Genomic DNA, 115,343 nt, shown 5'->3' on the forward strand with positions numbered 1-115,343 from the left:
TTGATTCCATGTTTAAAGACATGCTTGTAAATTCCTCAGGCAAATTTTTAACTGTCTCAGACAAAACAAGAACACAAGACATGAATGCACTTTTAGATGCTTATCAAAAACGTGTTCAGGTAAATGCCGATGCTTGGGCTCGTGTTGAAGCTGAGTTTTTAAGCAATATTTCTAGCTACTGTTTTGATAAACACATGGAATTTAAAAATGATTTACTGAAAGAAAAAGGCTATTTAATTAAATTTACACCAATCAAAATTAAAGCGGTTATTGACTGGTTAGACCTGACTTTTGAAGTAAATCCAAGTATCTGCAAATTTGCAAATAAGTCAAATGCACGAAGCTATATCAAAAGTTTTCTTACTGCTAAGACAGGTACAAAGCATTATGTAAAACATGATGAAAGTGATATTGATCAACAAGGGCTAGCTTTCACTATTCGGCTACATGATATTCGAAACAAAGAGGATTTGATGAAGATTACTCATCTACTCACTACGCAGTACGGCGCCGATTATCTACAAATGAAAATTTCAAACATTGAGTTGTCACTAGATTTTTATAATGTTCAAAGCCGAGCATTTCTGAGTGCATTACACAAATCGATTAGGTACAGCAGAACAACTGAAAACTTTCGTATCTATAAATATATGAAGGATGATGTACGGAATAAGTTTACACTGATCCCTAAAGCACCAATGTTACTTCTCGATCAATTTAACAATGATTGGTGTTTAGGCATAAATCCTAAAGGATCACCACTATGTTATCGCCTATATCCAAAGACTACTGACAGCAATAAGCAAGCTTTGCCAATTAATGAACATCGGTTGCGTGTCGAAGTAACTTTAAGTCGTGACTTTTTAACGGATACAGACTGTTATCTACCAAATCTACCAAACATCATCAAACTTGGATTTAAGCACTTAAGTTTCACTAGGTTAGATGAAAAAGCTTCTGAAGAAATGAAAGCTAACTACAATCAACATATTGCCCCTTTCGGAATGGAGCAAAGCACAACGAGTATTAGTAGAAATAAGCGGACTTTAGCCAATGGTGTGAAGACACATTCTGAACTAAATAGCCTTGTGTCAAAAGCTATTTTCAACCTGTGCCGACAGTTCTAGACTCGTAAAATTTCTCTCATTATTTCTCACCATAAAAATGGCAACAGTCTTGTATAGCAAAGCTTGTAGCCATTTTTGTGAGAATGATCACCCTAATACCTATACTCTACCTATCTATATTAATAATTAAAGCTACAATGCTGATAAAAAAGACTCACCATGATAAGTGATAGAACTTCCGCAATGATCAGAATTCTACAACTGTTCAATTTTGCCGAAACGCCTCTCAACCAATGAGCGAAGTCCTAGAAATTTAAACGATTGCGGTATGGAGTGTATTCATAAAAATTGGCGGTAAAATAAAGTTCTTATACTTTAAAGATTTAACAACTACTCATCCATTATTTAACACAATATTTACTTCTAAATCACAAAGAAATTTCACTCACCCGAGGGAAGAGCGTAAAAAGCCTCGTGCTATACTCCTGCCCAAAATGTTAGTGGGCAAAATCATGGCAAAGAAAGAAGCTAAAACGGATTTATGGGTTCATGGGCTGTTACAGGAAGCTAAAGTTCAATTAGAACCTCAAGGTAGTACCATTTTAGAAATAAATAATGCCTTAAAAACAGCCTCTAAAAATGGTTCAGGTAATGTCGGTTTTCCTGAGTATGTCGGTGTAGTTAAAGACTTTTTAATTGTCATAGAAAACAAATCTGACCTATCAAAACACGTAAAGCTTAATGAAAAAGATTTAATCAGCTTCATGCCAAAAGATGTTAAAGACTATGCTATCAACGGAGCATTATTTTATGGACAACATCTAGCTAAGAATACTAGTTATAAAAAAGTAATTGCTTTTGGTATTTCTGGTGACGAAAAAAGACACCGTATTAGTCCTATTTATATTGATGAAACTGAATATTATCGAGAATTGCCAGATGTTGAATCTTTTATTTCTTTCAATGATCAAAATATTGATGAATATTACATAAGAGAAGTTCTAAAAGAAGATACAAATCAAGAAAAAGAACTTGCGGAAATTCTCAGAGATGCCTCTGAACTACATGAAGACTTAAGAAACTATGGTAATTTAAAAGATATTGATAAGCCATTGATCGTATCAGGTATTTTACTAGCCCTTAGGGAAGAAGAGGCTAAAAACTTTTCTATTAGTGACCTTATCGGTGATGAAATTAATACTGATGGCGAAAAGATATTTAATGCTATAGAAGCTAACTTAAAACGCTCAAAAGTAGCTCCAGAAGTTAAACGGGACAAAATTCTTAGCCAGTTTTCGATTATTAAAGATACTAAGATTCTGAATGAAATAAACCCAACACTAAATAAAACGCCTCTTAAGCATTTCACTGAATTTTTGAGTGAAAAGATTTACAAAAGTATTAAATACACAAGCTCATCAGAAGATTATCTAGGTCGTTTCTATGGTGAGTTTATGTCTTATTCAGGTGGTGATGGGCAAACTCTAGGTATTGTTTTAACTCCTAAACATATCACTGATCTGTTTTGCGATTTAGTTGATATACAAGCGAATGATATCGTTCTTGATCCATGTGCTGGCACAGCAGGCTTTCTTATCGCTGCTATGCATCATATGCTTGCTTTAACAGATAACGAAAATACGAAAAAAAATATCCGACAAAGACAACTGCATGGCATTGAGCTTCAACCATATATGTTTACTATCGCTACAACTAATATGATTCTTCGAGGTGATGGCAAAAGTAATCTAATTAATGAAGACTTCTTAAAGCAAGATGCTAATAAGCTTCAACTTAAAGAAGCCACTATCGGGATGATGAATCCCCCATATTCTCAAGGCTCAAAAAAGAACCCTAATCTCTATGAAATTGCCTTCACTGAACATCTTTTAGATTCTTTAACTGAGGGTGCTAGAGCTGTTGTCATTATTCCTCAATCTTCAGTTACAGGCAAAACTAAAGAAGAGCAAAGCATTAAACAAAATATTTTAAAAAAACATACATTAGAAGGTGTTATCACATTAAATAAAGATACTTTCTATAGTGTCGGAGTTACGCCGTGTATCGCCATATTTACAGCAGGAGAACCCCATCCCGAGAATAAAGAATGTAAATTTATAGATTTTAGAGAGGATGGCTATAAAGTCAGCGCACACATTGGTTTAATTGAAACAGAACAGGCTAAAGATAAAAAGCAACATTTACTTGATGTTTGGTTTGAAAAAATTAATTCAGAATCAAAATTTTGTGTTTTAACAACTATTGAAGCTGAGGATGAATGGCTACACAGTTTTTATTATTTTAATGATGAAATTCCAACTGAAGTAGAATTTAAAAAAACTATTGGAGATTATCTGTCTTTTGAATTTTCTATGATTATGCAAAATAAAGATTATCTATTTAATTTTTCAAATATTTTTTACAAGGAAATTGAAGTTTTTAAAAATAAAGAATGGCATGAATTCTTTTTAAAAGATATTTTCCCTATTGTTCAACGAGGTAAGAGACTTACAAAGTCTAATCAAAAACCTGGTCAAAAACCTTATATTTCATCAACTGCTTTAAATAATGGGGTAGATGGATTTATTGGCAATACAACAGGAGTTAGATCATTTGATAATTGTTTAACAATTGCTAACAGTGGAAGTGTTGGAGCAAGTTTTTATCACCCATATGAATTTATAGCCAGTGATCACGTTACCCATTTAAAGAACAATGGGTTTAATAAATATATATATTTATTCATTTCCACACAATTAAATAAACTATCTGAAAAATACAATTTTAATCGTGAAATTAATGACAAGAGAATTTCAAGGGAAAAAATATTGCTCCCTGTTAATTGTAACAATCAACCAGATTACGAGTATATGGAACAATATATGATTAATTTAGAGTATACGAAGCGAAAGCAATTTCTTGATTTTATTGAGGCCTCAAAGACTTATCTTTTGTAAATTACGCTAATGATACTGATTAACAGAAAAATGATGCCATTCAACAAAAGGAATCAAATTCTCGATACGTGTATCTAAAAATTACACTTGACGGTACAAATAGCGGTATATTTACAGTATAAAAATTTTATGTTTAAATTATTCATATATTTAGATATTAAACCTGACGGACTCTCTCCCGCCAAATTCGAAAGAACTGCAATCCAAAGCAGTGAAGAAAGGCTTAAACTGTAATGGTTTAGGCCTTTTTATCGTATACCATTCAGCAAAAATACCCAGCAGTTCTAAAATCGTGAAAATAAACTGGGAAAAATCGTCAAGATTGAGGTTTTTATATTATCTACTGCGGCTTAATAAGCTCAGATCAGGCTAGCGGGTGTCACATTAGGCAGCCAATTTCGCCTCTATATATAATTTATATTTAAAAATGATTTAAACAGAAAAGAACTGAGCAACAGACGGTTTATATTCACTGCTTTTGAAGCCTTATTTATCTTCAAAATATTTCTGGCATCCCTGAAAAAACTCCTCGTTGAAATTCATGGACGGATCATCTTTATCATCATCGCATTGATCTACAGATTTAAGATTGTCTTGTGCATAGCGATAGCCATAGTATTGCTCTGTACCCTCCTCAAAGCCACCAAATTCCTGTTCTTTGTTGGACTGAAAATATAGCAATACAGCAATGGCGATAAACATAAGTACCACGACAGTACTGATCATTCTGGTCCGTTTTGTCATCTTATATATTCTCCTTGAGCCTATTGACCTATTGATAAGCAACCCTCATCCGGGCACTTTGCCAGAAAAAAAGTCACTTATCCCTACCGATGAAATGATAAGAACGGGATTCCTCATTCAAGACCCACAAAAGATCCTTTATTTCTGTTGTCTGATTGGATTTTCAGGCTGTTCATCCGGATTTTTTTGCGGATTGGCTGTCCCGATATGCTGGTCGGGTTGGTCCGGTTGAGGGTTGGGTGGATTAGGGTGTTTCTGCTGATCAGGATGTTGAATTAAAGGAACAGGCTGTTTTTGCTGATCTGGTTGTGAATTATCTTGTTCAGTCATGTTTATCTATCCTGTGGATTGCCATTGATCACTGCGCTACATCAGCATTAATCTACGCCTTAAATTTAATCTTCCAACTCCAGCCATGTTTCAATTTCCATCATTGTAAATGTAATATCTCTAGATGATTGATCTGCAACAAACGCGATGAAATCAGCTTCACATTGATTACCAAAAGCCTTCAAAGTCCGATCTTTCATTAACATGTCACCTAAATGGCACAATTACTGCATCTCATTATTTCAAGCTCACAAGGTAAAAAAACTGTCGAGATATGATCATATAAATGCAATATTTCCATGATAACAATCATATAACAGAGCCTTAATTCGACCTGTAACAGCACATTGAACACATAGAAAAACTGCTATTCGGGAGTAGATATGAATACCAGCAATAATTATGTCAAACAAATCAAGAATGCTAAACGTGGTGGTTATACTCCAACGATTGCCAAGGATATGAATAAACATAAAATTCAAAAAGCGATTCGACTCATTGAACAGTGGCGAAAGCTTGCCAATGAACTTAAACCACAAATGCAAATCGATATGGCTTTAACCCTGGAAGAATGTGCACAAGACCTGGATCAGATTTTAAGGAGCAAATAACCGATTCAATGGCAAAAGCACATGAAGGTAAATAGCGGATGTAGAGGATGATTGAGAATTTCCAAATCCATTCACCAAATCCAACCGCTCATTTTTTGGCTTGCGTTTTCAAAAAAAATCGCTATTATTCTCTGCACGTTGCCGGCATAGCTCAGTTGGTAGAGCAACTGACTTGTAATCAGTAGGTCCACAGTTCGAATCCGTGTGCCGGCACCATTTTATACTTAGCCTCGCTTTTTAGTGAGGCTTTGTTGTTTTTAGATGATTACTTTTAAAACTTACAATATTCAACAGCCAGTTCTTTAGGGTTTGTGCGCCGTGATTTGCACATATTTGACCAGACCATCTACATACAGCTTATGACAGAGCTTTGCGGTCATGCGAATTTTAAAGGCATCCAGATCGGTATTGTGCTGGGGTAATTGCTGAATGTAATTTGCAAAGCCCTGCAAAACGGCAGGCGATAAATCCCGAATGGTTATATCGGTAAAATCATGCTGCCGGAATGTCTGTTCTAATGCCGATACCGTCATTAAATCATCTAAATGCACATCGGCAGCTTTTAACAACCATTTATATTTCTGCTTTTGCACTGCGCTTAAATTCAGCCATTGCTCAGACAACATTAAATAATGCATACCCAAGCGGCCTTTTTCGTTTAACACCGCGCTGACCGCATAAAGAAATGAATTTAAATCGCAATGATAAGCAGCATCGATACATAGCACCACATCAAAGCACTGCTTGAAAGGAATCTGTTTTAAATTTAAAAAAGATTGCTGATAGATGGCTGCAAGTTGCGGAAGATGCTGTTGAATTTGCTGCACGCAGCTGGATTGTAACTCGACTGCTTCAATATGCCGAACCTGATAGTGCTGCTGCCAGTGCAGCAGACTTGCCCCCTGCCCACAGCCTAGATCCAGCAAACAATCATTTGCATTTAAAGCGACCGCTTGCGCCAATTGATCTGCCAATTGGGCACAAGCTTCTGGATAGGACAACGTTGCATCCTCCCAATAACCCAGATTGCTCCAGGCGAGTACGGCATCATCTCCTAACTGTTTTGCGTTAATCGCGTATTTATGTTGAGGAAGTTTCTGCCGAATCGCTTGAAGCCATTTCATATTTTAGTAGCCGAGTTGTGGGGCAACCTCAACTTTAGGTTTTAATCCAACAAACGGCAATGGAGCACCTAAAATTTCTGCAATATGCATCGCTGAAGTCACGGCAGATTCGAGCACTGGCAAACCATCACAAGACCATGAACCACAGTAGAATACTTTACGGTTCATATCTTTATGACGGGCTTGCAGTTCTTTATTCAACGCAACGGTTTGAGAATCTACTACCGCACGGGTTAAGGTCACGGATGAAATGATTTTTTTCGGGTCAATATCCGTCACCGGCTGCCAGGTTTGGAACACTGGATTTTTACCGACCAGACTTGGTTCGACCGAATTCAACCAGACTGTAAATTGCTGACGGGTAAATTTACGGTCCATCATATAACTGAGCACTGCCCAATCTTTACGCTTAGGTGGCATGACGGTCTGGTCGGTATGAATAACCAGCTGCCCCTGTTCAAATTTAAATTTCTTTAACAGTGCAAGATCATCAGCAAACTGTTCATTATCGAGGAATTTTTCTATTTTATTGGTGGGTGTGGCCACAATCACATGGTCAAACACATAGTGTTCGCCCTGTGAATTTTCAATCAACACGCCCTGCTCTTGCTGTTGAATATGGGTAATGGCCGAACCGCCACGAATTTCAATGCCTTCAATCAGCTTGTCGACCAAGGCCGGGGTACCACCCTGTAAACGTAACAAGGCATCACCATTGGTCAATTGACGCAAGAAAACCAGTAAGGGTTTTGCCGGCCATTCGCCAATGGTTTTCGGATTACAGGTACAGATGGTATACAGCACCGGCATCACTGCGCCATGCCAGAACACTTCTTCTATATCATTGTCATTGATGAATTCAGCCAGTGTAATGTCCTGGTTCTTCGATTTGAAAAATTTGGCGATGGCTGTTTTGAGTTGCAGCATGCCTTTAACCAGGCGCCAGCCGTATTGCTGGATACCTTTACGGTTATTAATAATCGGGAAATTACCAATGCGACTACGCGAAGTGGTCAGCCAGGTTTCAGTACGGTCTTCAAACAACCAGCTGCATGCCATATAAGTGCGTACAGGAAAGGTTTTGATTCCCAAGTAAGTTGCCAGACTGAGGGTATTTTGCCACAAATGCGGATTCATGACGCGCAAAGGTGCATCAATTAAGCCGCCTTCGAATTCAATGCTATGGCTATCCATACCACGACCCGGTAGAGCTTCAAAAATAGTGATGCTATGCCCTGCATCTTTAAGAATTCTTGCAGTAGCTAGCCCAGCCATGCCACTACCAATAACTGCAATATCCAAAATTATTATCCGTCAGTTACACATATGATTCTTGAAATTATGAACCAAGCGAGATTAAAAGGGGGTATTAAAATATTCCAGAATATGTTTTTTTAACAAAAGTCATCATAATTGGAATTAGAAATTTTTTTACATTTATTTATACAACAAATAACATAAAATAAATTCAATGTATTATTAAAATTTACAATATTAACAGATAAAACTTTTTAAAAAAGCATATATATATTAACCAATATTATAACGATTGTTTTACAAACCCAAAAAATATCACTATGATGCATCACATAATAATTGGACTAGCATATCCACTTTTAATCACCTATAACTATGCAAATGCTGTAAAAACAAGAAAATTTATTTCGCAAAAAGCCCCTAAAAATTTAGGGGCTTCTTTATTTTTCGAGTGACCAATGAATGGCTAAAATTAACTGGCAACCGGAATCTCACCAAATTTGCCGCTATTAAAGTCGTTAAAGGCTTGAACGATCTCATCTTTAGTATTCATCACAAAGGGACCATAGCCCTGAATTGGCTCATTCAAAGGTTGGCCGGTGAGTAACAAAAATTTGCTGTCTTTAATCGCTTCCAGTTGAATATCGGCTTCACCATCTTGAGCAAACATGACAATAGAACTGTCTTGCACATGCTGCGTTCCATTCAACTGCATTTCACCTGACAGCACCACAACCAACACGTTGTGATCGACAGGGACATGCAGATGCTGAACCTGCTCGGCTTTTAATTCACCATCCCAGACATTGACCGAACTATGGGTTGAAGCAGGACCGCGATATTCTGCATCACCGTCCATATAGCGGCCGGCAATTACCCGGATATGTCCTGCACCCTGTTCAAACTCAATCACAGGAATATCATGTGATTGAATAGCCTGATACTTAGGCGGGGTCATTTTGTCCGCTGCCGGCAAGTTGACCCACAGTTGGACCATTTCAAACAATCCGCCATTCTTGGCAAAATCTTCAGAATGAAACTCTTCATGTACCAAACCTGCACCGGCAGTCATCCATTGCACATCGCCACTTTGAATGGTGCCACCACCACCCGCCGAGTCTTTATGTGTCACTTCCCCCTGATAGGCGAGGGTGACGGTTTCAAAACCGCGATGTGGATGCGAGCCGACACCATGCTGCTGCGTCGTCGGACTAAAATGATAGGGTGCAGCATAATCCAACAGTAAAAATGGACTAATCGCTTGGCCTAAACGGTCGTAGGAAAACAGGTTCTTGACCGGAAAACCATCACCCACCCAATGCATGTTCTGGTTACGGTAAACGCCAATCACTTTTTTCATCTTTTAAACTCCTATATTCTCGATAGGATGAACATGAGCTTATATTAGTGCGTTCATTGTTCTGAATATATAGCGACCTCAATACACAGTGTCCCATGAATAAGACAAAATGACTTTATAGAATAATCATCAAGTTTAAATATTTAAAATAAAGGCTCATCTTTATAAATTATCCTATTTTCATGATTAATCTTCTCGAAATCAGCGCTTTCATTGTCCTATTTTCACACTTAGCATAAAAAATATCACGACATCACCACACTGTTATTTTCGGTTGATGTCAGTATGTTTTTCATCACAAGGAGGAATAGAAAAATGGGCAAACCCTATGTTCGTTTAGATAAAGATAATGCAGCGGTTCTGTTGGTCGATCATCAAACCGGTCTGTTATCCCTAGTACGTGACATCGATCCTGACAAATTTAAAAATAACGTACTGGCACTTGCCGCAGCTGCCAAATATTTCAATCTTCCGACCATTTTAACCACCAGTTTTGAACAGGGCCCCAATGGTCCATTGGTTCCTGAACTGAAGGAAATGTTCCCGGACGCACCCTATATTGCCCGCCCAGGTCAAATTAATGCCTGGGACAATGAAGACTTTGTCAAAGCGGTTAAAGCAACAGGCAAAAAGCAGCTGATTATTGCCGGTGTGGTGACTGAAGTCTGTGTGGCCTTTCCGGCACTTTCAGCGCTTGAAGAAGATTTTGAAGTTTTTGTGATTACCGATGCGTCCGGTACCTTTAACCGGTTAACCCGTGATTCTGCTTGGAACCGCATGTCCAATGCCGGTGCGCAACTGATGACCTGGTTTGGCGCTGCCTGTGAATTGCACCGTGACTGGCGTAATGACATTGAAGGTTTGGGTACTTTGTTCTCGAATCACATTCCTGATTATCGCAACCTGATCAACAGCTATAACCAGCACAGTGGTCAAAAACAATCATAGTCTTTTTTAGCATAAGCGGTCTTCTGATCGCTTATTCTGTCTTATTCAATATCCGTTATCTGGCTGATTTTCAGCTAGAATAATAGCTATTCCCTGATTCAGTTTTGAGCATGATGTATGCATTCATTTGATGATGATTACTTTTTCCTGGTGGTCAAACACGGTGGATTTAGTGCAGCAAGTGAAGCTAGCAATACCACCAAATCAAAACTCAGCCGCCGCATTTTAGATCTGGAAAGTCAGTTTAATGTCAGCCTGATTCAGCGTTCCACCCGTCATTTTAAAGTCACCCCTTTGGGACAGGAATTTTATCAGGAATGTTGCAAGGTCATTGCTCAGGTCGAATGTGCCAATAATGTCTTGCTGAAACAGAAAAGCGAGCCACAGGGCCTGATTAAAATCAGCTGTCCTGCGCTGATGATGCAGTTTCAGGTGCGAACTTTACTCAATCAATTTTTAAAAGATTATCCCAAAGTCCAGATTGAACTGGAGCTGACCAGCCGCCGAGTCGACCTGATTCATGATGATATTGACCTGGCGATTCTTACCAATTTTCAGGCCAATGAAGATTCCAGTTTAATTGTCCGTGACGTGATTAAAACCACGCATTGTCTGGTGGCCAGTCCGGAACTGCTACAGGGACGGGAAATCCAGAATTTTACCGAACTGCATGAATTTCCCAGTGTGGTACTCGGCACGCAAAAATCCCAATATTACTGGCATTTGCACAATCGCGAGCATGATGAACTGATTGATATTCCACTGCAACCGCGGATCAAAAGCAATGATCTGGAAGGAGTCTACTATGCCGTACGTGACGGCTTAGGCATTGCCGACTTGCCCTATTTGGCGGTTGAACAGGAGATTCAACAAGGCCAGTTGATTCATGTGTTACCGGAATGGTGCTCGAATTTAGGTACGGTACAACTGGTGTATGCTACGCGTAAAGGCCAGCGTCTGGTGATGGAAAAACTGATTGAAGGTTTAAGAGGCTTAGCCAAAGATCACCTCGGCTATATGCCTTAATTTGCAGACCACAGATATAAAAAAATCCAGAACCGAAATCCTGGATTTTTTAGGAGATCATCTCAATATGATGATTAGATTTTACCGATCAGGTCGATTGAAGGAGCAAGGGTTACATCGCCTTCTTTCCATTTTGCCGGGCAAACTTCACCTGGGTGAGCATGGACATATTGTGCAGCTTTAACCTTACGTAAAAGTTCTTGCGCATCACGACCAATACCGCCAGCGTTAATTTCGATAATCTGGATCTTGCCTTCCGGGTCAATCACGAAAGTACCTCGGTTTGCCAGGCCTTCAACTTCGATTAACACTTCAAAGTTTTTCGCCAAAGTCCAGGTTGGGTCGCCGACCATTGCATACTGGATTTTTTTGATCTCGTCTGAAGAAGCGTGCCAAGCTTTATGGGTGAAATGAGTATCCGTCGATACTGAATAAATCTCTACACCCATTTTTTGGAATTCAGCATAGTTATCTGCCAAATCACCGAGTTCTGTTGGACAAACGAAAGTGAAATCTGCAGGATAAAAGAACACCACCGACCATTTCCCGACCATGTCTTGTTCAGACACTTGAATGAATTCGCCATTCTTATAAGCAGTTGCGTTGAATGGTTTCACTGCAGTATTGATTAAACTCATGAGATATTCCTCTAGCTCGTTTCCGGGATTGCTTATCTTGTGAAGCTAGAATACGAAAATTCTTAAAATAGGTAAAACCGTACTTTTTTATAAAATTTATCGGATTTTTAGATTAAATAATTCTATCCTGTTTTACTGTTTAATTGCTATATCCGATTTAAGAGTGAGAGCGAAACTGCACAATGGATTGCCAGGCGGCATCAATCAAAGCCTGCTTATATGCGCTTGGAGTAGTGGTACTGACAATGCTGATGAGCCAAGCACTAAAAGTATGGAAAGCTTTAGAAAATAAACCTGCAGGCAAATGGCCATTTTCCAAAATGCTGTGCTTAAAAGCTCCGTATTTCAGCAGTATCTCTCCCCTATTTGAAAGACTGGAACCGGAATACTGCGAAATCAAGATGAAAAAGCACCGCGCTGTACTGAATCATCTGGGCACGGTACATGCCATTGCCATGTGCAATATGGCAGAGCTTGCCGGAGGAACTATGACTGATGCCACCGTACCTGCTACTCATTGCTGGATTCCCAAAGGCATGCAGGTGGAATATCTGAAAAAAGCCAACACCAATTTAATTGCAGTTGCCACACCCTTGCAAGCCCATTTCCCGTGGAATGCAGGCAGTGATTATCTGGTGCAGGTTGAAGTCAAAGACACGGCTCAGGCCGTTGTGTTCCGTGCCGTTATCACCATGTGGGTTTCTGCCAAGAAATAAAAATTACTGATCATTTGCCCATTAAAAAACCCTCCGCAAGGGGAGGGTTTTGAAGACGATTTGCCGTTTTAATTGCGATTAAAACGGTTAACTATATAATAATATAAAATATTTAAAAAATATCCTTAGATATCAAAAAGAAAAAAACAATAAATACAATTTTTTAATTTTTAATTTGATATAAGCGAGATATTTTCAAAAAATCAGAGTAAATACAATTTTTTGTCTAGAGATTAATAAACAAAATCTGTAAATTTTTTAATTTATCTAAAAGAAATAAAAAAGCTGCATATTCCTGTGTAAATCTACCCACTATTCCTATTTGCACCCTACCACTCATTTTTGTTCGTATAAGCCACTAGGCATGTCAAAATCTTGATTAATAGTATCAATATTGATACTATTAATCATTGGCACTATTGAGCATTCAAATGGCAAATCTTGATCAACTTATAGAACAAATGCGGAATAATCCAAAAAATATCCGCTATGTCGATTTACTCAAGGTTTGTAAGCAATATTTTGGTGAACCAAGACAAACAAGTGGTAGCCACACGGTATTTAAAACACCGTGGCAAGGCGATCCTCGTATTAATCTTCAAGATGATAGCGGAAAGGCTAAACCTTATCAGGTTAGGCAAGTATTAGCTGCACTTGATAAACTTAAAACATTGTGAGGTGTCAAATGGATAGCAAACAATATACTTATCGTGTTACATGGTCAGCAGAAGATAATGAGTATGTCGGTCTATGTGCCGAATTTCCGTCACTATCTTGGCTCGATGCAGAACAATCTAAAGCATTCTCAGGGATTGTTGATCTTGTTGGTGAAGTTGTAGCAGATATGATCAGCAACAATGAGAAATTACCTGTACCGCTTTCAGAAAAAAAATATAGCGGACGGTTTGCTGTTCGTGTTCCATCAATGGTTCATCAAAAACTAGCACTTGAAGCTGCGGAGCGTGGTGTGAGTATGAATCGTTTGGTATCGGCAAAATTGGCTATGTAGTTTTATATCTTGATGGTCTACTTGGAATGAAAATGACTGGTAGACCATGAACAAGAATAGGTGGTTGGTTTATCCAGTAATTTGCAAAAAGCATCTGTAGTACATTATGGGTTATATAGATTGCTATGCAATCAACTTATATAAAGCATAAAAAGAGAGAACATGACAAATTTGTATTTACCATCTGAGCAACGCTTATCCAAGTCAATCAAAGACTCTATTAAAATGGAAAGTATTGACTATTATTGCACAATATATTCAGCAGTTATGGAATGCATCTTTAATCAAAAAACATTAAAATATAGTGGAAATAAACTTAAAGAATTTCCAAATATTAGCTTAAGAGATATCAAAGGAGAATTTCCAAATAGTTTTTTTTTGAACCAAATAGATTTTTTGCGAAATTGGGCTCTAGAATTTCTTTTATGCAAATTTTTGAATCAAGATTTTGCAGAAGATCTTAAAAAAAATTTAATTGAAGAATTATGTGATATTCATCAAATAGATATAAGCGAATATATAAATTTTGAATTTAAAATATCTGGTCAAGATAAGGCTTTTTATAACAAAGAAAATTTCAATGAATTCACTCATCAACGTTCAGGTAGTCGGGCTGAACACAAAAAATATCAGGTACATCGAAATTCTGACTTATGCCTTCTTTTACACAAAGATAATAAAGACCAAAAACCTAATTTATCCAGTTCTTTAGCCATATATGGGGAAGTTGAGGGAAACTATGGTAATGAGCTTTTAACTGAAAAATATTGGGAGAAGAAACACCAAGATTGCTTATTTGCTATAGGTTGTGTGGACTCTAGAAATATTAAAATTATTGAAAAAACCTCTCTTCCTCACGTATTTATGTACTTTCCAAAAATAAAAGGTGAGTATAAAGTAGTTCTTTTAATTGAAAGAAATCATTATTTTATAGAAGATTTTTCCAATGCATTGCTAGTATTTGATAATTTTTTCAATCGTGGTCCTAAACATTATTTAGATACTTTAAAGTATAGTATTTCATTTCATGATGAAGTAGTGCGTTATATTGCATCTAATTGGAGTAAAGGTATTCCAGAACTAATTAACTCCCTAAATAACGTTGCCATTAAAAATGAACTAATCACAGGAGAGAACCAGTTTACACCTATCGAGATTCCTACTGGTTTAAATCTGATTAGTGAGATTTCGTAAAAAACAATGGCTATCAGTTAAATTACAATAGATAAATACCTACAATCAGTTCTTATATCAATTATGTTTATGAATTCAGAATAATTAATTCCATTTTTTAAACCAATTTTGAATGTAGGATTACTAGAGTAAAAAATATCAAGATGATGATATGGATGAAGATCTGGGTTGTCAGGCTTAAATCCTTTCTCATCATAATCGTATCTCAAGTATCCTTCTTCACTTAATATTAAGCGTAAAAAAAGTTTACTCATAAACTTATCAAAAGATTCAGTTTTACCATTTTCATCAAAATGATCTTTCGGTATATCTTCTAACCTCTCTATGATATCCCATACCTCAATAGCATCTAAATCAATGTTTTCTAATATATTTTCTAAATATGTAATGACACTATTATCAATTTCATAATCTAATCCATTCATTAGTACGTAAGGCGGTCTACCTTCAAACTCATCATATCTATAATATTGAAAAGGGAAGCTAATTGAAAAAGTTTTGCCCTCACTAAAAAAGATTAATCGTGACATTTTGTCGATTCGAAGAAATAAATAAGTCCCTGTTGTCCGAGCATAAGCAATGGGTTCACTATTTAAAATAAATCTTGTTGCATAAAGTAGAAGCTTTAAAATATCCTGTTTAGTTCGATATGCTTTATTAAATATATGATTTTTATGAAAATCAGATAATTGATAAGTATTTAATAGCATTGAACTTATCTCAATTTATTTTCGAAAGAAACAAATAATTTTACCATCTCATCGAGACTATCAAACTCATATTCGTAGCGATCATCCTTAAGCACAACTGCTTTTACTTTTTCAATAATGGAATCCCATAAATTTGGGGGGACTTTTAAATTTTTCAACATTTGAATTATTTGATCATCCAAAGAAAGTTTCGCTTTAACACTTCCTATTGATGCTTTGATTAGTTCAACTTCTTGATCTGATGGAACGGTTACTTTAAGAACACCTTCTTCATCAATATTTCGTAATCCAATTTCAAGCTTTGGATAAAGACTTTCATTTAGACTTTTTGAAAATAGTAAATAGGTTTTAATAAATGAACGTGTCAAAATCATATATAAGCCGTTTCTTATAGTACGGCTATTTGAAATATTACTTACATGACATATGACAAAGGGAAACTCTAAACCCTTAACATGATTACGTGTACTTAGAAATAATTCATCTGGTTTATCATTGCGTGTATCATATGCTTTATTAACTCTCAGACCTAACATTTGATTAATTGCTAACTCTAAATCTGCCATTAGATCATATGAGCTTTTATCTGTTTCGGTAACAATAATTGCAATATCATGTGGTTGAACTGTTGGATTTTCTTCCTGTATTTTTTTTATCAAATTAATTGTTTGTTCAATTCTTGAAGTTGGCTCATTATAAAAATCAGAACAAGGAACTAGCTCAATACTATTGTTATTTTGAAGATCTTCGAAACGTCGTAATGGATCTCTAGATAAAATTAATTGATCTTTTTTCCTAGCAACATTGTAACCACAGAGTTCCCATTCTGGTTCACTTAACCACTGTAACTTTCTCTCCTCAAATAGCCCCATCCCTAGTCCATGGGCAAACATTAAAGTTTTAGGGTCAGTTCTATAGCACTTACTTAGTAGAAAATCTGGAACAGTATCAGGATCCTCAGAAGAAAAAATATTTTGAAAAATATCACCTGCTATATAAACCATTTTTTTAGTAACTTTCTTACATAGTTCAAAAAAACTATCAGGAAAATCTTGGCTCTCATCTATAAGCATATAATCAAAAGCAAAATTCTTTGTTTCAGAAGTATCCTCTAAATTAGCTAATGCAAAGGAACAAGCTCTTGAAAATGACATTGAATAACGATTAAATGTATGGAATGGTATATTGTAATGTGAACATATATATCTATAAGCTCCAGAATTCACATCTGAACTACTTCCCCATGCATTAACACACCATAATCGATCATTCCATTGAATTTGTTGTTCTACTTTCATAAAATCAAAAAACTCAGGTATGCGTGATCTTAAACTAGCAGCCAAAATTTTATTGTGGCATGTAAACATGATCTTATTTTTTTCATTACTTATATAAAGCTCTTTAAGCTTATGAAGTAATAACTCAGTTTTTCCAGTACCTGATAACCCCTGAATTCGTACTACAGGTTGATCCAATTTTTCATAAATAAATCTAGTTTGTTGCCCATCAAACAATAAGATTTTTTGTTTAACCGTATCTAGAATTGTAGAAGGCGTATCTAGATTTAACTTGCTAGCATTATTTATACTGCCTGTCAGTAGAGATATTATTAATTCTAATCTTCTCTGATCAGCAGATAGCTCTATATAGTTACTTTCAAAAATATCAATTAACACTTCCTGTGTGATTTCAGATGTAGATAAGTCTATAGAAGTGACTAGATTCGATCTCCACTCACGTGGTCGACCAATTACATCTTTATATTTATACTTATTAGATATAGAGGCTAAATCTTCAATAAAATCATCACAATAAGTCTGAAAAATTCGTTCATCTTCACCAAGATTTATGAACATAAGTTTATATTTAGGTGATAATATAATTAAAGCATTGGAAATATTATATCCTTCACTTGCTTCACCAAGTGGTGACTGGATTAAATAAATTTGCTTATTATAAGATTGACTAAAAATAGCTAATTCATCTGAAATATTATTACTTTTAACTGTAGTCGAATTGAGCTGCTTAAAAAAATATTCATTAGTCATGTAAAAACTCATTACTTAATTTCATGAATAGTTGCCTCATTGTAGATTTATATACTGGCAAGTACTCAAAAATAAAAAAATATCTTACTATAAATTATTCTCAATTATCTAATATCTAGAATATTTTATTGAATTTTATCATTTACAACACTTTTTATATGAATAATTATTGATTCTATTATAGAAAAGATGAAATTTTTAGTTTTAATTAAAACTTCTACTATATAGAAAGATAAAAAGATCCTAGGAAGAATCTTTTTATCGAAGGCTCATTTTTTCACTAATGGCCGATCTAAAGTTGCTAAATCTACATTTGGCATCTGAGATAGATTATATTGCCACCTTCTGTACTGGTCTATCCATAAAGTTTCTTTTGCTTCAAGTAACTTTTTCAAATGTGAAATTTGGCTTCTCAGCTCTTCATTCTCTTTAATAAGCATGTCAATCGTTACATCCCCCATTGAAGCTATAACAGTCGACTTTGCCTCTCTTAATGTCTTTTTTCTAAAATTAAAAGCCTGCTTTACAGGTTCATAACTCATTAAGGTAAATTTAGAAATAGAGGGCTTATCTAATGCTCTAGCTACTGACACTGCAAAAAGATCCCAAGTTAACTTACCTGACCATTTATTCAGAATGTTCTCAATAATTTTCATTTCTTTTACATCAATTAACTTATGTTTCATAAGCCATCTTGCAATAATGCTAAGAATGAACTCTTTGATTCATTCACTATTTGTTCAGACATGGGATTCTTTTCGTCTACCGTATTTATTAAATTTTGTTCGCCGAGTGCAATTTTTGTCAGGCTAACATCTAACTCTTCTGGAATACGAAGTATCAAGCCATCAGGTAATTGATCATCTTCTAAATATTTAAGCAATGTCTTAATAATAGCGAGTTTTTTACCATGGTAAACTAACCAAGCATTTGCACCATAAAAGCCTTCCTGCGTGGCAGCAGCAGCTCGACTCAATTCATTTTGTACAATCTCTTCTAGCTGCCTGAGATGTTCAACATTCTTTGGTAATCCTTTTACACAAGCATGTTCTTTACAACTTATACATTCACCTGCTTTAGTGCATGGTGTCATTGTCCAGTCATGCTCACAATAGCCATATCCAGAAACTTGTACCGTTCCAATTCTGTTTTTACGCCCTAGCATTTCAAAAGTCACAGGTACATTAACTTTGACAGCTTCCAAAGCGGTTGTACCATCTAAGCTTTCTAATCCAAGCTCTAAAAGTTTTCTAGATTCCTCTTTAAATTCACTCATTGGGCGTAAATCATAAGCACGGTTATCTTCAACTCTTGAACGTCCAGCAAACATAGCTAGATCAAGAGAATCCATCTCGCCACGTTCTGCCATCGTGGATAACCATACTCTAATTTGATGGGAAGAAATAACTATCTCCCCTCCATCTTCATTTCGAATTCCTAATTCACTGAATAAAGAATGCATACCAGGGACTCTCTGATGTATTGCACCTAAAGCATCATTTAATAAATTCAAGTTTGGACATTCAAAACTGTATTTTTTGGGTTTAAAATCGTTATGAAATTCATTTTCTCTTATTAAGCAGAGCAAATCATGAATTGGCTGATTTACTTCTGGGATTTGAGGCCACTTAGGAAACTTCCTACTGTACTTCTGAACAGTAAATTTAGCTAAATCTCTGTAAGTCAAATATCTTTTAACATCTACCAAATTTTCGACCCATTTTTGTTTATATAGTCTTTTGATAGTATTGATGTTAATAGATATCGTATCTTGACCTACGGAACTATCCTTTAAATTAAATGCAGCAGCAAACTCTGCAACTTTAAGTGGCGCATCTTCATCGTGTTCCTTAGATGTTATACAGCCATCATGCCGATAAAATTGGTTAGGTGTTTCAATAGCCCATTTGGCAGCTTTCCTCGCAGGCTCTCCAATCTCAATTAGTCGCTTAACAGCTTCCTTAACTGTAGGTGCTATTAACGGATGAACAGGCTTGGAAATAAAGCCTCCACCTTTTTCAGCCTTCCATCGAATATAAAGAATTGTTGTTTCTTTATCCTCTAACTGCTGAGTTTCCCCATTTCTCACTTTTTCACAATGAGTTTCTTCAAATAAACAATCTACAGTTAAAAAACTTAATTCCCCACCACGGCTAGGAGCACACATCAGTAAGACGGCTTGAGCTGAATAAAATTTTTGATAAGCTGTTTTTGCTAATCTGAATGCATCAGCTAATGCGGTTATTTCAAAGCTTGTTAATAATCTATCTTCTTGCCATTTTCTGTCTTCTTCTGATGTACCTTGTGCTTTATTTCCAGGTCGCTTCCATGGGTTTTTCCAGACAGGAATAGTTATATTAATTTTAAGAAGTCGCAAATCTTCTAAAAATTTTTCTAACATTTGCCCATAGCGGTATCTAGTTGACTCAGAACTACGTTCATAAATACTCTCAGTAATCTTTCTTAATACAATCCCATCAAGTAGTAAAACGTCTGCCTTGGAATAAACAAAAAGTAGTGCATCATGACAAGCCTTCAGTACCATCATCATATTGCTAGGATTTGTTGCATTCCATGTTTGGCTGTCTCTTACGTACGCTTTAGCAAAGTCAATAAATGGTGGTTCCATAGGCGCACCAGTCTTTCTACCTTTTTCGACAAGTCCAGTAAACTCCATAGATTGAGCACGACCATTAGCTAATCGATGTTTCCAATTTGAGCTGCTGAAACTACCTTGATCCTCATAAATAGTTAACTGATTCTTTGCCCGAAAAATGAAATCATTTAAGTTTTTTTGACAATCTAATTGATGTTTGGGTACAAATGGAATGACTTCACTCATGCTCTTATTTCCTCCATTTTAATGCGCTTATCGCAGGCATCTAAAATGGCTTTTACACGAGATAATTGTAAGTCATAAGACTTTATAACCAATTCGCTAGCACCATCTTTATGTCGTTGTTCAATTTCTTCTAGTAAATCTAAAAATAACTCATCCCAAGGTGCATAAAGTAAAGGTTGAAATTGATCACATAGCAAACATGCCTTCATACCTGCTTGACATGATGGAGAACCTCCACAATTACCAATCTGTTTATTGTCCCCTTTATAAATTCTGCTAGTAATATCTTGACCTCGTATAGCTTCTCTTTCACCTTTTATCAATCGACCCTCGAATTTAGTGGCTAAGAAAGTCATTGGATCATTTATGTGTTCAAAGATACGTAGGGCTAATTCATGTGTATGGGCTGTATAAACTTTCAATTGCTGAGTATCTGAATGATCCATTAAATACGCCATTTGAACTCCCGTGATTCCATGTCGAACCAAGTTTGTTGCACGTGTTCTTCTGCATCGTACTGGAGTAAAGTGAATATAATCTGATGTTCTTTCAGAAATAGCATCACACTTTCGAGACAAGCTGGTAGTCAAGATATCAACATCTTTGATTGAAGCGTGAAAATAATCAGGTGTCATCTTCAATTTTTCACGAAATAGATCTAACGAATTGATCACTTTAAATTTATTAACATTTAAAAAAATGGGAAGCTCTTTTAAATCTTCTTCTGTTAACTCAGGTATGTATTTTTTAACTTTTTGCTTGTTCTGCTCAATTAAATTTTTCAGAACTAAGTACATGTCCTCACTAACACATATTGATCGTGATTCTCCTCTAAACTTACCACCTCTTTGTTTAGCTCTAGGAATTTCAAGCTCGTATTTTAGACCTTCAACACCCGTTTTAGTTGTTAGATCAACTGCTCTTAATGCTCGAATTTGATTAGGTCGGCGTGCTGTGGAATAAATTGTATAAAACCAAGCAAACTCTTCTAAACTAATTAACTCACTTTTGAATGCATTTCCCGCCCACACTAACAATGATTGTTGTTCAGTTAATGTATATGGACCTGTATAAGGACAGTGGTGAGTAACCGCCTTACCTTTGGTATTTCCTGCTAATACAATCTTATCAAGAACTTCCTCAATGTCATTAGTTAAACCATTAAATCCCCAAGAGATCCAATTGCGCAATAGAGCACGAATAGTTCCTAATTTATATTCATCTTCTTTACATAAACTAGCTTTAATATTCAAAATTAATTCAGGTGTAATAAGTCCACCGTCATACATATCTGTATCTAGCAAGTATCTTCTAAAATAACTCCAACAGTTCTTTGTATAATGAGCTGATACTTCCTCAGCTAATCTAGCAATTGTTAAACGGAAACCCTTAAGCACTTCAGGATGGATTTTTTTATTTACAATATCCCAGTTTAGTATCAATGAGTTATCTAAAGACCAAAGTGAATCAAAAAAATTAAATTTATAACCAGCCTTACTTAATCGTGTATCGAGATAGAATTCAGCAATATCTGAATAATCCTGTATCATTAAAACTCTCCGATATCTAAATGTTGATCAATTCTATTTTGTTCATTTTTTAGCAGTTTCTCTGCTTGTTCCTTAGTATGTCTCAAGTTATAAACCGAGGCAGAAGTAGCACTACGATGCCCATTTAAATACATCCTTTGCTCTATTTCCTTTTTTTCCGAAATAACATCATTTAGTCTGCCTTCCTCTACTGCTAAAGCATTGTTTGTATCAATAGTTTTAGAAAATCTATTATTAAAATTATGTCTAAAGCTGTGTTTGGTTATAGTTCTAGATGTAGAAAAACCATTCTTCTTAATAAAATCTGCTAATTTTTCACTAACAGCCACTTTCTCTACCATTTTAGAAAATTGAATTAGTGACAATGGATCCCCTTTACTTTTTCCTTTATTTGAAACAAACAAAAAACTATGTGATTTTGTATTAGGTATTTCTCTACGCTCATATAAAACATAATTTCTAAGTTCATTAGATAGTTTACGTGAGATAGGAATATCTCTTTCTTCAGTTTTTGCATTTGGTTCGAATCTACGCTTTGTATCTTCGGGATCGTTATGCCTCCTTCTCACTTGAATTGCTGAGTCCAAAAAATCAATATCTGCAATCTTCAGCTGTAATATTTCACCAGTTCTCATACCTGTTTCATACAGCACTCTAAACAATAAATAATTTCTAGTTCTAACAGCAGAAGTAAATGGATTCATTGGATTTTCTAAATTAACAATCCTCATGATCTCATCAAAGACTTCGGGAGGAGGTGCCTTCCTATCAGGATCATTTATTTTATTTTTAGAACTACGTCCTTTACTCTTTTGATTCAGAATATTGCTTTTAATTTTAGATATCTGATCTAGATAAGAGGAAAAAGAAGGCTTGGATCTTAAAATATTAATTGCCAGGAATTCAAAATATTCTGCAAATTCACGAATTCTACCTATTTGCTGCTCTACGCCCACTATTGGATCAGGAACTTTACCTATAGGGGCTATAAACTTAATTAAGTTATCATTTCTCGTTTTTTTCAATGAGGCTCTTAAATTTCTTCTAGCAGCTTTAGATGTTAATTTACAGTGATATCCAATCTGATGAAGTTCATTCGCCCTAAATAACTCTTCATCCAATATCTTATTATGATTATTGGCTATACGAATTATCTTATCTGATAAACGTTCACCTGCGATTTGCTCCCAAATATTGATATGAACCAAGTTGTTTAAATGCGCTCTTTGAGTAGCCTGAGTCTGAGACCTCACTTTAGTAATCATATAGAGTGTAGTCCAAAAATCAGGAATACCCTCTTCATTAACTAACAAAGTAAATCGTTCACCACTTTGAGCAATACAATTTTTTCGATACAAAGTACGTTCCATGCATAAAATTTTCTATTCACACCCTATTAAACTAGCAGAAAAAATTAAAAAAATCATTTATTTTTCAATATCTTAAACAAATGAACATGTAACTAATATAATATTTTTATTTTAAAATAATGAATAGCCATCGATTTTGTAGATACCTTTTAGTTAGATAAAATGGCTAATTAACGAGGTGTTTATGAAGGATAAATGTCCCTGAATAATTCAAAATTGAAGCTATAAATAAATTACTGAAAAATGGAAAATTCAGTCATGAGCTAGACTATTTAATGGTTCTTTAATCCAAGCTGGCAAACTCGCTTTTTGAAGTCTACGAAACTCTCTTGGCGTTAATTGTAATTTGATCTTTTTAACCACTTCTATATTCACATATCCACGGCCAAGATAATGTAAAGCTGAGATTGCTATCCCTATATTGGTTCCAGCGTACTGAAGTAATTGGTCATTATTGGTATGCAAAAATTTAATTCGAGCTCCGCCAATTTCTATTTTTCTTGAAAACCATTCGTATGAAATACTTTAGCCATTGGCATTTGAGTACTTAAACCCAATCTATTACATGCTAATGCGCCATGCATTTGAATGATTTCATTATTCTTTGCAGAGATAACTTTAAACGCCTGATCTATATTAGGTGGAAGCATTCTACCCTTCAAGATTCCGCTAACTTCTGGCTTATAGTAAATACCATTATAGATACGACGAATTGAGCCTTCCTCAATTAAACGGGACAGGGTTCTTTGCACAGCTTGTTTAACTTCCAATTCAATTGAAAGATCCTCGGCGGTAAAAACACGACCTTTAGGAAAACCTGCAACTGTTTGACGCACACTTCCTGAAATAGTATTTGATAAATTCACTGGATCTACTTCAACATACTAAAAGATATTATATTTACTAAATTCTACAGTTTTTTTGTGTCCAAACTAAAGCATACGACTCATAGACTTTTAGACAACATTTTTGTGCTGAATGGAATATATAATGTTGTTTCTGAATATTTTTTAGTAGCTAAAAAAGTTAAAAAGAAAATTTGTAAAATAAAAGAACTAGCACTTGCAGATGAATTTCATTACATCTAGATATTGCCTAATCGAATTAAATTCGATGCGCATCTCGACGAGATGAGCCCAGAAGCATTGGAACAGCATCAAAATGAGACTACCTCATCTCTAGGATACTGCGAGCAATCCAAGTTTAAAAAAGATAATTCGGTTGAGATTTTCACTTTTATAAGGTACAGGATATTGTACTTTACACACAAAAAAGCATAGTAAGGTACAATATCCTGTACCTTACAATACTAATAAAAACGACCGCAATATACGATCCATCAAATCAAGGTAATAAGTCTTTGGCACTGATTTTCAAAACAGTTGCTATTTCATAGAGCTTTTCGACAGTCAAATTCACTTCACCACGTTCAATGCGACCCATATAGCTCCGATCAATACCACATTGCAATGAGAGCATCTCTTGGGTGATATTTCTTTCTAATCTTTTACTGCGGATTAATTGACCGATTGCTAAAGATAATTCTGTCATTTGAAAGTGACTGCTCAAAAAACAGAAATATCGACAATTGAGGACTATACATCCACGGTTTATAATCCTCACCCTCTTATATATTTGTTTAATTTAAAATGTTTGATTTCAACCTCCCTCTTGATTACCACTTTATTAAAATCTTAAGCAATTATGAAATTAAGAATTGGGAAGCAAAAAAGTTTTGGTCCAAGTTTGAAATTTCTGAAAGTTATAGTCGCTTTTTGTTATGCCAAAGGACATACATGGGTATAAAAATATTGACTAAGCATGGTTATTTATCTGTTATGCCATCTCCAATGAACCAAAAGGTATTTTTGTATAGCGAAACAGAAAAACTTAAAGAGTTTAGAATGCAATTTTTTAAAAAAAATTATGAACAAATTTTTATTTCTCATAAAAAAGAAATAAGTAAACGATTAGAGTTTTTAAATTTACAAAATGAATTTTCTAAGGAGCTAATATCTTCCTATCCAGGATTAACTTCAGAAATTAAAAAATATCAAAACAATATTGAGAGTGGTATCAAAAATTGTGAAGCAAAAATATTAACCTTGAATGATCTAATTAAGGTTATTTAAATTATATAAAATCAGAAAGAACATCTTGGATTGTTTGATGAGTTTTTCTATCAATTAATTTTGCAGACATACCTAATTCTAATGGTTTCTCTACATCTAAATGCGGATGATCGCCTATAAATAGCGTATCACTCATTTGGCATCCTACTCTTTCAATCAAAATATTGTATATCTGAGTATTAGGTTTAATTTCACCAACTTCATAACTCAATATACTTACATCAAAATATGGGAGTAAAGAACTTAGCGCCTCACCATATGGTTTAGCTAAGTTAGAACATAAAGCTAATGTAAATCCTAATCTCTTTAACTCCATTAATGCAGGTATTACATCTTCATAAACTTTAATTGTTTGTAATTCAAACTCTAGATCCTCGCGAAGTTCTTGGAGTAGAACTTCTGGAATTTCTCTTCCAAAAATTTGTGCTAGTTCAGCGAAGTCAACATAATTTGACATAATCACTGAAGCATCATTTGATTTAGGCTTTCGGCCATTATCTTTGAGCCATTTCATTAATTTTAGATAAGGTGATCTACTTTGCCCAATTTGCATAAGTGTACCAAAGGCATCAAAAGCAATAACTTTAGGAGGATTATTTCTGGAAATCATAGAATCAATTTAATAAAAACCTACTTAATTGTAAGCAATATAAATAAATTTACCAGCAATTGAATAACCACCCATCTCATAGACACTTTTAATCCAAAATCACCTAAAAGGTGTCTACAAAATCGGTGGCTATTCACTTTAGAAGTTAGGATATGAAGCGAATGTTATACGGTCGAATTAGAAATTTCTTTTTGATTACTTAATAAATTTTCAATCCACTCAACAAATTTTATTAACTCACTTTCACTGTTCCATTCCTCCAATGGTCTGATCATAGTCAGGCTGTATGAAAGCTTTAATAAAGTATCAAGTTGCTCATTATCCTTAATACCCAATTGATTTAGATAGTGACTACATAATTTAGCAAATGCTGAGATCCACATTGAAACAGTGAGAGCATCATTCCATCTTGACCAGTTTGAAGTACTTGCAAGGGGTTGTTGAATAATTCTTTGTTGATTTACAAGAATAATCCTAATGTCATTCAAGGAAGATAATTGAAATGAAGAGCTACTATTTGCCCATAAATAAGCACAAATATTAATTAGATTTCCTTCTCTTTCTGAATTAAAAATCAATGAATGCTTGGGTTCTTCTAATTTAAATATTTCAATAAAGTCTTTTAGCCAAATACACCAGGCATCATTAAAACTAATACGTTTATTATCCAATAATGGCTGAATAATATCTTTAAATAGCCACATACCAGACCAAGTAAGCTTGTGCATGTGACCCCTTGCAGCATCTATAAAAGTTACTAAATCTTCATAAGGAATTTGCTCTGGGAATGTTTTCCATAACTCATCTAAAATATTTTTATAAGCATCCAAATAATTAGTTTTTTCACTATTTCTATTGAGAATCCATGCAAGAAAATGCAATTTCTCAATATACTTAAAATTAGATAGCTTATCACTAATTGTAGTAAGATCAGATGATGAAAGAATAGCCTGCTCAAGAGCATTCCAACCTAACCACTTAAACAACGCTATTTTACTTGCCATTAATACATTTAAATTTTCTTCTGATATAGAATGAAATTCAAGACTTAATGAAATTTCGCTAACTATTTGACCAAGCAAAGATAATTCAACTATATTAGTTGAATTAAAATCTGTTACTAGTTCTTTCTCAGCTATATCAATGAGTAACTTCGGTTCGTATTGCCATAGATATTTGATAGTATAAAATTCAGCCCAAGTTAAAGCACTATACTTTGTTGATTGGAAAAAATGTCGCACCCAAATTGAACTTTGAGTTAACTCTACTAGTGTTTTTCTAAAGTAAATTGGGTCAATTACTGAAACTTCACTATCATCATTAAGATGATTTCTTTGAAATGAGTTTGACAAAAATTTTGAAAGGAACAATAAAAACTTACGTTCAAACTTCAACTTTTCTAAATTAGAATCACCAGTTATTGTACGGGCTAATATTTCTCCTATAATTTTCCATGTCTCCATAAAATCAGCAAGTTCACCATCAATTTCAGTTAAACAAAGAAATAATCCTTCGTCTGGTAAATCATGGAGTGATTCATTTTGAATCAAACCTAATTCATTCATTTTTTTTATTAAATTATCACCAGATAAACCTTTCAACACTGGTTGCTTTAGCCATACATTTAATATCTTTCCAGCCAACTCATTATTCAAAAAATCTAAAGGCTCATATGTTTTTGTATGTGTAGATATATTTTTTGAATCAAAAAGCATAGTAATAGGACTACTATCATCTTCTAAATCTGATGAATTATTTAATCTTTTTATGAGATCAAAAGTATATTGATTAGTTTTATAAAGAACATCCGTTGGAATAGGAGTAATCAGTAAAGGATAATTTTCCGTCGCCTTCTGAAAAGAATTTGACAAATGATAGCCTTCAATTGGTAGTCCATTATCGTTCATGACCAAAATATATCTGTCATGTAAATAACCATCCTTTAACCCGTAAATTTTAATTTTTTTCTTTTGTAGTATTTTTCTATTTTGCTCACAGTTGGCTATTAAATTATCAATCCCTATTTTTATAACATTATCTGTTTTTCTACGCTTGGGTGTATTAGGATCCGATAGCTTTGGAAGACTACGAAAAATTGAATATTCAGCACTTGGTGAAGCATACAGAGTTAACAAACCTAGCCCAACATCCTCAAAATAAGGATCGAAAATAGTAATATGTTTACTATTATGTTTCGCTATTAACTCTTTAAACCATTCAACAAATTGTAATCTCCCCTCACCATCACTTTTTCCCCACTGAAGAAAAAATCTCCCACTTGATTTAGGAGGATTTAGCTTCTGAAATATTGATTTTAAATTCTGATTTTCTTCAACCCATGGATCAATTACATCCTCCCTTATACGGCTTTCTGAGATATCAGCACTCTTAGATGGGGCTAGAACTGCCGCTAAACGGTCACTCTTTTTTGAGTTAACTGTTTTTTCAAGCCAATCAAATTTTACAGAATTTGATTGATTACGAATAACTTGCATCCGTAAATTAATTTCTTTTAAATAGGTAATCCCCCAACTGCAACATAAATATCCTTCGGCAAAATCATTCTCCTTAAAACCAAAAATATCAATTTTTGTAGCATCAGTAATTTTGAATATTTTTTCGTCTAAATCAAAATAGTATTGAAATACCCCATTTCCCATAGATTGAGCTAAAACGATTTTTGAAAAATAAACTTGATTATTATTCTCACAGATTAAATGAAACTGAAATTTATCAAAATTAGGAATCTGACTTGAATTGAACTTAATACTTAATCCTTTATATTTAGTTCTTTCTATAGTAAGTAAATTTTTGTCTTTATCATCTAATGTTGGAAATACCAAAAATTCGATTTCACCTAATCTATGGATATCAACGCCACCAAAGTCCATACCTGTATCTTCTTTAAGTCTCTTGAGAACTATTGAAGCAAGATTGCGGCTATAACTATTATCAAAATAGAATAGTAAACTTTTACCAGTATTACTTACCGCAGCACTTAAAGCTCCTGCACTACCGTGTGGACTAAGTAGTAAATTGGGGAGATACGAGTCACGATTGACCAGATAAATCACAGGTCTAAAAATTGGATTCTTATTTATTAGAATTGTATTGCCGTATTGTTTACTTAATTTTTTTGGGATCTTTAAATTTAAAGCTTCACTAATAGCATTAATAGATTGACCTGTACAAATCATCCTAAAAAGATCACTACATAGAGAGCTATCTATATATAAATTCAATTGAGTAACACTAGCACGAAAATTATCGATACTTTGAGAAGTATCCTTATCACTAAAGGACCAACTGTTATTAAAAAAGCTGTATGGAACCAAACGCCCGTATACTATTCGGTTCTCTACAAGATCGTCTTTTTTTATTTGTAGTATCCACAGTTGTAAAGCACAAGGTTTACTTTTTAATAAGAATAATCTTTGTAGGCGACTATCTTCTATTAAGTCGCTCAATTGATAAGACATAAGTTACCCTTTATTCTATTTAAAATAAATAAAGCAAGAATAACAATATGTTTATAAATTTAATATACTTTAAAATTCATAATGTTAGGTATTTATGAAGTTTATTTTTTCACTAATGGGCGATCTAAAGTGGCTAGATCTACATTTGGCATCTGAGATAGATTATATTGCCATCGTCTGTACTGGTCAGCCCATAAAAGAGCTATAAAGTTTTTACGGTGTAAGTCAGACATACTTAAGAACAATAAATACAATATTTTATATTGTATAAAGTTATTTTTTATAAAATACAAATTTATTAAAGTAAAAAAAATAAGAACCCAAACTAAATCAGGTTCTTATTTCATATTAAATACAATATTTAGTTATTGTATAGTCTAGAACGGTAGATCATCATCTAAATCTGCCGGTGCAGCCGCTGCTGGCGCTGGTGCAGGCTGTTGTTTTGACGCAAAACCACCCGGGTTGTTGTTGCCATAACCACCACCCTGATTGTTTTGGTTGTTATAACCGCCTTGGTTATTGTTGTTATTGTTATAGCCGCCACCTTGGTTATTATTAAAACGGGGTTGGTTAAAACCGCCGTTGTCTGCACCTTGTTCACCTTGCTGACGGTTGCTGTCCAGCATTTGCATTTGTTCACCACGAATTTCCGTAGTATAACGTTCTTGACCGCTTTGATCTGTCCACTGACGCGTACGCAATGAACCTTCAATATAAACTTTAGAACCCTTACGTAGATATTGCTGTGCAATTTCACCTAGGCGGTTATGTAACACAATACGATGCCACTCAGTTTGCTCTTTACGCTCACCGGTATTTTTATCAGTCCAGGAATCGCTGGTTGCAATCGAAAACTGAGTAAGAGAACCACCATTTGGAAAGGTTTTTGTTTCAGGATCTTTACCTAAAGTTCCAACTAAAATAACTTTATTAACACCACGCATCAGACGTACACTTCCTATTTATTTCTGTATTTTACTTTATAAGAGTTATGCTTAAATGGCTACCTCTTTACCCAACAACTGCGTTAAATCTTGTCGCGCAGCTTCATCTATAAGCTGTTTATCAATTTTAACATAAGCAAATTGCTGATCGGGCATTACCACAACCTCTTCAATACCACGAATTGCCAAAAGTTGAGAAGTCCACTCATCCGTTTGTTTCGCCTCTGGTAAAGGCAATACCAATGAGGAAAGATAACGAGGCTGGGCTAAACCAAAGCTGATCAATAACCAGACAATTGCGAGTGCTGCCAAGATACTCCAACCCATTGAAGTATTATTTAGTAACAAGAGTTGACCACCAATCATGCCACCAAAAAATGCACCTAAAAACTGGCTACTGGCATTCACACCCATCGCAGTTGCTTTGGACTGAATCGGAGCCGATTTGGATAACCACGATGGCAATAAAGCTTCCATCACGTTAAAGGCTATAAAGAAGCATCCCAAACCTACCAGTAAAATATATTTGGACTCATAACCAAAAATCAGTACCAGCAAGCCTAAAATAATACCGCCAATCGCAGTCAGGAAAATACCGCGCATTTTGCGATATTTTTCCGCCAAAATAATGCTCGGGAAAGCGAAAAACAAGCTAATGATCAGCAGTGGCAAATACACCAGACCATGACTGGCCAATGGAATATTGGCAAACTGAATCAGTTGCGAAGGCATATATACAAACATCGCGGTGAGCAATAAATGCAGCGCAAATACCGAAACATGCAGACGGTTTAAATCGCCCATCTTCAATACCTGTTTTAGTTGCGCGAGATAACCTTGCTGGTAATTTTTATGATGACGGGTCACTTTCGGAACCAAAAGCAACATCGAGATTGCCGCCAGCCCCATAATGGTCGTGACCCAAAACAGGCCGGAAATTCCCACCAGACTGGTTAGCCAAGGCCCCAGACTGAAGGCCACCATAAAGGACACACCAATACTCATACCCATCACAGCCATGGCTTTGCTGCGCTGTTCTTCACGAGTCACATCGGCCAAAAGTGCCATCACTACTGCTGAAACCGCACCACCACCGGCAATGGCACGCCCTACAATTACGCCATAAATGGTTTCAGACATTGCGGCAATTGCACCACCCAGTGCAAACAGCAACAAGCCCAGAATCACTAAAGGCTTACGGCTAAAGCGGTCTGCCAGCAAACTAAATGGAATTTGTAAAATGGCCTGAGTTAAACCATACACCCCGACTGCCAAACCAATCAGCGTAGGTGTAGCCCCTTGATATGACTGTCCTGCTACTGAAAATACAGGAATAATCATGAACAGGCCCAACATACGCAGTGCAAAAATACTGCTTAAGGCAAAGGTTGAACGGCGTTCTAAAGCATTCATCATATCAATTGGCTTGGATCTATAAGTTTCATTTCGATGGATTATCCTACAACATTCATTGTTACAGATGCTGATTTATTCAGGAATGAACCACCATAAAAAAGGGCACATTTTCATGCGCCCCTATTGTACTCGGTTTTCTTAAAAAACGATTAACCGATTCGTTCTTGACGTTTGCTATATTGAATGGAGGCAATAACTGCCCATACAATAAAGGCTACACCAATTAAACCGGTGACCACTTCAGGCACATGCACGCCAGTACCACTTGCCAGCATAATCAGGGCCAAGGCACCAATCGCATAATGTGCACCATGTTCAAGGTAAACGTAGGCATCCAATGTACCTTTCTCTACCAGGTAAATAGTCATGGAACGCACGAACATGGCACCAATCGCAAGACCGAGCATAATGATCACCACATCTGAAGTAATGGCAAAAGCACCGATTACACCATCAAAACTGAATGATGCATCCAGTACTTCCAGATAAATAAAACCGCCAAAACCGGCTTTAATCACGCCTGTTGCAGCACCACTAGCATCATGACCGACCGCATTGCCCTGTTCATCAATTTCAGGTTCACCGCCTAACAGGTGGCTCAGTACTTGAACCCCAATGTAGATCACAATCCCCCAGATACCGGCCATAGTTACGGCTAGACGTGTGGCTTGTTCTACATTTGCTGCCATGATCAGCAAGCCAATTAAAGCAAGGAATACTGACATTGCAGGTACGTTGGCCAGATTGGATAAACGCGCTTCAAGCCATCTGAACCAGTGGGTATCTTTTTCGCTATCCAGAAAGAAATTCAGGAACACCAGCAACAGGAATGAGCCACCAAAGGCTGCAATTTCCGCATGATGAGACATCAGCTTTTCCGAATAACTAATCGGATCATTCAGCGCCATACTGACCACTTCCATCATGCCCATGTCCGCAGTCACGGCAACAATTACAATTGGGAAGACTAAACGCATACCAAATACGGCAATGATGATCCCCACAGTCAAGAAAATCATTTTCCAGAAATGATTCCAGCCTCTGAGTACAGAGGCATTCACCACGGCATTATCGAAAGAAAGCGACACTTCCATCACGGCCAGGATGGCAGTAATGGTCAGTGCTGTGAGCATGGTCTTGACACCTGCTTCCGGGCCATGCGTAAAGCCCCAGTATGCAGATATAGCCAGACACACGATCGTAAAAATGATTGAGAAACCAAAATGTTTCATCATGATAGATCGACCTATAAATAGAGATTTATACCGAGTGAATTCGGTAAAACTTACAAAAAGTACTTAAGATTTTATGCGCATAATTATGACGGCTTTTTGATATTAAGCCAAAGTTCTTCGTATGATTTTTTTCGGATACAAATACACTATTTTTTTTGCTGCATATCTTGAGCTGAAAACTCTTGTTATAGTCCCGCTTTCTGTAAATTCTTCTTTTAATATCGACAGGATGATGACGTGAGCTTTTCTCAAGATTTATGGCAGCGAAATTTAGCTTTATATCAAAAAACTTTAGCCTTGCCATTTAACCAGCAACTTGCACAAGGGACTTTGAGCAAAGACGTTTTTAGTCATTATGTCATTCAGGATGCTCACTATTTACTGACTTATGGTCGTGCACTGGCAGTTTGTGCCGCAAAAGCCTTTACTGCTGAGGATGTGATGCAGTTTGCTGATGCTGCAAAAATTGCCATTGTGGTTGAACGCAGCCTGCATGCTGACTTTATGCAGGAATTTGCCATCAGCAAAGATGAGTTTAGAACCACGCCACTCACGCTGGCTTGTCACCACTACACTTCATTTTTAACAGCCACTGCTTGGTCAGAAAGTTATCCTGTAGTTTTGGCTGCATTACTGCCCTGTTTCTGGATTTATGCCGAAGTAGGCAAAGCGATTGTCCAACATTCCATTCCGAATAATCCTTATCAGGCCTGGATTGATACCTATGCAGGTGAAGAATTTAATCAGGCAGTCGATCAGGTGATTGCCACGATTGATAAAGTTGCGGCACGTTGTGATGCCGATACCCTGGAAAAAATGCATCATGCCTATACTACGGCGGCCAAACTGGAATGGCTGTTTTGGGATAGTGCCTATGATCAACGCCAGTGGTTGGGTTTGGATGAATAATTATGTGAAACCCCATTACCATGCCGCTTGATCCTTCTAAACGGGTTTTTCCAGTCTACCTTTGATTTGACCTGCTTTTCTTTCGAGAAAAGCAGGAAAATCCTTGCCATCTGCAAAATCCGGCAATATCCCACGCTTATCTAATTTTTTACAAAAAATTCCAGCTTTAGAATATCGTTTGCTTAGAGGAAATTCACCGCCATTAAGGCCAGCAGTGCAGGCAATGCCTGAATATAAATAATTTTTTTACTTGCAGTGAGACCGCCATAAATCCCAGCAACCAGCACACAGCCCAAAAAGAAATTCGCCAGTGCAGTCGCATAGCTTGCAGATGCAAGCAGCGACCAGATCAGTCCTGCCACTAAAAAGCCATTATAAAGTCCCTGATTTTGTGCCAGCACTTTGGTGAGTTTTGCCTTTTCCGCAGTATTGCCAAAAGCTTTCATGCCTGACGGCTTATCCCACAAAAACATTTCTAAAATTAAAATATAGAGATGCAACACTGCAATCAGGGCAATAAGAATTTGTGCAATCATCATGAGATTTCCATTTTTTATTCTTTAAAGGATATTTTGCATTTTAACGATGAATCGGTCGAAATACTGAATTTCAATATTTAAATGTATGACTTGCAGGTGCAGAGAAAGACCATTGTCATGCATTGAGTTTCAATCCTTGACCAGTCCGACACAGACTGACGTTTTATTTTTATTAAATAAAGCTTGAACATTTTTCATGCGCTATCATATATAAGTTTTTGATGAATTTTCTAGGATCATTGCATGAGCCAAAGTCACATCCGTATTCGAGGTGCACGTACCCATAACTTAAAAAATGTGTCACTCGATATTCCACGCGACAAGTTTGTGGTGATTACGGGGCTTTCGGGTTCAGGTAAATCATCCCTTGCCTTTGATACCTTATATGCTGAAGGTCAACGCCGTTATGTGGAATCACTTTCTGCCTATGCACGCCAGTTCCTTTCGCAAATGGAAAAACCTGAAGTCGACTCGATTGAAGGTTTAAGTCCTGCCATTGCCATCGAGCAGAAATCGACCAGTCACAACCCGCGCTCAACTGTGGGAACAATCACGGAAATTTACGACTATTTACGTCTGTTGTACGCGCGCGTCGGTACACCCTATTGTCCTGAGCATGATTTGCCCATGGTGGCACAGACCGTATCGGAAATGGTGGATGCGGTTAAAAGTCTGGAAGAAGGCACAGCCTTGATGCTACTTGCGCCGGTGGTGCGTGAGCGTAAAGGTGAATACAGCAACCTGTTTGAACAGCTGCAAAGTCAGGGCTTCGTCCGTGCCCGTGTCGATGGTGAAATCATTGAAATTGATACGCCGCCCGAACTGGACAAAAAGAAAAAGCACACCATTGAAGTGGTGGTCGACCGCTTTAAAGTACGTGATGACTTGGGCAATCGCATCGCCGAATCATTTGAAACTGCGCTGCGTTTAGGTGGCGATATTGCCATTTTGGCATGGATGAAGGGCGAGCAACCTGAACGGGTATTCTCGGCCAAGCACTCCTGCCCTGAATGTGACCGTGCCGTAGCGGAACTTGAGCCACGGTTGTTTTCATTCAACAACCCTTTCGGTGCCTGCCCGGTATGTGATGGCCTGGGAACCCGTAGCCATTTCAGTGCCGATAAACTTATTCCGAATGCTGAAGTTTCGATTAGCCAAGGTGCGATTCGCGGCTGGGACAGACAGCGTCCCTATTACTACAGCATGATTGAAAAAGTCGCAGCGCATTTTGGCTTTTCTTTAGATACGCCGTGGCATGAACTGGATGCCGACACCAAAAAGAAATTCCTGTACGGAACCGGTAAAGATAAAGTTGATTTAAGTTATATCGATGAGCGTGGTCGTCACCATAAACGTGTGCAACCTTTTGAAGGAATTTTGCCGCATCTGGAGCGTCGTTACCGTGAAACGGAAAGTAATTATGTGCGTGATGATTTAGCGCAATATCTTTCCAATGCCGCCTGTGATGCCTGTGGCGGTTCGCGTCTGAATGAAATTTCCCGCAATGTCCGGGTTAAAGACAAGACCATTGCGCAAATTACCAAAATGTCGATTGGTGATGCTGAAAGTTATTATCAGGGCTTACAGCTTGAAGGTGCCAAAGGCGAAATTGCCGACAAGATTTTCAAGGAAATCCGTGAACGTCTGCACTTCCTTGTTTCAGTGGGTTTGAATTATCTCAGCCTGTCTCGTTCTGCTGAAACCCTGTCGGGTGGTGAAGCACAGCGTATCCGTCTGGCTTCGCAAATTGGTGCGGGTTTGATGGGAGTGATGTATGTCCTCGATGAACCATCAATTGGTTTGCATCAACGTGATAACGACCGTCTGCTTGAAACTCTGGTTCGCTTACGTGACTTGGGCAATACCGTACTTGTGGTTGAGCATGATGAAGATGCGATTCGTGCTGCAGATCATATTATTGATATTGGCCCGGGTGCCGGTGTGCATGGCGGTCATATTATTGCCGAAGGCACCTATGAAGAAATTTTGGCAAATCCTGAATCGCTTACAGGCAAATATCTTTCAGGCAAATTAAAAATTAAAGTGCCGGAAGTTCGCACGCAACCACCAAAACCTGAAGAAAAAATCAAGCTGATGGGTGCGGCAGGTCATAACTTACAGAATGTCGATTTGACCATTCCTTTAGGCATTATGACCTGTGTGACGGGCGTTTCAGGTTCAGGTAAATCGACCTTGATTAACCGTACCCTGTTACCGCTTGCCGCAACGCAATTGAATGGTGCAACCACTTTAACCGCTGAAAAATTCGATTCGATTGATGGCTTACAATTCCTCGATAAAGTCGTGGATATTGACCAAAGTCCGATTGGACGTACGCCACGTTCTAACCCTGCAACCTATACAGGTTTGTTCACCCCGATTCGTGAATTGTTTGCACAAACGCCTGAAGCCAAAGCACGTGGTTATGCCGCGGGTCGTTTCTCGTTTAACGTGAAAGGTGGTCGTTGTGAAGCCTGTGAAGGCGACGGCATGATTAAGGTTGCAATGCATTTCCTGCCCGATATGTATGTGCCTTGCGATGCCTGTCATGGCGACCGTTATAACCGCGAAACTTTGGAAGTGGGTTATAAAGGTAAAAACATTTCTGATGTACTGGAAATGACGGTTGAAGATGCCATGCATTTCTTTGAAGCCATCCCCGTCATTCACCGTCGCCTAGAAACTTTGACTCAAGTGGGTTTGGGTTATATCCGTTTAGGTCAATCTGCGACTACCCTTTCAGGTGGTGAAGCACAGCGTGTAAAACTGGCACGTGAGTTGGCGAAGCGTGATACGGGTAAAACCTTATATATTTTGGATGAACCGACTACAGGTCTGCATTTCCATGACATTGCGAAACTCTTAGATATTCTGCATCAGCTACGCGACAAGGGTAATACCATTGTGGTGATTGAGCATAATCTGGATGTGATTAAAACGGCTGACTGGGTAATTGACCTAGGTCCTGAAGGCGGTGCCGGTGGTGGTCAGATTATTGCTGAAGGTACGCCGGAAGAAGTGGTGAAATCTAAGGTTTCACATACAGCGAAGTTCTTGAAGCCGTTGTTGAAGTGATTTTACAATTTCCCCTCTTGCGGAGCAGTGCTCCTCATCTTTAAAAAGAGGGGAATTCCCTCCTTTGAAAAAGGAGGGTCAGGGAGGATTAAAAAAGCATAAATAGAAAATTAGATTTATTGGGGATAGAATGCAGTTTTCTAAAAGAAATGGATACGCAAGAATTCGAGAGACTATACAAATAGATGCTATAGATCATGATTTAAAGACACGATTATGGTCTCTGCTCGATATATATCTATACTCAAAATATAAAAAGCCATTTATATTCAATCAAAGTAGCCACAATGTTTTAGATCAATTAATTCAAACTTATTGGTTTTCTTTTTTCAAAAAAGCAACAGATGAGATTCCTACCGAAAACAATCATAAAATTAGTGTACTAAAAAGAATTTTTTTAACAGAATTACCATGGTTTAAAATTTATGATTTTATCGAATTTAATATCCACCATTACCCTTTTTTAGACTTTAAAGAATCTTTTATCTCTGAAATAAATAAAGTCCTAATAGATGAAAAATCAGCTTATCAAGTTATCAATGAGCAAATAATTGAAATTACTTCTGAACAAGAAATCCAATCTATTGAAGAAGCTTTCAAAAATACAAATCAATATTCAGGTATTCAACAACATTTGAATCAAGCTCTAAAACTTATGTCAGATCGCCAGAATCCTAATTACAGCAAATCAATGCATGACTCCATTAGTGCTCTGTAGAGGGTTTGGCACGCTTACTGTTAGAAGATGATTCAATGACTTTAGGAAAAGCAATTCCTAGACTTAGAACCAAATACGAATTACATCCAACATTAATGGAGAGCTTGAACAAATTGTATGGTTATACATCTGATGAAGCTGGCATTAGACACGGTTCAGCACAGGAATCCAATTTAAGTTATATAGATGCCAAATTCATGCTTGTTGCCTGCACCAACTTTATTAATTATTTAATAGAAAAAACCAAAGATCAAAACTGAAATCCAATCACATGACCAGCGACATGGATGTCGCCCGTTTGACTGGGGTAGCACGGACGTGCCCTCAGTCAAACAAATGGGTTTTGTCACTTTTGCCCAGTCAAAAGTGAAGCAACGCCTCTACCCAATAAAAAGCAAACCATCGACAAAATATGTGGTTGTGCTAAAAACAACCTTCTCTGTTGATAACGCAGCTTATTTTTATTATCCAGTTTTCATGAAAAAACGATGATTAAGTTATTGCAAATAACTGTTATTCAATCTAGATATGAAGATCCTCAACCCACTCACCCCGCCACTTTATTCTTGCCATTTTCCTTGGCCTGAAATAAAGACTTATCGGCTTTTTCCAGTAATGCCATCCAGGATGCTGCCCCTACCGCAACACCAGCACTGACAGAAACATGGATATTCTCGTTCAATTCAGCGATATACAGTTCAGAACTGCCAATTTCTTGAAGAATTTTATTCGCAATAACCCAAGCATCCTCAAAAGTAGTTTGCTCAATTAAAATCAAAAATTCATCACCACCATAACGAACCACCAAATCTGAAATGCGTACATTAAATTGTAATTTTTCTGCAATCAGTTTAATCACTTCATCACCGACAATATGCCCGAAAGTGTCATTCACATGCTTAAAGTCATCCACATCGAAGATGATTAAACCGGTTTGCTTAAATTGATTCGGCTTATTCTCCAGATAACGAATATATTCATCCAAAGCTAAACGGTTAGACACCCCGGTCAAAGTATCCGTATTGGCAATATTTCTGAGCTGAAATTCCAGCGCATCCCGCTGCTGTAGCACTCGCTTTAAGTCTTTAAGGGCATCCAATAACGTGACTGGCTCAGCAGATAATTGTTCCCGCTCAGTCTCTATAACCTGATGCTGTGCCAGACGAATAATGGTATTTCTGGCTTTAATTAAAGGTATAAAAACATGATTCCGCGCATAGATCATGGTAAAAATAACTGTGACCAAACAAATCAGTGCCACCAATAAAATTAAAATTAATTTTTGCTGGGCTTGTTCCTTCTGGGTTTGAGCCACTTGCACACTGTAATCCAAAACATAGTTTTGAAGATTAACCACCGTTACAAATTTATCGACCATTACTTCAGTCAATTGCGTACCACTGAGTGAATAAGACTGATTGTGCAAACTTTCATTGATCAGGCGAGCAACAATTGGAATGCCTTGATCTAAAAATTGTGCTTTTACTTGCTGATATAAAGCTGAATATTTTGGAATCTTACCTTGTTCAGGTAGTACCGTATTGACCAGCTCCCATAAATAATTGGCCTGATATTGCGTCTGTAACGACCGGGCCAAATTATCCTCAGGAATTTTTTCATTAAAAGTGACCGCGGCCATAACATTCGATGCAGTGCGACCCGCCTGATCACGCAAATCTGCCAGAATTAAAATCAGTGTGTAGTAGTCCGAAACCGAAGTTCCTTTAGCTTCAGCATGTTCCACAACTTGATGTAAAATTTCATCACAGCTATCCCAGGCCTTAAACATTTGCTGAATCGCCTGGTCCAGCTGTTTTGCACTACGCGCAGAGCGTGGTAAAGCACCATAAGCATCGACTGCATTACGACCCTGTACCAAAGTCACTTTTAAATGGGAAGATAATGCCTGAGCCTGAACAATAAAACCTGCTGCATTTAAAATTGCACGAGTTTGCTCAATCTGCAAATCGACTTCTTTTCGATAAACCTCTAATTCTTTTAGATTTGCTTCAAGTTCGTCGGCATTGCTCGACATCACCTTATTGGCCGGTGCTCGTTCCCGGGAAACCTTATTGGCTAAATCTGCCACTGCACGAAGCGCAGAAATTTCAGTTAAAGCCCGGTCCGCTTTTTGATAGCTGTGATAACTACTGACAATTAAAGGAACAGATAAAAATAGAAGAGACAGAATGATAATCATCATTGACCAGAACAGTCGCCGGCTGATATGTTCCGAGCGTAATTTATACATAAATTAATTACTCACCATACATACCAAATGACCTATGATCATACTCAAATTATATATAAATATATTACACGATTTTGATCTAAAAAGAGTTAAAAATTAATCAACATTTTCAAATATTTCCATCCTATCAACCACTTATAATATTTTTTCAAATACAAGTTAAAAAAATCTAAATTCTTTACTAAAGCTTTAAAGTCCAGTGCATATTTGTAGGGTTTCAACTCCATTTTTATTCTTTCCCCAGATAGTAGCAAACCGCTTTTCATTGAGTGCAGTTAAAAACTTTGAATATCTATAAATTGCAGTTAAGCAAGCCATTTAAATAGAAAATTCTGTTTCACTTAAAGATCTCAACAAAATAATGCAGGACTATTTCTATGAAGGCCCCCAATTTATATTGTTTAAATTACATACTTATCTAAATATTGCTACTTGCCTGATAAGAAAATATTTACACATGCCACAAATATGTGCATAATGCACTACATTAGGGCAAATTAAATATATTCCTCAGCAGATTTTTTAATTTTCCCGAAAATTTTGGCGAAAAACCCCAGTTTTCTTTGAAAATTGGGGTTTTTTATGGGTGAAGCTTAATAAACACCCTAAAAAAAATCATATATTTGCACCATATTTGTGCACTATAATTTCATCTATGATGGAATTTTAAAAATTACGATCTCATGGCTAAAAATAGGCTTTAGCTACCGTTTATTATTTTCCATTTCAATTACTGGTTCTGTTTGATCTCAAAAGCAACTGAAATATTTTTTAAACAAAAAAAACCCAACCTTGGGGAAAGTTGGGCATATAAAACAAAAACTTGTTTATGGAGAATCAGATCATCATCACATTATTTCAATGTAGTATGAATTGATAGAGATATTATGTTGAAAATATTAAAATAAGTAAAGCCTATTAAAGTACTATGATTTGAAGTTCATCACAATAATGAAATATTTATGTTAAATAAATCACAAAATAAAAAGATCTGATGGTTGTTTATTAAACAAAAAATCACTTTTATGTGATTTTTATTGTTGGAATCGGGTGAATATTTAAAATTAAATGGATAGTTCACATAATAAAAACACATTTAGATTGAATTTTACGATAATTAATAGAATATTAATCCAATTTTACATTGTAAAACATCTATTGATTTTGCTTCTTCTTAAAAAGGTAATTTTAAAAAAATTCATATTTATTTGTTCTGAAAACATTTTTTTAAAAAAATTCATTTGTATGTTTTTTGTACCTAAATCATTTAGAACAATAACTCAACAAAATAATGTCCTTTTAGTTCATTGACTTAATGTTTTGTTACAATACAATGCTTACTGTTTAATCCATTTTTAACAGAACTGGTAATTATTATGAAAAAACTCGGTTTAGCCACTGCTTTATTATTAGCCATGACCGGTGCGCAAGCATATCAAGTAGAAGTACAAGGTCAATCTGAGTACATCGACAATACTGTAAATGACAAAAACTTTACTGGTGCTGTACAAGGTACTTACTACTTCAAAAATGTTGACTCTTCTAAAGGTCCATTGGCTGAAGCAGCGTTTTTAAACCAAGCCTCTAATGCTTCTTTAGCGTATAACTATGGCGAATACGATGTAGATGCTGATCGCACAGACGTTGTTTCTCATACTATTGGCGCTAAAGCAGAAGCTTACGTTCCAACAAAAATCGTTCCTGTATATGCTAGCGCTGCTTACAGCAACACAATTTCTGACAACAAAGCTGCTGGCGTTGCTGACGACCATGGCGACCGTTATGCTTTAGAAGTTGGTGTTCTTCCAATTAACAACTTCTTGGTTGCTGTTGGTTATACTAGCGTTGCTAACCAAACCTCTTATGATGCTTTCAACATTCTTTCAAATGGTGTTGCTAAAGCTGCTTTAGAATCTGACACAATTAATCAAGACCAAGATGCAATCACTGCACGTACTAAATACGTAGGCGCGATTGACGGTACTAACATGTCAATCGGTTTTGAGTCTGGTTTAGTTTACGGTGAAGATACTGCTTATAATCTAGGTACAACTCTTTTTGTTACCCCTAAATTAAGCGTTGGCGCATCTTACATGGAATCTAGCTTCACTGGTTCACCAGACTCAGCTTGGGGTGCGAACGTAAACTATTTCATCACTCCTGCTGTTGCAGTTGGCGCTTCTTATGTAAATGCTAACTATGAATCAGCTCTTGCAAATGATCTAACAGTTCGTGATACTCAAACTGTTGGCGTAAACGCTAAATTCCGCTTCTAATTCAGTTTAGAAAACGAATCAAAAAAGGATGCACATTGCGTCCTTTTTTATTTTAGGCATGTATTTAATGCCAAAACAACAATTGCCAGATAGATAAAAAATTACCCCTTAAAATAAATAAAAATCCCAAAGCATACAAATGCATGGTCAAAATAAAGCTTTTAGTTTTCTCCAACTTACTTAAAGTTTTATCTTATTTTTTGGATTTGTCTCGATTAGGCAAATGGGCAATGTATTGCAAAGCAATTAAACGTGAAACAATAAGCGCCAAGTACATGACCCCACAGAACATTTGCAGCAATGCCAGTACACGTGCAGGTGCACTCATGGGAATAAGATCAGACAAGCCTGTGGCAGACTGCAAACTAAAACTCAGGAACAATAGATCAAGCCAGCTTTGTAAACCTGCAACATTGGGATTCTGAAAGCTTCCTGGCACCAACAGCTGACAAACGTTATATAAAAATGCAAATCCCCAAGCCAGCAGGGTAAATACCGCTCCTGCAGCAAACAGCTCATCCTGGGTGAGATAACGGTCTTCAAACATATAACGTAACAGACCATATGTGGCACTAAAATAGGCAGCAGCCTCAAAGCCATGCGCAGTCACTTGTATTAGCGGGTTCTCTACCCCCAATAAAATCAATGAAGAAAAAAACACCGCCCCAACCACAAAACTCAGTCCCAAGAAGGTAAACATTGGGGTTTGTTTAATAACTTTGGCAATGACCAGTAAAACCAATACGCCTAATACCCAGCTTATGGTGCGGTAGGTCATGCTGTAATTAACGGCAACCGATACGATTAGAATAATGAATTGTAATGAGAGCAACCAGGCAGAAGGCAATAAGCGGAAAACTTTCCAAACATCAATAATGGCCTGCATTCACAACTCCACAATGTTTCTGTTCTGGTTTATTTAGGGGCTAGCTTTCTTTTTATGGTTTAACTTAGCATAAACTCCGCTCCCTGTAAGTAACAGATGTGTATAAAAATTTCCCATCTTCATACTCACTTTTTGATAAAGTTTTGAGCATAAAAAAAGTCCCTGACGGGACTTTTTTTAAAGTAGTGATCGCTTAGTGGTCTGACGCACCAGAGATACCAATACCTGTTTGTGAACGTACAAACTGTGCATCAAATGCTTTGCGTTCTGCATGCGCACGTGCAGAGCTGTCAGTCACAGAGAACAACCAGCAGCAGAAGAATGATAATGGCATTGCAAAGATTGCCGGGCCATTGAATGGGTTGATTGGTGTATCTGAAATTTGCAATGTATCTACCCAAACTGCTTTAGCCAGTACAATCAATACCACCGCAGTTATCAAACCGACTAAACCGCCAATCACTGCACCACGAGTGGTCAAGCCTTTCCAGAACATTGACAATACCAGTACCGGGAAGTTCGCACACGCCGCTACCGAGAATGCCAAACCAACCATGAACGCAACGTTTTGTTTCTCGAACAAGATACCCAAAATCATTGCGAAAATTGCCAAACCTAAAGTTGCAATTTTAGACATGCGTAGTTCAGATTCAGGCGTTGTTTGGCCTTTCTTGAATACGTTTGCATACAAGTCATGCGAAATTGCTGAAGCACCAGACAATGTCAAACCAGCCACAACTGCAAGAATTGTTGCGAATGCTACTGCTGAAATGAAGCCCATGAACAAGTCACCGCCAACAGCATCAGCCAAGTGAACTGCAGCCATGTTGTTACCACCAACAAGCTCTAACTTGCCAGTAACTGCCATTTTTGCAACATCAAGGAATTGTGGATTATTTGATACGTAAAGGATCGCACCGAAACCAATGATAAAGGTTAATAGGTAGAAATAACCGATGAAACCTGTAGCCACAACCACTGATTTACGTGCTTCTTTGGCATCTTTAACGGTAAAGAAACGCATCAAGATATGTGGAAGACCTGCAGTACCAAACATCAATGCCAGACCTAAAGAAATCGCATCAATCGGGTTCGCTGCAAGTTTACCTGGTCCCATGATATTGCCTGCTTCTGCAAGGCTGATTTCATGTACTTTAGAGAATACCTGAATCGATTGTTCAAACATGTTGGTAAAGCTGAAGCCCACACCTTTCATCACCATGAAAGCCATGAAGGTTGCGCCTGAAAGTAACATCACCGCTTTGATGATCTGTACCCAAGTGGTTGCCAACATACCGCCAAAGATTACGTAAGCCATCATTAAAAGGCCCACAATCACCACAGCAATGTTGTAGTTCAAACCGAATAGTAATTTGATCAGCTGACCTGCACCCACCATCTGAGCAATCAGATAAAAGGCAACAACCACCAAAGAGCTGAGTGCTGCCAAGGTACGTACTGGTTTTTCCTCTAAGCGGAATGAAACCACGTCAGACAAGTTGAATTTACCTAGGTTACGTAAACGCTCTGCCACCAGGAACAATACGATTGGCCAACCTACCATGAAACCGAGTGAGTAAAGTAAACCGTCAAAACCTGAACTGAACACAAGTGCAGAAATACCGAGGAACGAAGCGGCTGACATATAGTCACCGGCAATCGCTAAACCATTCTGGAAACCTGAAATACCGCCACCGGCAGTATAGAAGTCTGTAGTACTTGTAGTTTGCTTAGCTGCCCATTTGGTAATAAGCAAAGTGAAGCCCACGAAAATCGCGAACATAATAATCGCATGCCAGTTGGTTGCTTGCTGTTCAGCAGCGCCCAAATCTGGACTAGCCATTGCCATACCTGACATCAGTAGTGTAGACGCAGCAACTGCTTGCGCTTTTAATGAATTCCATTTCATCTGATTATTGTCCTTTTTCATGAGTGATTGCTTCAACTTCACGCATTGCTTCTGCATTCAATGCATCAAGTTTATTGTTCGCAATATACGAATAAACGCCACATAGAATAAAAGACAATACAATAATGCCCAAGCCTAGCGGCATTCCCCAAGTTGTAATACCACCACTAAATGAACTCATCAAGAATTCTTTGTTATAACCAACTAAAAGCATAAATCCAACATAAACAATCAACATGATGATTGTTAAAGTCCAACTTAATCTGCTTTTTCTGCTGACCATTTCTTTAAATTTGGGATTCTGTAGAATACGTTCTACTTGTGCCTCATCCATAATCATACTCCTGTGTGCACCCAGCCATAGGTGAATCTTTTTAATTCGAATTATTTCGTTGTCTAACTTAACAATCTTCTTGGGTTATTGTAATTAATACTTTGGTCGTTAAATTTTGATCAATTAAAGCGGCAAGATTATTAGATAGGGTATCATTACGACATAAATTTACACTGTAGGCAATATGAACAGTTGGCTCATTATTGGGGTTCTCGCCCTTTATATCGCAATACTTTTTATCTGTGCTTTTTTTGGTGAAAAACACGCGAGTCGATTAAGTACCCGCGGCCGCATGTTACTCTTTAGTCTAACCTTAGGGGTGTATTGCTCCTCCTGGACATTCTACGGTGCAACCGGGGCTGCTGTTCGTGAAGGAATTATCTTTCTTCCCATATACTTGGGCCCCTTAATTTTTGTCTGGGTCGGTTATGATATCTGGCGACGCTTAGGCCGCGTGCGTCAGCATCATGCCATTTCTTCGATTGCAGATTTTGTTGCCGCACGTTATGGCAAAAGCGGTCCTTTGGCATCTTTAGTTACAATTCTTGCAGTCATTGCCATTATTCCCTATCTGGCCTTGCAGCTTAGAGCGATTGCCTTGAGTGCTGCAGTGGTTTTGCAACAAAATACCGGCATACAGGGCACCACCAATAGCGTGCTTTTCCTGACCGGGGTTTTAGCCATTTTGGCCATGATTTTCGGTACCCGGCAAATTGCCAATACCGAACAGCATGGCGGTTTAATGCTGGCAGTGGCATTTGAGTCTTTTGTTAAACTGTTTGCCTTGCTGTGTGTGGCATTATTTTTTGTCTTTGACGCACCCGAAAACTTGGGACAGATTTCCAGTGATGTGGTCGATACATTTAAACAGGTTCAACTTTTTGGTGTGCCTGAAACCTTTTGGGTACAGACCTTATTAGCCGCACTGGCTGTAATTTGCTTGCCGCGACAATTCCATGTGGCTGTAGTGGAACTACGGGATGAAAAGCATATTCGCGGCGCACGTCGCTGGTTTGCCACTTATCTGATTCTGACTACGGTTGCGATTATTCCGATTGCCAGCTGGGCCTTGCATGCGGCACCGCACTTTCTAGCGATCCCTGATGTAGCAGTGCTGTCACTCCCCCTGAGTTATGACCAGGAATGGTTGACGCTTTTGGCTTTCTTGGGGGGCTTTTCTGCTTCCACAGGTATGCTGCTGGTCTCTTCCGTGGCCCTGTCGATTATGCTCAGCAATGACCTGATTATGCCAGCCTTATGGCGTAGTGGCTTACTTTCACGTCATGACAAACGTCTGCCTCTGGTGCTGAAATTTACCCGTCGGGTGTGTATTTTAGCCGTCATGCTGCTCGGTTTCCTGTTCTTCCATTTCTTTAATGACATTGACCAGCTATCCGTATTTGGCCTACTGGCCTTCAGTGCCGTGGCACAATTTGCTCCAGCCTTGATTGGTGGCCTGTATTGGCGCGGTGGCAGTAAGCAAGGCGTATATGCCGGTCTGATTGCCGGCTTTGTCATGTGGGCCTATACCTTGTTGTTGCCTACCGTACTGCGCAGCCTGCCGGCTGAATACAATCATTTTAGCCAGCATTTCCTGCTTGCGGGACCTTTTGGTATTGGCTGGCTACGCCCTGAAGCCCTGTTTGGTTTTCAATCTTTTGCTCCCCTCACCCATGGCGTGACTTGGGCATTGGGTCTGAATATCCTGCTCTATGTCTGGGTGTCGCGGATTTTCCGGCCCAGCATTGCCGAGCAAATTCAGGCGGAAAGTTTTTTCTATTATGAAACCAAACCTTTGCCGACTCAAAGTAGCTCAAGTGAAATCAATTATTCCCATCAGGATGTTGCCCGTCTAAAAGTTGGCGATTTAATTACCCTGGCCAAACGGATTACCGGTGAAGGACCGGCGACTCAGGCCTTTCGTCAGTTCTGTGCTCAAAACAACGTGGTACTGAATGAAAATAGCAGTGCCAATGGCATGTGGTGGCGCTTCACTGAACAATATCTTGCCGGAACTATTGGTGCCGCTTCCGCGCGTACCCTGCTCACCACTGCAATGGTGAATAATGGTCTAGCGTTGGGGCAAGTTGCCAATATTCTGGATCAGGCCTCGCAATGGCAACGTTTTAACCAAAACCTGATCATGACCATGATTGACCATATGACCCAAGGGGTGAGCGTGGTCGATGAAAATATGTGTCTGGTGGCCTGGAACAATCAATACCTTAAATTGTTCGATTATCCCAAAGATATTGTTTATGTCGGCTGTCCTATTGCCGACCTGATCCGCTATAACGCCGAGCGTGGCGAATGTGGACCGGGTTCGGTAGAAGAACACGTGCGCAAACGGATTCACTGGATGGCCATGGGCAGTGCCCATGAATTTGAACGGATCCGTAAAGATGGTCGTGTGATTCAGATGCGCGGTAATCCGATTGAAGGGGGTGGTTTTGTAACGACCTTTGCCGACATTACGGCCTTCCGTGAAAATGAAGCCGTACTTGAAGCACGAGTACAAGACCGTACCCAGCAGCTGGCTGATGCGCTTTCCGAACAGCAACTGGCACGCGAACAGGCCGACCGTGCCAATATGTCCAAGAGCCGCTTTATTGCCGCTGCCAGTCATGACTTATTACAACCGATGCATGCGGCACGTTTGTTTAGCACTGCTTTAGAACAAAGCGTGCAGTCGGAGGAAGACCGCAAGACCCTGCAACAGCTGGATCGTGCTTTGCATGGTGCAGAAAGTATGTTGTCTGCCCTGCTGGATATTGCCCGTCTGGAAGGCGGTACCATCCAGCCGAAACGTCAACCTTATCCATTGCATGATTTATTAAGTGATTTGGAACTGCAATTTAAATCCATTGCAGCTCAACGTGGCATTAAATTCAGCGTGCATGATGCCCAGTTCTGGATCGATACCGATCCGCAGTGGATTCGCCGTATCATTCAAAACTTCGTCAGTAATGCTTTACGTTATACCGCCAAAGGACGTGTCATTGTCGGCGTGCTGCGTTGTGCCGAAAAACCGCGACATATCCGGATTGGGGTATGGGATACTGGCCCGGGCATTGCCGAAGAACAGCGCATTAAGCTGTTTCAGGAATTTGAGCGCTGCGGCCATACTTCGCCTTGGGGCGAGCAAGGTCTGGGACTCGGCCTGGCCATTGTGCAACGTATGACCAGCCTGCTGGACTATCCGGTACATGTCTATTCCGAATATGGCAAGGGTTCTTGCTTCATGATTGAAGTGCCAATTGTGAATGCGCCGAAAGTGGTGACAGCTCCTGTCCAGGCGACTCCGCTGAAAAGCAAAGCCTATAAAATTCTATGTCTGGACAATGATGAAACCATTTTGGAAGGGATGTCGACCTTACTGACCAAATGGGGCTATCAAGTGTTTAAGGCGACTGAACCGGAACAGGCTTTAGAGTTGATTCAGCAAGAGAATATTCAGGTGTGGCTGGTCGATCAGCATCTGAATAACAATAAAATTGGACTGGATTTCATTCTGGAAAATCGTCAGGAACAGGTGCCTGTGGCCTTAATTACCGCAGATTCCGATCCTGAACTGCCGCAACATTTGAAAGAACTGAATATTGTGCTGCTGAAAAAACCGTTAAAACCAGCCTCACTTCGTTCATGGTTATCGGGCCTCAAAATTTCCGGTTCTTAATCCCTTAGCCTCAAATCAAACGTCCATTGCCTCGCCTGGCAATGGACGTTTTTCCTCCAAAAATCCAGCTTTTTTCCTTTAATTAACAATTTATTTTTCGCTCTAGGCAAAACTGTTCAATTTCTTTATTTTAACTGCCATTTTATTGACTAAAAATTACACATTTTTATTTACTATGGCATAGAACATCAAAATTTAAATATACACTTGTATACTTAGTTACAATTTTTCAAGCCATTATTTTTTAAAATATTTTTTACTAAAAATCACCTTCGTATAACTTTAGTCGTATACCGTTTCCGTTGCTTCCCGCGCATATATAAGAGCAAGAAAAGATCAGTTTTTAGATTTCGAGCAAGTCATAAAAAACGCAGCCTAAGAAACTGATCATCATACACATTACAGGAATTTGAAGATGAACATTTCTGAAACCGGCCTTCATGATCTGGATCAATCGCAACAGTTTTACCGACAATACGGTGCCAATGCGCTATTACCTGAAATTCAGTGGAATGAACTATTTAAGTACAGCAAATTGGATGACACTCATATTCAGGCTTTGGACACTTTGTATCAAAGTGCAGTTCCCCTCGCCTTACAAGTCTTTGCCGATTTGAATTTCGATGTCTTTAGCCCTGCCGCCTATAAACCACAAGGCCTAGGATTATTTGAACGACTGGCAGAACAGGAAGACAAACTGGTTCAATCCTTGCAAACCGAGTCTCGGGACTTAAGCGATAGCGTGCGCCATCAAATCTGGAGCATGCTGTTACGCGGCGGTGCAGTGCTGGTGTTTAAGGCTTGGCTGGGTAAAGTCAAAACCGATGCCAATGTTTTAGATACCACCCAATTTGATGAATTATCCGATCTGCTGTTTATTAAAACCCCACCCTTGGATCTGGCCAGCCATCTGAGTGTTAATCCTCAGGCCAATGAAGATCATATTTTCCTGCTGTATGGCAATGATGTTTATCTGGACCGTTTTAACAGTCTAGAAACCGCAGCCTTATTTGTCGACCTAGGCGTTTATGATGCTGCATTTTTAAGTTTGCGCGATGACAGCGTGGCTGAATATCTGAAAGAAAAAGCATACGTGTCGCAGGAACAGATTGATGATCTGCAATGTGCATTAAATCCATTATTTTGCACCGACCACACCCCTAAACAAAGTTGTGTGGCCTAATTTTAAAGCTTAAAACTCATTTCAAAAGCAGTTTCAAAAGCACGTAGCATAAAAAAGGCACCTGAATGAGCTGCCTTTTTTATACAATTTTTATGTCATGCTGCATTCAACAACATTACATTTTCTTTTCTTCAATATTCAAGGCACTAATCGCCAATACTGCCTGAGTACGGTTTTGCACCCCAAGCTTACGGAAAATGGCGGTGACATGCGCTTTAATGGTTGCTTCAGAAACATCCAGCTCATAAGCAATCTGTTTATTCAGCAAACCTTCCGCCACCATCATCAATACGCGGAACTGTTGCGGGGTAAGCGACTGGATACGTTCTGCCAGTGCAGTTTCATCTGCCGCACGCGGGTCAAAGTTCATGTTGGCAGGCAAGTTTGGCGGCAACCAGATTTCCCCTTCCAGTACCTGACGGATCGCCTCACCAATATGGCTTGGATGCGCAGACTTCGGAATATAGCCCATCGCACCATGGGCTATGGCACGTTGAATAATGGACACTTCTTCATGCGCAGACACCACAATAATCGGAATGGACGGATATTGTGCACGAACATGCACCAAAGCCGAAAAGCCCGAAGCTCCCGGTAAATTGAGATCCAGCAAAACCAAATCTGGTTCCGGCCCATTATCTAAGCGTTCATAAAACTCATTTACTGCAGCTGTTTCCTGAATTTGCGCTTGCGGCAAGCTGTAACGAACAGCTTGAATCAAGGCATGACGAAACAGTGGATGATCATCAACGATTAAAATATTCATAAGCAACAACATGAAGGATCTTGTGCACATTAAGCTTATTCTAACCACACAAGGACTATTAAGGATATGCAATCAATAACTTTTTTCATCTAATATGAGATTATTTTCTCAAAAAACTCCTTTTTTTAAGGTTTTTCGAAAAATCATCAAACCTAATCATATTTTGATATAAATTTTATCGATCAGCTCAAAATGCTTATTACTAATGGATATAAATATAAAAATCAAAATATTAAGAGATGTAAAAGTCCATTTTAATGAGTTTATTCTTCATATCTTAAAATAAGATAACTTTTCTTTATTTGCTTATTTTACAGAATATGCCTGCTGTTGATTAATAAACATATTCCGAGATTTTATGTTTTAGGTTATTCGAAAATGTCTATTTTAAATGTACAAAAACCATTGAATATTGTGGCTGTATCAGGTGGATTAAACAATCCTTCTAAAACCGAAGCGTTGGTACAAGCGATTATTGATGAATTAGGTGAAGCCACTCCAATTCATGTTCACTTTATTAAATTTAGCGAAATCGGTTCTTTACTTGGCGGTGCAATTTACCGTAACCAGTTGCCACAACGTGTACAGGATGACCTGGCAGCAGTTGAAGCGGCAGATGCCCTGATTGTCGGCACACCGGTTTACCGTGCCTCATTTACCGGTCTGTTCAAGCACTTCTTTGACTTTGTAGAACAAACTGCATTGGTAGATGTACCTGTATTACTGGCAGCCTCAGGTGGCAGCGAACGTCATGCTTTGGTGCTTGAACATCAATTGCGTCCATTGTTCAGCTTCTTCCAGGCACAAACCTTACCGATTGGTGTCTATGCAACAGACCGTGACTTTACCCCTGAATATACCATTCACAGTGAACTGCTGCGTGACCGCATTACCCTCGCTGTAGCACGTGCATTGCCAATTCTTGAATGGGCACCTGCCAAAGGTCAACGTGCTGAAGTGGTAAAAGAGAAATCTCAGCAAGCCAACCAGAACCTGGGTATCAACAAGCAAATTGAACAGGAAGAAGTACTTCCTTCTGCTGCAGTGCCAAGCCTTGATGCTGCCGAAGCGCGCCTGCACAGCAAAAAAGCACCAAAGTCACAAGTCGCTTAACACGGTTACAAAAATTACATCCTGAGGGTATGCAAAATGTCGCTACAAGATAAAAACATTACATTTGCTTATTGGGTGCCAAACGTCAGCGGTGGTTTGGTGGTCAGTGATATTGAACAGCGTACAGACTGGAGTTATGACTATAACGTCCGTCTGGCGCAAGCCGCAGAAAAAAGCGGTTTTGAATATGCCTTAACCCAGATTCGTTTTACTGCCGGTTATAACGCGGAAAACCAGCACGAATCGGTCAGCTTCAGTCATGGCATCCTGGCCAAAACTGAAAAACTCAAAGTGATTGCTGCAATTTTGCCGGGTCCGTGGAAACCGGCACTGGCTGCCAAACAATTGGCAACCATTGACCACCTGACCAATGGCCGTATTGCCATTAACGTGGTCAGTGGCTGGTTCCGCGGCGAATTTGATGCCATTGGTGAAAAATGGCCTGAACATGACCAGCGTTACGCACGTTCTGAAGAATTTATCCGTAGCCTTAAAGGTATCTGGACTCAGGATCATTTCAGTTTTGATGGTCAATACTATCAATTCAAAGATTACACCCTCAGTCCAAAACCGGTGCAAAAACCGCATATTGAAATCTTCCAGGGCGGTAGCTCACGTGCAGCGCGTGATATGGCATCACGTGTATCGGACTGGTACTTTACCAATGGCAACACAGTGGAAGAGCTGAAAAAGCAGATTGATGATATCCGTGAAAAAGCCAAAGCGAATAACCATACCGTGAAAATTGGCGTGAATGCCTTCATTATTGCCCGTGATACGGAAGAAGAAGCGCAAGCCGTGCTGCAGGAAATTGTGGCCAAGGCCAATGTCCAGGCAGTGAAATCTTTTGGAGATGCCACCCGTGAAGCCGGGGCAGCAACATTGGAGGGTGAAGGTAACTGGGCAAAATCAACCTTTGAAGATTTGGTGCAGTATAACGATGGCTTTAAAACCAATTTGATTGGCACGCCGCAGCAAATTGCGGAACGTATTGTTGAACTGAAAGCAGTCGGTGTGGACTTGATTCTGTCTGGCTTTTTACATTTTATTGAAGAAGTTGAATATTTTGGACAAAAAGTGTTGCCATTGGTTCGTGAACTGGAAGCGCAACAGCTGGCTGTTGTCACGCCTAAGTCTGCTTAATCTCGGTAATCAAACAGACTGTACATGAACTCAAACTATAATAATCAAATGGCATTTCCAACTTTCCCTCAAGGCTCGGCTTGAGGGATTTTTTTTGCTTGTATAGCAGAAATTTTAAACTCAATAGGAAGATAGATTCTTGCCATCCTTTCTACTCCATCCACTATATTAGCCAGTCTTGTTAAATTTTTTAGCGCTTTCTTTCAGATGAGCATTGGAATTGATACCTTGGAGCCAAAAAGCAATAACCAATCGGCAACCAGAAAAAACAAGAACAGCATGGTGGCTGCTTCAACTAACTTTTAAAGTAAGGCGATAGCGGCAAAAAATAAGCTGGAAATAAAGATGTCTGCTCAACTTTTACTGCCTCTTGCGGGCTCTGCCATTGTATTGGCACTCACCGGATGTGCATCACCATCCAGGTCTCCCATTACCGACAGTTATGGTCCTCAACCGCATCTGCCTGAACCCAAGTCAAGTTTGTTTCCTACGGTCAATATCGCCCCGGCCACAGGCTGGCCTGCGGGTACCATGCCCACCCCGGCTCTAGGTTTGAAAGTTCAGGCCTTTGCCAAAGAACTGCAACATCCGCGCTGGCTGTATGTATTGCCAAATGGTGATGTGCTGGTGGCTGAAACCGATGCACCGCCCAAACCGGATGACAGTAAAGGCATTAGGGGCAAAATCATGAAACTGCTGATGAAGCGTGCAGGCTCATCGCATCCGAGTGCCAACCGCATTAGCCTGCTCCGTGACAGCAATGGCGATGGCGTGGCTGACCAAAAAACCGTATTTCTACAAAATCTAAACTCGCCCTTTGGCATAGCGCTGGTTGGCAATATGCTGTACGTGGCCAATACCGACTCGCTCATGCGCTTTCCTTACCAACAAGGTGCAACCCGAATTACAGCAAACGGTAGCAAAGTACTGGATTTACCCGGTGGTTCCCTAAACCACCATTGGACCAAAAATGTGATTGCCAATGCTGCGGGCAGCAAACTCTATATTACTGTGGGATCAAACAGTAACGTGGCGGAAAATGGATTAGACCAGGAAGCTGGCCGAGCCTTGATTATGGAATTTGATATTGCCAGTGGCAAAGCACGGCCATTTGCCACAGGGCTGCGTAACCCCAATGGTATGGACTGGCAACCGCAGAGTGGCATGTTATGGACGGTGGTGAATGAACGGGATGAAATTGGCAATGATCTGGTGCCCGATTACCTGACCTCAGTCAAGGATGGTGCTTTTTATGGCTGGCCCTATAGTTATTATGGCCAACATGTAGACACGCGGGTAAAACCACAAAATCCTGAGCTGGTCGCACGTGCAATTAAACCGGATTATGCTCTGGGTAACCATACGGCTTCCTTAAGCCTGACATTTTATACGGCTCAATTGATGCCGCAATATCGCAGTGGTGCGCTGATTGGTCAGCATGGCTCATGGAACCGTAAACCGCATAGCGGCTATAAGGTTATTTTTGTGCCCTTTCAAAATGGCCAACCTTCAGGTCAGCCGCAAGATGTATTAAGCGGTTTTTTAAGCGATAACGGAGATGCTTTTGGACGACCTGTTGGCGTAGCGGTTGATCGTTCGGGGGCGATATTGGTCGCTGATGATGTAGGCAATGTGATTTGGCGTGTATCACCCATCGGGACAATGATGGATAACCGGCCAATCAATAAAATGATTAGCCCTGCTTCTGCGAGTCAACTGCCTGTAAGTTCACAACCTGCTGTAGAACAGGCAGCAAAGTAATCATGGCTTAATAAAATGATATAAAAAAAGCCCGGCATCCTGCCGGGCTTTTTCGTATGGGTGAGTTAAGCATGACTCCTGTCTTGCTTCACGATCCTGGTGTATGAACGTTTTATTGTTGTTTTATGTTCCGGAACATCCTGTTCCTGTATGAATTCATCATAGGAAATAAACTCGGCTGCGCCCATCCGCAAAATCCTTAAATTGATGTGCGCCAAAGCGTACAGAGCCGGATAATTTTCATCCGTAGAATATGAGGATTCTTTCTGTCCTCGGAAGAATTAATAATCCACAAAAAATTATTAAATTGAATTTTTATTGATCAATTTTATTGACAGAACATTACATATCCGGCTAAAAAACACACGAGTTGTTAAAACGTGTGTTTTTTGATCTTTTTAAATTTAATTTTATTTGATTAAGTATTTGATAAATAAAAACTTTTAAAAATGCATTTCGTATAACCACCATTATGTTAAATGAGCTTAAATTCTATTAAATATTGATATAGCTACTTTATTTCTTAACATTCCAAGCTTTTAATAAACGCCAAATATTTTGATCTACAGTTTTCCAGTCTTTTAATGATTCGTAAGACATTGTCCATTCGATACTTACGTTCGGATAGAGAGGTGTTTCAACTTCTGTAGTCACTACAATTTGCTTACTTCTAGCATGTTGATGAATCTTCATTAAAAATTCAGAATGGTATGGATCTGATGCATGCCCTATACAATGATAAAAACGAGAAATATGAGATTTTAAATTTTTAAGTGAGTAGCACTCTAAGTCAAATTTTGTGAATAAATCTTTATCTTTGATAACTTCCTGTGATGTAAAATAATTTATCCATTCTCTTGGTGTTTTTTTATATTTAAAATATGTTGGATCAAGTGTACTACGATTTTGTAGTTGTACTTTTACTTGATTTTGATGATTTTTATCATAAAAATTATTAATTTCTATATTTTTAGCATTATTCAAAAGCAAGTTAAATTGCATAGGATGTTCAAAATCTGCAACGTTTTCGATTGTATCATCTTCATTTAGAGTTTTTATTTTAGGAATAAAGTTAATAGGAAACTGCCCAAGAAAAGGACTTGTCAAAACAGTACCTTGTGCAATATTTTTTTTATCACCTACAACTGTTTTTATAGTTAAATCAGATGAAATGCTCCAAATAACTAAATTCCCTTGTTTTGACTTATAAGGTTGAGATACAGGTTTTGGGCCGAATATTAGAGAAACATTCCATGACTCCAACAGACGCCATATTGCAGCATCCACCTCTTTCCATCTATGCAAATTACGTTTATCTATACTCCACTCTATTGTAATCCCCCCATATAAAGGCTCCCATGATTTTGCCAATACCCAATTACTTTGATCCCCACCCATATTCTTAAAAAGAACACCCACGTCTACTTTATGTTTTGATTGTCCATAGCATTGTAAACTATCTGTTGATTGATTACGCCAACACTGCATTCCATACTTATTTGAATTTTCTGCATTAAAATCATTCGGTTTATTTTTCAATCTGTAATTAATTACATCACTTGTTCTACCATCAAGCCTTGTATTTAGCAGTCTAACTTTTACTTGATCTGGATGATCTAATCCTTGATCACTATTTATCGTTCGATCTGTTGCATGTGCAGTTGAGCCATTGAGCATTAAATCAAACTCAAGTTGTCCATTAGAATAAGGGAATGGCAGACTTTCCGCTTCTACTACACTAATTTTTGGAAACTTTTCAGGTACATAATCTATTGGAAACTGACCAATATATTGTTCATGTTCTGGTTGATAAAATTCTGCTTCACATCTTTTACAATGTGTATCTGGAATATGAATACGCCTTGGTCCTAACTTAGCCTTAACAACCAAATGATCATTTTGCTTCCATGTCACAATATCTCCCTCTTTGGGAAGCACAGGTTTCTCTCGCTGGAAACATCCTGTGAGAAGAACCAAACATAAAGAGACCACTATCATTTTATGCATTATTTTTCTCTTGAATGGATTTTATTATTTTAAGTCGGAATCAGTTTAGTTTCTCTAAAATTAACATAATACACCTTATACGAAATGCAAATTTTATTCTTATATAAATCATTAATTTAAATCTTATTAAAAGCCTAATTTTCACAAATTAGGCTTTTTTAAGTGATTTTTCACGTTCCACGCTCTTAATTCATTTTTAAATCTAGAAGTAAAAAAAGGCCTCCATTTCGTAAAATGGCATTTTCTTATTTCATTACGAATAAAAACTCGGATCAGGAACTTTAGCCGTTAACACCCACTCCCCAATTTCCTGATATTTATAATCCACCGGATCATGCAAAGTTTGGGTACGGACATTGCGCCAAAAACGGTCCAGATTTAATTGGGCTGTAGTGGCACGCGCACCCATCACCTGAAAAATATTTTGTGTGATATATAGCGAAGTATTGGTCGCGGCAATTTTGGCAGTCGCAATGGCAATGGACACTTCACCGCGCTGTTCAGCAGTGAGATCATTACCTAGATCCCATGCCGTCTGTAAGCTCTGAACCGCTTTAGCTGCCAGTAAACGTACGCCTTCCAGCTGTACATAAAATTCGGCAAAGTGCTTTTGCGTAAACGGATCATTGACCGCATTTTCCACCAAAGATTTGGACCAGGCTTTCTGGCTCTGTACGGTTTGTCTGGCAGTTGCAAAAGCTCCTTCTGCCACGCCTAAAAACAGATGCACAAAAATCAGTTGCGCAATCAGCGGACGTAAACTCGAATACGGCGTACTCAGGGGTCCCGGATTGAGCAATAACTCATCTTTTTGGATTTTGACCTGCTCAAAATGACTGGTGCCGCTATCAGTCTGGCGTTGTCCCATATTGTTCCAGTCACCTAAAAAACTCACCCCTTCGCGCGCAGTAGGAATCACGCCAATCAGTAATTTGCCTTCATCGTTATAGCCCGAGCATAGCAAGATGTCGGAATCCACCGAACCCGAGCAAAAGCTTTTATCACCATGAAACACGTATTCGTTTTCCGAAATTTTTTCTGCTGTAGTCCGACGATCTAGCGGATTTAAGGTATTGCCCCAAAAAAGATTTTCTTTGGCTGTTTGCTCAAACCATTTGCCATACTGTTCAGGCTGTGAAAACAGTTGCACCGTCGCAATCAGTAAATGATGAAAGCCATAAACATGCGCCAGAGAACTGTCAACCTGGGCAATGGTTCGAATGGTCTGAAATACCGTTTTCCAGTCCGCGCCCTGACCGCCATATTGGGTTGGAATGGCAAGTCCCAGTAAACCACTTTGACGGATTAAATCACGTTCAAATTTAGGATTTCCACCTTGCTTGTCGCGTTCTGCAGCCGTGGTTGCAAACTGTTCCGCCAGTTGTTGAGCGATGTGTAATGGATTTGAATTTAAAAGTGGAGATGAAGCATTCATAATATGATCTGATTATTGCTATATTTTTAGCTTAGCAGATGATGTTTTGCTGCTTTATCTGAATGCCTGCTGTGCTTATACATAAAATAAAAATACCGTCTGAAAATGAGGCGGTATTTTTATAAATGACTTATTTATCAGGATAGACCGTCGCGATCAGGTTGTCCACCACCTGTGGGTCGGCCAAGGTGGAGGTATCTCCCAGAGTATCCAGTTCATTGGCGGCAATTTTTCTTAAAATACGGCGCATGATTTTACCGGAACGGGTTTTCGGTAAAGCCGGTGCCCAATGCAAGGCGTCCGGGGTAGCAACAGGCCCTAATACCTTACGCACCCAGTTGATCAGTTCATGACGCAGTTCTTCGGATTCCTCAAAATTTGCCTGTAAGGTGACGAATGCACAGATACCCTGACCTTTAATATCATGCGGCATACCAACCACTGCCGCTTCAGCCACATGCTCATGCGCCACCAAGGCACTTTCCACTTCTGCTGTACCCAAACGGTGGCCGGAAACATTCAGTACGTCATCGACACGTCCGGTAATCCAGTAATAGCCATCCTTGTCACGGCGGGCACCATCTCCAGTGAAATACGTCCCCGGATAAGTCGAGAAATAGGCTTCGATAAAACGTTCAGGATCACCCCAGATGGTACGCATCTGACCCGGCCAGGAATCCTTAATGATCAGGTTGCCTTCGGCTTCACCTTCAAGTTCCTTGCCTTCTGCATCCACAATGGCGGGTTGTATGCCAAACAATGGTCGGGTGGCAGAACCCGGTTTTAAATCTGTGGCACCCGGCAGAGGTGAAATCAGGATTCCACCCGTTTCGGTTTGCCACCAGGTATCGACAATTGGACAGCGGCTTTCACCGACCACGGTGTAATACCAGTTCCAGGCTTCCGGATTGATGGGTTCACCTACGGAACCGATCAGGCGCAAGCTGCTACGGTCGCTTTCACGGACAAAGACATCACCTTCACGCATCATGGCACGAATCGCCGTGGGTGCGGTATAGAGAATGGAAACATTATGCTTATCGACAATATGACCGGTACGCGCCCAGGTTGGATATTGCGGTACACCTTCAAACATCACCGTGGTGGTGCCATTGGAAAGTGGGCCATAAATCACATAGGAATGCCCGGTAATCCAGCCCACATCCGCAGTACACCAGAACACATCATCCTGCTTGATATCGAAGACTTCACGGAAAGTAGAGTTCACGTAAGTTAGATAGCCACCAGTCGTATGCAACACTCCTTTAGGCTTGCCGGTCGAACCCGAGGTATACAGAATGAATAGCGGATCTTCGGCATTCATCGGTTCAGGCGGGCAGATTTCATTCACCGACATGATTTCCATGTGATACCACAGGTCACGTCCTTCCTTCAGCTCAATCGGATTACCGGTACGGTGTACCACAATCACATGTTCAACCGATTCAGTCCCGGCAATTTTCAAGGCTTCATCAACATTGGCTTTGAGCAGAATCGGCTTACCGCCGCGCATTCCGGAATCGGCGGTAATCACCATTTTGGCCTGACTGTCTTCAATCCGGCTGGCCAGAGAATCTGGTGAAAAGCCGCCAAATACCACACAATGCACCGCGCCAATCCGGGCGCAGGCCAGCATCGCAATTGCGGCTTCAGAAACCATCGGCATATACAGCACCACCCGGTCGCCTTTTTTAATTCCATTTTTTTTCAGAACATTGGCAAAACGGCAGGTTTCATCATGCAGTTCTTTAAAGGAAATAATTTTATGCCGTGAAGGATGGTCCCCTTCCCAAATAATGGCCGGCTTGTGTGGATGTTCTTTTAAATGGCGGTCTAGACAGTTGGCACTCAAATTTAGCTGTCCATCGGCGAACCATTCAATCTTGAAATTGTTCTTGTCGAAACTGGTATTTTTGACCTGGGTAAAAGGTTTAATCCAGTCCAATTTTTTAGCCTGTTCAGCCCAATATTCATCAGGCTGCTCGATGGATTTCTGATAACGCTCGAAATATTCAGATTCATTGGTGCGAGCGGTTTTTTTAAATTCTTCTGGTACAGGATAGATTTCATTCATTGCTTACTTCCTTGATCTTATTCATCTCATCACGAGATGTTATGCCGCGTTATTGCTTTATTTATTGACTGCGTATTTACAGTATGGCGATTATTTTTCAACCGCTTCAATCATGCTTTGGTCGTAGTTTATTTATACAATTTAAAACACATACCCCTTATCATATTCAATCAAAAATATGGTTTTATTCGTATCTGATCTGTTCATTTAATCTTATAATTTAAGCAGAAAATACCGTTCTAACTTTGCAGAATACATCATTTTCTTATCTCTATCTTAACCGGAAAAGCGTATGAAACCGCAAGAATCGTCCCCCTTTTTTTCCCGATCTCAACCGGCCAAGGCAGATAATCCGCTTTCTCCAGAAGGGCGTTTCGGTCGTTTGAGTTCTATTGGCTGGTATGGGTTCGTGCATTTAATTGCTTTTTTTGCCACGATTGCCTTCAGTCTGGCGTTGGGTATTTTTAATGTGCATACCCTCTCTATGAGCAATCAGTTCGTCAATACTCTGACCGGAATAGCTGGACTAGGCTTTGTGGTGATACTGGTGCTGTATGTTTATTTCTTGATGGTGATTACGGTACGCCGCCTGCATGACCTGAACCGTAGTGGCTGGCTGATCTTGCTGTTTTTGCTGCCACTGGTAAATATTTTTATGGGACTGTATCTGCTTTTGGGTTCGGGCAGCAAAGGCATCAACAACTATGGCCTGCCGCGTGAAACAACGGTCTTGGAGAAAATATGCGCCTGGCTGATCATTATCATCACTGTGTTAAGTTTCTTGGCTTCAGGCAGCATCGTGTCTTATAGGTTTGGTGCCGGTGAACTGGAAATGCCACAAGGAGTGATTCAAAAAGGTACTGCATACTTTTAAACAGGCTGACAGTTTTCTCACAAAACTATAGTGAATGCCGCATATTGCTGGTTAAATTATTGCTGAGTTTCAGGCAAAATACCGGCCAATGATCATAATCCGGAATATCTGTGGCTGAACAAAACAATGCCTTGAATGATGTGACTCAAGGCACATCTCAACTCTTGCAAGAAGCAACCGAAAAAACCGCACAAACCGTGCTCGAACATACCGCAAAATACAATGACGCCTACTCGACCATCGATAAATTTGTCGAGGCATTCTGGGAACGTTTACCTTACATCTGTATTGCACTGGTGGTTTTTACCATTTTCTATTTACTGTCAAAACTGTTTAAATTTTTTGTCCGTAAAGCCTTGGCCGACCGCAGCTATACCAAACAGAATCTGGTCCTTGTTCTCAACCGGGTCGGTAGTTCAGCCATTATCTTCTTTGGTTTCTTGATTGCGATGGTGATTTCCATCCCGGGCTTTACTCCAGGTCAGCTGATGAGTGCCTTGGGGATTGGTTCGGTTGCGATCGGTTTCGCATTCAAGGACATCTTCCAGAACCTGCTATCCGGTATTTTGATTTTACTGGGCGAACCGTTCCAGATTGGTGATGATATCATTGTCTCTGGCATGGAAGGTACGGTAGAAGATATTCAGATTCGTGCAACATTTTTACGCTCACCGGATGGCCGCCGTATCGTGATTCCAAACGCTACGGTTTATACCAGTGCAGTCACGGTAAATACCGCTTATCAGCGTCGCCGCTGTGAATTTGTGGTGGGTATTGGCTATGAAGATGATATCCAGAAAGCCAAAAGCATTATCATGAGTATTCTGGACAAAGATCCAACCATTTTGAGCCAACCAGGTTTTGCAGTGAACGTGAATGCCTTGGCAGATTTCTCGATTAACCTGAATGTGCGCTGGTGGGTCGATACCACTGAAACAACTACCGCTGCTTCCATCAGTGAAGTTCAGGAACATGTGATTCAAGGTTTTGCTGAACACGACATTTCTATTCCTTACCCGGTACAGGAAGTGAAAATGTATCGTGGGAGTAATGATGCTGAAGTGACTGAATCAGCTCGTGCTAAATAAGCGCCCGAGTACGTAGGGAATTACGGTTTCGGTTCGAATAATACGGTTGCCTAAGCTCACCGCTTGGCAGCCGTTTTTTATCAGTAAATCCACTTCATAGGGAATAAAACCGCCTTCTGGCCCAATCACAATGCTACATGGATGATCAATCGCAAACGGCATTTTGATGTCTGCATAAGGATGGGCCACATAAGCCGGACATTCCGCAGTAATTAAACCTGGCAGCACATCTTCTACAAAAGGCTTAAAGCGTTTATAGATTTCAATTTTTGGCGCAATGGTATCGCCAGCCTGTTCCAGACCCAGTGTTATATATTGATCCAGCTGCTGTAAAAATGGGGTTTGCCAATAGCTTTTATCTACCCGATAGCTATGCAATAGAATAATTTTCTCTACACCCAGCGTGACGCTATCCATAATCAGGCGGCGCAGCACTTTTGGACGCGGCATGGCGACAATTAAAGTGACCGGTAATTTTGCCGGAACCATTTCTTCTTTAATGGGTTTTAATTTTATGGCGTGTTCTGTCACTTCGACAATTTCTGTGAGATAGCGTTGCCCTTCCCGAATCCCGACTTTTAGCGTGTCTCCGACTTGGATATCAACATGCGTGCGTAAATGCTCAAGCTGACGTTTGGCACTAATCGTCCAGATTTCAGATTCAGTTTGGCGGGGGTCAAGAAGAACAATATTCATAAGTTATAAATTCAACTCTTAAAAGCAAAGACACCTGCACAGCCACCTAAAATTTCATGACTTTATTTTACTTTGCGTAGGCATATTCCTACTTTTGACAGAGCAAAAGTAGGCAAAACTCTTTGTTAGGCTAATGGTAAGTCCCTTTACCATAGCCTAACGGCGGCATCCATGCCGCCTCCGCGAAATAAATTTCAACGTAATGTACACAGGGCTTTTTAAAGATACCGGTCAATCACTGCAATATGCTTTGCTAAAGAACCTTTGTTCTGCGACATGATTTTCTGTGCCTGCTGGTTCAGCTGTTCTGCAGCCCCGTAGTCATTTAACAATTCCATCAAAACTTTCACCGCCTGCTCTGCATCCTCCACAACTTTAACGCCGTCTACAGTTACAAATTCATCGACAATGGTTTGGAAGTTAAAGTAATTTTTACCCAAAACCGTCGGCACATTTAATGCAATCGGTTCTAAAATATTATGCCCACCACCCGGCTCATTTAGCGATCCTCCAACAAAACAGACTTGGCTAAGGGCATACCACAGCCACATCTCGCCCATACTATCGGCCAAATAGACTTGCGTATCAGGCTGAATGGATTCACCTAAACTGCGACGTTGAGTCTCTAGATTCAATGCTTGTGCAATCTGAAACACTTCATTAAAACGTTCCGGATGACGTGGTACCACAATCACCACAATTTCGGGATGCTGGGTTAAATAAGGCTGTAAAGCGGCGAGTAATTTTTGCTCTTCTGGCGCATGCGTACTGGCAATAGTAATAATTTTACGTGGGGCTAAATTCCAGTCTTGCTTGAGTTGCTGAGCCTGTTGAATAAAGCTTTCCGATGCATGAATATCAAATTTAATACTTCCTAACACCTGTCCTTTATTCGCAGATAAACCTAAATGGATAAAGCGCTCTAAAGTCGCTTGGTCTTGTGCCAGTAACTGGTCTAAGCCACTGAGCATGCCTTGGCTAAGCCCTTGAACTTTGCTGTAGCCTTTGGCGGATTTTTCCGAAAGACGGGCATTAATCAGTAAACATGGCACTTTAAATTGCTGCGCCTGATCAATTAAATTCGGCCAAATTTCAGTTTCCACCAAAGCCAGTAATTTCGGCTGATATTTTTGATAAAACGCCTGAACTAGTTTTTTCTGATCGGCAGGTAAATACACGGCCTGAAACAAATGCTCATACGGGGCTTTTAAAAACAGAGACTTGGCACGAGCTTGGCCGGTCTTGGTGGTATTGGTCACTAAAACGGGATGACCTAATTTTAAATAATGTTCAATTAAAGGCTGCGCAGCATTGGTCTCACCTACCGACACCACATGAAACCAAAGCGCATGCAGATTTTTAGGCGTCTGAAAAGGACCAAAGCGCTCGAGGCATTCTTGTTGCAATTGCTCCATATTCAACGCACGTTTTTTGATCCGCCATTGATACAATGGTTTAATGACTGATAATGCTGCGTTGTACCAAAAAGGAGTAGCCAAACAAGTTGCCTCAAATGATGTTCAATCGGCAAAATATAACAGAGCAGCCTCCACATGTTAATGAATTCTGCTCTGTGTAATAATTTATTCTGCTCTATTTATATATCAACTTAGCTTTCGGCTAGCTGTTTATTCAAGAAAGGATAATCGATATAACCTTCTGCCACATCGGTACCAATCATATTTTCAAACTTCAATTCATTCAGGGGTTCATCTTCCACCAAACGCTCAAACAGGTCAGGATTGGCAATATAATCCTTACCAAAAGACACCGCTTCTGCTTTGCCCGATGCCAATAATTCAAGCGCATCTTCACGGCTTAAACGCATATTGGCAATATACGGCACACCATTTGAACGTGCTTTCATATCCAGGCTGATGCTGTCATCTGCCAAGTATTCACGGGTAAAGAAGAAGGCAATTTTACGCTGTCCCAATTGTTCTAGCACATAACCAAAGGTTTCTTTCGCATTGGCATCGCCCATATCATGTTCATCGCCACGTGGTGCCAAATGTACACCGACACGGCCTGCGCCCCACACTTCAATCAGCGCATCGACCACTTCCAATAAGAAGCGGGCACGGTTTTCAACTGAACCGCCGTATTCATCTTCACGCAGATTGGTTTTGCTTTGTAAAAACTGGTCAATCAAATAACCGTTGGCTGCATGCAGTTCAACGCCATCAAAACCGGCAGCTTTGGCACGAATGGCAGACTGTTTATATTGCTCAGTAATCGCTTGAATTTCTGAAATTTCCAGTGGACGAGGCACCACATATTCACGTTTTGGACGCAATAGACTGACATAACCGGCTTGCTGCACATTACTGGCTGAAACTGGTGTTGCACCATTTAACAGATCCGGGTGCGATACACGACCGACATGCCACAATTGCGCCACAATCAAACCGTCTTTGGCATGCACAGCATCTGTAACCAGTTTCCAGCCTTCTACTTGCGCATCAGTAAATAAACCCGGGGTTTTTTCATAACCGTTGGCTTCTTCTGAAATCACGGTTGCTTCAGAGATGATTAAACCTGCACTCGCACGTTGCGCATAGTATTCAGCCATCATTGGTGTAGGTACACGGTCTGATGTGGCACGGCTACGTGTTAATGGTGCCATCACCACGCTGTTTTTAAGTTTAAGTTCACCAAATTGAATCGGTGTTGAAAAATCTGTCATCCAGCAATCCTCTTACAGCTTGCACGGACTGATTAAAGTCTAAAGCGCATGCTGTAAATGTTGTAAAAACTCTTCGATCAGTGCTTCATTACGCGAGAAATAAGACCATTGCCCATATTTAGTGACATGAATCAGCCCTGCCTGTTGCAGCACCGATAAATGATTGGACATGGTTGATTGAGAGATATCGGCAATTTTTTCCATCTGCCCTGCGCACACGCCACGACTAAAATCAGTTCCACATTCTTCAGCAGAAATATAACGTTCAGGTTCTTTTAAACATTGCAGAATCTGACGTCTAATCGGGTTGGCTAAGGCTTTATAAATTGCTTCTGTGTCCATCTCATTTCACTCATGTTCATGATCAGCACCTTACCTAGAATCATTATATCGAATTTATGCGATATTAATATCGAAATTTATCGATATTGTATATTCATTTTGTAAATTGCTGCAATCTTGTACAAATTCACTCTATTCTAACATTGTCTGATCAACGGGTCGGAGGAACTCAACTCACCCCATTTTAAAGCTAAAAAAACAGAGGACCGGCCTCTGTTTTTTTAGCAATAAACTTATAAACCCTGTTTTAAACTGGCTTCAATAAATTTATCCAGATCACCATCAAGGACTGCGCCGGTGTTCGAGCTTTCTACACTAGTACGCAAGTCTTTAATACGTGAATCATCCAGTACGTATGAACGAATCTGGCTGCCCCAACCGATATCAGACTTGGTATCTTCCAGTGCCTGCGCAGCATCAGTACGTTTTTTCATCTCTAATTCATAGAGTTTGGCACGTAACTGTTTCCAGGCATGATCACGGTTAGCATGTTGTGAACGCTGGTTCTGACATGCCACTACAATACCTGTTGGTGCATGGGTTAAACGCACCGCAGAATCGGTTTTGTTAATATGCTGACCACCGGCACCCGATGCACGATAAGTATCGGTACGGACATCTGCAGGATTGATATCAATTTCGATGTTGTCATCAATTTCAGGTGAAACAAACACAGCCGAGAATGAAGTATGACGACGGTTACCCGAGTCAAATGGCGATTTACGCACTAAACGGTGGACACCTGATTCGGTACGTAACCAGCCATAGGCATACTCACCTTCAACGCGGATTGTTGCCGATTTTATCCCCGCAACATCACCGTCAGACTCTTCCATCAATTCTGCTTTAAAGCCGTGACGTTCAATCCAGCGCATATACATACGAAGTAGCATTGAAGCCCAGTCTTGTGCTTCTGTACCACCGGAACCGGCCTGAATTTCCACATAACATGGGTTCGGATCCATCGGATTACTGAACATACGACGGAATTCAAGTTTTGCCAGTTCAGCTTCAGACGCATCTAATTCTGCTTGTACATCTTCAAGCAAGCTTTCGTCGTCTGCTTCAACCGCTAAATCAAGCAACGCTTGCGCATCTTCAAGCTGTGTTGATAAACCTTCAAGCACATTTAATACGTTTTCAAGCTCGCCTTTTTCTTTGGCCATCGCTTGCGCACGACTTTGATCATTCCAGATTGCTGGATCTTCTAACTCGCGGAGAACCTCTTCTAAACGCTCTTTTTTCAGATCGTAGTCAAAGATACCCCCGTAGTGTTTGACCACGGTCGTTTAAGTCTTTTAATTGGTTTAGATAAGGATTAATTTCCACGTGAATTACTCTCAATCAGAATATTAGGCTTAAATAGCCGTCGATTATAACACAGAGCGTCGATGCAATTTTAGAGGGCTTATGCGTACTAACAGTTAAACAAAATGTCTTTTTTATTAAAAATGTGCATGTTTTTTAAGCATTATTACAATTTTTTAACAACAATAACCTTTGGGGTTTTTACGCACCGCACACTATTAGCGCTCGGTCTTGCTGCAATTGCTTCTTCAAGTTTTGCTTATAATGCTCAATTAAATGGTGGGTTCACTTACACTGATCATGATGATAATTTTACCGATATAGACAATCAATTTGAGCTAAAAGGCATTTTTTACTTCAATCCTGTTTCTACTAAAAATGCACCTCTTTCGGTTATATGCCTTGATCTAATGTGCCATTCGCTGCAGGTATTGACGGCTATCAAGACGATGCTGACTTGGAAGACAACCGCTTCGCAGTACGTGCAAAATATGTAGAGTCAATGGATCAAGGTCAATTTTTAAATCTGGAAGCTGACAGTGCATTTGGCGATACAGATAGTTTGACACTTGGCGCAGACTACTATTTCGACCAAGCTTTCAGCGTAGGGGCAGCTTATAATATTCAAGATGATGGCGAAGATGACGTGGATTTCTTCTCGATTCGTTCTAAATATTTCATTAATTCTAACTTTGCAGTGGGTAGCGAAGTTGGTTTTGGTGATGATGTTCAAGCATTTACTATCAATGTAACTTATCGTTTTTAATTGAAAAAAAAGCACTAAAATGAATACTTAAAAGCACGCTAAATTGAGGATGCTTTTATGGTTAACTCATTATTATGTTACAAAATACTTAAAATTTTATTAAAAATTCACATAAATCCATTAACTCTCCATAATTTTAATAAAACAAAACATTTTAATAATTATATATTTTTCAAATATTTAACATTATTAAATTACATAAGATTACGTTAGCAACATTTGAGTAACCTTGCAAGGATTGACCTGCCTTCATTTTACTCTAGACTAAAAGTTGTAACAAAAAATGTATTAATTTTAACCACAAATTTGAGGGGTAGTATCCATGAAAAAATTAGCCATTGCTTCAGCACTTCTTTCTGCTCTAGCAATTACAGGTACAGCAAATGCATACCAAGCCGAAGTAGGCGCAGCAGCAGCTTATATTGACCCTGATAATGGTAGCTCAGGTAGTGCTTTTGGTGTAGATGGTACTTATTACTTCAACCCCGTACAAACTCGTAATGCGCCACTTGCAGAAGCAGCATTCCTTGACCGTGCCAGCAACGTTAATGCGCACGCAACATTTGCTGACCGTGGTGACCTAGATAACAATACCTATGGTGTTGGTGCTGAAGTTTTCGTACCAAATTCTGACTTTTATTTAAGCGGTAACATCAGTAAAAATGAAGCAGAACGTTTCAACATACTGGGTCAAAAATATGATTTTGATACCACTTATTATTCAGCTGAAGTCGGTTACCTTCCCGCTCCAGGCCTATTGATTGCCGCTGGTGTGAAAGGTTATGACAACGACAATGATGATGGTGTAGATCCTACAGTTCGTGCCAAATATGTAACTACCTTAAGTAATGGTAAAGACATCAACCTAGAAGCTGGTGCTGCATTTGGTGATCTAGATGAATACAATCTTGCTGCCGATTACTTCATTGATAAAACACTCAGTGTTGGTGCTGACTACCACAACAATGACTTAACTGATCAAAGTGAATTTGGCATTAATGCTCGTAAATTCTTTACTGAGCAAGTAAGTCTTGAAGGTCGAGTTGGTTTCGGTGAAGTGGGTAATAACGACTACAACTCATTCGGTGTAGCTGCCAAATACCGCTTCTAAGCATTTCTTCACCAGTTTTCATAAATGGCCCATCTTCGGATGGGCTATTTTTTTGCCCTCAAATTAAGCATTTAGGTAGAAAATGCAGATTGACTGTGCGATTATTTAATATACAATTCGTTACAATTGTAATATAAAAATCATATTTTATAACAAAGAGAGAAATCTAAATGCTTAAAAAAATTGCTCTTGCTACAGCACTTCTTGCTGGTCTGGGAACTGCTCACGCTTACCAAGCTGAAATTAATGGGAGCTATGAAAATACCGATATCGATGACAGCGGAGATCTCGATACATTTGCGATCAGTGGCAAATATTATCTAAATGGTGTAAATGCTAAAAATGGTCCACTTGCAGAAGCAGCTTTTTTAAGCAAAGCAAGCAATATCGGTCTTGGCTATGCCAATGCCAGTACTGATGAGGATTTTGCAGACTTAGAAATCGATACTGTTGGGGTAAACGGTGAGTTTTTTATTCCTAACTCACAGTTTTATGTTTCTGGAAGCTTAAATCGTGCTGAAGTGACTGTTGAAACAGCTTTTGGCAAAGCTTCAGATGATAACGTGGGCTATGCATTAGAAGCTGGCTATCTTCCTGTAGATGGACTACTTATTGCTGCGGGTATTTCTAAAGAAAACATTGATCCGGTATATGTTTCAAAAAATGGTTTCATAGACACTTTTACCAATATAGCCTCTGTAGCAGATGAGACTGCTGTGACTTTGCGCGCAAAATACGTCACTCAAATTGGCAATCATTTTACCAATTTTGAGGGAGCAACATATTTTGGAGATGAAACTACATATCGTCTAGGTGCAGACCTTTACCTCGATCCTACACTTAGCGTTGGTATTTCCTTGGCTGACTCAACTATTGAAGATTCAGATACCATTTTCAGTATTCGTGGTCAGAAATTCTTTACTCCAGTCATTGCTGCAGGTATTAATTACACTACAACTGATGGTGCAGACTCTTTTGGAATCAACGGTACTTTCCGCTTCTAAGCTTTAAGATTAAAAACAAAAACCGCTCAATTGAGCGGTTTCTTTATTGCTCCAAATGGATCACGCGTAGTTGTAAGCTGACGTTGCCATTGAATTCATTTTTATCAATTTCATAGACCAGTCGTACACTGCCCTGCATGGCATCAAATTCAAATTTGTCTCGCGCATTAAATGCGATTGCTTCTACAATTTGACCATTTTGCAAAGCCAGACGCAACTTTAAATGCATTTCTTTCAGCCAGCGATAATCTAGAATTTTAAACACCCCTTCAAAAATCGGTGATGGGAATTTTTGTCCCCAAGGGGTTAAGTTTTGCAAAAAATCGACTGTTTCAATGTGAAAATGTTCAGTCGGTAATTCACCATCGGTCCATAAAGTGGCATGAAAAAGCGACTCATCCATATTGGAGATCAACGCTTCAAACACCTGCTTAAATTCATCAAAATGCTGTTTTTCAATGGTCAAACCCGCCGCAGCGGCATGTCCGCCAAAATGACTGACCAAATGCGGATACTGTTCGGCAATCATTTCAATAGCATCGCGTATATGCACGCCTTCTATAGAACGTGCCGAGCCTTTAATATGAATGCCATCTTCATCTGCCGCAAAAACGATACTGGGACGGTGAAACTGTTCTTTCAGGCGACCAGCCACAATACCAATTACACCCTGATGCCAATGCGGTTCAAATAAAATTAACGCAGCAGGCAAATGCTCTTGATCTAGCTCAAGCTGGATCAGTTCAGACAGCGCCTCCTGCTTCATCTGAATCTCGACCTGACGGCGCTCAGTGTTCAACTGATTTAATTGCTGAGCTAAGGGATAGGCTGTTTGCAGATCGGCAGCCAGCAGACACTCAATACCGATATCCATGGTTTCCATACGTCCGGCCGCATTAATACGTGGACCAAGCACGAAACCCAGATCTTGAGCCTTTAAAGAGGCAGGATCACGTCCGGCAATATCCAGTAATGCACTAATCCCTGCACGACACTGATTTTGCTGAATACGCTTTACCCCAGCATCGACCAAAATGCGATTGTTATAATCCAGGCTTGCGACATCAGCATAAGTCCCAAGTGCAACCAGATCTAGATACTGGGCAACTTTTGCAGTGGACTTGCCTAATTGACTGCGATAACTGGACAAATTGGCAAGCAGGTAAAATGCCACCCCTACTCCAGCCAGAGCTTTGCTGGGAAATTCACAGCCCAACTGATTCGGATTGACCACCGCTTCTGCTTTAGGGGTTTCTTTGGTGGTTAAGTGATGATCGGTAATAATCACCTGCATGCCATGTGCTTGAGCCTGTTCTACCCCGGCATGACTGGAAATGCCATTATCTACCGTAACCAGTAAATCTGGCTGAAAACTTGTAAAAGCCAAATCGGCAATGGCTGGTGTTAAACCATAGCCATATTTAAAACGGTCCGGCACCAGATACTGAACATCAGCCCCCATATCGCGCAGCGCTAGAATCATTAATGCGGTACTGGTGGCACCATCGGCATCATAATCTCCCACAATCACAATTTTCTTTTGCTGATCAATCGCCTGATCCATCAACTGAATGGCTGCATCCAAACCTTTGATGGTCGGTGCTAAAAGATGCTTCAGTTTCAGTTCAAGTTCTTGTTCTGATTGCACACCGCGACGCGCCAAAATTTGCGCAATAAACGGCGACACGCCCTGAAAATTTTCAGGGCGTGTAATAAACGGTCTTTGCTGAATCAGTGTTTTTGGCATTAAGGCATGAGTCGTTGTAATTTCCACTTACCGTCGATTCTTTCATAACACAAGCGGTCATGTAAACGGTTTGGACGACCTTGCCAGAATTCATAATAATCTGGCGTCAAGCGATAGCCGCCCCAGAATACCGGTTTAGCCAGAACAGCTTTGTCATTGACCTGATTTTGCAAAATTTGAAAACGTGACTGTAATTCTTCCCGGCTGGCAATCACTCCGCTTTGTGGCGTACTGATATGCGCTGCAATCTGGCTATCGCGTGGGCGTTTATGATAGTAATCGGTCGATTCTTCTAAAGAGATTTTCTCAACCCGACCACCCACACGGATTTGGCGCTCTTGCTCCGGCCAATAGAACAGCAATTCGGCATAAGGATTTTCTGCCAAATCCTGGCCTTTTTGGCTGTCGTAATTGGTATAAAAATCATAACCTGCTTCAGTCGCACCACGTAATAATAGGGTACGCACATGCGGACGGCCTTGTGCACTCGCAGTTGCCAATGACATGGCATAGGGTTCATGCAGTTTCGCTTCTAAAGCATGGTTAAACCAATTCAAGAATTGCTCATGCGGGTTTTCAGCCGCATGAGTTTCGTGTAATTCCCCTTTTTGGTAACTTAAGCGCAGTTCGCTTAAGTCTTTAATCAGATCATTCATATTGTTCCCTTATGCTGCGTTAGAGCGTACACGATCTGCAAGCTGATTGGCCAAATCGGTTACTTCCTGAAGATTGTCACCTTCAACCATCACTCGAATGACCGGCTCTGTTCCTGATTTACGGATCAGTAAACGACCACGGCCCTTCAATTGTTCTGCTGCCTGATCAAATTCAGCCACCAATGCCGGCACAGAGTACGGGTCAAACATTTCCGCCAGACGCACATTCACCAATACATTCGGTAATAGGGTAAAACCTTCAACCAATTCATGCAGGGCTTTTTGTTGCTCGACCATCACGGTCAATACTTGTAATGCCGCAATAATGGCATCACCTGTGGTGCTCTTATCTAAAGTCAGAATATGCCCGGAAGGTTCACCACCAATCACCCAGCCATTTTCGTCCAAAGCTTGCAAGACATAACGGTCACCTACTTTGGCACGCACAAATGGAACTTGCGCTTTTTCCAAAGCCAGTTCAAGCGCCATATTGCTCATGACCGTACCCACAATACCTGCAGGTTTGCGCTTGCCCTGAGTAGCCAAAATATACAGGATATGGTCGCCAGTGATTTGCTCACCGTTTTTATCCACCATAATCACGCGGTCTGCATCACCATCAAAGGCAATACCCAAATCTGCCTGATGTTCAAGCACTGCCTTTTGCAGGTTTTCCGGATGGGTTGAACCGCAGTCCTGATTGATGTTTAAGCCATCTGGTTCATTATACAGTGCCACAACTTTGGCACCCAGTTCTTTAAATACCGATGGTCCCACGTTATAGGCAGCACCATTGGCACAGTCCACCACAATTTTTAAATTACTGAGATCAAAATGGTATGGAAAGGTAGATTTACAGAATTCAATGTAACGGCCATTGGCATCTTTAACACGCACACTTTTACCCAGGTTTGCGGTATCTTCAATTTTTAACTCATTTTCCAGTTCCTGGTTAATCGCATCTTGAATCTCATCGGGAAGTTTCTTGCCTTCGCTAGAGAAGAACTTGATTCCATTATCAAAATAAGGATTGTGCGAAGCTGAAATCACGATTCCCAGGCTGGCATGTAAAGCACGGGTTAAATGCGCAATTGCAGGAGTGGGTAACGGGCCAAGCAAATGCACATACACGCCCGCCGCATTTAAACCTGCCTGTAATGCAGATTCTAGAATATAGCCCGATAAACGGGTATCTTTGCCTAGAACAACGATGGGTTTATTTTTATTGCTATATTGTTTTAATACTTTGCCCGCAGCAAACCCAAGCTTGAGTGCAAATTCAGGTGTAATTGGAAGTTCCCCGAACTTTCCGCGGATGCCATCTGTACCAAAATAACTCATTCTTTACTCACTTCTTATACATGTAGATGGGATTGATCATCCAATTTTAGTCTTAATTACTTTACACCAAAATCAAAAAAGCCGTCATATAAATGACGGCTTTTCCTGAATTTGATTACTAAAAATCAACCAACACGGTAGTTAGGTGCTTCTTTAGTAATAGTCACGTCATGCACATGCGATTCAGACATACCTGCCGCTGTGATTTTCACAAACTTGGCATTTTGACGAAGATCGTTCACGGTTGCAGAACCGGTATAACCCATAGAAGAACGCAGGCCACCCATCATCTGGTGCACAATGTTACCCATAGGGCCTTTGTAAGGTACGCGACCTTCAATACCCTCTGGAACTAATTTTTCAGCGCCAGCTTTAGAGTCTTGGAAATAACGGTCAGCAGAACCTGTTGCACCTGCCATTGCACCCAATGAACCCATACCACGGTAAGCTTTGTAATAACGACCCTGGAAGAATTCCACTTCACCTGGTGCTTCTTCAGTACCAGCCATCAATGAACCGACCATGATTGTGCTTGCACCCGCACCAATTGCTTTGGCCATATCACCAGAGAAACGAATGCCACCATCTGCGATCAATGGAATTTGTTCTTTCAATGCATTGGCAACGCTGTCGATTGCAGAGATTTGCGGCATACCAATACCAGCAACAATACGCGTTGTACAAATTGAACCAGGACCGATACCCACTTTCACCGCATCCGCGCCTGCATCAAGAAGTGCAAGAGCAGCATCACCAGTCGCAATGTTACCGCCAATCACCTGAACTTGCGGATAGTTGGCTTTGACCCAACGTACGCGCTCAATCACGCCTGCAGAGTGACCATGTGCTGTATCCACAACAATGGCATCTACACCTGCTTCAACCAGTGCTTCAACACGGCTTGGCGTTTCTACACCCGTACCGACTGCGGCACCGACACGTAAACGACCAAGATCATCTTTACAGCTGTTTGGATAAAGTTCCGCTTTACGGAAATCAGTGACTGTAATCAAACCTTTAAGTTCGTTATTGTCACCCACTACCAATACTTTCTCAATACGATTTTTTTGAAGAAGTGCTTGGATATTTTCTTTTGATTCGTTTTCGCGAACAGTCACGAGACGATCTTGACCTGTCATGATGTTGCTAACAGGTTGTTCCAGATTGGTTTCGAAACGTGTATCACGACCTGTCACAATACCGACTACTTTGCCATCTTTAACAACAGGTACACCGCTGATGTTGTTGGCTTGAGTGATTGCAATCAGTTCACGAACAGTGGTTTCTGGCGTTACGGTGATAGGATCTTTCACCATACCTGCTTCAAATTTTTTCACACGGCGTACTTCTGCAGCTTGTGCAGCAATATCCATGTTTTTGTGCAAGATACCAATACCGCCATTTTGTGCCATTGCAATTGCCATACGGGATTCAGTTACCGTATCCATAGCTGCTGACACAAGAGGAATATTCAGGTTAATGCCACGAGTAAGGCGTGTCTTTAAGGAGACATCTTTTGGGAGAACAGTTGAGTAGGCAGGGAGTAATAAGACATCATCGAAGGTTAGAGCTTCTTGAACGATGGTCAACATAACAGTCTCACTGGTAATTTCCGTGCGCTATTATAAACAAAAAAAACAGTTTTATTCATGCTAATTTCAAACAGCAATGCAAAATAAATTTACATTACTGAATATCGGCCAACTTTTTTATTAAAAAACAGTCATTTTAATGCATGAGCATGTAAATTTGAGCGGGTACTCGATTAGCAGACCTGATCAAAATCTTCATCATTGGTCGACTCAAAAGATTCAAGCGGCACAAAAGGGATCATGCTATGCGCCCGTCTGGCCTTATTGCATTGCTCATCGGCAATTTGCACTTCTTTGCATGAGGAGCTGCGTGCCTCATACATGCCACAACTGACCTGCTTGCCTATTTCACCGGTCAGGGCAATACAGCGCGGTGACTTTTGATTGGTTCCCGCCATACACGAATATACCGCTGTTACAGGTTCCGTATAGTGTTCGGGCATGGCAAGCCCTTCTGCCCAATAAAATGAAACTCGAAAATAGGCGCAGCAAGCGCCACAGCTTAAACAGGCATCCTGAGTGGGTACTTGAGACAACATTCTTATAAGTTCTCGTCATCTGACATATTTTTTAGTGCAAAAATCTTAAAAAATGTTGCGCTTTAACTCAAGCTTTTTTCATCTATTTAAGATTTATTATTCGGGATAGGTAAATACGGTTTCATCCATTAAATCGACACCGCATTCCAGAGTTTCAATCCAGTCCAGAAATTGATTCACCTGCTCTGTGCCAATGAATGGTGTACCATGCTGCGGCACAATCATTTCCACGTCCATGGTACGAACCATTTGTACCCAAAGACGGATCACTTTATTGCAACACATATAACGTTGATGGAAACCTTTCATCTTCGGGATATGTGCAGCAAAATTTTCCAGTGGTTTAGAGGCATCATCTACCATGGATGCGCCCATATCACCAGAAAACAGAATTTTAGCAATCGGATCATAAAACTGGAAATTACCGACCGAGTGCAGGAAATGTGCCGGAACAGCAACAATGCTCGATTCACCCAACGGAATCACCTGACCATGGTCAGGCAGCTCAACCAGACGATCCAGCCAGTTCCCTTTCATCCGGTCGCTCATGAAAGCCGAGTTCAAATGCGGCAAGAAACGTGCCCATAATTTGGATGCTACCACTTTGGCCTCGGTATAGACCAGCCAGCGTGGCATAGAAGTAATAATGTCAGGGTCCTGATGGGATGCCATGACATAATCAAGATTGGTTAGACGGGTATATTTGTTCAGTTCCATCGTCAATGGAACATAGGTCAAGTCACCCCCTGGATCAAGCACTGCAGCACGTTCATGATCTAGGATTAAAAACTGGTTTGCCTGTACACCTTCACCTTTCACTAAACTGGTAAAACTAATACATTTATGCGTACCATTATCAAATAGTACCTGTGATGTGGTGCGATCAAACGCCATACCCATTCCCCAAAATATCGTTTTTAGACTAAATTTTTAATTCCTCTCAACATATAGGGATTCATGGAAATTTACAACAAAATAACATCTGAATATTGGTAGATTTATCAGTAAATTGTGCGGTATTTCACAATAAAAAAATCCCGACAAAAATACCAGGATTTTTTTAACGCTATTCAAATTTAAAAGAAATAATGTTGCACCAGTGCCACCACACCAATCACCAAAAACACAACTGCACCAATTTTATGAATCAGTGAAATCGGTAGTTTTTCTGCCAGTTTGTTACCAATAAAGACTGCAGGAGCATTGACCAGCATAATCCCGAGGGTGGTACCCAATGTCACCCAGCCTATACTGTCAAAGCGCGCGGCAAGGGCCACGGTAGCAATCTGGGTTTTATCACCAATTTCTGCCAGAAAGAATAAAACAAACGTGGCACCAAAAACGCCATATTTTTGCCATTTATTAATGCTTTCAGTTTCATCATCCAATTCATCTGGAATCAGCATCCACGCCGCCATCCCAATAAATCCCAGGGAAACAATCCATAACAATACGGTCGGGCTCAGCACAGTGGTAATCCATTGACCCAGTACAGCGGAAATACCATGGTTAACCACAGTCGCCAGGAAAATTGCGATCAGAATTGGTACAGGTTTACGGAAACGCGCAGCCAGCAGCAAAGCCAGCAATTGAGTTTTGTCACCCATTTCGGACAAGGCAACAACAGCTAAAGAAATCAGGAAGGCTGAAAGCATGATGTATTTCTCTGGCTAGCATAATAAAACCTATGACTCACCCCTCCTGCTAGCCAAATTGAGCAGAGTGGTAAATCAAAGGTCTTGCCAACAAAAAGAAAATCATGATCAAAAGATCATTTGGTTCTTTGCTATGATGACCATGTTCTGTGGAACAATTATGTTGACCATCACCTTTTTACATTGCGTAAAAAGCGGCTACTCCCCAATGAAGTGCATGTATTTTAAGCTGAAAGATAATTTTTTTCAAATGACTTTAAAAATATCATTTCAGGATAATGCTAAACATTGCTATCCATGGCTAAAATTGCATTAAAGATCATTTTAAGCGGCTGTGTTCAGCGTCTTATCCCTATCATAAAAATGAGTCTGTGTATGTTCTCAATACCAAAGCTTTCACAAAAAAACCCTGCCGAAGCAGGGTTTTGTGTAGCCTAAACTGAAATTAGAGCAACAGACTGCGGATATCCGCCAACAATTTGGTCAGCTTATGGGTAAAGCGTGCTGCATCTGCGCCATTAATCACACGATGGTCATAAGACAATGACAACGGCAACATCAGCTTAGGATCAAAACCTGTACCATTCCAAACCGGTTGCATGGTGGCAGGTGAAATACCCAAAATCGCCACCTGAGGCCAGTTCACCAATGGGGTAAATGCAGTACCGCCAATTGAACCCAGGCTGGTAATAGTGAAGTTGGCGCCCTGCAAGTCTTTCGGTGACAATTTCTTGTCACGTGCCTTCTTGCTCAGTTCACCCAATTCAACTGCAATTTGCTTAATTGATTTTTGATCTGGATTACGCAGTACCGGCACAGTCAAACCATCCGGCGTTGCCACGGCAATCCCCATATGGATTTCATTACGCAGCAATACCGATTTTTGGTCGTCCGCCAAATGGCCAGCAAAATACGGCTCTTCCTTCAACAGATGAGCGACTGCTTTGGCAATGAAAGCCAGAATCGTCAAACTAATGCCATCCTGTTTAAACTTGGCCTTGAGCTCACCGCGCCATGCTTCAAGCTCGGTAATATCCGCCAGGTCAAACTGGGTCACCTGTGGAATGTAGTTATTCAACGACAACTGCGGTACAGATACTTGCTGTAAGCGTGTCATTACTTTTTCTTCAGTACCGCCAAAAGCACTAAAATCAGGCAATTTAGGTAAACCAGAAACTTGGATTACAGCCTGTGCAACAGGAGCTGCTTGCGGAGCTGTCAGACGTGTTTTTACATAGGCAAACACATCTTCTTTCATCAAGCGATCATGGGCACCCGAAGCTTTGACTTCAGCCAAGACCACGCCCAACTCACGAGCTAGCTTACGTACCGCAGGCCCAGCATATACCTTGGCATTAGCAGCACTTTGCTCTTTAGTCAGCTTATCAGCCGATTGAACCGGTACTTGCTCTACAGATGTAGCTGCTTGTGGCGCTGCTGTCGGAGCAGGTGCTGCTTTGGCTGCGGGAGCAGCTTCAACTTTGGCTGGCTGAGCTACAGCAGCTACTGCCTGTCCTTCCGCTTTGATGGTCACCAAGGCCACACCTTGTGAGACATTTTGCCCTACTTGGACGTGGATGGCTTTAATCACCCCTGCCGATGAGCTTGGTACTTCAACGGTGGCTTTGTCGGACTCAACCACAATAATGCTTTGATCCGCTTCAACCGTGTCACCGACTTGAACTAAAATTTCCGCCACTACAGCTTTATCTACACCCAGATCAGGCACAGCAATTTCAATGTTTCCGCTTGGTGCAGAGGTTGCAGGCGCCTGAACCGCCGCTTCTGCTTTTGGCACATTCACAGAAGCTGTTTCTGTAGAAGATGCTGTTGTAGAAGCTGTACTTGGCGCTGCTTCAACAGCTGAAGATGCTGTTTTCACTTTGAGCAGAACCACACCTTCTTTGACCGTGTCGCCTGCCTGAACTTCAACGCTCTCAACCGTACCAGCAACGGTACTTGGCACTTCTACAGTGGCTTTATCGGATTCAACCACCACAATGCTTTGATCAACAGCGATTTCATCACCCACCTGGACCAAAATTTCACCGACCAGGGCTTTTTCTACCCCAATGTCAGGTACTTGTACTTCAACCACTGAAGCGCTGCCAGTCGGAGCCTTCGGTGCAGAAGCTGCTGGTTGATGGGATGCCAGTTCTTGCATAATTTCCTGATCAGGCAGCGAGGTCGGAGTATTTTCCGAAGTTTTCTGTGAAGCATCTGCTTCTTGGACTTCAGTCGTGCCTGTTGAACCATCCTCAGCTTCCAGTTCAATCAGCACCGAACCTTCAGACACCACATCGCCTGCTGCAACCGTAATACTTTTCACGATCCCTGCTGAAGTGCTTGGCACTTCAACAGAGGCTTTATCTGACTCAAGCAACACCAGGCTGTCATCTACAGCAACGCTATCGCCCACTTTCACTAAAATTTCAGCAACGGTGGCTTTGTCTACCCCAATATCAGGTGTTTTGATTTGCATGCTTAGTTCTCCTCACCTGATTGTTCTTTATAGTCAGCCACTGCCTGAACTTCAGGGTGTGCTTGAGGTGCCCAAGCGACTGGACGATCAGTATCAAGTTCGAAGCTGGAGATGGCATCTTTCACCAGACGCGCATCAACCTCGCCTTCATCAGCCAGTTTCTTCAAGGTTGCCACGACAATATGCGCGGCATCCACACCGAAGTAACTACGCAAATTGCCACGGGTATCTGAACGGCCGTAACCATCAGTACCCAAGGCTACGAATGGACGGTTGTCTGGAAGATAGGCACGGATCTGTTCGCTGTATGCACGCATATGATCAGTTGCAGAAACCACAATACCGTCAGTTTCACGCAATTGTTGTGACACCCAAGATTCCTTCGCTTCTTCAGCCAATGGATGCAGGCGGTTGTATTCTTCACACGCCATGCCATCACGTGCCAGTTCGTTGAAGCTGGTGACACTCCACACGTTCGAGTGAATCTGGTATTCATCACGCAAGATTTTCGCTGCTTTAATCACTTCACGAAGAATCACACCTGAACCCATCAGCTGGACAGTGGCTTTTTCATCTTCTTCAAGCAGATACATACCACGCTTGATGCCTTCTTCAACGCCTTGTGGCATTTCAGGATGCTCATAGTTTTCATTCATCACGGTCAGGTAATAGAACACGCGTTCCTGATTGACATACATGCGTTGCAAACCATCGTGTACGATGACCGCAAGTTCATAACCGAAACATGGGTCATAAGACACACAGTTTGGAATGGTATTGGCCAGAATGTGCGAATGACCATCCTGATGCTGCAAACCTTCACCGTTCAATGTGGTACGGCCGGCAGTCGCACCGAGCAAGAAACCTTGAGCCTGTGCATCACCGGCTGCCCAGGCAATGTCACCAATACGTTGGAAACCGAACATCGAGTAGTACATGTACATCGGAATCATCGGCAGGTTATTGGTTGAATAACTGGTCGCCAAGGCTGCCCATGCACTCATCGCGCCGGCTTCGTTAATCCCTTCCTGCAACATGTGACCATCTTTGGCTTCACGATAGTTCATCAGCTGTTCTTGGTCTTCAGGAGTATATTTCTGACCATGTGCAGCATAGATACCCAACTGACGGAACATGCCTTCCAGACCAAAGGTACGTGCTTCATCCGGTACGATCGGAACCACGCGGTCTTTGATGGCTTTTTCTTTCAGCAGCGCTGAAATTAAGCGGACCATGACCATCGTGGTTGATTGTTGCTTGCCGTTTGAACCTTTTAATACGGCATCAAACACTGAAAGCTCTGGAATTGCCAAAACTTCACTTTCTTTACGACGTGCAGGCAGATAGCCACCCAATGCTTCACGACGCGCCTTCATGTATTTAATTTCAGGCGAATTTTCACTTGGACGGTAGAATGGAACTTCTTCAAGCTGCTCATCGGTAAATGGCAAGTTAAAGCGATTACGTACATACTTTAATGATTCAAGCTGCATTTTCTTGATTTGGTGGGTTTTGTTCACCGCTTCAATTTCTTCAGATAAGCCATAACCTTTTACCGTCTTGGCTAAGATAACTGTGGGTTGACCTGTCGATTTCATCGCTTCAGCATACGCAGCATAGACTTTGTATGGATCGTGACCACCGCGATTTAAGTTATCGATATCTTCGTCACTTAAATCTTTTACCAATGCTTCTGCTTCTGGGTATTTACCAAAGAAGTGTGCACGGGTATACGCACCACCTTTGACTTGATAACGCTGATAATCACCATCAACCGCCTCTTCCATCACGGCTTTTAAAGCGCCTGACTCATCTTTGGCAAGCAGCGGATCCCAATGACGGCCCCATACCACTTTAATCACGCGCCAGCCGGCACCACGGAACAAGGATTCAAGTTCCTGGATAATCTTACCGTTACCACGCACCGGACCATCAAGACGCTGTAAGTTACAGTTCACCACCCAAATCAGGTTGTCTAACTTTTCACGACCGGCAAGCGAAATCGCACCTGTACTTTCCGGTTCATCCATCTCACCATCGCCAAGATAAGCCCAGACCTTACGGTCTTCCTCTTTAATCAGGCTACGGTTCATCAGGTATTTTTGAATATGCGCCTGATAGATCGACATGATCGGACCCAGACCCATCGATACGGTCGGGAACTGCCAATAATCCGGCATCAAGTAAGGATGCGGATAACTCGGTAAACCATTGCCACCCACTTCACGGCGGAAATTGTTCAGTTGATCTTCAGTCAAACGGCCTTCAAGGAATGAACGTGCATAAATCCCTGGTGCACAGTGACCTTGGTAATAGATCATGTCACCACCAAAGTGGTCGCTATTGGCACGGAAGAAGTGGTTAAAACCGACATCATACAAGGTTGCAGAAGATGCAAAACTTGCCAGGTGACCACCGAGGTCGTCACCAGTTTTATTGGCACGTAACACCATCGCCAAGGCATTCCAGCGAATCAATGCACGGATACGGCGTTCCATATCTTGGTCACCTGGCATGGCCGGGGTTTCATCCACAGAAATGGTATTTAAGTAAGGAGTATTTAGACGCTGAATGGGAACATGCTTGGCAATCGCGCGCTGATAGAGTTTTTCTAATAAAAATGCAGCACGCTCTGTACCCATATGCTGCAAAACCGAGTCAAATGCGTCTTGCCATTCTTGGGTTTCTTGCGCGTCGGTATCACCATAAAACGCCATATTTCACCTGTTCCTTGAGCTTATTTATAGTCTCTATATGTACCATACTTTAAAGAGCATCAGTTATTGCTACAGCTGAATACGGAATAGCACTATTATTTAGATAATAAATACTTGTTGACCATTCTTTACGCAATAAAACAAAAAACCGCCAATATGGGCGGTTTTTTATACAATAACTATTCTCTTGAATGATACTCTTATATTCGAAAGCTCTAACAGCCTTAGAGTTACTCTTTAATGAATATGCAAATACCTGTAGTTTTCAATTGTCGTTATCCACTTATGGCAGCATTGCTAAATAAGGGGATGGATTTTTACGTTGTCCATCTTTGACTACTTCATAGTGTAGATGTGGGCCGGTACAACGACCAGTACAGCCTACATTGGCAATTTGCTCGCCTGCTTCCACACGATCGCCAACACGGGCAATCAAACGGGATGCATGTGCATAACGGGTCAAATAACCATTGCCGTGATTAATTTCCACGTATTGGCCATAACCGGTACCCCAACCTGACTTAGTCACTACACCCGGGCCAGTCGCATAAATAGGCGTACCACTTGGAGCAGACAAATCTAAACCTGAATGATGTTCAGCTCGCCCCGCCATGCTACGGCCACCAAAGTCTGAGCTCACACGTTTCATGGCTGGAAGAGGATGAGATACTAGCCAGGAGTAAGCATTGGCAGAATAAGTTTGTGAATTCTTTGAACCATATTTTTTAGCCAATGATTCATTGTTTAATTCAATTGTTTTTTCACGCAATTGAACATTCATTCTGGTATCAGCAGGAAGATCAATGTCATTTGATTCTGCATAAGACCCTTGAGCCAAAGTACGGGTCAATTGTTCAATGCGATCTACCGATGCATTGTTGGAGCTAGGATTTAATTCGACTAAATCTGCAAAAGCTACAGATGCGGCAGAAGCTGCCAATGAAAACGCTAATAAAATACGTCGCGTATGCATAAAAACCTCTTTTAACTGTTCTTAGTCAATGTCCTTGCGTGATCTCTTCCTTGATATCCACTAAAAGAAGTGCGTAAGATTAAGACACAAATATGTAGGAACAATGTATGTCGGAACCAGTGAACGTCTTTCAACAAACAAGAAAACACTTAAAAACAGGAAACTTTACGTTTCTCTCTACACAAGTTGCTGCATGGCAGAAACTTACAAAACTCATTCAACCGCTATTGCCCCAACCAGAGCAATGGCAAGTTGTTTGTTATCAACATGGCATTTTGACAATTACAGGTGCAAATCAAGCTATGATTAGTCAACTTGCATATCTTCAAAAGCAATATATCGCCCAATTGTTACAATTACCTGAATTTAAAGACTTACAAAAACTGCAAGTACGTTTAAGAATTCAGACGCAAGCCCCTCTAAAACCCCAATCTCTGTCCCGATCCCTTAGTCCAGATACTCAAGACTTACTTCGTGGTGCTGCCGACTTTGTAAGCGATCCTAAGCTTAGCCAAGCTATGCTACGTTTGGCAAGCAATAAAAAGTAACCAATACGGGCATACCTTTGAATTAATAAAAAAAATATGTGAACTGTTTAACAATTCATTTTGTTATATTATAACACTCGCATTAAAAGACAATGACTTATGTCACACTTACATAAGAAATAGGACATTGAGTAATGTCATCAAATGTTACAATTTCGTAATTACTTGGATCACTTTTAACATTGCGTAATAATTGATTATTTAAGGCATGGCCAGACTTATAGCCATCAAATTTGGCAATAATCTGGTGTCCCAAGAGATATAAATCTCCGACTGCATCCAAAATTTTATGCCGCACAAACTCGTCCGAGAAACGCAAACCTTCTTCATTGACTACACCGGTTTCATCCACTCCAATGGCATTTTCCAGACTGGCACCTAATGCCAGATTGTTGGCTTTTAAATAATCCAGATCTTTCATAAAACCAAAGGTACGTGCTCCACTGACTTCGTAGACAAAAGTTTCAGTAGAGAAATCGATGGTTGCGGACTGGTATTCTTTTTTAAATGCAGGATGATCAAAATCGATGGTGAAGTTGAGTTGAAAACCGTCATGAGGATGAAATACAGCGCGTTTATCATCAATGAGCGCTTTAACAGGTTTTAAAATCTTTATAAATTTCTTCGGCGCATTTTGTTCAGCCAGACCACCTTGCATTAGCAAGTAAATAAATGGGCCGGCACTACCATCCATAATCGGTACTTCTGAAGCAGAAACTTCAATAATAAGATTATCAATTCCCAGTCCGGCAATTGCACTCATGACATGTTCAATAGTACCGACTTTGGCATTTTCCTGAACCAGATTAGAACACATGAATGCTTCTTGAATCAGCATAGCATCTGCTGGAATATCCACCGGCGGATTTAAATCGATACGTCGAAATACAATGCCCCCATCCACATGGTGCGGCACAAAGTTAATTAAGACTTTTTGCCCACTATGAAGACCAATACCGCTCGCTTTCACGACACGCTTTAGGGTGCGCTGTTTCAACATGTTTTTCTATCATCTGCTCATCAAACCGCTATACGTTAGCATATTTAGCCATTGATAAAAAACAAAAAGGTAGCCTTAAGACTACCTTTTCTGCTGAATCTATACAGATTACCTAGCTCTATCTTTACTTACGTTGCTGATTTTTCAAGTAATCTTGAATACTCATTGGGGTTGGACGTGCTGAACCCACGGTTGGAGCAGGTGCGGCACTAGTCTCGTTGTGTTGACGTTGAATTGCCGGAACATCATCATCCTCAACTACAGCCTGAGCGACATGACTAGAAGGGCGTGTCACAGGCTGGGAAGTTGGACGTTTTACCGCATCTGCAGAATCGGCTGAATTTCGGGTTAAACCTGTTGCAATCACAGTCACGCTAATTTCATCACGTGCATCCGGATCAAATACAGTACCGTAGAACACCTGACCTTCATCCAGATCGACTATCTGATTGACTACATCGGTAATTTCTTCAATTTCACCGAAAGTCACGTCATCACCACCGGTCACGTTAATCAAGATACCTTTGGCATTCATGATCGTCACGTTATCGAGCAATGGACTGCGAATTGCTTGTTCAGCCGCCTGACGCGCACGGGTTTCACCACGACCCGAACCCACACCCATCATGGCATAACCACGCGTACTCATGGCAGTTTTCAAATCGGCGAAGTCAAGGTTGATGTGACCTGGGCGAACCACAAGGTCGAAGATACTGCGCACTGCATTCAGCAATACATCATCTGCTTTTTTGTACGCATCTTTCATTGAAATGTCGCGGAACACTTTAAGCAAACGCTGGTTAGGAATAATAATCAGTGAATCGACATGCGCTTCTAAAGCTTCTATGCCTTTTTCAGCAGACTGTTGGCGACGTTTCCCTTCAAAGTTGAAAGGTGTAGTCACCACACCAACGGTCAAAATACCCATTTCTTTCGCAATTTCAGCGACCACTGGCGCAGCACCGGTACCTGTACCACCACCCATACCCGCAGTGACGAATACCATATCGGTACCTTCCAGATGCTGGCGAATGATTTCACGGCTTTCTTCAGCAGCAGTTTGACCTACCTGAGGATTTGCACCTGCACCCAAACCACGTGTGCTTTGCTCACCCAGCTGGATTTTGAATTGGGCATTCATACGGTCTAAAGCTTGTTTGTCGGTATTGGCACAAACAAATTTTACCCCTTGAATGTCGGATTCAAGCATATGTTGTACAGCATTACCACCAGCACCACCAACACCAAATACAGTGAAACGGGCTTGACCGTTGCTATCGTTTTGATCATCTTCTAAAAATTCAAATGAGGCCATGACCTTTGGATTTCCTAATTCGTAATTGGCAGTCACTTAAGCCCGTATACTGCCTTGATCTTAATAAAAATTGTGTTTTAGGATGCTGTCCAACTACATGCTTGTCAAGTACAAGCCGTTAGACGTACAACTTCCTAACAATATTCCCAATAAATTTCACTTAAAATATCGATTTTAACTGATTGTTTAACGCCGACCATGCCCGACCTACCCGCTTAAAGACAGTCAGTTTTTCAGGGTCTGTCGCTTCTACAATGGTATCTTGCGTATCACTTTGGCTAAACATCAACAAACCGGCAGCAGTCGTATATTGTGAACGACGTAAAGCAGCCTGATTCTGTTCGTCAGCATGCACTTGTACCGGCGGATTACCTAAATGCGCTGAAACACCCAACATATGACGTGCCAAATTTACCATGCCTTCAATTTGACTGGCATCACCAGTCAGTACCACACCATGATACAAACCATGAATGGCCCCATTACGCTGTAACTCCTGATGAACCTGAGTCAGAATTTCTTCATAACGCGCAATAATGATTTCCGCCAGTTCAATGCGGCTGATGGTTTGTGGTCCATCAATGCCCTGAAATTGAATCATATGGTCAGGTTTGACCACTTTCAGGTCAACACAGCCATATAACAACTTCAGGCGTTCAGCTTCTTCGGTCGTGGTTTGCAATACCGCAGCAATATCACGAGTGACATGTTCACCACCACGTTGCAAAGTATGCGTCAATGCCAGACGACCATCCAGATACACGGCAATATTGGTGGTACCGGCACCGATATCGACCAAGCATACACCATATTCTTTTTCATCTTTCAGCAAACTGGCTTCAGCAGTCGCCAAACAGGAGACCACCATTTTCTCGACGCCAATATTGGCCCCTTTCAATGCACGATCCAGGTTCTGCATGGTGCTGATTGGCAACATCATCAGCTGATAATGCCCCATCATGCTATGTGCAGACATGCGAATCGGATTTTGCACCCACTCAGCAGAATCGTCCAATTCAAAACCCAAAGGTACCGCACTGACCAGATAATGATCTGAAGTCAGATGGCTGGCTTTGGCCAACTCGAGCGCACGAACCACTTCGCTTGTTGTAATTGTATGGTCACTATTTTCAATAGGTGTACGACCTGATGCATAAAAGCTTTTTAATTCTGCACTTGGAATGGAAATCCAAGCGGAATGCACCCGGCATTCAGCCATATCTTCTGCTTCTTGTACGGCATTTTTAATTGCAGTGATGACCTTGTCGAGACTAACAATTTTCCCTTTATTCATGCCTCGGTTACGAGCGGTTGCCATCCCAATCACTTGGATATTGTCTGGCGCATGTACCTTACCAATCAAAACTGAAACTTTGTGTGTCCCAATGTCAATCGCAACAACCGAGGGAACAGCTTCATTCATTATCTACTACTACCATTACGTGTTTAGTTAATTTATGGCCTTAAGCCTCTATTTTATATAAAGCCGCTCAATTATGGCTTTACCATTCTCGCATCTGCAATGCTTGTGTCATCAATCGTTACAACAAAATGACCATTTACAATATTCGGGGGTGCTGAATTCTTCCATTGTATGGCCAATCCATTTCGATAACGCAAGTCCACTGACGAAATTTTAGCCCAAACTGGTTTTAAATCACTTTGTGCCAGATGACTCAAGCGTTGAAGTTTACCCATGGTCTGATCCTGATCCACAATAATGCGTAAACCTGAATCAAACTGCATGAACCAGGTCATACGTTCTGTTAAATATAATTCTTTTAAACGAACATTGACCGGCAGGAATAACTGATTAATTTCATTGTAGCGACGCATCATCATTTTTGACTGAGAAGCAGGGCCATGCAGCAAAGGTAATTTCTGGTTATTTTGCGGAACCACTTCTGCAAAAATATCACCACTATCACTCAATAATCGCCCGGTTCCCCAACGGGCAATGGCATGACGAGGCATCACTCGCACACGAATTGAATTTGGCCATGCGCGTGAGACCACCACACGATCAACCCAAGACAACTCTAAAGCCTGATCCCGGATTTGTTCCAGATCAGAAGTAAAATAATTTTCCGTTACTTTGGGTGCCACATGGGTCGTGACCTGGCGATTTTCAGCCTCTGAACGGGTACCCACCACATTCAGTTCTGCCACCCGCGCATCAGTCATGACGCCATACAGACCATATATCCCCACAGCCAATACTACAAGTGCAACCAGCATCAATAACCAGCCACCCAGATTCGTAAGCTTTTCCTTACGTGTAGGTGGCTTATCATGAATTGAAGTAATTGCTGCTCGTTTACGACGCATTGAAGCAGGGAGTTGAGCCATAGTTTAGTGAGCCGCAGCCGTTAAAGTTTGTTCTAAAATAGCCACACACAATTCATCAAAACTATAACCAACAGCTTTGGCAGCCTTTGGTACGAGTGAATGACTGGTCATGCCCGGAACAGTATTCACTTCCAATAACCAGAAGTTGCCCTGTTCATCCTGCATGGCATCAATACGCCCCCAACCACTTGCACCTACGGCCTGAAAAGCACGTAAACACAAAGCTTGCAGACGCTTTTCCTCATCTTCGCTTAAACCGCATGGAATGCCGTACTGCACGTCATTACGGTTATATTTGGCTTCATAATCATAGAATGCCACATCTTTTGGTGGTTCCAAGCGAATGATTGGCAAAGCCTGACCATTTAAAATCACAATGGTGAACTCACGGCCAGTGATCCATTTTTCCGCCATCACCACTGCATCATGTTCAGTCGCCTTGGCAATCGCATCAGCAAAGTCCTCTTTACGTTCAACTTTGCTCATGCCAATACTTGAACCTTCATGTACCGGCTTGATAATGAATGGCAAACCGATACTGTCCACAATGGCATCCAGATCAGAATCTTTGGTCACAATGCGATATGGCGCAGTTGGCAGTTCTGAACCTTGCCATACCTGCTTGGTTTTCACCTTGTCCATACCGATAGCAGAACCTTGTACACCGGTACCGGTATAAGGCAGGTTCAACCACTCCAGCGTACCCTGAATTTGACCGTCTTCCCCACCACGACCATGCAGCACAATAAAGGCACGGTCATAGTTGACCAGTTCAGTCACACTACGTTCTTGAGGATCAAAAGCTTCGGCATTCACCCCCGAGCGTACCAATGCTTCAAGCACCGCCTTACCACTATCTAGAGAAACCTCGCGCTCAGCCGATTTACCACCAAGCAACACGGCAACTTTGCCGAATTTTGAAGCATTTGCCACGTTTATATCCTTAAACTTTATAACTGAACGATCACATTCAAAATCACACAAGGTGATTATTTTAAATACAAATTATTTTGTGCAAGATCAACCGAGATCGCACCCACATTACCTGCGCCTTGGGTTAATAACAAGTCATTCGCCTGTAACACTTTTTGCATCGCGTTGGGTAAATTGCCATCTACAGGATCAATCAAAATCGGTTCAACATCACCGCGTAAACGAATGCTGCGTGCCAGACTACGGCTATCCGCACCCACAATCGGTTTCTCACCCGCAGGATACACTTCTAGCAATAACAATTGGTCAACTTGTGACAATACATCGACGAAGTCATCAAAGCAGTCGCGGGTACGGCTAAAGCGGTGCGGCTGGAAGATCATCACCAAACGACGGTCTGGATGACTTTGACGCGCAGCTTTAATGGTGGCTTCCACTTCTTTAGGATGGTGACCATAGTCATCCACCAGTTTCACATTACCGCCTTCCAGCTCAAATTCCCCCTGAACCTGGAAGCGACGACCTACCCCACTAAAGCCTTCTAATGCACGGCAGATCGCGCCATCAGAAACGCCTTCATCGGTTGCGATACCAATTGCCGCCAAGGCATTCAGTACATTATGCAGACCCGGCTGATTGACAGTCACACGAAGCGGTTCACGACCTTTACGCAATACGGTAAAGTGAGTACGCATACCGTCCTGATCGACATCAACCGCACGAATGTCATTATCTTCATTAAAGCCGTAAGTTAAAAGTGGACGGCCAATACGTGGCATAATTTCACGAATGTTGGCATCATCACCACACACCACCGCCAAGCCGTAGAATGGAAGTTTCTGCAAGAACTGTACAAAAGTATCTTTTAAAACATCAAAACTACCACCATAAGTGTCCATATGATCGGCATCAATATTGGTCACGATGGTTGCCATAGGCTGCAAGTGCAAGAATGAAGCATCGGATTCATCTGCTTCGGCCACGATATAACGACTGGCACCCAGCGCAGCATTCACCCCGGTACGGTTCAGCAAACCACCAATCACATAGGTTGGATCGAGGTTTTCTTCTGCCAACATACAGGTGACTAAACTGGTGGTTGTGGTTTTACCATGGGTACCGGCAACAGCAATACCATGACGATAGCGCATCAGTTCACCCAGCATTTCTGCACGACGTACTACTGGAATACGGCTTTCAATAGCCGCTTTAATTTCTGGATTTTCAGGATCAATTGCGGTTGAAACGACAAGCACATTGGCATCTTTAATATTGTCAGCAGCATGGCCGATGTACACTTTAATGCCATTTTCTTCCAGTTGTGCCGTGGTTTTAGACGCTTTGATATCAGAACCAGAAACTTTATAGCCCTGGTTTTTTAATACTTCCGCGATGCCACACATCCCTGCACCACCGATCCCGACAAAATGAATGTGTTTGATACGGCGCATTTCAGGCACTTTAATTAACTTTTTTGCTTGGTCAGCAGGAGTAGATGGGGACATATATTACTCTAATTTACAATTCTTGAATTAAACGAACCACGTGTTGGGTTGCATCTGGTTGAGCCTGTTGACGGGCCTTCACTGCCATTTCAGACAATAATTGACGATTCATCAACGGTGCTAAAAGTTCTTTTAAACTGTCGGGGGTTAAAGTGGCTTGCGGACAAATTTTAGCGGCACCACTATTAGCCAAGAATTTGGCATTGGCAGTTTGGTGATCATCCACGGCACTTGGGAGTGGAACAAAAACGGCAGCCACACCCGCAGTAGCAATTTCAGTCACAGTAAGCGCCCCAGCACGACAGATAATTAAATCTGCATTGGAATAGGCTTGAGCCATATCTTCAATAAATGGCTGTACCTCAACATTTAACGATGCCGGTTTATCAACATAGCGTGCCTGAGTGGCATCGGCATGGTTTTGACCACATTGATGATAAACATTCAACGGCACATTGAGCTGTTTTAATGCTTCAGGCACACGCTCATTCAGCGCTTGTGCACCCAAGGAACCACCAACAATTAAAATACGCAGCGGTAACCCTGCTTTTTCCCGCTCCTGGTAACGCCAGGACGGACTTAAAATTTCAGTAATTTCTTTACGTACCGGATTGCCTGTAGTGACTATTTTGGCACTTGCCGGAAAAGTATTGGGAAAAGCCTGACACACTGTTTTTGCAATACGCGATAACTGGATATTGGTAAAACCGGCAATGGCATTTTGCTCGTGAATAATCACGGGAATACCCAAGGCACGCGCTGCCAGTCCACCCGGGCCTGCAACATAACCGCCAAAACCGGCAACAGCATCGACTTTTAGCTGTTTCATATAGCGCATGGCACTTAAAGTGGCTTTTAAAATTTTAAAAGGTGCCAATAACTTACGTACTGCACCATTGCCGCGTACACCTTGAATATCAATCTGGTAAATTGGAATATTGTGATTTTTTAATAAGCGGTTTTCCATGCCGGTTGGTGTTGCCAGCCAAGACACTTGAATCCCTTGCTGCTGTAATTCTTTGGCAACAGCAAGTGCTGGAAAAACATGCCCGCCAGTTCCGGCAGCCATCATCATCACATGTTTCGGCTTTGTTTGCGTTGCTTCGGTCACAGTCTAATTCTTCAATTCTAAAATAGGGATAACGAGATTTGATTTTAAGCCAACAATTGTAATCACAAACGCATAACCGTGAAAGGTTATTTACTTTTTTTCAACATGCGTTTCATTGTTTTTTTCTTCAGATTTTAAAGTTTAAACTAGTTTTATTATTAATCGAGCAAAAATATACATTTTTATGCGTTGTTCACCGCATTTTGTGCGCTATTTTTTTACCCGGTCCATCAATTCGCGCCAATATCTCCCGACCCAAATAAAAAATCGGATAAATAAATAAGACAAATAAAAAGAGCCCCTTCTTAGGAGCTCTGATGGATCAAAATAATGCTTAAGCTTTTATACCTGCTTCCAGAACGGCAAATAAATCGTCGGCAATTGAAGTTCCAAACTGGTTATCAATTTCACGAATACAGGTTGGACTGGTAACATTAATTTCCGTCACGTAATTGCCAATCACATCCAGACCGACAAAAACCAGACCTTTTTCTCTCAGATAAGGCCCTACTTTTGCTGCAATGGCTTTGTCATTTTCAGAAAGTGGACGCGCTTGTCCCAAGCCACCTGCTGCCAGATTGCCGCGCACTTCACCATTTTGTGGAATACGGGCCAAGCAGTAAGGTACTGGTTCACCATTTACCATCAGGATGCGTTTATCCCCTTCTACAATTTCAGGAATATAACGCTGTGCCATAATCGGTCGGGTACCGTTATTGGTCAGCATTTCAATGGTAGATCCAATATTTATGCCATCTTGATACAAACGAAAAATGCCTGTACCCCCCATGCCATCCAGTGGTTTTACAATCACATCCACCTGTTCTTTCAGAAACTCGCGAATCAAACTTTCATTTGAGGTCACTAAAGTTGGAACCTGAAGTTCAGGAAACTGAGTGGCGAAGAGTTTTTCGTTGCAGTCGCGCAGGCTTTGCGGCTTGTTGATAATCCACGCCCCTTCACGTTCGGCCTGTTCCAGAATATAAGTGGTATACACAAAGTTCATATCGAACGGTGGGTCTTTACGCATCAGTACCACGTCATAAGCCGCGATGGACTCTTTTTTCTTTTCGCCCAATTCATAATAATGATTATAGTCTTCAAACACTTTCAGTGGTGAAATTAAGCCAAAGGCTTTACCTTGTTCGATATACAAGTCTTGCTGCAATGCATAACCCAGTTCATGCCCACGGCGTGATGCTGCCCAGAGCATGGCCATAGAGGAATCTTTTTTCAGGTTTACATTTTCGATGGGATCCATCACAACAAGTACGCGCATATCGATCTGCTCAGGTATTTTTAACTTGAGAAAAGTATAACGGAGATTGACGCAGATGTTTTCTGAATTTTCGAGATGCTTATCGTCAAGCCATAAAAGTGTTTATGAATTAGAAATCAATTAAACCAAGATAAAATTTATTTTAATTTTCATTAAATTACAGTATTTTATGTTCAATAAAAAAACAAATTGAACTTTAATATGAATAAAACAAAACATTCTTTTCAGTCGGGAGTTATTGTTGGGGTAATCGGCAGTTTATCTGTCGTGGGCTTGAGCTATGCCGGACAATATTTTTATCAGGCACATCAGAAACAACAAGTGATCAAACATATTGAAGCTCAAAAGCAACAGTTTGTCGCGCAATTGAATCAGCAATATTTAAATCAAAGCAAGGATAGCGCACAGCAACTGATGATTCTGCTACGCCAGTCTTCGCAAATCCAAAAAGAGATTGTGGCCAATTTAAAAGTGGATGGCGGCGTAAATTTACATTTTGACCGTATGTTATTGACTGCCGAGATTCAGCCTCACAAGAAGATCCCGGCCGAGTTAGCACGGCATAAATTTTTCTACCAACCTCAATTTCAGAATGGACAGCCAATCACCGCATGGCAATGCTTTTCAACTTTGGATGATGATCTTCGTCCTAAAGACTGTTTATATCGGCAGGAAGCACCTGAAAATACCGAATTATTGCGTCAGGCACTGATGGCTGCTGTTTCTGAAACACGCCGTCAGTATGATCACCGCTCAACCCATACTCCACCAGTTGAAACCGAATGCGGTAAATTCAAAGCCAAATTACCGCAAGACTTTGATGTTTTTGCTACAGGCGCCTATTCAGGGCGTGACTCACGCTATCAAATTGATGACAGTGGTCACCAAGCCAATGAAATGGATATTTATGTACAGCATAATCGCCCTACTGTACTGATATTGGGTGCTTATGAACCCACCATCTGGAATCTAAAATGGGAAGCCAACACCCATATTGTCGGTGTTATTGCAACTGGCTACCATGCCCAACGTGTATTGGGTTTGCCCAATTCGGTGCCTGTTCTGGAAACTACAGCACATAATTCGCAATGCGGCTACAGTTATGTTTCGAATGAAAATGCAGCAACTTTAAATCAGCTGTCGCAAAAAATTCTTCAGAAAGATATTAAAACTGTGGTCGTGGCACAGAATGGACGTGCCAACATTGGCAATATTGGTTTAATCAGTGCCCTAAAATCATCTAATGATAAGACCATTAATGACATTATTGATAAAAGCGCGCCACTGGCAGGTCAGGCAGGCATTGATGATGCCGTTGCAAAAGGGCTACTGCGTCAGGCAACACGGGCAGATATTCAGGCATGGAAAGCAGCTTATAACAAAGCCAATAACATCCATACCCCACCTGTTGTGGGTGGTACGGAGTCATCAGGAACAGGGATGGAATATGTACATTTTGACAGTGCCTATGTGGTACTTAAAGAAATGACCATTCCTGCTGGACTTTATGGAGCACATTCAGTGACCCTCTTTGTACCTAAAGATGTACCACGCCCTAAAGGTAATCCGGGACATTCGACCATTTATGATATGGGGTCTGGTGGTTGTTCAGGTGCTAGCCCTGACTGCAGGCGTAATTAATTCTGCTCTTTTTGGGGAGGCTTAATCTCCCCTTTTCACTTGCCTAAATAGTTTGAACGCTTTAATTTTAAAGTATTCACTTTTATGGAAATACGCATGCAACAAGCCATTATTGGATTTCATCTCGATGAAGAAAACCATTGGGTCGCAGACCTTGCTTGCAGTCATGGCCAGCATGTACGTCATGACCCACCGTGGCAAAACCGTCCTTGGGTGATGACTGAGAAAGGACGGAAAGAAAAGTTAGGTGTGATGTTGGAATGTAGGAAGTGTGAGGAATAAAATCTAGGTCAAACTACTGTCTCCTAAGTATCTCCTAAGTGTCTCCTAAGTGTCTCCAACTTATCAATTTTTCTAGCTTAATTTTGTTTCATCCGAAAACAATTTAGAGGGAAAATTGAAATGCTGAATACACCTAAAGAGCTTGTTGTTAATTGGCACATTACTGAAGCTTGTAACTACAAATGTGATTACTGTTTTGCAAAATGGAATGACAATAGCAAAGAAATTTTGCACTCTCAATTTAAAGTGGAGGCATTACTTAAGCAGATTGAAAATATTAGACATTTATTAAATAAAAAATCCAATACGGTTTACTTTGACAAATTGCGCATAAATTTAGTCGGTGGTGAAACTTTTTTATATAGAAGGCAATTAAAAAATATCGTCAATCTGTCAAAAGAATATGATTTTAAACTTTCTGCTATTACAAATGGCAGCCTCTTTAACGTAGAAAATATCGAGCTAATTGCCAAAAATTTTTCATCTATAGGTATCAGTGTTGACTCGCTAAATGAGCAAACTAATTTAGCGATCGGACGTACATCTAAAAAAGGTGTGTTTAATCCATCTGAGGTCTTAACAGCTATTAATTACATCAAAGAACACAACCCAAATATAGAAATCAAAATCAATACCGTTGTGAATAAACTCAATATTTCAGAAGACTTGAGTAATTTCATTGCTCAAGCTCAACCTAAGAAATGGAAAATCTTTAAACTTTTACCAGTTTACTCAAATAAATTAGAAATTCTTAATCAGGAATTTTCTCAATTTTTAGGAAGGCATTCAAATTTTGAATCAATCATAAGTGCGGAAGATAATAATGATATGACTGAATCATATTTAATGATTGATCCGCTAGGGCGATTTTTTCAAAATGGTCCAGCTGACGGTTATAACTATAGTGCACCTTTATGGGAAACATCAGCTGAAATAGCCTTGCAACAAATTAACTTTGATTCACAAAAATTTATAAATAGATATAAAAGAATAATCTAGTTATAGGTTACAAAAGGCTCTTAAATATCTGAAGAGCTTTTTTCTCTTCGAAAGTACATGTTTCTTCCAATATTTTGCCTTCCATGAAAAAAATGTACTTTCTAAACTCATCTAAAGTCGCTTCATTCACATTTTGTTTAAGCATGCGATTTCTGCTTTTTTGGATTTTTTTATAGAAGCTTTCTCGATCTTTCGTGTCAAAATCTTCACAAAAATTTATAAGCTTTCCATTATAGTAACGTGTAAGGAGGTCATTAAATTTATCTATCAATTCTTTTTGAGTTAATTCCATGAGCAATAACCATCCAATAGAGGTTTTATTTCTTTTGAATTTTTTACATAGTATTCATATTTATACTGTGTAATCTGCTTAATAATACACTCACAACGATTCTCTATTTTTTTTGAAGACCATGCTGTCTTTTGGGCATATTGTGATTTACATACTTTCTCATAAGTCTGTATTTTTTTATTAGTCCAATTATTTTCATCTGGGTAGTTTTGATAACCTATAAAAGCAATAGGTGTCCCAATAAGTAAAGCCCAAATCCAATTTTTATATTTAGCCTGTTTTTCTGTGCCATAAAACATCAAATGAGACTTACATTGCCCGCATTGATAATGCCCAGTTTTGTGAGTATCGATCATCAATCGATTATCTCTTCCACATTTACTACAACGTATATATGCGTATTTTTCTAAATCAGACATATTAAAATAAAAAAAGGGCGAAATTCGCCCAATTTTATATAAAAAATAGTATCTTAGATACCATATTTAACACGGTAAGCTTCCATTTTTTCCAACGCCTCTTTTTCGCCTTTCGCATCAAGGAAATCCATTAAATCTTTCATGGTAATTAAAGCATGAACTGGAATTTCAAGTTCTTTTTGCACTTCCTGAATGGCAGACAATTCGCCTTGACCTTTTTCCTGACGGTCTAAAGCTACCAATACACCAGCAATTTGCGCACCAGCATTTTTAAGAATGGTCACCACTTCACGGATGGCAGTACCTGCAGTAATCACGTCATCAATGATCCAGACTTTTTTACCTTCGACTGAAGCACCAACCAGTACACCGCCTTCACCATGATCTTTGGCTTCTTTACGGTTAAAGCCCCAAGGCACACTCACACCATGATTTTGTGACAATGCCACAGCAGTCGCGGCTACAAACGGAATACCTTTATACGCAGGGCCAAAAATCACTTCTACGTTGTCACATGCAGTTAATTTGTCCGCATAGCCTGAAGCCAATAGTGTTAGCGCTTCGCCATCATTGAGTAAACCCGCATTAAAAAAATAAGGACTCACACGACCTGATTTTAAAGTAAACTCACCAAATTTAAGCACACCACGTGATAATGCAAGTTCGATAAAAGCTTGAGGGTTAAATTGAGCTGGCGAGGTCATGAGGTGCTCCAAAATTCATAAATAGAGGTAAGACTTGCGCATGATACCAAAGAGTAGCTATCCAAGTGATCAAAAAATTCTAAGAGTCGTTTCAATTAACGTAAATGGCTTGCGTTCATCAGTGACCAAAGGCTTGCTTGAATGGCTGGAACAGTCAGATGCCGATGTTATTTGTATGCAGGAAAGTCGGATCACCCATGCGCAGTGGACTGAAAAATTTAGACCTGAAGGTTGGTACACTCACCTTTTCCCTGCGGAACGTGCCGGCTATGCAGGTACAGCCATTTATAGCCGCTTGCCCTTTGTCTCAGTGACTGATGGTTTAGGTTTTGAATTAGCCGATTCTCAAGGGCGCTTTATTTCTGCTGAATTTGACTTGGGCTTGGAAAAACCTGTTCATATCTGTTCACTTTATTTACCTTCAGGCTCATCAGGCGAAGAAGCCCAAGCGCGTAAAGACCATTTTTTAGATCAATATCAAGACATTTTAAAACAATGGCGTGATGAAGATAAATCGGTCATCGTCTGCGGTGACTACAACATCGTGCATAAACGCATTGATATTAAAAACTGGTCGGGCAACCAGAAATCTTCAGGCTGCCTACCGCATGAACGTGCATGGTTAGATCATATTTATGATGATCTGGGTTATGTTGATACTTTCCGTGAAGTACGTAAGGAAGCCGAACTTTATTCATGGTGGTCCAACCGCGGCCAGGCGCGTGCCAAAAACGTCGGTTGGCGCATTGATTATCAGGCCTGCTCACCGGACTGGAAAGCCCGTACCATCAATGCCTGGGTCTATAAAGAGACCTGGTTTAGCGACCATGCACCCGTAGTGATTGATTATAAAATATAGCCCATAATGCCGTATTGAGTGAACAATCGTTCACTCAATACAAGCACATAGATTACAAGAGATGTCGAATTTGTTGCTTTTTATATACATCTTTTAAGTGCATTATAGCTTCACGGCAAAGGGATAAGTCAGGATGACTGAAAAAGGATAGGACGCCGTAGGATGAAACAGAATAAAGCACTTCGGTAGCTTATTTTGCAAGGATGTGACAATGGACGTTGAAATGAGACCCGCATGATCAGGATGATTAAATGCGGGTTTTCTCTATTTTGAGTTAGCTATTTTTTATAATCCCAAGAACAACCAAAAATCACTTTATTATTTTCTATGCCACTATTATTGGCAAATCTCAATGTCAGTTTGATGACATCTGCATTTATTTTCTAATCCTGAATAGTTTAAATTCGCTCTAGAGCTTGTGGAGGATTTTCGCTAGGCTATTACAGAATAGAAAATGGAATAATTCACTTATGCTTAAAATTTATGGCATCAAAAACTGTAATTCAATGAAAAAAGCCTTCGACCTGCTCAATGAACTCGGGCTTGCTTATGAATTTCACGATTACAAGAAACACGGCATTGCCGCTGAAACGCTAAAAACATGGCTAGATGCCAAAGGTCAGGAAGTGATTCTCAATAAAAAAGGTACCACCTGGCGCAAACTGAGCGAAACGGAACAACACGCTGCATTAGCCAGTGAAAATAACCTCATTGAAGCGCTGACTAGCCATAACAGCTTGATCAAACGTCCAGTGCTTGAAACAGCTTCAGGTTATATCGTGGGCTTTGATGAAGACGCGTATCGAGCATTAAAATAAGCATACTGCATCGCTCAGATTAAAAAAGCCTGACAATGTCAGGCTTTTTTGTTTAATCCATTTGGCTCAGCAAACTTAGTTTGCGCGAATCCAGGTTTGGTTACGACCTAAAACTGATACGCCAATAAAGCCGCGTAATTCTAACGTTTTACCACCATTCGCTAGTTCGCCTTTTAATTTATAAGTTTTGCCTGAAGAAGGGTCAAGAATAGTACCTTCCTCATAGTTTGTGCCACCTACGTTTTTAAGACCATGAACAATCTTTAAACCTTTTAAAGATTTATTGTGATACGGACCTTCACATTTCTTACATGCTTGTTCTTCGCCCGGTGTCAAAACTTTTTGAATGCTTGCAGACAATGTGCCATTTTTTTGTTCAGTAAATTTTACGATTGCTTTTGGTTGTTTTGTTTTGTCGTCAATCGTTTTCCAAACTGTGCCATTTAAAGGATCAGCAGCATTTGCCAAAACTGTTAATCCGAGCAATCCTAATGCAAGTGCAATTTTTTTCATTTTTTTTTCATTCCCTAATCTAGTAATAGATAGCCTTAGTATTAAAAAGTCACAACAATAATGCAATTCTTGAATGTGACCATATAGTGTAACCTTGTAACTTGTGTTGGTAAATATGCAAACTAAAGCTCCGATAAATAACAAGATGGAAAGAATATGAAAATAGATCCTGTATGGAAACAACTCATTACTGAAAGCTTTTTAAAAACAACCATCCGCACACCAAGTCAATTTAATTTACCGCCAAGCACGGCACGTTTTGCCATAGAACAAATGTGCCGCTTATTCCCACAGAATAAAGATGTCAGTATTCGCCCTCTTCGTCTTGCCGGCTTGCATGCAGAAGAAATCAAACCAGTAAATGAAGCCACTCAACTCATTTTATATGTTCACGGCGGTGCCTTCTATTTAGGTTCATTAAATACCCATCGGGCATTTTTATCCGACATGGTGGCACGCACCCAAATGCAGGTGATTCATGTGGATTATCCTCTGGCACCTGAACAGCCCTTTCCTGAAGCCCTGGATGCACTGTTTGATGTTTACAATATTTTGCTCGACCAAGGTATACAGGCCAAAGATATTATTTTGTCCGGCGACTCCTGTGGTGCCAATCTGGCTTTAGCCTTGGCGCTAAAAATTCGTGATGAACAGCTGCCTCAAGTCAGTGGTCTGATGCTGTTGTCACCCTTTTTAGATTTAACCCTGACCAGTGAATCCTTACGCTTCAACCAGAAACATGATGCGCTATTGTCTATTGAAACCTTAGAAACAGGGATTGATTATTACGTACCGAAAGCTATAGATAAATCACATCCTTCTATTTCTCCCCTGTTTGCGGATTTGACCGGATTACCTCCAACGCTGGTACAGGTGGGATCGAAAGAAATTCTACTGGATGATGCGCAGCGCTTTAAAGAAAAAGCAGAGCAGGCCAACGTACAGGTGACATTTAAACTTTATACCGGCATGTGGCACAATTTTCAGATGTTCCATGCCTGGTTTGATGAAGCAAAGCAGGCCATGGCCGATCTGGCCGAATTTGCCCATACCCTGGATCAAAGTTAAATTTAATTCGCGATCAAACATTTTCCATAAAAAAGGTCAGCCGCAGCTGACCCAAGAGGAATCATGGATAGGAGAATTTCAAATTACAGGCTTTTTACCTGAGCTAAAGCGCTGGCAATTGCCTGATCTTTTAACTCTGCGCCCATATTGACACCTTCAGCACGAATAATTTCCACATCATTCACACCGGTAAAGTTAAATACAGTTTTTAAAAAGCCTTCCTGGAAATCTGCCGGGCTATTTTCACCATACACACCTCCACGGCTGCTAGCGATATAGGCTTTTTTCTCACCGGCCAAACCCACAGGACCATTTTCAGTATATTTAAAGGTTTTACCTGCCACACTGATACGGTCAATCCAGGCTTTTAGAGTAGAAGGCAAGCCAAAGTTATACATCGCCGCACCCACAACGACTACGTCTGCATCCAGATACTGCTGAATAATTTTTTCACCCAAGGCTGTCTGTTCAGCATCTTGCCCCATCAAAATTTCAGCGGTTAAATGTGGAATGGGCTGTTTTGCCAAGTCCAGATATTCTACGCTTGCATCTGCATGCTTGGCTTGCAATTGAGTGACAATCGCCTGACTCAATTGGCGTGAAACAGAAGCATCACCTAAAATACTGGAATCGATATGTAAAACTTTCATGCCTGTTACCTTCATCTCTATTTATTCAATGTAGGCATTTTAATCTCCCAACAAAAATAGAATAATAGGCTTATACACAACACAACGTTCCATATTTAAAACAATAATGATTCAGCCTAACTAATCTTGAGACCAAAAAGTACAAAAAACAGGCATTACTATTGCTAAAAAAACATGCTATGTTGTGAATTCATAAAAATAAATCGACTTACTTCACATTAATTCACAATTTTACCAACCCGGGATTATCTCTATCGAATGAAGCCAATCTATTCACCGAATATCACTTTCTCGTTCAAAGAAAAAATTGCGAAATATCTGTTAGAAGATGGCGTGGTCATGAACTGGAGTGTCCTGAATAAATGCATTTTGATGCTGATTTTAGGTAGTGCGGTGCATATGATCTGGATTATCTGGAAAGTTTTCGTGCTGTTATCCCCCGAGGTATGGCACTGGGTAAATTTACCCTTGCTCAAACTACAGCTGGAACTGAATATCCTGATTTTGACCATCTTTATTGGACTGATTTACCCATGTTCGGCATGGCGTAAAAAAGCTTGGGTACAGCAATGGTTACCCTATTTATCCGTGGGAATTTTGGTCATTCCATTATGTCGTGATGGTTATGTCGTGGGTGTGCTCAGTCCCGCCACCATGATCACTTACATGAGTCTGGTCACTGTAGGCTTAGTACTATTTACCCGTAAAATCGTTTATTGCGCTCTCATCCCAGCCACATTATTTTTATTCGCTTGTGGCTATTTAAGTCTGCAAGGTCAAATCAGTTACGGTCCGTTGTTTCATCTAGACACCATGCCTTACCAAAATATGTTTTGGGTGCTTACGATGATGTATTTCATCGTGCCGATTTTAATTACCTGCCTTATTTTATTTGAAATTTTACTGAGTCAGTGGCGGCATCGAGAAAAGTTGATTCAGCATTTAAGTCAGGTTGACCCGCTAACCAATGCACTTAACCGACGCAGCATCAATTACTGTTTAGAAAAACTGGAACGCAAGCCAAGTAAATCTTATGCAGTGGTTCTGATTGATCTGGATCATTTTAAGCGCATTAATGACCAATACGGGCACGATAAAGGCGATGAAGCCCTGATTCAGGTCAGCCAAATCCTGTCACAGCTTATTCGGGATAGTGATGTGGTCGGTCGCTTGGGTGGGGAAGAATTTATTCTGATTCTGAATCAGTCTTCTCTGGAACAGGCACAAATTATTGCCGAGCGTTGTCGTCAGGCCATTCAACAGCTTCATTTATGCAGTGAATCGGGACAGATCATTCCGATTACCGCAAGTTTTGGCATTGCGCTATCTAGCAACACACTGAATTCGCAACAATTATTAAGCCAGGCAGATAAGGCACTCTATGCAGCCAAAGCCTGCGGACGCAATCAGGTCAAATGCTATCAGGAAGAGTTTTTTACTGAACCCAAGCCCTGCTAAAGCGGTTTCTGCTGATACGATTCTAAATAATTCACCCAGGCATCTTCTTGCAATGCAGCATCCATCCACGTTTTCACGGCAGGATGCCGCAGCATGGTGTGCATATACTGCTGTGTCGACTCACTGACCGGTAAGGCATAGGTCATCAGCCGCGTTACCACCGGGGCATAAAATGCATCGGCAATTGAAAATTCACCACATAAAAAACCGTTCACATCGGGACGTTCCGACCAAATCTGCTCGATACGGGCCACATCGTCATGCAATGCGGCATCGTCCTGCCACAAACGTTTGCCGACCTCTGCCAAACTGGCACGGATATTCATGCCACAGGCATTACGCAAGCTGGTAAATCCACTGTGCATTTCCGCTGTAATGCAACGTGCACGGGCACGCTGCTTGACATCTTTCGGCCACAAATGCTGATCGGGATGCCGTTCTGCCAGATATTCACAAATCGCCAGTGAATCCCATAGCATCAAGTCATGATCGATCAATACCGGCACTTTACCATTCGGGTTAATCACCAGAACATCCTGTTTAAAAGTACCGGTATTACGCTCCGGTGGAAATGGCAGCATAATTTCTTCAAACGGTAAATTGAAAGCTTTCAGCACCAGCCACGGGCGCATGGACCAGCTGGAATAATTTTTATTGGCAATATAGAGCTGATACATGAAATTATTGTCCTCTATGCTGCTGAAACAGATCGAGCTGTTTCAGTAATTCAGCTTCGCTAAAAGCTCCAGTTAGACGTAAACCACGGATTTCCTGCCGCTTCGCATCTAAGAATAAATAGGTCGGCGGCCCTAAAATATCCCATTGATTCAATAATGCCTGATGCGTTGCATCGTAGTCACTCAAATCCAGCTTAATCAGAAAATAAGGTTCTAAGGCTTGCTGCACCGGTGCAGATTTTAAAACACGATGTTCAATTGGCTGGCAGGCTACACACCAATCTGCATAGACATCAATAATAATGGCTTGGTTAGCAGGTACATTGGCGAGGATATGCTGAAATTCATCGGCAGTTTTCGCCACATGCCAACTGGCTTGGTTACTGCTCTGGGTGATAAAGAAACGCTGGCTATGCTGATATTGAGTATAAGCCAAATACGGAACCACCACGAGCAAGGCCAAAATATACAGCCATTTGAATGGAGCTGTTTGCCGCATGATTCGAATGCTTAAATATCCAATAAAAAAGAGACCTAAACCCAAACTTAACCATTGTAACCAAGCTTCAGAAATTAACGGACGAATAAAATACAGCGCCAGAGCCAACATGATAAATGCAAAAAACACCTTAATCTGGTGCATCCACAGCCCTGCTTTAGGCAGTACCCTGGAACCTAATACGCTGGCCAGAAGTAAGGGGGTTCCCATGCCAAAACCCAAGGTGAATAGCAAGATTGCCCCCTGCCACTGACTTTGGGTCTGGGAAATAAATAATAGTGCCCCAGCCAGCGGCGCGGTCATGCAAGGGCCGACCAACAGTGCAGAGATCATTCCCATGATACCTGCACCCAGCAGACTCCCGCCTTTTTGCAGTGAATGCACCCGATCTAAACGGTTTACCAAAGCATGCGGTAATTTAATTTCAAACAGCCCAAATAAATTCAGGGCAAACAGCACAAACAGCACACTAAAAGCAATCAGGGTAGAAGGCTGTTGCAACCAGCGTTGAAAATTCAAACCGGCAGATGAAGCGATTAAGCCTAAAACCGCATAAACCATCGCCATGCTACAGACAAAGACCAAAGCAATCATCCAGGCTTTTAAGCCTTTGCTATCGCGTACAATTAAGGAGGTCAAAATAGGTAACATCGGCAATGAACACGGAGTAAAGGCCAAGAGTATCCCCAAGCCGAAAAATAACAATAAGCCATAAACGAAAGAGCTTTCGGCTAATGTTTCCGACCACATTTGATCTTTTGCAGTATCTAATGGGACAGGTTTTTCAGTCACCTTGATGCTATTTTGCGTAGCACTTAATGTTGGATTCCCACTGACAGAACTGTTTGCAGATGATGACAGATCAAGCAGGCGTTTACTGGCTCTGGCCTGATTTTGCAGCAGCACCAGGCCATCAATATCGGTATGAAACTCAACAGTTTGTGGCGGGTAGCAGATCCGGTCTTGGGCACAGCCCTGCCACGTCACCCGGTAGGTTTGGGAGGCTTCGGTCGAAATATTAAATTGCACTTGATGAAAATAAACCTGGGTGCGACCATAGTTTTCATCATGTAAATCGGTGGCTTGCGGCAATTTAAAAGCCAGCTTTTGTGCCCCTTGCCGGACTTCAAATTTGTGCTGATATAAATAATAACCCTCTGGAATTGTCCAGTTGAGTCGGGCTTCATGTGTACTGCTAGATTCAACACTAAAAGAAAAAGCATCCTCAGGTGCAAGCAATTGCTCTTGTGCCTGTAGTGTCATGGAACATAATAAAATAACACTACACATCAATCCGCTTATAGCGGAATACAACCACACGCCCAAGTCCTGAAAATGCTTTTTCATATGAATTTTTATTTTTTAATTAAAATAGGAATGAAACACCCAAACCTGATTGGTAGCTTTTATCTCGACCATTTAAGTCCACACCAATACTGGCATCCATTTGCACGCGCTCATTTAGTGCATAGACAAGTCCTGAGCCCAGTGCATATTCATAGTGTTGACTTTCGGCTTTGCGATAGACCAGTTCAGAAAAACCTGACAATTTGTCAGTGATTTTATATTCAATGGTCGGTACTGCAGTCACTGCCCAGTTGCTGTTTTGGACTTCATAGCGCATGGTCATGGAAGTAGCAATTAAATCGCTATAATCATAAGCCACAGCCGAGGTTAGGCTGTAAATATCATCTTCATTGCTAAAACCGTCATTACCAGTCGCCAGAATAGCTTCGGCTAAAATAGCCATAGAAAGCTTTTCATCATCCAGATCAATGGCCTTTTTTACCCCAATGCTGACATCACCCAGACCGTCTTCTTCAATGGACTGGCCTGCCGTTTTGGTCTTTAACCAGGATGGTCCTTGCCAGCCCAATTGCACTTCAAGATCTTTGGCTAAACCGGTACGCAATAACATGTCGGCATTTAAGCTGGTGTTTTTAACCTTTAGCCCGTTTTCATCAGTACTTTCTGAGTAGTTTAGGCTTGGTAAACCCTGTTCCCATGCCAGCTGACCGACTGGAGTAATACCTGTACCAATTCCTGTACCCGGACGGTCAAAAGAAAAGTTGGCAGCCATCACATTGATGCTAAAACCTGCTGCAAAAATGAAACTTACTGTTTTTAGGACTGGCATGAATTGTCTCACTGATTATGTTAATTCTTTAGTCATTTTAGCCCCATAACTACGGAGCAATTCTAAAGTTTGCTTTTCTTCGGCCAATGCTTCTGACCAGTTGATTTCATCAAAGTCACAATCAAAGAATAAATCACTAATCGAAGATAGTATGGTCTGACCATCTTCATCTTTGGTATTGGGATCTACTTTTTCATCCAGTAAACGTTTCACTGCAGGCACGCAGGCGGAGCTGGCAGCATCCCATAATGGACCATACAGTTCTTCGGCATCCCACAAATGTAAATTGACTTTGGCTTGAATAAGCGCCTCTAAAATTTCAAGATGAACTGCCAGATTCTGCTGTTTTTCCTGTTCAGATAAAGGTGAACTGGCTTCATAAGCTTCGCAAATATGCTCCCACCATTTGAACAAACCATCGGACCAGACAGAAATGGCCGGACCTTTTTCCAGATCAATAAAATTCGGATCGAGACCTTCTGCCAAAAGACGTTGTACCAGAACAAGATCCAGCTCTTCTATTGCCTGTACAAAGACTTGTTGTTGCGCTGTTAACATGGAGAAAATACTCTTCAATCATTTTCTAACTATTATGCCGAATAAACTGTCATTTGTTTTAGCTAAATGTATAAGGAGTATATTTTTTATTTCTGTTGCCCTGCCCCGAATAGCATATTAAAACGCCCATAAAAAAAGCTCCGAAGAGCTTTTTTCTTTAAGCAAGATGTTGCTTAATCATTTACATCGTCCACATCACTGGCTTCTGCAGTTTCAGCAAGTACCGGCACCGCAGCACGAGGGTCATCTATTTTCTCAAATAGATGTTCCAAACTGCGTTTTAAGCGGTCAATGGCTCCATGTATGGCAGTATCGATATTATGACCATGATGGTTCACCACCACTGGTTTCAAACCTGCCGGCCGTGCTTCGATCATGCAGTGAATATCATCTGCACCACCTTTGGGACCATTTTCATCGCTAAAATGAACCGAGAAATGGGTAATACGTTCGCTATAACGTTGGAATTCAGCATTCAGTTCTGCACGAACATAAGTAATTAAACGCTCACTATTTTGGATGTTTTTATCGGTACGAATTTCAATGTTCATATAATTTCATCCTCTTTATTCATCAAATCTTTTTGTGCAAAACTTCTTATCTTGGCACGTTTCACCTTGCTGTTAACAACAGCGCTGAGCATCTTCAACCTAGTTTGGAACGAGTTCCTCCACATTGAATGATGAACACTTTTAACTCTGCAGATTCGTGTCCTTATGCTTTGAATATAAGGGTCTAGGTGAAGCTTATGCAAGTAGTATTTTGATATTTTTTTAAATGCCCTATAACGTATAAGGAATTTGACTTTCTCCTCTAAATAATTTGATAAATATCACATTATTTCTTTGCGGATAAAATGCCTTCTTCAAACTGCTTTACTTTTTTTATCAATATGTATTTTTAGGTATCAAAGCGGTGTCTTGATTTTAATCAGGAGTACTCTGAAAAAAGCAGACTATTTTTTTAACCATTGATCAATTTTGGCTTTATTTTTGCTAAAGAATCTGTATGCTTTGCTTGCTTCTCGGGGGAGATATTTTTTGATGAAACTTACACAAATTTTTGCTACATGCGCATTGGCTTCAACTGCTGCGCTCACTCAAGCTTCACCTGTAGTATGGCAAGACTTCAGCTTGACTGGTCTTTATGGTGAAAACTATGAAGTAGGTACTGAAGACCGCACGACCGTGACTGCAGAATATGCAGCTAAACTTAAATATTCTGATGTATTCTTCTTCGTTGACCATCAATTGGATGGCAATGATGAACAAAATACATATTTCGAGTTAGCGCCACGTTTAAGCTTAGGCGAAGTATCTGGAAAAGATCTTTCTTTTGGTCCAATTAAAGATGTCCTTATTGCGACAACTTGGGAACACAATGCGGGATATGATCAAAACCAAGAATTTAACAACTTCTTGTATGGTGTGGGTTTCTCTTTAGATATTCCATATACCCAATATGCCAATGTAAACTTCTATAAAGCGGATAACGACAAAACTAAAGATGATTATCAAATGACGATCACTTATGCTGTTCCGTTTAAATTGGGTTCTGAAGATTTCCTTGTAGATGCCTTCCTGGATTGGTCAACAGCTGAAAAAGGCGCTCAAGCAAGCGAGCTGAACTGGACCAGCCAGTACAAATGGAATGTAGGTAAGCATATTTCACCTAAAACTAAATTATATGTTGGTATCGAACACTCGGTTTGGAACAACAAATTTGGTATTCAAGGCGTTGATCAAAACGACGTCAGTGCTTTGGTCAAATACCACTTCTAAGCACCACGTTTTGAACGTTGAAATGAGCAAGGCTTCGGTCTTGCTTTTTTTATTGCTGAAAATCAGGTTTATTTCTAAAATCCAGAGTCTATTGATTCGTTCGGCATACACTCATGGGTTTTCTGATTCGTCCCGCTCAACCACAAGACCTTGAACACATCCTGAAAATTTACAATGCTGAAATTTTAAATGGTACTGCGACCTGGAATAGCACACCAAAGTCTATTGAGGATTTTCAGAGCTGGTTTAAAACCCTTACTAAACAACAGTTTCCTTTATTTGTCGCTGAACATTCAGAGACTAAACACATCGCCGGCTATGCCGATTATTCTTCTTTCCGTCAAATTACCGGGTTTAAACATACAGTTGAACATTCGGTCTTTATTCATCCGGACTTTATCGGACAAGGTCTAGGCAAAGCCTTAATGCTCAAGCTGATTGATCATGCACGGCAAAATCATATTCATGTGATGGTGGCTGCGATTGATCATGAAAATCAGGCATCGATTGTGTTACATGAAAAATTAGGTTTTAAGCAGACGGGTTATATGCCTGAGGTGGGGCAGAAGTTTGGTAAATGGCGTGATCTGGTGTTGATGCAACGGATATTGAATTAAATTAAGAAAAAAATAATGATTCAGTCACTGCTTTAAATAAAAAAGCCCGCAATATGCGGACTTTTTTGATATATAAATAATAACTTAATAAAAAAATTAAACCGCCAGATCCGCCAGATTACCTTTCTGTTCTAACCAGTGTTTACGGTCTGATGAGCGTTTTTTCGCAAGTAATTTATCCAGTAGACCGGCAGTAAAATGCGCATCATCTAAATCAAGCTGCACCAAACGACGGGTATTCGGGTCCATTGTGGTTTCACGTAACTGACTGGCATTCATCTCACCCAGACCTTTGAATCGGGTGATTTGCGGATTCTTGCTTTTGCATTTTTTCAGAATGCTTTCCAACTCGTCTTCATCCAGCGCATAGTGCACATCCTTGCCATCATCAATACGGAACAATGGCGGCATGGCCACAAACAAATGCCCTTCCTCCACCATGGTTGGGAAGTGTTTCACAAACAAGGCACAGAGCAAGGTCGCGATATGCAGACCATCCGAATCGGCATCGGCCAGAATACAGATTTTACCGTAGCGAAGTTCTGACAGGTCATCACTGCCCGGATCGACTCCAATCGCAATGGCAATATCATGCACCTCCTGAGAGCCCAAGACCTCATCGGAAGATACTTCCCAGGTATTTAAGATTTTCCCGCGAATCGGCATGATCGCCTGAAAATTCTTGTCACGTGCCTGCTTGGCAGAACCGCCTGCAGAATCCCCTTCCACAATGAAGAGTTCCGATTCTTCCAAAGTATGTCCTACGCAGTCCGCCAATTTACCCGGGAGTGCAGGTCCGGAAACAATCTTCTTACGTTCAACTTTTTTTGCCGCTTTTAAACGGCGACCCGCCTTGGCAATCGCTAATTCAGCCAGCTGCATGGCAATGTCTGAATTCTGGTTGAGCCACAATGCAAAAGCATCTTTGGCGATATTCAGTACAATGCCTGAGGCTTCACGGCTCGACAGGCGCTCTTTAGTTTGACCGGAAAATTGTGGTTCCTGAAATTTTAAAGACAGAATGTAGTTCACCCCATCCCAGACATCTTCGGCAGACAATTTTAAATTACGCGGCAACAGGTTACGCAGTTCACAGAACTCACGCATGGCATCGGTGACCCCTGAACGCAGACCGTTGACGTGGGTACCACCTTGCGCGGTTGGAATCAGGTTGACGTAGCTTTCCTGAATCTGCTCGCCACCTTCAGCATTCCAGCAAATCGCAAATTCGGCACTGGCACGCTCGGCTTCGCCACTTGCCACGAAAGCAGGACTCGGAATGATTTCACGATCTTCAAGCTCATCCATCAAATAGTCAACCAGACCATTTTCAAATTGCCAGCTGATCTTTTCATCATTGATTTGATCAACATAGTTGATCTCTAAGCCTGCCGCCAAAACTGCTTTGGCTTTTAAATTATGTTTTAACGCTTTGAGGGCAAACTTGGGCGAATCAAAATATTTGGCTTCCGGCCAGAAGTGTACCGTAGTCCCTGTCACACGTTTCGGTGCTTTACCTTGCAGCACTTCAAGCGGCGCAACCGGTTCACCGTGCTCAAAAGCCATTTTATACAGGTTGCCCTGACGCTGAACTTCCACTTCCACCCGGTCAGATAGGGCATTGACCACTGAAATCCCTACCCCATGCAAACCACCGGAAAACTGGTAGTTATCGGTACTGAATTTACCCCCGGCATGCAGCTTGGTCAGAATAATTTCAATCCCGCTTTGGCCATATTCAGGGTGAATATCCACCGGCATGCCCCGGCCATTGTCTTCAACCGACAGGGAACCATCTTTATACACCGTGACGGTAATTTTATTGGCATGTCCGGCAAGTGCCTCATCCACAGCGTTATCAATAACTTCCTGCGCCAAATGGTTGGGGCGAGTGGTATCGGTATACATGCCGGGACGACGCCGTACCGGATCTAAACCAGATAGAACTTCAAGTGATTGAGCCGTATATTGAGACACGTTGTACTGTTTCCTTAATTTATACAATCCGATAAAAACTGTAAGGCCATCGGTATTTTGTCTGCGAAATTTTCCATCGCATGATTGCCATTTGCTTCGGTAATCAGCATGGACTGATGTGAAGCATTGCTATAATAGCGCTGTGCTTCACGATAATCCAAAACTTCGTCCCCTTGTTGTAATAACACTAAAATTTTGTCCGCATCTTGCACAAATGGCACTGCCATCTGCTCAAGCTGATCCAGATGGGTATGATCCAGCGTCCATTCTGCATTGACCACATAGGGAATCTGATCACTGCCAAATAAGTCACAAAACAGTTGCCATGGTCGCATAGCGGGATTAATTAAAACAGCCGGCACGCCATACTTTGCGACCAGCTGTGTCGCATAAAAGCCGCCCAGACTACTCCCGACCAGCACGACCTGATCCAGATTCTCAATCATCGCAGCTACATGTGCCATCGTCTGTTCCGGGGGCAGATTAAGATCCGGCAGATGCACATGAACATTGTCCTGCTGCTGACAGTAGTCTTTAATTTGCTGGCCTTTTATGGATAAAGCACTGCTTTTAAATCCATGTAAATAGATGATGTTCATGGTTTTTTATTGCATCATTACCAAATTTAAACTAGATTTATTTTATACCTGAGTTTTAGCTACCCATCAGTTTTTATCTAGATATAACCAAAATTGTCAGACAAAAAAATTAATACCGAAGCTCAATCATCGTTATTGTAAAAGCTGTTCCAGATGAACGATATAAAATGAAAAGCTAAGAGTTTATACCGTGATCCCAAGAAAAAATAAAGGGTATGGGAAACATGGTCACAGAAAGGACAGGATCAAATGCCGAGTTTAACCCCATTACATGAAACCTATTGTAGATGGGACCGTACACCGCCCAGTCAAGCTGATGTATTGGAAGGTCTCGCACAATTGGTGACTACACGTCTAAACGACGTGATGCAGGAGCTGGTTCAGGCGATTCAACGCGAAATTTTAATTAGCGTGTTTGGCATGAGTGAGCAACGCTCGAAAAAAATACAAAAAATTCCTTATATCGACAAACTTTACCAGCTGTCCTTCGACACCCTGCTCAACTACGGCAACTATTTACTGGCACCCGGTTTACGTCAGATTATTGAAAAATATCCAAAATTACATGAGAAACCGCTGACACCTGCGCTGCACTTTCTCGTCGGGGTGCTCAACGGGGTGCTGGGTGATTATTTATTAAAATACCAGAACCCGATGGCCCTGCCGATGGTGCTGTATGACCACTATGGCGGACTGCAAAAAGGGGACTTGTCCGGTCGTGTGGTGATCTTTGTGCATGGTTTATGTATGTCCCATTTAGAATGGTCTAACCGTCAATATGGCGGTATTGGCGAGAAGTTGCTGGCGCAACGTGACAATAACACCATGCTGTACCTGAATTACAACACCGGGCGTCGTATCTCGGCCAATGGTCGCAGTCTGGCCAACACGCTGGAAGATTTGATTCGTCGTAATCCGCGCATCACCAGCATTGATTTAATTGGCCACAGTATGGGCGGCCTGGTTTCGCGCAGTGCCCTATTCTACGGCAAACAAAACATGTATCAATGGATGCATCTGACAGAAAATCTGGTTTGCTTGGGTTCACCGCATCATGGTGCAGTATTGGAACGCTTTGGTTTTATTCTGCAAGATAAACTGGGACATTTCCCCTTTGTAAAAATTATCCGGCATATCGTCAATATTCGCAGCAATGGCATTCTGGATTTGCGTTATGGTAGTGTCCGTGATGATGACTGGGAACATAACCATGCCCGGATCGGCGGCATGGATGACAATCGCAAACCGGCACCCTTACCGAAACATATCAATACCTACTTCGTTGCAGGCACCATTGAATATGAAAATAAAAAGAACCGGACCTTAAAGGTACTGGGTGATTATCTGGTGAGTGTGGAAAGTGCTTTAGGCGAACATCCAAATCCACGTTTTCAACTGAAAGTGCCCCAATCCCATAAAGCGATCTTTTATGGCTTAAGTCATTTTGAAATCAACTATCATTCCAGTGTGGCGGAACAGATCGTGAAATGGTTCTACCCGCCGCAAAATGAACAGGTCAAAGAAGAAGTGCATGAATACCGCATGCAGCTGGAAGACTGGTCTAGGATTGCGCTGACTTAGGCAAACAACTTAAGCAAACCATAAAAAAGCCAACATTAAGTTGGCTTTTTTCTACACATCTTTATTTTTTCTTGGCTGCTTTATGGGTTACCAATGGATAGCGACGCAACAGTTGCCACAGGCTAATCAAGGCTAGTACAGCAAAGAAAGCCAATGACCACACCGGAAGGGATTGCCCCAACAAAGTCCAATCCACTTTGGCACATTCGCCAGAACCGGTCA

101 protein-coding genes, 1 tRNA gene and 1 riboswitch (2 of these 103 running past the window's edge) are annotated in these 115,343 nt (G+C 40.5%); of the genes, 37 read left to right on the top strand and 65 right to left on the bottom strand.

Going from position 1 to position 115,343, the window contains the following annotated elements:
• On the top strand, positions 1-1,127 hold the 3' portion of the coding sequence (locus LZZ98_RS04760; protein ID WP_237786870.1) for a hypothetical protein. The gene continues 100 nt to the left of window position 1, outside the view; 1,127 of the gene's 1,227 nt are visible here — the last part of the coding sequence; its start codon lies beyond the left edge, outside the window; it ends in the stop codon at positions 1,125-1,127.
• 452 nt (positions 1,128-1,579) lie between these two features.
• Positions 1,580-4,024 carry an N-6 DNA methylase gene (locus LZZ98_RS04765; RefSeq protein ID WP_237786871.1) on the top strand — a complete coding sequence of 815 codons (2,445 nt, stop codon included), beginning with the start codon at positions 1,580-1,582 and terminating at the stop codon, positions 4,022-4,024.
• A 486-nt stretch (positions 4,025-4,510) separates the two neighbouring features.
• Here LZZ98_RS04765 and LZZ98_RS04770 read toward each other — a convergent pair whose 3' ends face one another.
• The 3 genes from LZZ98_RS04770 to LZZ98_RS15490 form a co-directional block, all read right to left on the bottom strand.
• On the bottom strand, positions 4,511-4,768 hold the full coding sequence (locus tag LZZ98_RS04770) for a hypothetical protein (protein ID WP_237786872.1): 258 nt from the start codon (positions 4,766-4,768) through the stop codon (positions 4,511-4,513).
• A 138-nt stretch (positions 4,769-4,906) separates the two neighbouring features.
• Entirely contained in the window at positions 4,907-5,098 is a 192-nt protein-coding gene (locus LZZ98_RS04775; protein ID WP_086174652.1) for a hypothetical protein, read from the bottom strand.
• A 65-nt stretch (positions 5,099-5,163) separates the two neighbouring features.
• Positions 5,164-5,298, bottom strand: a complete 135-nt coding sequence (locus LZZ98_RS15490) for a hypothetical protein (RefSeq protein ID WP_269091566.1) — start codon at positions 5,296-5,298, stop codon at positions 5,164-5,166.
• A 183-nt stretch (positions 5,299-5,481) separates the two neighbouring features.
• On the opposite strand from LZZ98_RS15490, the gene LZZ98_RS04780 reads away from it, so the two are divergent.
• Both LZZ98_RS04780 and LZZ98_RS04785 read left to right on the top strand, forming a co-directional pair.
• Positions 5,482-5,709 carry a hypothetical protein gene (locus tag LZZ98_RS04780; RefSeq protein ID WP_086174653.1) on the top strand — a complete coding sequence of 76 codons (228 nt, stop codon included), beginning with the start codon at positions 5,482-5,484 and terminating at the stop codon, positions 5,707-5,709.
• A gap of 140 nt (positions 5,710-5,849) precedes the next feature.
• A tRNA-Thr gene (locus LZZ98_RS04785) sits at positions 5,850-5,925 on the top strand.
• An 86-nt stretch (positions 5,926-6,011) separates the two neighbouring features.
• Here the strand turns inward: LZZ98_RS04785 and LZZ98_RS04790 are convergent.
• The 3 genes from LZZ98_RS04790 to LZZ98_RS04800 form a co-directional block, all read right to left on the bottom strand.
• Complete coding sequence (locus LZZ98_RS04790; RefSeq protein ID WP_237786873.1) at positions 6,012-6,833, bottom strand: SAM-dependent methyltransferase; 822 nt, start codon at positions 6,831-6,833, stop codon at positions 6,012-6,014.
• Between the two features lie 3 nt (positions 6,834-6,836).
• Positions 6,837-8,135, bottom strand: a complete 1,299-nt coding sequence (locus tag LZZ98_RS04795) for an FAD-dependent oxidoreductase (RefSeq protein WP_237786874.1) — start codon at positions 8,133-8,135, stop codon at positions 6,837-6,839.
• A 427-nt stretch (positions 8,136-8,562) separates the two neighbouring features.
• Positions 8,563-9,450: a pirin family protein gene (locus tag LZZ98_RS04800; RefSeq protein WP_237786875.1), complete on the bottom strand. Its 888-nt coding sequence runs from the start codon at positions 9,448-9,450 to the stop codon at positions 8,563-8,565.
• 315 nt (positions 9,451-9,765) lie between these two features.
• Between LZZ98_RS04800 and ycaC the strand changes: the two genes are divergently transcribed.
• Together ycaC and LZZ98_RS04810 are read left to right on the top strand one after the other, a co-directional pair.
• Complete coding sequence (gene ycaC, locus LZZ98_RS04805; RefSeq protein WP_237786876.1) at positions 9,766-10,398, top strand: isochorismate family cysteine hydrolase YcaC; 633 nt, start codon at positions 9,766-9,768, stop codon at positions 10,396-10,398.
• Between the two features lie 117 nt (positions 10,399-10,515).
• Positions 10,516-11,424, top strand: a complete 909-nt coding sequence (locus LZZ98_RS04810; RefSeq protein WP_237786877.1) for a LysR substrate-binding domain-containing protein — start codon at positions 10,516-10,518, stop codon at positions 11,422-11,424.
• A 74-nt stretch (positions 11,425-11,498) separates the two neighbouring features.
• Here LZZ98_RS04810 and ahpC read toward each other — a convergent pair whose 3' ends face one another.
• Positions 11,499-12,062 carry an alkyl hydroperoxide reductase subunit C gene (gene ahpC / locus LZZ98_RS04815; RefSeq protein ID WP_237786878.1) on the bottom strand — a complete coding sequence of 188 codons (564 nt, stop codon included), beginning with the start codon at positions 12,060-12,062 and terminating at the stop codon, positions 11,499-11,501.
• Positions 12,063-12,313: 251 nt separating this feature from the next.
• On the opposite strand from ahpC, the gene LZZ98_RS04820 reads away from it, so the two are divergent.
• From LZZ98_RS04820 to LZZ98_RS04835, 4 genes are all read left to right on the top strand, one after another.
• Positions 12,314-12,778: a hotdog fold domain-containing protein gene (locus LZZ98_RS04820; RefSeq protein WP_237786879.1), complete on the top strand. Its 465-nt coding sequence runs from the start codon at positions 12,314-12,316 to the stop codon at positions 12,776-12,778.
• Between the two features lie 431 nt (positions 12,779-13,209).
• Entirely contained in the window at positions 13,210-13,455 is a 246-nt protein-coding gene (locus LZZ98_RS04825; protein WP_063454489.1) for a hypothetical protein, read from the top strand.
• An 8-nt stretch (positions 13,456-13,463) separates the two neighbouring features.
• The gene (locus LZZ98_RS04830) at positions 13,464-13,787 is read left to right on the top strand and encodes a toxin-antitoxin system HicB family antitoxin (RefSeq protein ID WP_237786880.1); all 324 of its coding nucleotides are present in this window, start codon (positions 13,464-13,466) and stop codon (positions 13,785-13,787) included.
• A gap of 162 nt (positions 13,788-13,949) precedes the next feature.
• The gene (locus LZZ98_RS04835) at positions 13,950-14,981 is read left to right on the top strand and encodes a hypothetical protein (protein ID WP_237786881.1); all 1,032 of its coding nucleotides are present in this window, start codon (positions 13,950-13,952) and stop codon (positions 14,979-14,981) included.
• Positions 14,982-14,998: 17 nt separating this feature from the next.
• Here the strand turns inward: LZZ98_RS04835 and LZZ98_RS04840 are convergent, their stop codons facing one another.
• The 8 genes from LZZ98_RS04840 to LZZ98_RS04875 form a co-directional block, all read right to left on the bottom strand.
• Positions 14,999-15,691: a hypothetical protein gene (locus LZZ98_RS04840; RefSeq protein ID WP_237786882.1), complete on the bottom strand. Its 693-nt coding sequence runs from the start codon at positions 15,689-15,691 to the stop codon at positions 14,999-15,001.
• 5 nt (positions 15,692-15,696) lie between these two features.
• Positions 15,697-17,739 carry a DEAD/DEAH box helicase gene (locus LZZ98_RS04845; RefSeq protein ID WP_237786883.1) on the bottom strand — a complete coding sequence of 681 codons (2,043 nt, stop codon included), beginning with the start codon at positions 17,737-17,739 and terminating at the stop codon, positions 15,697-15,699.
• 269 nt (positions 17,740-18,008) lie between these two features.
• On the bottom strand, positions 18,009-18,425 hold the full coding sequence (locus LZZ98_RS04850; RefSeq protein ID WP_237786884.1) for a hypothetical protein: 417 nt from the start codon (positions 18,423-18,425) through the stop codon (positions 18,009-18,011).
• The gene (locus LZZ98_RS04855) at positions 18,422-20,581 is read right to left on the bottom strand and encodes a hypothetical protein (RefSeq protein ID WP_237786885.1); all 2,160 of its coding nucleotides are present in this window, start codon (positions 20,579-20,581) and stop codon (positions 18,422-18,424) included. Before LZZ98_RS04855 ends, LZZ98_RS04850 begins: the two co-directional genes overlap by 4 nt.
• A complete protein-coding gene (locus LZZ98_RS04860) occupies positions 20,578-22,131 on the bottom strand; it encodes a site-specific integrase (protein ID WP_237786886.1) in 1,554 nt (517 codons plus the stop codon). The genes LZZ98_RS04855 and LZZ98_RS04860 overlap by 4 nt, the downstream gene beginning before the upstream one ends.
• Entirely contained in the window at positions 22,131-23,501 is a 1,371-nt protein-coding gene (locus LZZ98_RS04865) for a tyrosine-type recombinase/integrase (protein ID WP_237786887.1), read from the bottom strand. The genes LZZ98_RS04860 and LZZ98_RS04865 overlap by 1 nt, the downstream gene beginning before the upstream one ends.
• Positions 23,502-23,992: 491 nt before the next feature.
• The gene (locus tag LZZ98_RS04870) at positions 23,993-24,367 is read right to left on the bottom strand and encodes a DUF6088 family protein (protein ID WP_237786888.1); all 375 of its coding nucleotides are present in this window, start codon (positions 24,365-24,367) and stop codon (positions 23,993-23,995) included.
• Positions 24,368-24,845: 478 nt separating this feature from the next.
• A complete protein-coding gene (locus LZZ98_RS04875) occupies positions 24,846-25,052 on the bottom strand; it encodes a helix-turn-helix domain-containing protein (protein ID WP_237786889.1) in 207 nt (68 codons plus the stop codon).
• Positions 25,053-25,297: 245 nt separating this feature from the next.
• On the opposite strand from LZZ98_RS04875, the gene LZZ98_RS04880 reads away from it, so the two are divergent.
• On the top strand, positions 25,298-25,633 hold the full coding sequence (locus LZZ98_RS04880; protein ID WP_237786890.1) for a hypothetical protein: 336 nt from the start codon (positions 25,298-25,300) through the stop codon (positions 25,631-25,633).
• Position 25,634: 1 nt separating this feature from the next.
• Here the strand turns inward: LZZ98_RS04880 and LZZ98_RS04885 are convergent, their stop codons facing one another.
• From LZZ98_RS04885 to LZZ98_RS04905, 5 genes are all read right to left on the bottom strand, one after another.
• Positions 25,635-26,243 (bottom strand): HAD family hydrolase, encoded by a 609-nt coding sequence (locus tag LZZ98_RS04885; protein WP_237786891.1) that lies wholly within the window; start codon positions 26,241-26,243, stop codon positions 25,635-25,637.
• Between the two features lie 164 nt (positions 26,244-26,407).
• Complete coding sequence (locus LZZ98_RS04890) at positions 26,408-29,722, bottom strand: VPA1262 family protein (protein WP_237786892.1); 3,315 nt, start codon at positions 29,720-29,722, stop codon at positions 26,408-26,410.
• Positions 29,723-30,099: 377 nt separating this feature from the next.
• A complete protein-coding gene (ssb, locus tag LZZ98_RS04895) occupies positions 30,100-30,669 on the bottom strand; it encodes a single-stranded DNA-binding protein (protein WP_237786893.1) in 570 nt (189 codons plus the stop codon).
• Positions 30,670-30,720: 51 nt separating this feature from the next.
• Positions 30,721-32,085 (bottom strand): MFS transporter, encoded by a 1,365-nt coding sequence (locus LZZ98_RS04900; protein WP_237786894.1) that lies wholly within the window; start codon positions 32,083-32,085, stop codon positions 30,721-30,723.
• 149 nt (positions 32,086-32,234) lie between these two features.
• Positions 32,235-33,320: a DUF475 domain-containing protein gene (locus LZZ98_RS04905; protein WP_237786895.1), complete on the bottom strand. Its 1,086-nt coding sequence runs from the start codon at positions 33,318-33,320 to the stop codon at positions 32,235-32,237.
• 237 nt (positions 33,321-33,557) lie between these two features.
• Here LZZ98_RS04905 and tenA point away from each other — a divergent pair, with 237 nt between their 5' ends.
• Positions 33,558-34,229 (top strand): thiaminase II, encoded by a 672-nt coding sequence (gene tenA, locus LZZ98_RS04910; protein WP_237786896.1) that lies wholly within the window; start codon positions 33,558-33,560, stop codon positions 34,227-34,229.
• A gap of 182 nt (positions 34,230-34,411) precedes the next feature.
• Here tenA and LZZ98_RS04915 read toward each other — a convergent pair whose 3' ends face one another.
• Positions 34,412-34,765 (bottom strand): DUF1304 domain-containing protein, encoded by a 354-nt coding sequence (locus LZZ98_RS04915; protein WP_237787002.1) that lies wholly within the window; start codon positions 34,763-34,765, stop codon positions 34,412-34,414.
• Between the two features lie 246 nt (positions 34,766-35,011).
• Here LZZ98_RS04915 and uvrA point away from each other — a divergent pair, with 246 nt between their 5' ends.
• The 3 genes from uvrA to LZZ98_RS04930 all read left to right on the top strand — a co-directional run bounded on the left by uvrA (position 35,012) and on the right by LZZ98_RS04930 (position 38,821).
• Positions 35,012-37,843: an excinuclease ABC subunit UvrA gene (gene uvrA / locus LZZ98_RS04920; RefSeq protein ID WP_237786897.1), complete on the top strand. Its 2,832-nt coding sequence runs from the start codon at positions 35,012-35,014 to the stop codon at positions 37,841-37,843.
• A gap of 130 nt (positions 37,844-37,973) precedes the next feature.
• On the top strand, positions 37,974-38,561 hold the full coding sequence (locus tag LZZ98_RS04925; RefSeq protein ID WP_237786898.1) for an AbiJ-NTD4 domain-containing protein: 588 nt from the start codon (positions 37,974-37,976) through the stop codon (positions 38,559-38,561).
• A 5-nt stretch (positions 38,562-38,566) separates the two neighbouring features.
• Positions 38,567-38,821, top strand: a complete 255-nt coding sequence (locus LZZ98_RS04930; RefSeq protein WP_237786899.1) for a hypothetical protein — start codon at positions 38,567-38,569, stop codon at positions 38,819-38,821.
• Positions 38,822-39,108: 287 nt separating this feature from the next.
• Here LZZ98_RS04930 and LZZ98_RS04935 read toward each other — a convergent pair whose 3' ends face one another.
• Positions 39,109-40,812 carry a GGDEF domain-containing protein gene (locus LZZ98_RS04935; RefSeq protein ID WP_237786900.1) on the bottom strand — a complete coding sequence of 568 codons (1,704 nt, stop codon included), beginning with the start codon at positions 40,810-40,812 and terminating at the stop codon, positions 39,109-39,111.
• Positions 40,813-42,188: 1,376 nt separating this feature from the next.
• Between LZZ98_RS04935 and omp33-36 the strand changes: the two genes are divergently transcribed.
• Positions 42,189-43,088 carry a porin Omp33-36 gene (gene omp33-36, locus LZZ98_RS04940; RefSeq protein ID WP_237786901.1) on the top strand — a complete coding sequence of 300 codons (900 nt, stop codon included), beginning with the start codon at positions 42,189-42,191 and terminating at the stop codon, positions 43,086-43,088.
• Positions 43,089-43,281: 193 nt separating this feature from the next.
• Here the strand turns inward: omp33-36 and LZZ98_RS04945 are convergent, their stop codons facing one another.
• The 3 genes from LZZ98_RS04945 to LZZ98_RS04955 all read right to left on the bottom strand — a co-directional run bounded on the left by LZZ98_RS04945 (position 43,282) and on the right by LZZ98_RS04955 (position 46,217).
• Positions 43,282-43,974, bottom strand: coding sequence for an ion channel (locus tag LZZ98_RS04945; protein ID WP_237786902.1), 693 nt, complete (start codon positions 43,972-43,974; stop codon positions 43,282-43,284).
• Positions 43,975-44,167: 193 nt separating this feature from the next.
• A complete protein-coding gene (locus LZZ98_RS04950) occupies positions 44,168-45,883 on the bottom strand; it encodes a cation acetate symporter (protein WP_237786903.1) in 1,716 nt (571 codons plus the stop codon).
• Between the two features lie 4 nt (positions 45,884-45,887).
• Positions 45,888-46,217, bottom strand: coding sequence for a DUF485 domain-containing protein (locus LZZ98_RS04955; protein WP_237786904.1), 330 nt, complete (start codon positions 46,215-46,217; stop codon positions 45,888-45,890).
• A 184-nt stretch (positions 46,218-46,401) separates the two neighbouring features.
• Here LZZ98_RS04955 and LZZ98_RS04960 point away from each other — a divergent pair, with 184 nt between their 5' ends.
• Positions 46,402-49,893, top strand: coding sequence for a hybrid sensor histidine kinase/response regulator (locus tag LZZ98_RS04960; protein WP_237786905.1), 3,492 nt, complete (start codon positions 46,402-46,404; stop codon positions 49,891-49,893).
• Between the two features lie 415 nt (positions 49,894-50,308).
• Complete coding sequence (locus LZZ98_RS04965) at positions 50,309-51,076, top strand: hypothetical protein (protein ID WP_237786906.1); 768 nt, start codon at positions 50,309-50,311, stop codon at positions 51,074-51,076.
• 115 nt (positions 51,077-51,191) lie between these two features.
• On the opposite strand, the gene LZZ98_RS04970 is transcribed toward LZZ98_RS04965, so the two are convergent.
• A complete protein-coding gene (locus tag LZZ98_RS04970; protein ID WP_086174782.1) occupies positions 51,192-51,842 on the bottom strand; it encodes a response regulator in 651 nt (216 codons plus the stop codon).
• A 378-nt stretch (positions 51,843-52,220) separates the two neighbouring features.
• Here LZZ98_RS04970 and msuE point away from each other — a divergent pair, with 378 nt between their 5' ends.
• The 3 genes from msuE to LZZ98_RS04985 all read left to right on the top strand — a co-directional run bounded on the left by msuE (position 52,221) and on the right by LZZ98_RS04985 (position 55,859).
• Entirely contained in the window at positions 52,221-52,955 is a 735-nt protein-coding gene (msuE, locus tag LZZ98_RS04975) for an FMN reductase (protein WP_237786907.1), read from the top strand.
• 36 nt (positions 52,956-52,991) lie between these two features.
• Positions 52,992-54,098 carry a dimethylsulfone monooxygenase SfnG gene (gene sfnG, locus LZZ98_RS04980; RefSeq protein WP_237786908.1) on the top strand — a complete coding sequence of 369 codons (1,107 nt, stop codon included), beginning with the start codon at positions 52,992-52,994 and terminating at the stop codon, positions 54,096-54,098.
• 345 nt (positions 54,099-54,443) lie between these two features.
• Positions 54,444-55,859, top strand: a complete 1,416-nt coding sequence (locus LZZ98_RS04985) for a PQQ-dependent sugar dehydrogenase (protein WP_237786909.1) — start codon at positions 54,444-54,446, stop codon at positions 55,857-55,859.
• 516 nt (positions 55,860-56,375) lie between these two features.
• Here the strand turns inward: LZZ98_RS04985 and LZZ98_RS04990 are convergent.
• The 3 genes from LZZ98_RS04990 to acs all read right to left on the bottom strand — a co-directional run bounded on the left by LZZ98_RS04990 (position 56,376) and on the right by acs (position 61,375).
• A complete protein-coding gene (locus tag LZZ98_RS04990) occupies positions 56,376-57,773 on the bottom strand; it encodes a hypothetical protein (protein WP_237786910.1) in 1,398 nt (465 codons plus the stop codon).
• A gap of 346 nt (positions 57,774-58,119) precedes the next feature.
• Positions 58,120-59,301 (bottom strand): acyl-CoA dehydrogenase family protein, encoded by a 1,182-nt coding sequence (locus LZZ98_RS04995; protein WP_237786911.1) that lies wholly within the window; start codon positions 59,299-59,301, stop codon positions 58,120-58,122.
• Positions 59,302-59,431: 130 nt separating this feature from the next.
• Entirely contained in the window at positions 59,432-61,375 is a 1,944-nt protein-coding gene (acs, locus tag LZZ98_RS05000) for an acetate--CoA ligase (protein WP_237786912.1), read from the bottom strand.
• Between the two features lie 292 nt (positions 61,376-61,667).
• Between acs and LZZ98_RS05005 the strand changes: the two genes are divergently transcribed.
• Positions 61,668-62,249, top strand: coding sequence for a DUF805 domain-containing protein (locus LZZ98_RS05005; protein ID WP_237786913.1), 582 nt, complete (start codon positions 61,668-61,670; stop codon positions 62,247-62,249).
• Positions 62,250-62,359: 110 nt separating this feature from the next.
• Positions 62,360-63,337, top strand: coding sequence for a mechanosensitive ion channel family protein (locus tag LZZ98_RS05010; RefSeq protein ID WP_237786914.1), 978 nt, complete (start codon positions 62,360-62,362; stop codon positions 63,335-63,337).
• Here the strand turns inward: LZZ98_RS05010 and LZZ98_RS05015 are convergent.
• The 5 genes from LZZ98_RS05015 to prfB form a co-directional block, all read right to left on the bottom strand.
• The gene (locus LZZ98_RS05015) at positions 63,320-64,033 is read right to left on the bottom strand and encodes a 16S rRNA (uracil(1498)-N(3))-methyltransferase (protein ID WP_237786915.1); all 714 of its coding nucleotides are present in this window, start codon (positions 64,031-64,033) and stop codon (positions 63,320-63,322) included. The genes LZZ98_RS05010 and LZZ98_RS05015 overlap by 18 nt on opposite strands.
• Positions 64,034-64,251: 218 nt before the next feature.
• Positions 64,252-65,532, bottom strand: a complete 1,281-nt coding sequence (locus tag LZZ98_RS05020; protein ID WP_237786916.1) for a 3-deoxy-D-manno-octulosonic acid transferase — start codon at positions 65,530-65,532, stop codon at positions 64,252-64,254.
• 110 nt (positions 65,533-65,642) lie between these two features.
• Entirely contained in the window at positions 65,643-66,719 is a 1,077-nt protein-coding gene (locus tag LZZ98_RS05025; protein ID WP_237786917.1) for an alkene reductase, read from the bottom strand.
• Positions 66,720-66,758: 39 nt separating this feature from the next.
• On the bottom strand, positions 66,759-67,061 hold the full coding sequence (locus LZZ98_RS05030) for an ArsR/SmtB family transcription factor (protein WP_086174683.1): 303 nt from the start codon (positions 67,059-67,061) through the stop codon (positions 66,759-66,761).
• A 233-nt stretch (positions 67,062-67,294) separates the two neighbouring features.
• A protein-coding gene (gene prfB, locus LZZ98_RS05035; RefSeq protein WP_237786918.1) for a peptide chain release factor 2 occupies positions 67,295-68,390 on the bottom strand; the annotation gives its coding sequence in 2 pieces (ribosomal slippage) (positions 67,295-68,317 and positions 68,319-68,390; 1,095 coding nt in all).
• 391 nt (positions 68,391-68,781) lie between these two features.
• Between prfB and LZZ98_RS05040 the strand changes: the two genes are divergently transcribed.
• The 3 genes from LZZ98_RS05040 to LZZ98_RS05050 all read left to right on the top strand — a co-directional run bounded on the left by LZZ98_RS05040 (position 68,782) and on the right by LZZ98_RS05050 (position 71,250).
• Positions 68,782-69,135 carry a putative porin gene (locus LZZ98_RS05040; protein ID WP_237786919.1) on the top strand — a complete coding sequence of 118 codons (354 nt, stop codon included), beginning with the start codon at positions 68,782-68,784 and terminating at the stop codon, positions 69,133-69,135.
• A 322-nt stretch (positions 69,136-69,457) separates the two neighbouring features.
• Positions 69,458-70,246, top strand: coding sequence for a putative porin (locus LZZ98_RS05045; protein ID WP_237786920.1), 789 nt, complete (start codon positions 69,458-69,460; stop codon positions 70,244-70,246).
• Between the two features lie 170 nt (positions 70,247-70,416).
• The gene (locus tag LZZ98_RS05050; RefSeq protein ID WP_237786921.1) at positions 70,417-71,250 is read left to right on the top strand and encodes a putative porin; all 834 of its coding nucleotides are present in this window, start codon (positions 70,417-70,419) and stop codon (positions 71,248-71,250) included.
• Between the two features lie 43 nt (positions 71,251-71,293).
• Here the strand turns inward: LZZ98_RS05050 and recJ are convergent, their stop codons facing one another.
• The 10 genes from recJ to LZZ98_RS05100 form a co-directional block, all read right to left on the bottom strand.
• Entirely contained in the window at positions 71,294-72,997 is a 1,704-nt protein-coding gene (recJ, locus tag LZZ98_RS05055) for a single-stranded-DNA-specific exonuclease RecJ (RefSeq protein WP_237787003.1), read from the bottom strand.
• A complete protein-coding gene (gene pdxH, locus LZZ98_RS05060) occupies positions 72,997-73,653 on the bottom strand; it encodes a pyridoxamine 5'-phosphate oxidase (RefSeq protein WP_237786922.1) in 657 nt (218 codons plus the stop codon). Before pdxH ends, recJ begins: the two co-directional genes overlap by 1 nt.
• 9 nt (positions 73,654-73,662) lie before the next feature.
• Positions 73,663-74,994: a phosphoglucosamine mutase gene (gene glmM / locus LZZ98_RS05065; RefSeq protein WP_237786923.1), complete on the bottom strand. Its 1,332-nt coding sequence runs from the start codon at positions 74,992-74,994 to the stop codon at positions 73,663-73,665.
• Between the two features lie 125 nt (positions 74,995-75,119).
• Positions 75,120-76,586: an IMP dehydrogenase gene (gene guaB / locus LZZ98_RS05070; RefSeq protein WP_086174690.1), complete on the bottom strand. Its 1,467-nt coding sequence runs from the start codon at positions 76,584-76,586 to the stop codon at positions 75,120-75,122.
• Positions 76,587-76,759: 173 nt separating this feature from the next.
• Positions 76,760-77,125, bottom strand: coding sequence for a YkgJ family cysteine cluster protein (locus LZZ98_RS05075; protein ID WP_237786924.1), 366 nt, complete (start codon positions 77,123-77,125; stop codon positions 76,760-76,762).
• Positions 77,126-77,221: 96 nt separating this feature from the next.
• Positions 77,222-78,019, bottom strand: coding sequence for an MBL fold metallo-hydrolase (locus LZZ98_RS05080; RefSeq protein ID WP_086174783.1), 798 nt, complete (start codon positions 78,017-78,019; stop codon positions 77,222-77,224).
• 182 nt (positions 78,020-78,201) lie between these two features.
• The gene (locus LZZ98_RS05085) at positions 78,202-78,780 is read right to left on the bottom strand and encodes a TMEM165/GDT1 family protein (protein ID WP_237786925.1); all 579 of its coding nucleotides are present in this window, start codon (positions 78,778-78,780) and stop codon (positions 78,202-78,204) included.
• Between the two features lie 73 nt (positions 78,781-78,853).
• Positions 78,854-78,999, bottom strand: a riboswitch (yybP-ykoY riboswitch).
• A 226-nt stretch (positions 79,000-79,225) separates the two neighbouring features.
• Complete coding sequence (locus LZZ98_RS05090; RefSeq protein ID WP_237786926.1) at positions 79,226-81,262, bottom strand: 2-oxo acid dehydrogenase subunit E2; 2,037 nt, start codon at positions 81,260-81,262, stop codon at positions 79,226-79,228.
• 2 nt (positions 81,263-81,264) lie between these two features.
• Entirely contained in the window at positions 81,265-83,979 is a 2,715-nt protein-coding gene (gene aceE / locus LZZ98_RS05095; protein ID WP_237786927.1) for a pyruvate dehydrogenase (acetyl-transferring), homodimeric type, read from the bottom strand.
• 283 nt (positions 83,980-84,262) lie between these two features.
• On the bottom strand, positions 84,263-84,952 hold the full coding sequence (locus LZZ98_RS05100) for a M23 family metallopeptidase (RefSeq protein WP_086174695.1): 690 nt from the start codon (positions 84,950-84,952) through the stop codon (positions 84,263-84,265).
• A gap of 107 nt (positions 84,953-85,059) precedes the next feature.
• Here LZZ98_RS05100 and LZZ98_RS05105 point away from each other — a divergent pair, with 107 nt between their 5' ends.
• Positions 85,060-85,500, top strand: coding sequence for a DUF721 domain-containing protein (locus tag LZZ98_RS05105; protein ID WP_086174696.1), 441 nt, complete (start codon positions 85,060-85,062; stop codon positions 85,498-85,500).
• Between the two features lie 97 nt (positions 85,501-85,597).
• On the opposite strand, the gene lpxC is transcribed toward LZZ98_RS05105, so the two are convergent.
• The 8 genes from lpxC to gshB all read right to left on the bottom strand — a co-directional run bounded on the left by lpxC (position 85,598) and on the right by gshB (position 94,992).
• Positions 85,598-86,500: a UDP-3-O-acyl-N-acetylglucosamine deacetylase gene (gene lpxC, locus LZZ98_RS05110; RefSeq protein ID WP_237786928.1), complete on the bottom strand. Its 903-nt coding sequence runs from the start codon at positions 86,498-86,500 to the stop codon at positions 85,598-85,600.
• A 124-nt stretch (positions 86,501-86,624) separates the two neighbouring features.
• The gene (gene ftsZ, locus LZZ98_RS05115) at positions 86,625-87,815 is read right to left on the bottom strand and encodes a cell division protein FtsZ (protein ID WP_086174698.1); all 1,191 of its coding nucleotides are present in this window, start codon (positions 87,813-87,815) and stop codon (positions 86,625-86,627) included.
• 160 nt (positions 87,816-87,975) lie between these two features.
• Positions 87,976-89,238 carry a cell division protein FtsA gene (gene ftsA, locus LZZ98_RS05120; RefSeq protein WP_086199010.1) on the bottom strand — a complete coding sequence of 421 codons (1,263 nt, stop codon included), beginning with the start codon at positions 89,236-89,238 and terminating at the stop codon, positions 87,976-87,978.
• Positions 89,239-89,309: 71 nt separating this feature from the next.
• Positions 89,310-90,164 (bottom strand): cell division protein FtsQ/DivIB, encoded by an 855-nt coding sequence (locus LZZ98_RS05125; RefSeq protein WP_237786929.1) that lies wholly within the window; start codon positions 90,162-90,164, stop codon positions 89,310-89,312.
• Positions 90,165-90,167: 3 nt separating this feature from the next.
• Positions 90,168-91,097, bottom strand: coding sequence for a D-alanine--D-alanine ligase (locus LZZ98_RS05130; protein WP_237786930.1), 930 nt, complete (start codon positions 91,095-91,097; stop codon positions 90,168-90,170).
• A 56-nt stretch (positions 91,098-91,153) separates the two neighbouring features.
• Positions 91,154-92,602 (bottom strand): UDP-N-acetylmuramate--L-alanine ligase, encoded by a 1,449-nt coding sequence (gene murC, locus LZZ98_RS05135; RefSeq protein WP_237786931.1) that lies wholly within the window; start codon positions 92,600-92,602, stop codon positions 91,154-91,156.
• 13 nt (positions 92,603-92,615) lie between these two features.
• A complete protein-coding gene (gene murG, locus LZZ98_RS05140) occupies positions 92,616-93,713 on the bottom strand; it encodes an undecaprenyldiphospho-muramoylpentapeptide beta-N-acetylglucosaminyltransferase (protein WP_237786932.1) in 1,098 nt (365 codons plus the stop codon).
• A 334-nt stretch (positions 93,714-94,047) separates the two neighbouring features.
• Complete coding sequence (gene gshB / locus LZZ98_RS05145) at positions 94,048-94,992, bottom strand: glutathione synthase (protein WP_237786933.1); 945 nt, start codon at positions 94,990-94,992, stop codon at positions 94,048-94,050.
• A gap of 201 nt (positions 94,993-95,193) precedes the next feature.
• Here gshB and LZZ98_RS05150 point away from each other — a divergent pair, with 201 nt between their 5' ends.
• From LZZ98_RS05150 to LZZ98_RS05160, 3 genes are all read left to right on the top strand, one after another.
• A complete protein-coding gene (locus tag LZZ98_RS05150) occupies positions 95,194-96,633 on the top strand; it encodes a hypothetical protein (protein WP_237786934.1) in 1,440 nt (479 codons plus the stop codon).
• A gap of 96 nt (positions 96,634-96,729) precedes the next feature.
• Entirely contained in the window at positions 96,730-96,915 is a 186-nt protein-coding gene (locus LZZ98_RS05155) for a DUF3565 domain-containing protein (protein ID WP_237786935.1), read from the top strand.
• A 120-nt stretch (positions 96,916-97,035) separates the two neighbouring features.
• Positions 97,036-97,914: a viperin family antiviral radical SAM protein gene (locus LZZ98_RS05160; RefSeq protein WP_237786936.1), complete on the top strand. Its 879-nt coding sequence runs from the start codon at positions 97,036-97,038 to the stop codon at positions 97,912-97,914.
• Between the two features lie 7 nt (positions 97,915-97,921).
• Here LZZ98_RS05160 and LZZ98_RS05165 read toward each other — a convergent pair whose 3' ends face one another.
• From LZZ98_RS05165 to pyrE, 3 genes are read right to left on the bottom strand one after another with little or no spacing between them, the layout of a single operon-like run.
• Positions 97,922-98,206, bottom strand: a complete 285-nt coding sequence (locus LZZ98_RS05165) for a hypothetical protein (protein WP_237786937.1) — start codon at positions 98,204-98,206, stop codon at positions 97,922-97,924.
• Positions 98,197-98,625: a hypothetical protein gene (locus LZZ98_RS05170; protein WP_237786938.1), complete on the bottom strand. Its 429-nt coding sequence runs from the start codon at positions 98,623-98,625 to the stop codon at positions 98,197-98,199. Before LZZ98_RS05170 ends, LZZ98_RS05165 begins: the two co-directional genes overlap by 10 nt.
• A 53-nt stretch (positions 98,626-98,678) precedes the next feature.
• A complete protein-coding gene (pyrE, locus tag LZZ98_RS05175; RefSeq protein ID WP_237786939.1) occupies positions 98,679-99,329 on the bottom strand; it encodes an orotate phosphoribosyltransferase in 651 nt (216 codons plus the stop codon).
• A 40-nt stretch (positions 99,330-99,369) separates the two neighbouring features.
• Between pyrE and LZZ98_RS05180 the strand changes: the two genes are divergently transcribed.
• Together LZZ98_RS05180 and LZZ98_RS05185 are read left to right on the top strand one after the other, a co-directional pair.
• Positions 99,370-100,188: an exodeoxyribonuclease III gene (locus LZZ98_RS05180; RefSeq protein ID WP_237786940.1), complete on the top strand. Its 819-nt coding sequence runs from the start codon at positions 99,370-99,372 to the stop codon at positions 100,186-100,188.
• 470 nt (positions 100,189-100,658) lie between these two features.
• A complete protein-coding gene (locus LZZ98_RS05185; RefSeq protein ID WP_237786941.1) occupies positions 100,659-101,006 on the top strand; it encodes a Spx/MgsR family RNA polymerase-binding regulatory protein in 348 nt (115 codons plus the stop codon).
• A gap of 75 nt (positions 101,007-101,081) precedes the next feature.
• Here the strand turns inward: LZZ98_RS05185 and LZZ98_RS05190 are convergent, their stop codons facing one another.
• The gene (locus LZZ98_RS05190; RefSeq protein WP_086176384.1) at positions 101,082-101,519 is read right to left on the bottom strand and encodes a DUF2147 domain-containing protein; all 438 of its coding nucleotides are present in this window, start codon (positions 101,517-101,519) and stop codon (positions 101,082-101,084) included.
• A 156-nt stretch (positions 101,520-101,675) separates the two neighbouring features.
• Here LZZ98_RS05190 and LZZ98_RS05195 point away from each other — a divergent pair, with 156 nt between their 5' ends.
• Positions 101,676-102,587, top strand: coding sequence for an alpha/beta hydrolase (locus LZZ98_RS05195; RefSeq protein WP_237786942.1), 912 nt, complete (start codon positions 101,676-101,678; stop codon positions 102,585-102,587).
• Between the two features lie 83 nt (positions 102,588-102,670).
• Here LZZ98_RS05195 and LZZ98_RS05200 read toward each other — a convergent pair whose 3' ends face one another.
• Positions 102,671-103,237, bottom strand: coding sequence for an FMN-dependent NADH-azoreductase (locus LZZ98_RS05200; RefSeq protein ID WP_086176386.1), 567 nt, complete (start codon positions 103,235-103,237; stop codon positions 102,671-102,673).
• 258 nt (positions 103,238-103,495) lie between these two features.
• On the opposite strand from LZZ98_RS05200, the gene LZZ98_RS05205 reads away from it, so the two are divergent.
• Positions 103,496-104,695 carry a GGDEF domain-containing protein gene (locus tag LZZ98_RS05205; protein WP_237786943.1) on the top strand — a complete coding sequence of 400 codons (1,200 nt, stop codon included), beginning with the start codon at positions 103,496-103,498 and terminating at the stop codon, positions 104,693-104,695.
• On the opposite strand, the gene LZZ98_RS05210 is transcribed toward LZZ98_RS05205, so the two are convergent.
• From LZZ98_RS05210 to LZZ98_RS05230, 5 genes are all read right to left on the bottom strand, one after another.
• Positions 104,692-105,372 (bottom strand): glutathione S-transferase family protein, encoded by a 681-nt coding sequence (locus LZZ98_RS05210; RefSeq protein ID WP_237786944.1) that lies wholly within the window; start codon positions 105,370-105,372, stop codon positions 104,692-104,694. The genes LZZ98_RS05205 and LZZ98_RS05210 overlap by 4 nt on opposite strands.
• A 4-nt stretch (positions 105,373-105,376) precedes the next feature.
• Positions 105,377-107,218: a protein-disulfide reductase DsbD gene (dsbD, locus tag LZZ98_RS05215; protein WP_237786945.1), complete on the bottom strand. Its 1,842-nt coding sequence runs from the start codon at positions 107,216-107,218 to the stop codon at positions 105,377-105,379.
• 19 nt (positions 107,219-107,237) lie between these two features.
• Positions 107,238-108,008, bottom strand: a complete 771-nt coding sequence (locus LZZ98_RS05220; protein ID WP_237786946.1) for a transporter — start codon at positions 108,006-108,008, stop codon at positions 107,238-107,240.
• A gap of 15 nt (positions 108,009-108,023) precedes the next feature.
• The gene (locus tag LZZ98_RS05225) at positions 108,024-108,566 is read right to left on the bottom strand and encodes an ankyrin repeat domain-containing protein (RefSeq protein WP_237786947.1); all 543 of its coding nucleotides are present in this window, start codon (positions 108,564-108,566) and stop codon (positions 108,024-108,026) included.
• A 173-nt stretch (positions 108,567-108,739) separates the two neighbouring features.
• Positions 108,740-109,117 carry an HPF/RaiA family ribosome-associated protein gene (locus LZZ98_RS05230; protein ID WP_237786948.1) on the bottom strand — a complete coding sequence of 126 codons (378 nt, stop codon included), beginning with the start codon at positions 109,115-109,117 and terminating at the stop codon, positions 108,740-108,742.
• Positions 109,118-109,609: 492 nt separating this feature from the next.
• On the opposite strand from LZZ98_RS05230, the gene LZZ98_RS05235 reads away from it, so the two are divergent.
• Together LZZ98_RS05235 and LZZ98_RS05240 are read left to right on the top strand one after the other, a co-directional pair.
• A complete protein-coding gene (locus LZZ98_RS05235) occupies positions 109,610-110,347 on the top strand; it encodes an outer membrane protein OmpK (protein WP_237786949.1) in 738 nt (245 codons plus the stop codon).
• 113 nt (positions 110,348-110,460) lie between these two features.
• A complete protein-coding gene (locus LZZ98_RS05240; protein WP_237786950.1) occupies positions 110,461-110,964 on the top strand; it encodes a GNAT family N-acetyltransferase in 504 nt (167 codons plus the stop codon).
• 96 nt (positions 110,965-111,060) lie between these two features.
• Here the strand turns inward: LZZ98_RS05240 and parE are convergent, their stop codons facing one another.
• Complete coding sequence (gene parE, locus LZZ98_RS05245) at positions 111,061-112,941, bottom strand: DNA topoisomerase IV subunit B (protein WP_237786951.1); 1,881 nt, start codon at positions 112,939-112,941, stop codon at positions 111,061-111,063.
• Positions 112,942-112,955: 14 nt separating this feature from the next.
• Positions 112,956-113,540, bottom strand: a complete 585-nt coding sequence (locus tag LZZ98_RS05250; RefSeq protein WP_237786952.1) for a YqiA/YcfP family alpha/beta fold hydrolase — start codon at positions 113,538-113,540, stop codon at positions 112,956-112,958.
• Positions 113,541-113,789: 249 nt separating this feature from the next.
• Between LZZ98_RS05250 and LZZ98_RS05255 the strand changes: the two genes are divergently transcribed.
• Positions 113,790-115,121: a GPI inositol-deacylase gene (locus LZZ98_RS05255; protein WP_237786953.1), complete on the top strand. Its 1,332-nt coding sequence runs from the start codon at positions 113,790-113,792 to the stop codon at positions 115,119-115,121.
• A 61-nt stretch (positions 115,122-115,182) separates the two neighbouring features.
• On the opposite strand, the gene LZZ98_RS05260 is transcribed toward LZZ98_RS05255, so the two are convergent.
• Positions 115,183-115,343: the final stretch of a disulfide bond formation protein B gene (locus LZZ98_RS05260; protein WP_237786954.1), read on the bottom strand. The gene runs 364 nt beyond the window's last position; the window shows 161 of its 525 coding nt (coding positions 365-525); its start codon lies beyond the right edge, outside the window; the stop codon is at positions 115,183-115,185.

Origin of the sequence: Acinetobacter sp. SM34 (genome assembly GCF_022012365.1) — a bacterium.
Classification (GTDB): domain Bacteria; phylum Pseudomonadota; class Gammaproteobacteria; order Pseudomonadales; family Moraxellaceae; genus Acinetobacter.

Bases quoted from the DNA above. Each gene is read 5' to 3' on its own strand.
- LZZ98_RS04765 (WP_237786871.1), top strand. From the start codon at position 1,580: ATGGCAAAGAAAGAAGCTAAAACGGATTTATGGGTTCATGGGCTGTTA.
- LZZ98_RS04770 (WP_237786872.1), bottom strand. From the start codon at position 4,768: ATGACAAAACGGACCAGAATGATCAGTACTGTCGTGGTACTTATGTTT.
- LZZ98_RS04775 (WP_086174652.1), bottom strand. From the start codon at position 5,098: ATGACTGAACAAGATAATTCACAACCAGATCAGCAAAAACAGCCTGTT.
- LZZ98_RS15490 (WP_269091566.1), bottom strand. From the start codon at position 5,298: ATGAAAGATCGGACTTTGAAGGCTTTTGGTAATCAATGTGAAGCTGAT.
- LZZ98_RS04780 (WP_086174653.1), top strand. From the start codon at position 5,482: ATGAATACCAGCAATAATTATGTCAAACAAATCAAGAATGCTAAACGT.
- LZZ98_RS04790 (WP_237786873.1), bottom strand. From the start codon at position 6,833: ATGAAATGGCTTCAAGCGATTCGGCAGAAACTTCCTCAACATAAATAC.
- LZZ98_RS04800 (WP_237786875.1), bottom strand. From the start codon at position 9,450: ATGAAAAAAGTGATTGGCGTTTACCGTAACCAGAACATGCATTGGGTG.
- ycaC (WP_237786876.1), top strand. From the start codon at position 9,766: ATGGGCAAACCCTATGTTCGTTTAGATAAAGATAATGCAGCGGTTCTG.
- LZZ98_RS04810 (WP_237786877.1), top strand. From the start codon at position 10,516: ATGCATTCATTTGATGATGATTACTTTTTCCTGGTGGTCAAACACGGT.
- ahpC (WP_237786878.1), bottom strand. From the start codon at position 12,062: ATGAGTTTAATCAATACTGCAGTGAAACCATTCAACGCAACTGCTTAT.
- LZZ98_RS04820 (WP_237786879.1), top strand. From the start codon at position 12,314: ATGAGCCAAGCACTAAAAGTATGGAAAGCTTTAGAAAATAAACCTGCA.
- LZZ98_RS04825 (WP_063454489.1), top strand. From the start codon at position 13,210: ATGGCAAATCTTGATCAACTTATAGAACAAATGCGGAATAATCCAAAA.
- LZZ98_RS04830 (WP_237786880.1), top strand. From the start codon at position 13,464: ATGGATAGCAAACAATATACTTATCGTGTTACATGGTCAGCAGAAGAT.
- LZZ98_RS04835 (WP_237786881.1), top strand. From the start codon at position 13,950: ATGACAAATTTGTATTTACCATCTGAGCAACGCTTATCCAAGTCAATC.
- LZZ98_RS04840 (WP_237786882.1), bottom strand. From the start codon at position 15,691: ATGCTATTAAATACTTATCAATTATCTGATTTTCATAAAAATCATATA.
- LZZ98_RS04845 (WP_237786883.1), bottom strand. From the start codon at position 17,739: ATGACTAATGAATATTTTTTTAAGCAGCTCAATTCGACTACAGTTAAA.
- LZZ98_RS04850 (WP_237786884.1), bottom strand. From the start codon at position 18,425: ATGAAACATAAGTTAATTGATGTAAAAGAAATGAAAATTATTGAGAAC.
- LZZ98_RS04855 (WP_237786885.1), bottom strand. From the start codon at position 20,581: ATGAGTGAAGTCATTCCATTTGTACCCAAACATCAATTAGATTGTCAA.
- LZZ98_RS04860 (WP_237786886.1), bottom strand. From the start codon at position 22,131: ATGATACAGGATTATTCAGATATTGCTGAATTCTATCTCGATACACGA.
- LZZ98_RS04865 (WP_237786887.1), bottom strand. From the start codon at position 23,501: ATGGAACGTACTTTGTATCGAAAAAATTGTATTGCTCAAAGTGGTGAA.
- LZZ98_RS04875 (WP_237786889.1), bottom strand. From the start codon at position 25,052: ATGACAGAATTATCTTTAGCAATCGGTCAATTAATCCGCAGTAAAAGA.
- LZZ98_RS04880 (WP_237786890.1), top strand. From the start codon at position 25,298: ATGGGTATAAAAATATTGACTAAGCATGGTTATTTATCTGTTATGCCA.
- LZZ98_RS04885 (WP_237786891.1), bottom strand. From the start codon at position 26,243: ATGATTTCCAGAAATAATCCTCCTAAAGTTATTGCTTTTGATGCCTTT.
- LZZ98_RS04890 (WP_237786892.1), bottom strand. From the start codon at position 29,722: ATGTCTTATCAATTGAGCGACTTAATAGAAGATAGTCGCCTACAAAGA.
- ssb (WP_237786893.1), bottom strand. From the start codon at position 30,669: ATGCGTGGTGTTAATAAAGTTATTTTAGTTGGAACTTTAGGTAAAGAT.
- LZZ98_RS04900 (WP_237786894.1), bottom strand. From the start codon at position 32,085: ATGATGAATGCTTTAGAACGCCGTTCAACCTTTGCCTTAAGCAGTATT.
- LZZ98_RS04905 (WP_237786895.1), bottom strand. From the start codon at position 33,320: ATGATGAAACATTTTGGTTTCTCAATCATTTTTACGATCGTGTGTCTG.
- LZZ98_RS04915 (WP_237787002.1), bottom strand. From the start codon at position 34,765: ATGATTGCACAAATTCTTATTGCCCTGATTGCAGTGTTGCATCTCTAT.
- uvrA (WP_237786897.1), top strand. From the start codon at position 35,012: ATGAGCCAAAGTCACATCCGTATTCGAGGTGCACGTACCCATAACTTA.
- LZZ98_RS04925 (WP_237786898.1), top strand. From the start codon at position 37,974: ATGCAGTTTTCTAAAAGAAATGGATACGCAAGAATTCGAGAGACTATA.
- LZZ98_RS04935 (WP_237786900.1), bottom strand. From the start codon at position 40,812: ATGTATAAATTACGCTCGGAACATATCAGCCGGCGACTGTTCTGGTCA.
- omp33-36 (WP_237786901.1), top strand. From the start codon at position 42,189: ATGAAAAAACTCGGTTTAGCCACTGCTTTATTATTAGCCATGACCGGT.
- LZZ98_RS04945 (WP_237786902.1), bottom strand. From the start codon at position 43,974: ATGCAGGCCATTATTGATGTTTGGAAAGTTTTCCGCTTATTGCCTTCT.
- LZZ98_RS04950 (WP_237786903.1), bottom strand. From the start codon at position 45,883: ATGAAATGGAATTCATTAAAAGCGCAAGCAGTTGCTGCGTCTACACTA.
- LZZ98_RS04955 (WP_237786904.1), bottom strand. From the start codon at position 46,217: ATGGATGAGGCACAAGTAGAACGTATTCTACAGAATCCCAAATTTAAA.
- LZZ98_RS04960 (WP_237786905.1), top strand. From the start codon at position 46,402: ATGAACAGTTGGCTCATTATTGGGGTTCTCGCCCTTTATATCGCAATA.
- LZZ98_RS04965 (WP_237786906.1), top strand. From the start codon at position 50,309: ATGAACATTTCTGAAACCGGCCTTCATGATCTGGATCAATCGCAACAG.
- LZZ98_RS04970 (WP_086174782.1), bottom strand. From the start codon at position 51,842: ATGAATATTTTAATCGTTGATGATCATCCACTGTTTCGTCATGCCTTG.
- msuE (WP_237786907.1), top strand. From the start codon at position 52,221: ATGTCTATTTTAAATGTACAAAAACCATTGAATATTGTGGCTGTATCA.
- sfnG (WP_237786908.1), top strand. From the start codon at position 52,992: ATGTCGCTACAAGATAAAAACATTACATTTGCTTATTGGGTGCCAAAC.
- LZZ98_RS04985 (WP_237786909.1), top strand. From the start codon at position 54,444: ATGTCTGCTCAACTTTTACTGCCTCTTGCGGGCTCTGCCATTGTATTG.
- LZZ98_RS04995 (WP_237786911.1), bottom strand. From the start codon at position 59,301: ATGAATGCTTCATCTCCACTTTTAAATTCAAATCCATTACACATCGCT.
- acs (WP_237786912.1), bottom strand. From the start codon at position 61,375: ATGAATGAAATCTATCCTGTACCAGAAGAATTTAAAAAAACCGCTCGC.
- LZZ98_RS05005 (WP_237786913.1), top strand. From the start codon at position 61,668: ATGAAACCGCAAGAATCGTCCCCCTTTTTTTCCCGATCTCAACCGGCC.
- LZZ98_RS05015 (WP_237786915.1), bottom strand. From the start codon at position 64,033: ATGAATATTGTTCTTCTTGACCCCCGCCAAACTGAATCTGAAATCTGG.
- LZZ98_RS05025 (WP_237786917.1), bottom strand. From the start codon at position 66,719: ATGACAGATTTTTCAACACCGATTCAATTTGGTGAACTTAAACTTAAA.
- LZZ98_RS05030 (WP_086174683.1), bottom strand. From the start codon at position 67,061: ATGGACACAGAAGCAATTTATAAAGCCTTAGCCAACCCGATTAGACGT.
- LZZ98_RS05045 (WP_237786920.1), top strand. From the start codon at position 69,458: ATGAAAAAATTAGCCATTGCTTCAGCACTTCTTTCTGCTCTAGCAATT.
- LZZ98_RS05050 (WP_237786921.1), top strand. From the start codon at position 70,417: ATGCTTAAAAAAATTGCTCTTGCTACAGCACTTCTTGCTGGTCTGGGA.
- recJ (WP_237787003.1), bottom strand. From the start codon at position 72,997: ATGCCAAAAACACTGATTCAGCAAAGACCGTTTATTACACGCCCTGAA.
- pdxH (WP_237786922.1), bottom strand. From the start codon at position 73,653: ATGAATGATCTGATTAAAGACTTAAGCGAACTGCGCTTAAGTTACCAA.
- glmM (WP_237786923.1), bottom strand. From the start codon at position 74,994: ATGAGTTATTTTGGTACAGATGGCATCCGCGGAAAGTTCGGGGAACTT.
- guaB (WP_086174690.1), bottom strand. From the start codon at position 76,586: ATGTTGACCATCGTTCAAGAAGCTCTAACCTTCGATGATGTCTTATTA.
- LZZ98_RS05075 (WP_237786924.1), bottom strand. From the start codon at position 77,125: ATGTTGTCTCAAGTACCCACTCAGGATGCCTGTTTAAGCTGTGGCGCT.
- LZZ98_RS05080 (WP_086174783.1), bottom strand. From the start codon at position 78,019: ATGGCGTTTGATCGCACCACATCACAGGTACTATTTGATAATGGTACG.
- LZZ98_RS05085 (WP_237786925.1), bottom strand. From the start codon at position 78,780: ATGCTTTCAGCCTTCCTGATTTCTTTAGCTGTTGTTGCCTTGTCCGAA.
- LZZ98_RS05090 (WP_237786926.1), bottom strand. From the start codon at position 81,262: ATGCAAATCAAAACACCTGATATTGGGGTAGACAAAGCCACCGTTGCT.
- aceE (WP_237786927.1), bottom strand. From the start codon at position 83,979: ATGGCGTTTTATGGTGATACCGACGCGCAAGAAACCCAAGAATGGCAA.
- LZZ98_RS05100 (WP_086174695.1), bottom strand. From the start codon at position 84,952: ATGCATACGCGACGTATTTTATTAGCGTTTTCATTGGCAGCTTCTGCC.
- LZZ98_RS05105 (WP_086174696.1), top strand. From the start codon at position 85,060: ATGTCGGAACCAGTGAACGTCTTTCAACAAACAAGAAAACACTTAAAA.
- lpxC (WP_237786928.1), bottom strand. From the start codon at position 86,500: ATGTTGAAACAGCGCACCCTAAAGCGTGTCGTGAAAGCGAGCGGTATT.
- ftsZ (WP_086174698.1), bottom strand. From the start codon at position 87,815: ATGGCCTCATTTGAATTTTTAGAAGATGATCAAAACGATAGCAACGGT.
- ftsA (WP_086199010.1), bottom strand. From the start codon at position 89,238: ATGAATGAAGCTGTTCCCTCGGTTGTTGCGATTGACATTGGGACACAC.
- LZZ98_RS05125 (WP_237786929.1), bottom strand. From the start codon at position 90,164: ATGGCTCAACTCCCTGCTTCAATGCGTCGTAAACGAGCAGCAATTACT.
- murC (WP_237786931.1), bottom strand. From the start codon at position 92,602: ATGTCCCCATCTACTCCTGCTGACCAAGCAAAAAAGTTAATTAAAGTG.
- gshB (WP_237786933.1), bottom strand. From the start codon at position 94,992: ATGCGCGTACTTGTTGTGATGGATCCCATCGAAAATGTAAACCTGAAA.
- LZZ98_RS05150 (WP_237786934.1), top strand. From the start codon at position 95,194: ATGAATAAAACAAAACATTCTTTTCAGTCGGGAGTTATTGTTGGGGTA.
- LZZ98_RS05155 (WP_237786935.1), top strand. From the start codon at position 96,730: ATGCAACAAGCCATTATTGGATTTCATCTCGATGAAGAAAACCATTGG.
- LZZ98_RS05160 (WP_237786936.1), top strand. From the start codon at position 97,036: ATGCTGAATACACCTAAAGAGCTTGTTGTTAATTGGCACATTACTGAA.
- LZZ98_RS05165 (WP_237786937.1), bottom strand. From the start codon at position 98,206: ATGGAATTAACTCAAAAAGAATTGATAGATAAATTTAATGACCTCCTT.
- LZZ98_RS05170 (WP_237786938.1), bottom strand. From the start codon at position 98,625: ATGTCTGATTTAGAAAAATACGCATATATACGTTGTAGTAAATGTGGA.
- pyrE (WP_237786939.1), bottom strand. From the start codon at position 99,329: ATGACCTCGCCAGCTCAATTTAACCCTCAAGCTTTTATCGAACTTGCA.
- LZZ98_RS05180 (WP_237786940.1), top strand. From the start codon at position 99,370: ATGATACCAAAGAGTAGCTATCCAAGTGATCAAAAAATTCTAAGAGTC.
- LZZ98_RS05185 (WP_237786941.1), top strand. From the start codon at position 100,659: ATGCTTAAAATTTATGGCATCAAAAACTGTAATTCAATGAAAAAAGCC.
- LZZ98_RS05190 (WP_086176384.1), bottom strand. From the start codon at position 101,519: ATGAAAAAAATTGCACTTGCATTAGGATTGCTCGGATTAACAGTTTTG.
- LZZ98_RS05195 (WP_237786942.1), top strand. From the start codon at position 101,676: ATGAAAATAGATCCTGTATGGAAACAACTCATTACTGAAAGCTTTTTA.
- LZZ98_RS05200 (WP_086176386.1), bottom strand. From the start codon at position 103,237: ATGAAAGTTTTACATATCGATTCCAGTATTTTAGGTGATGCTTCTGTT.
- LZZ98_RS05205 (WP_237786943.1), top strand. From the start codon at position 103,496: ATGAAGCCAATCTATTCACCGAATATCACTTTCTCGTTCAAAGAAAAA.
- LZZ98_RS05210 (WP_237786944.1), bottom strand. From the start codon at position 105,372: ATGTATCAGCTCTATATTGCCAATAAAAATTATTCCAGCTGGTCCATG.
- dsbD (WP_237786945.1), bottom strand. From the start codon at position 107,218: ATGAAAAAGCATTTTCAGGACTTGGGCGTGTGGTTGTATTCCGCTATA.
- LZZ98_RS05220 (WP_237786946.1), bottom strand. From the start codon at position 108,008: ATGCCAGTCCTAAAAACAGTAAGTTTCATTTTTGCAGCAGGTTTTAGC.
- LZZ98_RS05225 (WP_237786947.1), bottom strand. From the start codon at position 108,566: ATGTTAACAGCGCAACAACAAGTCTTTGTACAGGCAATAGAAGAGCTG.
- LZZ98_RS05230 (WP_237786948.1), bottom strand. From the start codon at position 109,117: ATGAACATTGAAATTCGTACCGATAAAAACATCCAAAATAGTGAGCGT.
- LZZ98_RS05235 (WP_237786949.1), top strand. From the start codon at position 109,610: ATGAAACTTACACAAATTTTTGCTACATGCGCATTGGCTTCAACTGCT.
- LZZ98_RS05240 (WP_237786950.1), top strand. From the start codon at position 110,461: ATGGGTTTTCTGATTCGTCCCGCTCAACCACAAGACCTTGAACACATC.
- LZZ98_RS05250 (WP_237786952.1), bottom strand. From the start codon at position 113,540: ATGAACATCATCTATTTACATGGATTTAAAAGCAGTGCTTTATCCATA.
- LZZ98_RS05255 (WP_237786953.1), top strand. From the start codon at position 113,790: ATGCCGAGTTTAACCCCATTACATGAAACCTATTGTAGATGGGACCGT.